Source organism: Glutamicibacter creatinolyticus (assembly GCF_006094275.1).
In the GTDB taxonomy this organism is placed as follows: Bacteria; Actinomycetota; Actinomycetes; order Actinomycetales; family Micrococcaceae; genus Glutamicibacter; species Glutamicibacter creatinolyticus.
Map to the genome: position 1 here is coordinate 2,961,059 of NZ_CP034412.1, position 114,711 is coordinate 3,075,769.

Here is a 114,711-nt window from a genome sequence, read left to right on the forward strand (position 1 = left end):
CACCGGGCCCGGACGACCTGACGCTGCCGCGAAAAAGGCCTCGGCCACGATCTCGGAAGCCCGCTCGGCTTCATCAATAACGAAAACGCGCTTGGCCTGACTGCCGAACCAGGCATAGGGGTCAAATTCCTGGAACGACTCGCGCATCCGGTCGGCTACCGGAATCAAACCCACGAACAGCACCATGGGAGTCCCATCCTGCCAAGCGGAGTGAACGGCCACGTACGCGTTGGCCGCACCGGGTCCGCGGGTCACCATGGCGACCCCGGGCTGTCCGGTGAACTTGCCGTGAGCCTCGGCCATGTAAGCGGCGCCTCCTTCGTGGCGCACTACTATGTTGTCGATATTCGCGTCGTGCAGACCGTCCAGCACAGCCAGGTAAGACTCTCCTGGAACCGTGAAGACGCGTTTGACACCGTGACGCGCAAGGGATTCGACGATTGCCGCTCCGGCGTGTGTTGGGCGGACCACGTGCGAACTGCGCCGCGAGGTGTCTGCCGACGAGGCGAGTTGGGTCGGAATGATGCTAGAGGTTTCCATATACAAGTTCTCCTGCCACTACCGTGGCCTCGACTCGGGTATTAGCTATGTCTTCGGTGGGGATGTCGTAAATGTCCTGGGAAAGCACCACGAAGTCGGCCAGATGGCCGGGAACCAATTTGCCCTTGTAGCTCTCTTCGTGGACCGCGTGGGCGCTGCCCACGGTGTAAGCGTGCACCGCTTGAGCCACTGTGAGCTTCTCGCCATCGGTAAAGGGCGCGCCCGCCAACGTCGTGCGCTCTACCAGAGAGGCAATGTTCAAGAGTGGATCCGCACTGACCACGGGAGCATCGGTCGACCCGGGAATGACGAGGCCTGCGTCCAAGAAGGACTTCACCCGGTAGGCAAGCGGTTGTCGTTCGGCTCCCATAGCTACGGCAACCCCGTCACCTAGTTCGTGGATGAAGCGGCCCTGTGGGACCGGAATGAGTCCTAACTGAACCATGCGCTGAATTTGCGCATCTGAGGCCACGGACGCATGCTCGATCCGGTGGCGCGCATTAGGACGGGGGGCGAGTTCCTGCGCCTGGGCGATGATGTCCATGACTACATCCAAGGCGGCGTCGCCTATAGCGTGTACCGCTAACTGCCAGCCCGCTAAATGTGCTCCGATCAGCTTTTCTCGTAGTGTTTCCTGCGAAAACTGCAACAGGCCTCGGTTTCCCTCATCCGTGGCGTAGTCGCAGCACATGAAGGCGCTGCGGCCGATGAGCGAACCGTCGGAGAGGACTTTAGTCGGGCCGATGCGCAGCACTTCGTCGCCCATGCCGCTGCGCATGCCCAGGTCGAGACCGTAGCGCTGGTGACCCTTAAACGACTCCGTGTCCAGCGGGTGCAGGGTGGTCAGGTAGGGCATCAGTGTGGCGCGCACGCCAAGTTGACCGCGCTCGCGGGCCATTTGATAGCCGGCTAGGTCCACTGAGCTCTGCCCGATGTGATCCGGCGCACCGATTCCCGGTTCGGTGATTGAGGTGACGCCCAACTTGAGCATCTCACGCGAACCCGCCGCAACCAGATCAGCTACGTCCTGGATGGACTTAACCGGGATATGGTCCAGCACAATACTCCGCGCGGTTTCCTGCAATAGGCCCTCTGCGAGGCCACGCGCGTCGCAGGGCACCGCTCCGCCGTCCGGCACTGGTACGTTACGGCGCTCTGGATAGCCGGAGAGCTCAAAGGCGCGCGTGTTCGCTACAGCCATGTGCCGCGACACGTGCCAGAGAAAGACCGGATGTCCGTGGCTAACAGAGTCCAGGGCCCGTGCGGTGGGGTGTTCATCGCCGAGGAAGTTCTGGTCATAGCCTGTGCCGATGACCCACGCACCGGGCTTAGCCGTGCTGGCCGCAGCATCTACTGCAGCGAGCAACTCCTCCATGGTCTTTACACTCTCCGGGCGCAAGTCCACTTGAGTCAGCGCGTCCCCAATGAAGGTGAGGTGAAGGTGGGCATCGTTAAAGCCGGGGACCACCGCTGCCCCACCGAGATCCACGACTTTTGCGAAGTGCCTGGGCTCGAGTTCATGGTCGAGACTAATGACTCGCCCGTGGTGAATTCCTAGCGCTTGAGCAAGCGGACGTTGGGGATCTTGGGTGTGGATGATCCCGTTGGTGTAAAGCACGTCGAACATGCGGCCTCCTGAACTAGGAACTAAGTGATCTAGCTCAAGTATCCGAAAAGCCTAGTATGCTGTCTAATACATATAAGTTCTTTATTCCATAACTCTATGGCATGAGAGGTTACTCTCCTCGCATGTCCAAAGCGGGTGCTGTACCTGCATCCAGTTGACCGCGCTCAACCCAAGGCCGCATCCGTCGCGCAATATCGCGGATTCGTTCTTCGGCATAGTGCCCCCGATGCCAGGCGAGGTGCAGGTTGAGAGTAGGCCGAACTGAGGGCTGCACCTCCCTGCTTTCAATGATGGCCACCCGACGGTTACCAAACGAGGGCAGCTCGGTACCGACCCCCACTCCTCTGCCGGAGGCCACTAATGCACTAATGGCCAATCCGTCCTCGCATTCGATATATTGCGCCAAATGCACACCGTGTCGATTGAGCGCGTCATCGAGCACGTGGCGACTCACGCTATTGCGCGTGGGCAGAATCAGGTGCTCCGAGCACAGCTCCCGAAGATCCACTTCTGCACGCCCGTCGGACACCCATGGGTGACTTGGCGGGCAAGAGGCCTTGAGAGCCACAACCCCCAGCGACTCTGAAGCTAAATCTCCACTGGGAACTTGCGGAGTAACCACGAAATCCAGATCGTGCAGTAGGGCCTGTTCCAAGTCGAAGTGGCTGACTTCGCGCACCACGATCATCGGGTCTCGCGGGGAAAGCGAGGCGATGAAAGGTGCCAAGAAACCGCGAATCGAAGCCGAAGTGGAGCCACAAGCGAACTTGGCAACGTCCCCGGTACGCAGCACTGCTACCGCTTCTTGCAGATCCCTGGTTTGCAAGAGCAATTTTCGGGCCAAGGGGACGAAGGCGCGGCCACTGGAGGTGAGCACCAGCCGGTTGCCCCGCGATTCAAAGAGCTTCAACTGCAGTTCCTGCTCAAGGGTTTTGAGTTGGCGACTGAGTGCCGGCTGGGCGATGTGCAGTTCTTCGGCGGCTGCGGTAACTGTCCCATAGTCGACGGTGCTCAGGAAATACTGCAAGCGGCGATAGTTCACGGCCCTACCATAGCAAGCCCCCGGCAATAGCTCGGATTACAGCGTCAAATTGATACCTTCCCAGGGTCTGGCCTGCGCTGCTTTGGAGCAGACGGTTCGGCCCTCTCCACCAAAAGCACGACGCGTCGCAGTTCCTCTAACGGGTCCTCCTGCAACGAGATGTTCAAGAGTTGCAACATTTCTACTCGGGGCAGCTGCACTCAGTTCTGTCCCCTTCTTTTTGCTGTCCTCGCTTGGGACCGTAACGGCCCTTGGGCGGGAAACATCCAAGGGGCATCACGCACTTCGTGGACGACGCGCCCGACCCGCCCAAAGCCCCGGTGAACGTATCAACACACCTGGAACGTCACGAGCTTGATCGAGCTGACTTCTTCAGACTTTCCAAGGCAGATAAGCAGGACGCGTGCAACAGTGCCGGCATCGGTCTCCTCACGCTCCGTTCCGCCTGTTCCTGCTACCGCTTCCCAACCTTCGGTTTCGCCCTGATCACTTCAAGGGCAAGGATACAACTAGCCCCACAGGCACAGCGGATTTCGCACGCACCGTCGCTCTGTGGAGAACTGCTGAGCATAACAAAAAAGCATGTATTCGCGGCCTAAGAGGTCTTGGACGCGATGTAGTTTGCGACGGGATACTGAAAGTGACGTACGACTATGGTGCGGATCACGGATCTCGGACCGCACGCCTCATAAGGAAGACGCAGATGAAAACTCGCACCCTCACGCCGCAGCAGCGGCAAACCCGTGCCACAGCCGGCGCCTTCGTAGGCACCGCCATTGAATGGTATGACTTCTTCATTTTCGGAACGGCCGCGGCCCTAGTCTTTGGAAAAGTGTTCTACCCGGATATCGCAGCGGGAGCCGGCATCATGGCTTCTTTCGCCACTTTTTGGGTGGGTTTCCTGGCTCGCCCTCTAGGAGGCGTGCTCTTTGGGCATCTGGGAGACCGTTTCGGACGAAAGAACGTTCTAGTTGCCACACTGTTCCTGATGGGTGGTGCCACCACCCTGATTGGCCTGCTGCCAGGTTATGCCAGCATCGGCGTTGTAGCCCCAATTGCCCTGGTAATCCTGCGCGCAATGCAGGGACTTGCTGTGGGTGGCGAGTGGGCCGGAGCCACTTTGATGGCTACCGAATCTGCTTCTGAAAAAAAGCGCGGCATGGCAGGGGCCTGGGTTCAGCAAGGTTCACCCGCTGGCTCCATCATGGCTACGGTGATGTTTCTGCTGGTGGGCATGCTCGATGACGCGGCCTTCCTGTCCTGGGGGTGGCGTGTTCCGTTCCTCTTCTCCGCCCTGCTGGTCATCGTAGGGCTGATCATTCGTTCGAAAGTCGAAGAGTCTGCAGACTTCACGGCCTCGCGCGCCCAGCACGAGGTGGTCAAGGTACCAGTTATCGAGGTATTCAAGAAGGCTCCCGGATACGTGTGGCTGGGCGTGGCAGCTTCGGTGCTTGGTATCGCGATCGCATTTTTCAACAACACGTTCCTGCTGTCTTGGACGACAACAGCTGTCGATGCCGGGGGCATGGGCATGGATCGACAGGTAATTCTGAATATCTTGCTGATCATGTCGGTTCTGCAGTTCCTCTGGCAGCCCATAGCAGCGAAAATCGCCGAACGCATCGGCGGGGTGCCCGTCATGCTCTGGGGGCTCGTGTTGAACCTGCTAATCATCGTTCCGCTCTTCCTGGCCATAATGAGCGCTAACGCGCTGATCATCGGTTTCGTACTGGGGGTCTCGATTCTAGGCGGCACGGCATACTACGCGATGCTCTCGTCTTTCCTGTCTCAAGCCTTCCCTGTCAACGTTCGCTTTACCGGCGTTGCCCTAGCGAACGGCCTATGTGCCTCCCTGATCGGCGGGTCTACCCCGCTACTCGCGCAGGCAATACTTGGCTCCTTCGGTCCATGGGGAGTTGCGGCTTTCTACGGGATTATCGCCTTAGTAACAATGGCAGGAGTTTGGGGACTACATCGCAAAATGCGTGCACGTGATGTCTTTGCCGCCGATGCAGCCGCGGTCCTTCAGAAGTAGCGTTTCTGGCCCTAAGTGAGTAAGTCCTGAATCTCAGAGGAACCAAAAGGTCTCCTGAACAGATTAAAGCATCTGCTCAGGAGACCTTTTCTTGGGTAGCGAAGAGTGTACAAAACTGTGACGTGAAAACAACCGGAACACCCCTCGTGTTCCTTGACGGCCACGTCATTCCGGCCCTGCTGGTTAGAACGAGTGGAACTACCCTGGCTGCCCAGTCGCGCGCAGCAGCCATGTCTATACCTGGTCCAGTCCCGGCCGCATGCAAATTCCTGAGAAACGTGCTGGATCTGGCAACCCCGTACACATTTGAAGCCGATAATTTCGAGTATGTCGTCAATCTCGCCATGACCGGCCTAGCTCCACAGCCCAGGTTTCCTTCCGGTACACCGGAACGAACTCCGCGTTCTGGACTGCGGACCAGGTGTCGTTGAAGAAGTAAGCGGCCCGGCACCAAAGCCCCACTGCCAGTGGCTTAACCACCAAGGGTGGCGCACGAGAACCGTGCGCCACCCTCACCTGCCCCCGGCCTGCTACCGAGGGTGTGGACTAGCGTCCGGAAATCTTCACCAGCTTGTGGTTGACGAACTCATCCATGCCGTACTTGCCCAACTCGCGACCGATGCCCGAGCGCTTCACTCCACCGAAGGGCAGCTCGGCGGCGGTGCCGGAGGGCTCGTTGATGGCCACCATGCCGGTTTCCAGCTGGCGGGCAATGCGGTCGGCCCGCTCGGCGTCCTGGGTGTGGATGGAGGCACCCAGCCCGTAGTCGGTGTTGTTGGCCAGCTTCACGGCCTCCTCCTCACCGTCCACCTTGTACAGCACGGCGACCGGGCCGAACAATTCCTCGCTGAAGGCGCGCATGTCCTCGGTGACCCCGGCCAGCACGGTCGGCTCAAAGTAGGCGCCGTCCCCGTCCACCGGCTTGCCGCCGGCCAGCACGGTTGCGCCCTTGTCCACGGCGTCCTTCACCTGGGCGGCCAGCCCGTCGCGGGCCGCGGCCGAGGACAGTGGGCCGACGAAGTTCTCCGCCTCGGTCGGATCGCCCATCTTGATGCCGGACACCTGGTCCACCAGCGCCTTGGAGAACTCGTCGTACACCGAGGAGTCCACGATGAAGCGCTTGGCGGCGTTGCAGGCCTGGCCGGTGTTGCCGAAGCGGGCGCGCATGCCCAGCTTGGCGCTGCGGGCCACGTCCGCATCCTCCATGACCAGGAACGGATCCGAACCGCCCAGTTCCAGCACGACCTTCTTCAGGTTGCGCCCGGCGATCTCGGCCACCGCGGCACCGGCGCGCTCCGAACCGGTCAGCGAAACCCCCTGGATCCGGCGGTCGGCGATGATGTCGGCCACCTGGTCATTGGTGGCGAAGATGTTCACGTAGGCGCCTTCCGGGGCGCCGGCGTCCTTGAAGATCTGCTCCATGGCCAGCGCCGATTCCGGGCACTGCGGGGCGTGCTTGAGCAGGATGGTGTTGCCGTTCATCAGGTTCGGCGCCGCGAAGCGGGCCACCTGGTAGTAGGGGAAGTTCCACGGCATGATGCCCAACAGCACACCGACCGCTTCCTTGCGCACCAGCGCCTTGCCGCCGCTGGCGACCTCAAGCTCCTCGTCTTGCAGGAACTTCGGGCCGTTCTTGGCGTAGTAGCGGTAGATGGAGGCGACAATGCTGATTTCGCCCTGGGCCTGGCGCACCGGCTTGCCCATCTCGCGGGTGATGATCGCGGCCAGTTCCTCCGCGCGTTCCTCGTAGATGTCGGCTACCCGCTCCAGCAGCGCGACGCGCTCGGAGATCTTGGAGGTGGACCAGGTGGTGAAGCCCTGGTGGGCCGCGCCAATGGCCTCCTGGATCTCGGCGTCGCTGGCGGTGGGGTAGGTTGCCTCTACGACTCCGGTAGCGGGGTTGGTCACTGCATAGGTCGACATGCTGCTCCTTCAACGTTGGGGAATCCGCAAGGCCACCACGGGACGCGGATATATCCCCACCATTTCACGGATCGCGTCGGGAAAACAGCGGCAAAAGCCCAGAATGACGTGCCTTAGCGCAGGGCGAACGCCCTAGCCAAGGTCCGCCTGCGCGGCCAGCACCGCATGACTGATCTGCTGGGCCAGGGCCACATCCCGGGCGGTGATCTTCCCGCCCACGTCATGGGAGGTCAAGGCGATCAGCAGCTTGTCAAAACGCCAGTCCACGTCGGGATGGTGCTCGGCCTGCTGCGCCAGTTCGGCGATTTCGGCAAACAGGTCAATCGCCTGCTGCGCGCTGGCACAGGCAACCCGGGTCCGCAGCGTGCCCGCTTCATAGCTCCAGCCGGGCAGGCGCTGCAGGTTGCGCTCCAGCTCCTCGGTGTTCAGCACTTCGTCAGGGGACATGGCTCTCCTCGGCTTCACAGTGAATCAGGCCAGGACGGTGTTCGGGCGGTCAGATGCTTCCAGTGTGCCACCGGATGTGCCCGGTGCGGGGAATAGACCCGCACCTGGAAGAACGCGGGCAGCCGGGAAAGCGGACGCAACATCGTTAACTTGCCCTAGAAAATGGAGAGACGTATCACTAGAATGAAAATAATTTCCCGCTAGATGAAAGTAGGTTTTCCCATGGCTGCAGTCTCCACTCCCCTGCAGACCGGCGCGCAGGCTCCGGCGTTCACCCTGAAGAACAGCGAGGGTCAGGACGTCTCGCTCTCGGACTACGCCGGCAAGTCCGTCATTGTCTACTTCTACCCCAAGGCCGCGACCCCGGGCTGCACCACTGAGGCTTGCGACTTCCGGGACAACCTGAACTCGCTGCAGGGCGCCGGTTACAGCGTGCTGGGCATCTCCCCGGACAGCCCGCAGGACATTGCCAAGTTCGCCGCCGATGAGTCCCTGACCTTCCCGCTGCTCTCCGACCCGGACAACGAGGTCGCCAAGGCCTACGGCTCGTACGGTGAAAAGACCGTCAACGGCAACACCTTCGATGGCACCCTGCGCTCCACCGTCGTGGTCGATGCCCAGGGGAACATCAGCCACGCCGAATACGGCGTGGATGCCCAGGGCCACGTGGCCCGGCTGCGCGACACCCTCGGGGTGTAGCACGGCCGCGCTTCCAGTAAATTGAAGCGCCTGAGCAACGATGCCGCGGGTGGGCGAAGAATCCCTTCGCCCACCCGCGGCATTTGCGTTCCCTGCCCGGCAATCCCAGGGATGGTGCGCCCGAACCTAGCCCAGCTGGACCTGCTCCAGCTCCCGGTGTCCCTCTAGGAGGTACCCGTCCATTTCCTTCTCCGGCACCATCGCCCCACCGGTGGACCACACCAGGTGTGTGGCGTTGGCCCACTGGGTTTCGCTCAGCCCGCTGGTTCCACGGAAATCGGGATCGCCCGCCACCCGCCAGGGCAGCAGCAGACCGGCCGTGGCCGAGGGTTCCACCCGAATGTCCTCGCAGTCAGCCAGCAGCGCGGTCAGGGCGAGCATCTTCTGGTCGGTGACCGTCGCATAGCCATCCACCACATCGGCGAGCGCCCGGCCCACCAGCTCGGAGGGACGCGCCACCGCCAGGCCGTCGGCCGCGGTCTTGCCGTCCAATCCCAGGTCGAACGCGCTGATCCGTTCATGCAGACCGGTCCGAACCCCCAGCGTCACCGCCGGGGAATGGGTGGGTTCGGCGAAGAAGCAACGCACCGCATCCCCAAATAGGTGCTTCAGCCCGAAGCTCACTCCCCCGGGGCTGCCGCCGACCCCGCACGGCAGGTACACCATCAGGGGATGTTCCTGGTCGACCCGCACCTCCAGCGCCCTGAGCTGACCGGCCAGCCGGTGCGCGGCCGTGGAATACCCGGCGAACAGGGCCATCGAGTTCTCATCATCCACAAAGTGCACGCTCGGATCGGCCTCCGCTTCGGCCCGCCCGGCGTCCACCGCCTCGGTGAAGTCCCCGGGATGTTCCACCACGCTCACGCCCCGGGAACGCAGCAGCTCCTTCTTCCAGGAGCGCGCGTCGGCGGACATGTGCACGGTGGTGCGCAGCCCCAGCGCGGCGGCCGCCACCCCGATGGAAAGACCCAGGTTTCCGGTGGAGCCGACCATGATTCCGTGATCCCCGAGCACCTGGCGCACGTCCGCGTCGGCGAACCGTGCGTAGTTGTCCGTGGGTTTGAGCACCCCGGCGTCCACCACGATCCGTTCGGCCACCTGCAGCACCTCGTGGATCCCGCCGCGGGCCTTGATCGAACCGGCCACCGGCAGCATGTCGTCCCGCTTCATCCACAACTTTCCCGGCAGCTGGCTTCCCTGCCGGTCATCCAGCTCGGCCTGCAGGTGGTGCAGTCCGTGCACCGGGGATTCGATGATGCCGTAGCTGATCGAGGTTTCCGGGAATTGGCGCACGAACCAGGGGGCAAAGCGCTCAAACCGCTGTCGGGCGTCCTCGATGAGATCGGCGTTCAGCCCGCTGGAGTCAAGGGCCTGCGCGGTCGGGGTGTGGCTCTGACGGAACCACAGTGTCTCCTTGCCCTGCGACATGGCTTCGACCACCGGGTCTTCCAGCAGCTTGTCGATGTTGAGTGTCATCGGGTCCGTGGTCCTTTCCAGGGTTGGCACTAAGCGGTCCTGCTGCCAGTGTAACCACGGGCAGCAGGACCGTTCAGTGCCGTTTCCGGGCGTTCGGCGGACGCACATGTTGCTTTTTGGTCCCGCGAATAAATTAGGTCAGTCCCGGCCTTCGGGGCGCTCCGGCTGCTGTTCCCCGCTCAGCTCCTCGGCCTGCTCGGCAAGTTCGGCCGCTTCCTGCTTCTCCTGTTCGGCAGCGTTCGTTTCCTCTTCCTGCAGTTCCTCCACATGTTCAATGTCTTCACGGGCCTGGGGCACCGGATCGCTGGTTTCCCTGCCGGTCCACACCTTGACCACCCGCCATCCCGCCGCGGTCAACGGCACGGCCACCACCGCACCGACGATTCCGCCCAGCACGGTGCCGGCAGTCAAGGCCATCAACACCACCAGGGGATGCAGGCTCAGGGTGTGCGCCATGACCACCGGCTGCAGGAAGTGGCCCTCCAGCTGGTTCACCAGGATCACCGCGGCCAGCACGATCAGCGCGCTGACCGGACCGTTGGTCACCAGCGCCACCAGGGTTGCCAGCACCCCCACCACGGTCGCGCCGACCAGCGGGATGAAGGAGCCGAGGAAGACAACCACCCCCAGCGGCAGCGCCAGCGGTATCTGCAAAATCAGCAGGGTGAGGGTGATGCCTGCGGTGTCCACGGCGGCCACGATCGCGGTGCCGCGAATATAGCCGCCAAAGGTGTGCAGCGCCCGGTCCCCGGAGAGAATCCAGGTGTGCCGGAAGTGGGCGGGCGTCCAGGAGACAAAGAACGCCCAGATCTTGTCACCGTCCTTGAGGAAGAAGAACAGGATGACCAGCAGCAGGATCGTTCCGGTGACCAGGCTGCCGGCGGCGGTGAGGGTGTGCAGCGCCCCGGTCCCGAATTCGGAGCTCGTGATGAACGCGGTCACCCGTTGCACCGCATCATCCAGCTGCTGCCCGTCAATGCTGAACGGCAGTCCGCCCACCACGTTTTGGACGGTGGAGTTCAGCTGGTTGAACCCCTCCACGGCCTGCTCGACCAGGGTGGGCCACTGGTTGATGACCGAGAACACCAGCCCGGTGCCGATGCCTCCCAGGATCAGCAGCGCGCCAAGGAAGACGGTCCACGCGGCCAAGAGCGGGGACATGACCCGGCGCAGCCGAATCACCAACGGCCACAAGGCGCAGGAGAGGATCACGGCGATGAGGGTGGGGATCACGATCAGGGTCAGCCGCAGCATCCCCAGGACCACCAGCCCCGCAATCACGCCGATGATCAGCAGCTGCAGGCACCGGGTGCCGAGCCTGCCCAGCGGGTCGGTCCACAATCCCTGGAAGGTCACCGCGGGGCGCTCAACCGAGGCCCACGCCTGTTCATCCAGCGGGGAGGACTCCACCCGTGTTTTCCTGCTGCCTGATGTACGCCTGCGAAAGAAAGCCATGGTCGCTCCTACCATCGGCCAATAGTGGGTCGGGCAGCAGTCGCGCCCGGTAGGTCCTGCACTGCCGGTTCAGTCGAGCACCGTTCCCGTCGACATCACCATTTCATCTTCGTGCCACGCAGATGCAGCGACGCTGCACCACGCAACCGGCTATTCGCGGCCGGACTCGGCCTCGGTGCAAATGCACAGCCGGTTGCCCTGCTTGTCCGTGACAATCACCCAACTTGGCGCGTACTCGTAGTCGAACTCCGCGTCGGTGGTTTTCAAGGTTTCCAGCAGGTCGCCACTGTGGCTATGGGGCACCGTTACATCAACGTGGAAACGATTCTGGTTCGGCGTCTGGGTCTCCTGGAACCAGATGGCCGGGCCACGGCCATGCGGGTCGGTCAGCGCACCGTCCGCCGCCTGTTCATAGCCCAGGGCCGCCTGCCAGATCTTGGAGATCTGTTGCGGGTTTTCGGTATCGATAGCGATTTCCACCGTCCTGACCAGGCCCAGGTCCACTTGGGCACCAAAGGTTTCGGCCTGGTCGGAGATCTGGGTGGCCAGGGTGAAGTCCCGTGACGTCACGCCGCCGACATCGTGGGACACCAGGTTGACGAACACCGTGTCATAACGCCAGTCGACGTCCGGATGATGTCCGGCTTCCTCGGCCAGCGCGCCAATCGCCGACACGAGCTGAATCGCGGCGGCCGAGCTCGGGCACTTGAAAGCGGTCCGCAAGGACCCCAGCCCGTAGCGCCAGTGCGGCAATTGTGAGAGCCGTGCCTGGATTTCGTCTGTTGACAGCACATCTTTGCCTGACATTGTTCTTGCCTCTCTGCGGATGGAGCCAACGACCGTGACCATGATGGCCACGGTCGTTCTCAGCTTGCCGCGCCCCTGGAAAAGAAAGAAGGCCCTTTAGCCAATTGCCAGCGTTGCGCGTCCAACGCGCCGTCGCTTGTCGAAGCAAGCCTCCGCCCCCTGTCCCGGTCTACATACCCAGCAGGAGGATCTTCTCCATCGCTACCGAGATCGGCAGGCGGACCAGCAGGCCCGGCAGGTCCTGCCAGTGCTCGGGGTTGAGGTTCGCGCCGTTCGCGCCGAGGCTCCCGCTGGAAAGATTCAGTTCGGCCAACCGGCCCTCGAACCAATCCTCACGCCTTGCCCACTTCGCCTTGCCCCGGCAGCGCTCCACGACGCTTTCAAGCTTCGCGTGCAGTAGACAGTACAGTTCCGGGGTAAACCCGGCGCGCATCCACTTGTGGATGTACCGTTCCGTGTCATACCCGCGGTACAGTTCGCCATCCAGCAGCATTGTGGCCCGCTGGCTCTTGACGATGAGCCAATTTCCCTTCGGACGCGGGACGTACGGTGGAGCATACGGATCCTCCAACAGTGCGGCATCCCACCGCAGGTCCAGTTGTTCCCTTACCGTTGGTTCATTTCCCTTGACGCCTGCCGGCAGACCGTACTTGTCGACCGGAATCTCTAGCGGGCCTCCCCGAACCAGCTCGGCCCGGCCGTCGGCACGCAGCCTCATGGCCTGATAGATCTTCGCGGCCGATTCCGTGCCAACAACATCATCACCGTAAAGCTCCCGGCGCCAGGCCTCGAAGTCCTGCGCATGTTCCTTGTTGAAGTTCTCGTGCTGGCTGCGTCCGTTTTCAGACAATTGTTGTTCCCCTCGCATGGGAGGACCCGGCGACGGAGGATTTACCTCCGCCGCGGCATCCACCGACTTGCCCGGCGGCTGGTGCCGCGGACCGGTTCTTCCCCTGGGGCACCCCGCTCGGTTGAGGAGGGTTGCCGTGCAGCAAGCCAGGTACTTATCGCTGCAGCTCGTGAACCTGGGAATCATCCTATGCGTCCGGTCCGACGGTTTGGCGTCCGCGTAGGCCGCGATTGCTCACTGTGGATTGTTCATTATCGAAGGAACGGTCCACTTGTCACCTAATTCGTGTTTCTAGCGCTGCAGCCGAGGGTCTTCTGTCGGATCCGTGTACGGGGCGGGGCAGCCCTGGCTGACCGCTTCCGGGCGCAGCTCAAAGTGCCACGGCTCATTTTCGTACACCGTGCACAGTCCGTAGTAGCGACCGTGCTGGTCTAGCCACGCCCGCGCGTCATAGGATCCAATATCTATCGCGTTGCCGGAGACATGCGGTGAAGTCTGCGCAGTTGCAACCCACCGGGCGGCTTCACGCTTCGACCCGTACCGGTCTACCGCTTCGTCCAGCAGCTGCTGCTGAAATGCTTCCGAGCGCCAGCCGCTGTTGACGATGAACTTGATGTCATCCTTGGCGGCGTCGACTGCTGCCTCATTCATCGCCTCGCGCAGGTCCGGACTCAAGTAGTGCACGGCTGGTACCTGGGACTTCAGGGTGGTTCCTGAAGGCACATCCCCACCAGCCACCCCTAACGCACCTGCCCTTGGCTCTTGTCCTCCCTGGACCACCGAAGTCACGGTTGCCGCCATGGATGAGGGACTCCAGTCACTTCGGGTTCCGAGCGTTAGGGCCAAGGCAAGCACCCACAGGGTGGTAAGCAGCGCCAGAAGCACCAGGATGATTTTGGTCAGGAGGGATTTCTTGCGGTGCTTGGCCGGTCGCATTTTTCTCATGAAACCAGTCAAGGCGGCGTCCTGTTGCCGGGCCGTATCGAAATTTTGATATGCCCGCGATATGTTCCGGCTCGTACGATTGGGGCTATGCGTGTACTGATCGTCGAGGACGAACTCCTGATGGCGGAGGCTATCTGTGACGGATTGCGCTTGGAAGCCATCGCTGCAGATATTGCCGGGGACGGTGATACGGCCTTGGAACTTTTGGAGATCAATGCCTACGACATCGCCATCCTCGACCGTGACATTCCCGGCCCCTCCGGCGATGAAGTAGCCCGTTCCATCGTGGCCTCCGGTACCGGTTTGCCGATCCTGATGCTGACCGCCGCCGACCGGCTCGATGAGAAGGCCTCAGGTTTTGAATTGGGCGCGGATGACTACCTGACGAAGCCATTTGAGCTCCAGGAACTGGTGATGCGCCTACGGGCATTGAGTCGGCGCCGGGCTCATCACCGCCCTCCGATCCGCGAAATAGCTGGAGTAAGGTTGGATCCCTTTCGCCGCGAGGTTTACCGAGAAGGCCGCTATGTGGCTTTAACACGCAAGCAGTTCGCGGTACTGGAAGTCCTCATAGGGGCAGAAGGTGGGGTGGTCAGCGCGGAGGAGCTGCTGGAACGAGCATGGGATGAGAATGCCGATCCATTCACCAATGCGGTGCGCATTACGGTCTCAGCCTTGCGGAAACGTCTCGGCGAACGGTGGGTGATCGCAACAGTTCCAGGGGTCGGATATCGCATCGAAGCCCCGGACAGTGAAGTACCTATGGTGTTGGACAGTGAATAAGCCAAAAGGGCTGAGCGTGCGACTGAAGCTCACTTTAAGCTACGTCGGTTTTCTGATGTTGGCTGGCGCGCTGCTGCTCACCGCCGTCTGGGTTTTCCTGCTGCGTTATGTTCCCGAGGGGAACATCGACAGTGCTAGAGGTTTCGTCCCGAACCGCTCGGATCTACTTGATGCCTTTGGACCCGCGGCCACCGGCGTGCTGCTCTTCCTGCTGGGTTTTGGGCTCATTGGAGGCTGGTTCCTCGCCGGTCGAATGCTTGCCCCCTTGGATCGCATCACGCAAACCACCCGCCCCGTGGCCGAGGGCGACCTCGCACGTCGGATTCACCTCCCTGGTCGCAACGATGAATTCGGGGAGCTTGCTGAAGCCTTCGACACCATGCTGGAGGAAGTGGAAGCACACGTCGCGGAGCAGCAACGATTCGCCGCCAATGCGTCCCATGAATTACGTACCCCATTGGCCATCACCCAAACACTGTTGGATGTCGCCAGCAAAGAGACGGACATAGACACCGGTGAGCTCCTCCAACGGTTGGGAACAGTCAACAAGCGGGCCATCGAACTGACCGAGTCGTTGCTGTGGCTGACCCGAGCCGGACAGAAGTCCTTTACCCCAGAAATAGTCGACCTGTCGTTGCTGGTCGAAGAAGCCACCGAAACCCTGCTGCCCCTGGCAGAAAAACGCGTCGTTGGTTTGGAAGTCGCCAATGAGGTTGCGACCACCCACGGCTCTCCCCCGCTGCTGCAACAGCTGATCATCAACCTGATTCACAACGCAATTGTGCACAATCTGCCTGAGAACGGAACGGTGTGGATCAGCACTGGAAACGCGGCAGGAAACGGCATTTTGACGGTGGAGAATACGGGCGAACACCTGCCGCCCGAGCTGGTGAACACACTGACAGAGCCATTCCAGCGCAGCGCCAAGCGCGCACGGTCAGACGACGGAGCCGGTGCCGGCCTGGGACTGGCGATCGCCGCCAGCATTGTCAAAGCCCACCACGGTTCGCTCTCATTGACGGCGCGTACTTCTGGCGGTCTGCGGATTGTCGTTGAGCTACCGGAATAGCGTTGCAGAGCCTGTCATTTGAAAGACCGTTTAAATGCATAAGAGGCACGGAAGCAAGGATTTCTCTTGCTTCCGTGCCTCTCTAAAGGGCCGGCTTAGTTGCCCGGTAGGGACTAGGCCCGGGGGTTCACAATGATCTTCACGTGATGCTCATTGTTGTTGATGAGCTGGTCAAAGCCTTCGGAGACCAGTTCGTCCAGGCCAATGCGTCCGGTAATGAACGGAGCCAGATCGAGCTTGCCGCTGGAGACCAACTCGATGGTGTCCGGATGATCGTTGGCGTATCCGATGGTTCCGCGTAGATCGATTTCCTTCAGCACCAGGTTCGGCATATCGACCTCGGGCTTGCGACCCCAGATCGAGACGTTCACAATCACGCCCGCTGGCCGCACGGCGTCGATCAGCATGTCGAGCACCACCGGTACCGAGGAGCACTCGAAACCGACGTCAGCACCCTTACCGCCGGTCAGTTCACGGATCTTTTCCGCAACATCCACCTCGCGGGGATCAAAGATCTCATCGGCAACGCCGGTTTCCCGCGCCTTGGCCTTGCGGGCTTCGGAGAGCTCGGAAATGTATACGGTCAGGCCTTCGGCCTTCAGCACTGCGGCGGTCAGCAGACCGATCGGACCTGCACCGCCAACGATGGCGACCTGTCCCGCCTTTGCGCCGGAACGGACGAACGCGTGATGTCCCACAGAGAGCGGCTCGATCAAGGCTGCCTGATCCAGCGGAATGTCACCGACTGGGTGTACCCAGCGGCGTTCCACCACGATCTTCTCTGCCAGACCACCACCGCGGCCACCCAAGCCAATGAAATTCATGTTCTCGGACAGCTGGTAGGGCTGACCCTCACTGGTATCTACATCGTCACCGATGATGTAGGGCTCAACAACCACATTCTGTCCCACTTCGAGGTCCGTGACCCCTTCGCCCAAAGCGGTAATCGTTCCCGAGAACTCGTGGCCCAGGGTGACTGGAGCCGACTCGCCGGAAATCGGATGCGGATGTCCTGCGGGAGGAACGAAAATCGGTCCTTCGAGGTACTCATGCAGGTCGGTACCGCAGATGCCGCACCATGCAACATCAATGGCTACAGTCCCCGGCTGCAGCGTCGGTTCATCGATATCCTCGATGCGGATATCCTTGCGGTCGTAGTAGCGCGCGGCCTTCATTCTTAACTCCTTCGGAGCCGGAGGATGGGCGCAGATTTTGTACTGCGTCGCTGTCGTATTAGACACCGTACTCCGTTTTTCTACATTTAGAGAAGAAAGCGAGCAAGCCCACAGGGAAGACAAGCACAGCAGTTTCATTGGCTCCCTGAGGCTCGTAGATTTTCAGTTTGTCTGGGCCAGCGGTTTTCTTCGATTACGGGCGGCAGTGCCACTAGCCCGGAGGTTTCATCGTTCGGGACGTCATTAACGATCTTTAACGAGGGCAAGATGACCTGAACTGGTTCCAGCCCAACTCACCGGGCTGGCCCTGGTGCCCCAGGGCAGGGCTCGGGGTGCTGTCCAGCTTCCTGAACGCGTTGGATTTCCGCCGGCTCTGTGAGGATCGATTCTCAAAATTGGGCCCAGTCACGGACATTCATCATGCAGGCAAAATGACCTCTGACCTTTCACGTTCGCCGCTGGGGGGTGCCCCTATGTTCAAAGTCAAGCAATTTTCAGCTCTGGAACATCATAAAGTGACCCATCCCGGGGCTGCAGTGGTTTTACAAGCTGTGGTGGTGTGGAGCGCGGTATTAACCAAATAAAGAGACACGCCCTAATACCGTCGCATAGACTTGCATCGGATATCTCTCCGAGAAAACTTCAGCATAGCCATTCTTGGATTTTAGATAATCGCGAGGCCGGGTTCTTGCCGTATCCGGCCTGAGAAGTAGCAGCGCAATAGCGGCCTGGGCGACCTGTACGATGGACCGAATCTTGGACCGGGAAGCTTTCGTGTTCCGGTACTGCCAGCGGCGTCGCTCGTAGAACCAACCCTTGCTGAGGAGGAACTCTTCAAGTTCAATCTGGAACTTGTCGTTCGCGTAAAGTTGAATTGCCCCTACTTGAGCCTGATTGTTCGTGCCCCCGATGATGGATTCACGAATCTGCGGGTCCTGTTCAGCGATGACGCGTACAACGAGGCTCTCTTTCTTACGCTTTTTCGTCATCGAATCCGCTTTATGTGTTTCGTAAATGACATTACTCGTTTGAAGTCCATTTACAATCTGAGGATTCACTAGCGTCCACGTGTTGTCGGTTTGGGGACGGGCCTCGTCGGCCAAAATTGTTACGCCATTATTCATCCACCAGAAAGAGGTGGCGGAGTCCTTTTCTAGTGAGTTCTTGATCGCAGCATTCACCGTGGCCGTCGTCCCAGCAAAATCACGGATATTTGAGACAAAAAATTCATCCCGCAACACGCCTTTATCTCGGGAGAGAAACTTCAGGAAATCCCCGATAGTGACTAACCCCAGCCAAGCCTGACTCCTTCCGTGTGCAAGTCCATTCGGAGACAAGGCGAATTTGAGACTCCCTTTGAATTCCACCTGTTCATTGCGCATGCGTTCAATCTCGTTCACATCGCAGAGGTGAACGTCGACTTTGGTGCCCGACGGGAAGCTTGCCGCGATAGACCTTTCCAGCGCTTTAGCGGAACGTTTCTCCCTTTGACTAATCGCCATCGGGTTCACAGGCTGCATCACGTAGATCTTGACGGAGCGGACCGGATCGAGACTGATTAACTTCCGCTGGAATTTCCGAAACGCCATAACCTGTTTAGCAAGCTTCGGTCTCAGAGGGTGGTCCAGTAGGTCCTTTTCCGTCTTCGACGAGTCGAAAATGACCTCTAGCCCCTCGCGGATCCTTGCGAGGGCGAGACCATCCCAGCCGCCGGTGTCCATCTTGCTCTGGATGATGACAACATCAAAAGGTGTTCTCTCAGGAACTTTGGGCGGGGGGCTTTTGGTTGAAAGTCCTTTCGTTTCAGGTGTGATGGCCTCGGTCCTATTGAGCACCACGTGAAACCCGTCGATTCCGCCATCGTGTGGCCCGTCTGTAAAACCGGCTTCAAGATCGCTCTCAGACAAGGGATATTCGCGAAGCGCTATCGACGTCATGAAGCGGGCAAAAGCGACGCCCTTCTGGCCGGAAGGATAGTGAAGCTTACGAAACTCTTCAAAATGGTGGAACAAAATATCCTGCGAGGGAGTATAAGACATCCCGTGATAATAACAAGAATCTACGTTTTGTTCCATACTGTAACAGCAAGTTTGTTATCGAAAATTCTCGACTTCATTATAAGCAGCTTTGCCGGTGCCGTATATTTTGGGAAGCAATCCTATGTGGGCAGATCTCCAATTCGCCGAATAGCTACTGCTTCCTCATCCCGCCTTACGTCTTGCCCTTAGTATGGAACACTTTCAACAGCTCGTCATGCGAGAGCTCTCTATCACGAAGCCTCTCGGGAGGCGTCCATTTCTTTAAGGTCCCCACCTTCGCATTTTGGGTGTAACGGATTCATGTTGTTCTCCAGCGGTACACAGGCGGCAGATCGTACCCTGCTTCTGTCGGGACCTGGAGGTCGGCATATGGCTTGGGATCGTACCCAGGGAAATAATCTTCATCCGTCCCCACGATATTTTGGCCTTGAAGGGAAGCTGCTATGCGCTCTGATCATTACCCAGTCGTTCAGAGGCTAGCCAATCAATCAAAACAGCTGCCGGAGCAGTTGGTTTTTGAAGATTCAAGCCACATTGTTAAGATCCACAACCTCAAACTCAAGAAGCGCGTTGTCAGAAGCTACCGGCTTCTGCTTGGAGTGGTCGTGGCCGGCGCGGTTGTCTCGCCAGGTCTCGTAGTCCTCGCGAGTCGCCCACTGGGTGTAAACGAAGTAACGGTTTTCTCCGGCAACTGGACGCAGGAGCTTGAATCCTTCGAAACCCGGAGCGCTATCCACCGAATGCTTGCGTGCCGCGAAGCGGGCTTCGAGTTCCTCTCCGGCACCTTCCGGGACGTTCAAGGCGTTGATGACGACGACAGACATGTCTCTCCTTTCGGCCCCCTTTTGGGGCAACCAGTGGTAGTTTCAGCCTACTCTTCCTGGCTCTTCCTTGGCGGTGAGCCGCTTCACATGGTTCGGTAGGTGACCCAAACCGATTAGGATAGGCGCCTTTCCTCAATGAACGGGACAGCCATCGGCTTCCTGCCGCGCGTATGGAAGAATCCCGTTCGATACGGCCGCGATCGTGAGCCGATTATGCAATGGCGCGAAAGGGTCTTTGGTGGCTGAAACGAAAGAATCGCTGGGCTCCCAGCGATCCGATGTTGCCTGGGTGGTCATCGTCTTCAGTGGGGTGATGGCAGCGCTGCACATCTGGAAACTCCCCTCAGCAATCCCGGTGCTGCAAAACGAACTGGGCATCTCTCTACTCATGTCCGGCGTGCTGCTCGGCGTGGTTCAAGTGGCTGGCATGGTCAGCGGGTTGGCCATGTCTCTTGTCGCAGAACTGATCTCCCAAAGGCACACCATGGTTTTGGGGCTGCTCTTACTGTCCGTGGGATCGGCGGCCGGGTCCTTGTCACAGGACGCGACCCTGCTTTTGATTACCCGCATCATCGAGGGGGCGGGTGTCATCATGGCCAGCGTGGTGGGCCCGGGACTGGTGCGTGCCCATGCACCGCTGCACCGCATGAATGTCGCCGTGGGCTGGTGGGCCGCATTCATGGGCATTGCCACCTTTCTGGGCGTACTCGGAACCGCTATCGCACTGCAGTACATCACCTGGCAGACGTGGTGGCTGTTCATTGCCGCCGCGACGCTCATCCCGGTGGTGTTGATTCTCAAGGTCGTAGCACCCGACCATCCCGCTGGCAGCGCCGGAGCGAAGGCAGCCCTGACCCGGATCATCGCGACCGCATCCTCCGGTCGGGTGTGGCTCAGCGGCCTCATTTTCGGCTGCTACACCGTGCAGTGGATGGCCATCGTAGGATTCCTGCCCAGCATTTACCGCGAAGACGGACTTTCTCCGGTGATGGGCGGTCTCTTTGCTGCCGTGGTTGGCGGGTTGAACGGCATCGGAGCCATCTGCACCGGCAACCTGCTGCAGAAGGGATTCTCGGCCAAGAAGCTGCTCCTCGCCGCGTTCCTCATCATGGCGGCGACTTCCGTGCTGACCTTCGCCATCGACTACCCGCCAGAATTGATGCTGCTCCAAGTGCTCAGTGTCGGCTTGTTCTCCCTGTGCGGGGCCATGGTGCCAGCGACCATGACGCGCATCGCGGTGGACCTGGCGCCCGAGGGCGGTTCGGCACCCGCGGCCATGGGATTGATGCAGCAGATCTTCAACATCGGAAACTTCACTGGTCCGATGCTGGTGGCCTGGCTGGTCGTGGTGACCGGCAGCTGGTCCTCCTCCTGGTGGGTCAGCGCGTTCTTTGGGGCGCTGGGCATTGGGGCCACCTTGGTGCTGATGCGCAAGGGTTCCCCGTTGCACCAAATCCAGCACGCCCGCTAGTCCCTACTAAGTGCCACGACCTGAATAGTTGCTGACCCCCTCTTGCGTACCGGGTCCACGAGTGCCATCGTGGCCAGTGGATCCCAACGAAAGGAGCAAGACCATGGCCGATTTGTCAGGCAAGAAGGTTCTCGTGGTGGTATCCAACCGCGGAGTGGAGCAGGATGAGCTGAAGAGCCCGGTGCAGACGCTGAAGGATGCCGGCGCCGAGGTCACCATCGCATCCCAGAAGACCGGTGAGGTGCAGAGCCTCGTCAGCGACTGGGATCTGGGTGAGGCTTTCCAGGCGGACGCCGCACTGTCCGAGGTGAATGAAGCGGACTACGACCTGCTGCTGGTGCCCGGCGGCACGCTGAACGCGGACAACCTGCGACTGGATGAGGACGCCCAGCGCATCGCCAAGTCCTTCGCCTCCGGTGGCCGTCCAATCGCCTCAATCTGCCACGGCCCGTGGCTGCTGGTCGAGACCGGCTTGGTCAAGGGCAAGACCCTGACCTCCTACAAGTCCGTCAAGACCGACGTCATCAACGCCGGCGGCACCTGGAAGGACGTTGAGGTATTCCGTTGCCCAGCTGAGAACTGGGTGCTGATCACCTCCCGCAACCCAGGTGACCTTGACGCATTCAACGAGGCGATTATCAAGGAATTGAGCGCCTAGAACTCTTTTCTTTCCGGCTCTGTCGGAAAGAACTCCAAGTGGAGGAGCCACCGTCACGGTGGCTCCTCCACTTGTCCTTGCCGGTGTCCTTTCCGCTTCCGGAGCCCTTCGCGCCCTAACAAGGCACTTCGTCCCGTGGCCTATCCCCCAATCACGAAGTACCCGCCATTTAGGCCATCCACCATGATCCGGTAGTCCTGGTCGGCAATTCTTGCCTGCAGCATCCAGTTCGGCTTCCACACCGTACGCACACAGGACTGCTCCTTGACTCCCCCGCGCCAGGCAAGCTTCGCCTTGCGCATCGATGCGGTGCGCACCAGCGCCGCCGCCTTGTGTCGGGCGGTTTCAAAGTCGATGGTGTTCCACTTCGGGTCCTTGACCTTCGCCAGGTCCAGGCCCGCCGCGTCCTCCAGGCGCCACGGGTCACTCAAGAACGCCTTGCCGGAGTAGTAGTCCACCAGCACGTGGGCGGCGCGCTGCCGCCTGGCCGGCTGCGGGACCTGGAATTGGAACCCGGCGAAGGGGTGGTGCAGCAGGCGCGCGCTGCCGGCGTGCAGCTGCGGCGCCTTGGACTTCAGCGCCCGCCAGGCGTCCTGCTCATCCACCAGGGTCGTAAGGACCACTTCACTCATGGCGGGCCGCCACTTCCGCCTGGGCCGCCAGGTAGGCATCCTGGTTCATCAGCATGCGGGCCGGGATGGGGCCCACCTTGGCGGTCTCCTCCAGGGCACGGGCAATGTGCTCGGGCACCGGATGGTTGCGCTGGCTGGCCAGCGAGCCGACGATCATGGCAATGGTGGAGGCCAGGATGCCGGTGACCATCGGGTCGATGCCGGTTGAATCCGGCAGTCCGGACAGCTGCCAGCCCACCGATACCACGGTGCCGGCAATCATTGAGGAAATCGCGCCCACGGTGTTCGCCTTCTTCCACCACACGGCGCAGACATACGCCGGAACGAAGGCGCTGCCCAGCACCGTGGTGGAGAAGATGACCACCGCGGCGACCGCCGGCGGGTCGAAGGCGGCGATCACGTAGCCGATCACGGCCAGCAGCAGTACGGTGATGCGCGAAACCCACACCATCTGCCCGTCGGTCATCTTGCGGTTGATGAACCGGGCATAGATGTCCTGCCCGGCAATCGTGCCGGCCTGCAGCAGCAGGGCATCGGCGGTGGACATGATCGCCGCCATGATCGCGGCCATCACGATGCCCACCGCGAAGCTGGGCAGCACCGCGTCGGCGACCTCGAAGATCGCGATCTCCGGGTTGGCCAGGTTCGGCAGCAGCAGCAGCGCGAACATGCCCACCAGGTAGGGGCCGGGGATGAACAGCAGGTTGAAGATCATTGAGTATGCGCCGGCGGTGCGGGCCACCGAGGGTTTCTTCATGGCCATGTGGCTGACCACCACGTGCGGCCAGCCCATGTAGCCGATGGAGAAGACCAAGAGCGCGCCGAGGATGACGCCCCACTGTCCCTGGAAGCCGAGGTCCGCACCCCACATGGTCAGCAGGTTCGGATTGATCTGCCCCACGGCCTCGTTGCCGGCGGTGAAGCCGCCGATGGCGATCAAGGTGGCGATCAGGATCCAGACCATGCCGATGACCATGATGATGGCCTGCACGAAGTCGGTGTAGGCCACCGCCAGGTAGCCGCCGAGGAACGTGTAGAGCACGATCACGCCAATGGCGATGGCCAGGGCGAGCGGGAAGGACACCCCGGTCACCATCTCCAGGCCACGCCCGCCGGCAATGAACTGGGCCAGGACATAGAAGAACATGCAGAACAGCGCCACCGGTGCGGCGATCAGCCGGATCCACTTGGATGGGTAGCGGTGTTCCAGGTATTCAATGGAGGTGATCGAGCCCAGGATCTGCGAGAGCTTGCGCATCCTGCGGCCCAGCACGGACAGGTTCAGGATGCCGCCGCCCAAGTCACCCAGGGCGTACCACATGCCGAAGTAGCCCTGCGTATAGCCCAGCGAGCCGGCGCCCATGAACATGTAGCCGGACATGGAGGAGCTTTGCAGGCGCAGTGCGGTGACCCCGGGGCCCAGGCTGCGCCCGCCCAGCAGGTACCCCTCCGAGTCGGACTGCCCGCGCTTCATCGCCCAGAAGCCGATGCCGGCCATGGCGAGGAAGTAGACAACCAGGAAGGCCAGTTCCAGGCTCATTTCTCCCCTCCCAGGTCCTCGCGCTTCCAGTTGCGGCTGAGCCACATGAACGTGGCGGTGTAGATGACCCAGAACGCCGGAACGCCCAGGATCACCACGACGGTGAATGTCGGCAACCCAAACATCAGCAGTATCCTCCTCGGTACAGCACAACCTGTATGGTGTGAAGGGCATCACAAAATACACTGTGACCGCTAGCTTCGCACAGATGGGAAGGAACTGACAGTGACACACGGTGCGGAATTCGCTTCCAGCCGGACACTTTGTCCGGCCGATGGCATGCCGACCGTTGCCCAGGTGCTCCAGCTTCCACCCGTGCTGACCGGGGATCCCCAGGTGTTCGCGGACCAGCAGAATCTGGCCCGACCCATCCGATGGGCCCACGTTCTGGAGAACATGATGCCGCGCGACCACCTGCGCGGCGGCGAAATGGTGCTGACCACCGGCATTGGCTGGGGCCCGGCCCCGGATTTCACGCGCTATGTCAGGGACCTGGCCCTGCGCGACGTGCCGCTGCTGGTCTTGGAGCTTGGCACCCCGGTCAGCGAGGCACCGCAGGAACTGGTGCAGGCCTGCCGCGAGGCGGGGCTGGCGCTGGTGATCATGCACCGAAAGGTCGCGTTCGTGGAGATCACCGGCGCCCTGCACGAATGGTTGTTCTCCGAGCAGACCCGACGCATTGAAGCCGGCGGCACAGTGACCGTGCTGTTCACCGCCTTGATGCAGCGCGGCGCCCCGACCGATAGCATCCTGTCCACCTGCGCCCAGCTGCTGGGAACACCGGTGATCTTGGAGGATCAGGGGTACCATGTCCTGCGCTACGCCCCGAGTTCCACGGCGCCGCAGCAGATATTCGAGTCCTGGCAGGAGCATTCGGGCCGGGAACACCGTGCCGGAAACCCGGGACGGCATGCGGTGCCGGTGACCCTGCACGGCAAGCATTTCGGTTCCCTGATCTGCTCGCTTCAGGCCCAGCATCCCGCCGGAGTGCACCATGTGCTGACCATGGCGGCCGTGGCCATCGGCGTGGACCTGCTGCAGCGTCCCGGGTCCGCGCGCTGGGAACTGGGCACCGGACAGCAGCTGCTGGATGACCTGCTGGTGCACAAGAAGGTCTCCGCCACCGAACTTGTCCCCCGCTTTGAAGCCTCCGGCCTGCCAATTCGCGGCAGGATCCTGCATGGTTTCGCCGTAGCCCTCACTCCACAGGCGGATCCGGGGCTCGCGGCCGAAAGCCTGCGGGAGGCCTTCGCGCCGCATCAGGCCACGGTGGCCCATCAGGTGGTCAACGGGCGTTCACTGCTCTTCGGCTTGCTGTCGCTGCAGGAGCAGGCCGTGCCTTTCGCGCAGGAAGCCTTCGAACCTGGCGAACAGCTGCGGGGGCCGCTGTATCTGGGCCCCGGCTGCCATGAACTGCAGGCAGCGGCCGATTCTCTGCGCCAGGCGCGGGCCGGTTTCGAACTGCATCTGGGAGCGGACGGCGGCAACGTGGTGCACACGGCCGCCGAACCATTGGCCCTGCTCGCCCACGAGCTGCGCCATGAACCGTCCCTGCAGCGCCTGCCCCGGCAGGTGCTGGCTCCAGTCCTCGACCTGCCGCAGGCGCAGCGCGCGGAATTCCTGCGGATCCTTGAAGCCTGCGTGGCTCATCCGGCGAACCGGTCACTGGCCGCCAGGCACAGCCTGTTCTCCCGCTCGGTGTTCTACCAGCGCCTGTCACGGCTGGAGGAGCTGCTGGGCATCAGCCTTGATGACCCGAGGCTGCTGACGGTGCTCTCCCTGGCGTTGGCGGTGCACGGGCAGAGCCAGCGATCCGGTATGCCACCACACCCTTAAGCCGCACCTGTTTCCTTGGACACCTGGAGTTGCGGGTCCGGCTGGCGGCCGTTGTCCCGGGCCACCGCCAACATCACCCCGATCGCCGCGAGGGAGGTGGCCAGGGAGGACCCACCAAACGAAATGAAGGTGAGCGGCACCCCGGTGACCGGGACCAGCCCGGCCACCATGGCGATATTCAGCACCGCCTGGGCGATCAGCCATATCAAGGTGACCGTACAGAAGCAGCGGGCAAAGACGGAGGTTGAACGCTGCGCAATCCGGTGGATGGACACGGCCAGGAAGGCGAAGATCAGCAAGAAGAACAGCGAACCGATCAGCCCCATCTCCTCGCCGATGACGGCGAAAATGAAGTCGGTGTGGGCTTCTGGGATCCAGTGCCATTTCTGCCGGCTCTGTCCCATGCCCACGCCCCACAGCCCACCGGAGGCCAATGCGTACTGGCCCTGTAGGTTCTGGTGGCACAGATCCATCCCGTCATCGCAGGCCCGGTTCGCCCAACTCATCAGGCGCACCATGCGGTTCGGGCTGATCAGCGCCGCAATGATCACCACAACGCTGACCCCGCCGAGTACCACCAGCAGTTTGCGCAGCTCCACCCCGGCAATGAAGAGCGTGGCCAGGGTGATCAGCATCAGCACGGCGGCGGTGCCCAAGTCCTCCTCCAGCAACACCAGGGCGATAAACAGCCCATTGCCGAGCAGATAAGGGATGGCCAGGTGCTTCCAGTCGTGCAGCAGCCTCCGCTTGGCATCCACAATATGGGCGGACCACAGCACGCTGGTGAACTTGGCCAGCTCCGAGGGCTGGAAGGTCACCGGCCCCAAACCCAGCCAGCGCCGCGCCCCGTTGACCTCCACCCCCAGCGGTGTCAGCACCAGCACCAGAAGCACCAGGGTCAGCAGGAAGGCCGGCCAGCTCAGCTTGCGCAGCACCCGAACCGGGAAGCGCGACAACACGAGCATGGCCGCAACCCCCAAGCCCGCGGCCACCGCCTGTGTGGTCAGCAGGCGGTATGGCGAGGACCGGGTGCTCACCCCGGACGCGGATAGCACCATGACCAGGCCCATGACCGTGAGCAGCAAGGTCATCCCGATGATGATTTGGGCATCGTGGCGGCTGGCCCGTGAGATCCGGGCCGGGGAAGCGGCGGCCTGCCTACTCATTGGCGCACCTCTTCCCGGGCACGGTGCCAGCGGCTCGCTCTGCCGCTCAGAGGGATCTTCGGGACACTGCCAAACACTGCCGCAACCAGCCGCCAAGGTGAAGTACGCATAACCATTCATCCTACTGAGCCACGGGTTAAGCCACTAATAGCCCCGACGGTATGACGCATGCACTTCCCACATAGATCAGAAAATTATCCACGCGGACCAGGCGCTCAGGACCGGGCAGCGTTCGGCGCCTGCATGATACGGTGAGGCCTTGCTCGCCCCCACTGCCTTGTAGAGGTGCCATCCTTGACCCCCGACCATGAGCCGCTGCTGCTCCCGCCCGGACCGTTGACGGGCCCACGCCTGTCCTCCGGCATCACCATCGCCCAGCTGGATGCGATGATCGCGGTCGTGGATTACGGCTCATTCACCGCGGCGGCCGACATACTGGGCATCTCCCAGCCTTCGTTGTCCCGTCGAATCCGTGCGCTGGAGGATGTCCTGGGGATGGCGGTGTTCATTGCATCGGGCCGGAACATGGTGCTCACCGAACTGGGCCGGGACCTGGTGCCGGCCGGGCGGCGGATTCTTGCGGAGATCGCCTCGATTGACTCCACCATCCACGCCCACCGCAACCTTCTGGCCGGAACACTCAAGGTGGCCGGGCTGCCCTCGCTGATCTCCACGGTGTTGCCGCCCTACCTGGGCCGCTTCCACCATCAGTTCCCCGAGGTGCGGGTGGAAACCTTCACGGTTGAGGATTCGGAGGAGCTGGCCGAGGCCGTGCGGCTTGGCCGGGCCGATTTGGGGTTTGGGGTCAATGAAACCGTCCCGGAGCAGCTGGCTGCCCTGCCGCTGAAGGACCAGAATTTCGCCGCCGTGCTGCCCGAGGCGGCGACCAACGGTTCTGCCGACGTCCTTGACGTGGCGGACCTGCACGGACGCACCCTGGTGACCCTGCCAGAAGGCACCTCCATCCGCGCGGTGACCGAAGGCGTCTATGCCGACTACGGCGTACAACCGGAACAGGTCATCACCACCACTCAACGTGACGCGCTGGTTCAGCTGAGCATCGCGGCCGGCGGCATCACGATTGTGCCCGAGGTGTTGGCTCATTCCGCCTCCTTCCTGGGCGGCCGGGTGGCCCGGCTGCGGACCCCGGCCCGGCGGTCCATCAGCGTGGTCTACCGCGATGAGCGCCACCACGGCCCTGCGCTGACGAATTTCCTGCAGCTGCTGCGGGACTGACTGCTTGTTTCCGGCGTTGATCTGCTCCCCGCGACACTCTGGATGGGATGGGTTTTCCACTCATGCGCGCCACGCATGGAAGCTGCCCCTCCGGCTATTGGTGCCGCCCCGTCCACCCGTGATGCCATGGAAATTCTGACTTTGACCAGAGGTGTGTGGACGGAAGGACCCGGCGAGCGTGAACAACCCGCAAGGCATGAAGCGCGGAAGAGCAGCAGAAGGACGGAACCGGGTTCACGCTCCGCGCCGGCGGCGCGCGTTGATCAGCATCATTGTTGCGGTGCTGTTCTGCGGCCTGGTCGGCACCACCGCGATGGCGGTGCTGCACCTGCAGCGCAACATCACCACCGCTCCCCTGGGGTCCCGCTTCCCGGCCGAGGACCCTGTTCCGGACGGTGAGCGCAATATCCTGCTGCTCGGGTCCGATGCCCGCGACGAGTCCTCCACGGCCTACGGCTCTGATCACGGGTCGCGGCGCAGTGACGCCATGGTGCTGGTACATTTCGCGGCCGAGAACGAGCGCATCGATGCGGTGCAGCTGCCGCGCGACACGCTCATGCAGTTGCCGGCCTGTGAGGATCACGGGCACGGGGCCTATCCGGGCGGCTATGGGATGATCAACTCGGCGTTGAACTATGGCCCGGCCTGTTCGGTGACCGCGGTCGAAGAGCTCAGCGGGGTCAGGATCGATAACTTCATCGAGCTGGATTTCGAGGGATTCATTACCGTCGTTGACGCCTTGGATGGCCTGCCGGTGTGCCTGCCCGAGGCGCTGAAGGACCCGAAGGCGAAGCTGGATCTTCCCGCAGGCCAGCAGACCGTCAACGGCAAAGATGCGCTGGCCCTGGCCCGGACCCGCCACGCCGTCGGGGATGGCAGCGATATCGCCCGCATGGATCACCAGCAGATGGTCATGTCCGCCATCGTGCAGCATGTGACCAGCCGGGAGGTGCTCACGCGCCCCGACCGGCTGTACTCCTTCCTGGATGCCGCCACTTCCGCGATGACCGTAGATCCCGGCCTGGAATCACTGAGCAGTCTGGTTTCCCTGGCCCGGCAGCTGGCCGACGTTCCCACCTCGCAGATCTCGTTCTTGACCATGCCGTGGAGCCCGGCACCGCAGAACCCGAACCGGGTTGTCCCTTCCGCTGAAGCCCAGACGGTTTTTGCGTCGCTGCGCGCTGACCGTCCACTGTCCGGCGAGGAGAAGAACGCAAAGAAGCAGAAAACCAAGCCGGCGCGGTCGGCGCCGGTGAGGATCACGAACGGTGCCGGGCTCAGTGGGCTGGCCGCAGAGTATTCCGCCGAGGTCAGCGCCCTGGGCCACACCGTCAGTGGGATCGACACCGCACGGCAGCTGCAGGCGTCCACGGTCCTGCTGGTTGACGGCAGCGACGCGGCCTTGGTGACGGCGAAGACCCTGGCCAGTGACCTGCATCTGGACCTCACGCCCCAGGTGGGCGCGGCAGCAGGAGTGCAGCTGGTCCTGGGCCAGGACATTGACCAACTGGATCAAAAGACCGCCGCACCGCAGAGGACCCCCGAAGCAAAGGAAGGGCCCACCCCACGCTCGGCCGACGCCGGATTGTGTTCCGGTTAGCAGGTCAATGACCACCGGTGGTAGGCACCCCGAGAGGCAGGAATAGCAGGGTTTCGGGGTTTGCGGAAGGCTTCACGCAGTGAGAATAACCCGGTCCAGAATCGACCCGTAGACAAGATGCGGTGGGTACTGTGGGCAGTACAGGGATACCCGGGATCTGACGTTCCGGGAAGGTTGAAAGTCCCTGTTGCCCGAAGTAGGTGCCATGGTGAAGTTCATCCGCATTCGCCGCGATGTGCGGCGGCCATGCCGTCATGGGTCCCCGGCCGCAGTACGGCTGCTTGGCATGCGACAGGGCACCAGCAGCAGGCACGCTCGCGCCTCTGACCCTTGGGCCGTCTGGCAAGGGTTTCCCGACGCTGCCGCTTCCCCTTCCAGCACGCTGTGCCACCTCACCGTCCACCACCGGGCATCCCGCCATCCATCAGCATCAAGGGAGTAGTACATATGCAGTTCAGCAACCAAGTAGCCCTCGTCACCGCAGCCGGTGCAGGCATCGGCCGCGCCATCGCGCTGCGCCTGGCCAAGGACGGGGCCGCCGTCCTGGTTTCAGATGTCAATGACGCGGCCGGCGCAGAAACCGTGGAACTGATCGAGAACGCCGGGGGACGTGCCTCCTACCTGCACGCGGACGTCTCAGTTCCCGAGGAGGTCAATGCGCTGGTTCCCCGCGCCCTGGAGGTCTTTGGCCGTTTGGACATGGCGGTGAACAACGCCGGGGTGGGTGCCATGCCCAAACCCATTCAGGATGTCACCACCGCTGACTGGGAGCGTTCCATCAACATCACCCTGACCGGCACGTTCCTGGCCATGCAAAGCCAGATCCGGCACTTTACCGAACAGGGGCAGGGTTCCATTGTGAACATCGCTTCCCTGGCGGGAATTAGCGCTACCCCGCAGCTGACCCCATATGGTGCGGCGAAGCACGGGGTCGTTTCCCTGACCCGCAGTGCCGCGAAGGAAAACGCTGAAGCGGGCATCCGCGTCAATGCGGTGGCCCCCGGCGCCATTGAAACCGCGGCTCTGGCATCCCTGCCGGAGGAGGCGAAGGCCGGATATGCGGCAGAGATTCCCATGAAGCGGCTGGGTCAGCCAGAGGACATCGCCAGCGCCACCGCGTTCCTGCTTTCCCCGGAAGCCAACTTCATCACCGGTGTGGTGCTGCGCGTGGACGGCGGCACCGAAGCCTAAACCCGGCAGCAGCTGCCAAGCATGGCGCCTGGTGAAAGCAACGGCGGACGGCAGGAAGGATCTTCCCGTCGCCCGTCGTTGTCTTGGTTATGCCTGCTGGGCGGTCAAGCGTCCGCGTTGACCACGAGCCGCCCGGACTTCGCCATCCACCGCTCAAAAGGCAGGGTCAGGAACGGTAGGGTGGAGGCCGCCGTGCCAACAACCAGCACCCAGATCTTCCAGCGGAACGTCACCGCAGTCACCACCGCAGCAGCCAGATAGCACAGCCAGGTCACGCCGTGCGCCCATCCGAAGATCGTCACGCCAATGCCGTTGCCGTTGATCAGGTACTTAAAGGCCATGCCGGTCAGCATCCCCACCCATGTGAAGCACTCGACAATCGAAACCACCTGGAAGAACCGGCGGATCGCCGTTTGCCAGGCAGCCGTTCCCAACGGCCGCTTTTGTTCGGCGGCAACAGGGTGGGTCGACGACTCAATGACGGACACGGCGGCTCCTGCATTCAATGATTCAAAAATGGCAATCCCACCCACCCTATCCGTCACCCCAAACCAATACTTGACTTCGTAAGCAACACCACTGGAGCGTCTTAAAAAGCGGATCTGCGTGCAAGTGCGAAATGTTTACTGGTTCATCAACCCTTGCCCGGCATCACCGGAAACCTTTTTCTTCGTCCAGTTCCACTGCGCATTTGCTCAAAATCCCCGCCAACCACTCGATTCCGGGGAGCCCGAGTGATGGACTAGCGCCATGGCTACTTACAACATCGGGTACATCGTTGGTTCGCTCTCCAGCAAGTCCATCAACCGGATTCTTGCCAAGGCCCTGATCAAGCTGGCACCGGATTGCCTGGAATTCACCGAGATCCCCATCGGGGATCTGCCGTTGTACAACCGCGACCTGGACGAGAACTATCCGGAGGCCGCCACCAAGTTCAAGAAGCAGATCGAAGCTTCCGATGGCCTGCTGATCGTTTCCCCGGAATACAACCGCTCCATCCCAGGCGCGCTGAAGAACGCCTTGGATTGGGGGTCCCGCCCCTGGGGCACCAACTCCTTCGCACGCAAGCCCGCAGCCGTCATTGGAGCTTCCACCGGCGCCATTGGCACCGCCCTGATGCAGTCCTCAATGCGCACGGTCCTGGGGTTCCTGGACGCGCCACAGCTCAATGCCCCAGAGGCCTACATCAGCTTTAAGCCCGAGGCCTACGAGGAGGACGGAACCGTCACCGACGAGTCCACCCGCAAGTTCCTCCAGCACTACGTGGATGAGTACACCGCTTTCATCCAGCGCGTGCTGGATGCAAGCGCCGAAGGCCACATCGGAGATCCGGGGTCGCCGCAAAAGTAGCGTCCACCCGCTACCCGATTATCCACCTCACTTCACCAACCCAGGAGATGTCGTTGACCGAGCCGGAGCTGACCCAGTCTTCACTCAATGCCACACAAAATCCACTGCCGCGTCCCACCTGGCCGGAAACAGCCCAGATCGTGGCGGACATCTTTGCGCCGGTGTTGGCCAAGGGACCAATTCGCCGGCGGCCGAAGGTCATGGCGGTCGCCGGGCGCCTGGACATTGAGCGGCGTGGGGTGAAGCGGATGCAGGTCCTGGCCGACAAGTACGGCCCAGGTCCCCTGCAGCTGAAGCTGTTCGGCCGGGAGTTCTCGCTGATCCTGGATCCACAGGACGTGCACCGTGTCCTGGACCAGACACCTGAACCCTTCACTCCCGCCGAACTGCTCAAGCGCAAGGCCCTGGAACACTTCGAACCGCGTTCTTCACTGATCACCCGTGGACCGCAACGGGCCGGACGCAGGGAATTCAACGAAAAGGCGCTCGGCTCGGATCATCCGATACACAAGATGGCCAGTATGCTGCTGCCAGCGGTGCGAGAGGAAGCCAAGATCCTCTTGGACGAGGTTGGAGCCGAGAGTGGCACCCTGCGCTGGGATGACTTCAATCGCGCCTGGTTCCGCATGGTTCGCAGGGTCGTGCTCGGGGATTCGGCTAGAAATGACGATCGGCTGATCGAGCTGATCGAGTCGCTGCGGTCCAGGGGCAACCTCGCTTTTCTTCGGCCGCTGGACCGGGTCACCCGTGACGACTTCCACGCCACACTCAAGGAGATCCTCGACCGCGCGGAGCCCGGGAGCCTGGCGGCGTTCATGCAGAATATGGGGCCTTCCGAGACGGAACCCGCGGATCAGGTTCCACAATGGCTCTTTGCCTTTGATCCCGCCGGAACCGCCGCATGGGCCGCCATGGCACTGCTCTCCAGCGATGAGCCGAAGATGGACGAGGCCCGTGAGGAGGCGTTGGTTCAGGCTTCAGACCCGGCCCCGCTGTTGCCAAAGTTGCGCCACGCCGTGCTCGATACCCTGCGCCTGTGGCCCACCACGCCCTTCATCCTGCGCCAGGCCACCCGCGCGGTGGAATTCACGCCGGGCATCATGCCCAAGGGCACCTCGGCGCTGATTTTTGCGCCCTACTTCCACCGGGACGACAGGCACCTGGACTACGCCAACACGTTCAGCCCACACATCTGGGATGCTGAACGCACCAACACCGACTGGCCGCTGGTGCCCTTCAGTGACGGCTCAGGCATTTGTCCCGGACGACACCTGGTCCTGATGCTGACCAGTAATTTCATCGCCGAGCTCGTCCGCGCGCACGATGTGCGGCTGCTCCAGCCGAGCCTGGACCCCCGGAATGTACCCAGCACGTTCAATACCTATGGCGCCGAATTCCGGGTTACCTCTCGTTGAGCCAGCAGCGTGAGGGCCTGTCTCGCCTGATCCCGGCTAACGCGACAGCGTGAAGCTGTGCGTTGGTCGGGAGGATCCGGGCCCGGTGAAGTAAACGTTCAGCGACCCGAAACCGGGCAGCACCGTCACCATAATCCGGGGGCTCGACGTTGCGGATGCGGTACAAATGAAACGGTCCGGGCCCAGCCAGCTGTTGCTCTTGCGGCATCCGTCCCCGGCATCGGCCCAACCCCACAGCAGGCTGTGGGTGGCGAGCGTGACCTCGAAGGCCTGGCCAACTGGGATGTTTGAGGTCGTGAGCGCGAATTCGTAGGTCGAAGTCAGTCCGTGAGTCACACTATGCAGACTGACCTCTACCTGCGGTTCGGTAGTACCAGGTTCCGGATCGCTGGGCTCCGGGGCGGGGTCGCTGGCCAACTGCGGGGGCATCATCTTCGCTGTCACCGGTTAAGAGTGGGCGGGCGGTGAATCGTGACGCGGTTGTCGAAAGATTTCCTAAAAGTTTTTCGCGTCCGTTCCTACCGCAGGTTCAGGCGTTCCTTCCACCGGCGGTAGATGGTCCGCCGTCCACCATGGGCGGCGAAGGTCCGCCACGCCATGCGCACCACCCGCAGGTGGCTGCGCGGGCTGGACAGGCTGCGGCCCGCCACTCCCACGACCAGCCCAAAATCCAGCCGGACTTTTGCTTTTGACGGCAGCACACAGGAAAGATCCATGTCATCATGCAGTTCGGGGGCTTGGCGGTGCACCCGGGGTGAGGCGTACTGCCAAACACGCTGGCGCATCGCCATGTTCGAGCCCCACAGCGGCACCCTGGCCAGCGCGGCGCCGATGGCAGCATAGTAGGCCCCGAAATAGTACGCGGCTGCCACGGTCCGAGCCCACTGCGGCAGGTCATAGAAGACGCCCAGCCCGGTGACTGCGTCCAGGCCCGGGTTGCGGGAGAAGTTTTCAAGGATGCGCGACACCCACCGGGCGTCGGGCCGGCTGTCCGCGTCGCAGCGGGCAATGATGTCCCCTTCGGCGGCGTCGTAGCCGGCGGCCGCGGCGGCGGGAATCCCGCGGCGCGGCTCGCGGATGACCCGCACCCCGGCGGCCTGGGCGAGCTGCCGGCTGTTGTCCGTGGATCCGTTGTCCACGATGATGATTTCAAAGGGCTCATCCCGCTGCCTCTTGAGCAGGTCAAGCAGCACCGCCAGGTGCTGCTCATCGTTCAGGACCGGCACGACAACGCTAACCCGGTTCATTCTCACCCCGCCCTGCGCCGCGCAAAGCGCGATCGGTCCGGAAGACGCCTGAAGCTGCCAGCGCGGAGCCGGCGAGCCCGGCCAGCAGGTCCCCCATGGTGTCGTCGTAGCCCACCCCGATGCGTGGGTCCAGCAGCCGATAACCGGCCCACTCGCCGATTTCCCACAGCACCGCCAGCAGGGCACCGAGCGCCACGAGGATTACAAAGCGCCACCACGCTCCCCCGGGACTTGTCCCATTCATCAGGCCCGTTGTGCGCAGTGTGCCGTGGAGCAGGCCGACCACAACGCCCATCAGCAGCCCATGAACCGCAAGGTCGAGCCACTCGATGAGCGCGTAGGCGCCCAGGGCACTGAAAACGGTGGCGCCCAGCAGGACGAGCTGGCCCAGCGCATCGCGCCAGCGAGTCGACGCGAAGTAGCGAAGCGCCCATTGCCCGCCCCAGGACAACGCGGCCGCCAGGAAGGCGGCCGGCCCGGCCACGGCATAGGCCCAGGGCAACAGCAGCAGGCCGATCCCGCGCAGCAGGTCGGTGGCGTGGGGAACAAAGGAGTCCTCATAGGCGGCCCTGGGTTGACGTTCGATCGTGACCTCCTTTTCGCTAGAGGATACAGCGCCAAACCCGCATTCCACGGCCGCGGTCATTCTCCGCACAGGATCAAGCACGCCGACGCTCCCCCATGCCCGTCTCCGGTGGGCCGCCTAGGTCCGTCCGTCCTCAATTCCCGGCACCTGAGCGCTGGCTGAAGGGCCCGGATTTCGCCCCGGCGGCGTGCCATCATGGGCACAGACCTGAAGGACAAGCACGCCAGGTGGTTCGGCAGCGACGCTCCGGGCCGTGGCGCCGTCGAGAGGAGTCCCGCATGAAAACCGTCAGCAAGCTGATCGTCGAATCCCTGGCCGAGTACGGGGTCACCCACGCCTGGGGCGTGGTGGGAGACGCCCTGAACCCCATTACGGATGCGATCCGGCAGGAGCCGGGCATGGAATGGGTCGGGGTGCGCCACGAGGAGGTCGCCGCGTTCGCCGCCGGCGCCCAGGCGCAGCTGACGGGGAAGCTGGGATTGTGCATGGGAACGGTGGGCCCGGGCTCGATTCACCTGCTCAACGGGCTGTACGACGCGAAGAAGTCCCACGCCCCGGTGCTGGCCATCTGCGGCCAGGTGCCCTCCTCGGAGATCGGCAGCAGCTTCTTCCAGGAAGTCAACAACGATGTGCTGTTCAGCGACGTGGCCGTGTTCGCGCACACCGTCACCTCCGCCGACCAGATGCCGCAGCTGCTGGAGCAGGCGGTGAACGCGGCCGTCTCCCGCAAGGGGGTTGCGGTGCTGACCGTGCCCGGGGACGTGGGCGGCATGGAGCTGGAGAAGAACGTGCGCCGCGCCCAGTTCGTTCCCGAGGCCGCGCAGTCCGCCGCCCCGCGGGCGCAGATCGAGGCGGCGGCCAAGGTGCTGCAGGACGCCGCGAAGGTCACCCTGCTGGTGGGCGTGGGCGCCCGGGAAGCCCGTCCCGAGGTACTCGAGCTGGCCGAGCGGCTGCAGGCCCCGATGGTGCTGACCCTCAAGGCCAAGGAAGGCCTGGAAGAGCAGAACCCCTACCAGGTGGGGCAGACCGGGCTGATCGGCAACCCGGCGGCGGCCAAGGCGCTGGATGAGGCCGAGGTGCTGTTCCTGGTGGGCACCGACTTCCCCTACCGGGACTGGTACCCCACCGGCAAGACGGTGATCCAGCTGGACATGCGCGCCGAGCACATTGGCCGGCGCACCCAGGTGGCCCATTCCCTGGTTGGGCACGTGCAGCCCACCCTGGCCGAGCTGCTGCCGCTGCTGAACACCTCGCGCGAGGGCAAGCACCTGAGCGCCATGCGCAAGGACTACGAGCACTGGATGCAGCGTCAAATGAAGATCACCGACCCGCAGCGGGACCGAGGTCTGATCGGCAAGGTGCGCAGCCTGGTGGAAAACCCGGATGAGCTGATCCGCCCGGAGGCGGTGGCCGCCGCCCTGGACGCCCAGGCGGACCAGGACGCGATCTTCACCAGCGACACCGGCATGTCCACCGTCTGGCTTTCCCGGTTCATCACGATGAGCGGGACCCGGCGGCTGCTGGGCTCCTACAACCTGGGCTCCATGGCCAACGCCATGCCCCAGGCGCTGGGCGCCCAGGCCCTGGACCGCACCCGCCAGGTGATCGCCAACTGCGGGGACGGCGGGCTGATGATGCTGCTCGGGGATTTGCGCACCGCGGTGACCTACAACCTGCCGGTGAAGTTCGTGGTGTACAACAACGGGCGGCTGGGCATGGTGAAGCTGGAGCAGGAGCAGGGCGGACTGCAGGAATTCGGCACCGAGCTGGACAACCCCAACATTTCCGCGGTGGCCCAGGCCATGGGCCTGAAAGTGCAGCGGGTCACCGACCCCCAGCAGCTGGATGCCGCCGTCGCCGCCGCCCTGGCCAGCGAGGGCCCCTACCTGTTGGACATCCAGACCAACCCGCAGGAGATTTCGCTGCCGCCCAAGGCCACCGTCTCGGACGCGTGGGGCTTTGCGATCGCCAAGTCCAAGGAGGCCCTGGAAAGCGCCTAGCCGCAGAAGGCGCCCGGGCCGGGCGCCGCTACTGGTTGGGCAGATTGTAGTGGTCGGCCAGCAGCTCAACGGTGCGGGCCTGCGCCTGGCGTGAGTACCCCATGACGACCAGCATGATCTCATCCACGCCGGTTTGTTCCTGCAGGCGCTCCAGCTGGGATGCGACGTGCGCGGGGGTGCCGTTGATGAAGCGGCGGTCGTAGGAGTCCAGGATGGCCTGTTCGTTGGGGCTGGCCTGATAGGCCTGGACCTCATGCGGGGGCAGCAGGGCGTAGGTCTGGCGTTTGAGCATGCGCAGCATGGCCATGGCCGAGGACGCGGTCTCGCGGCGCGCCTGGTCCGGGTCCTGGTCGGCCACCACCCCGACGCTGATCAGGGTCTGCGGTGCGACCAGGAACCGGGAGGGGCGGAAGCTTCTTCGGTACAGGTCCAGGGCGGTGCCGGCGTCCGCGTCCCCGAACTGCAGGGCGAAGGCGTAGGGCAGTCCCAGCTCGCCGGCCATCCTGGCCGAGAAGGGCGAGGATCCCAGCATCCACAGCGCGGGAACGCCCGCGGAGCCGGGCACCCGGTTTTCGGCGGCCTGCCAGGGCCCGGGTACGGCGTGCACGTTCCGGTAGGGGTGCCCCTGCCCAAAGTCGTCGTGCAGGAATCCCAGCAGCTCCCCGAACTGCTGCCCAAAACCGTCGTTCGCATCGTGGTGGCGGCGCAGCGCCGCGGCGGTGGGCAGGTCGGTGCCCGGAGCCCGGCCCACGCCGAGGTCGATTCTTCCCGGCGCCAGCGCCTCCAGCATCCCGAACTGTTCGGCGATCACCAGGGGTGCGTGGTTGGGCAGCATGATCCCTCCGGCGCCCAGGCGGATGCGGCTGGTCTCTGCGGTCAGCCGGGCCGCCATCAGCTGGGGCGAGGAGGTGGCGGCGGCCGGCATCGCGTGATGCTCGGACATCCAGAAGCGGTGGTAGCCGCGGCGCTCGGCCAGTTGGGCGAGGTTGATGACCTCCTGCAGGGCGTCACTGGCGCTTTGGCCGACGGAGGTGTGGGCGTTGTCGAGCACGGACAGGGTGATGGGCGCCGTTCCCGACGGCAGCAGCTGGGACATGGGTCTCCTGAGTTATCACGGTAAAAGAATGGTTTTGTCGTGATAATGATCCTAACAGCAATCTCATGGATAGAATCAACCTGTACCATGAGAGATATGTCGAAGATTCCGCTTCCCCCCGCCCCCGGGGCCGCCGAGCACCTGGGCCTGGCCCTGGCAAACAGCCTGGTCACCCTGCCTGGCCAGGAGCTGGCCGACGAGCTGGGAACCCCGGAAGAGGCGACGGGCTGGCTGATCGAGAATGAGCTGGCCCCGCGGGACACGGCCCTGCTGCCCTACTGCCAGAACCAGCTGACCGCTCTGCGCGCCAATGTCCGCTCCCTGCTGGCGGCGCAGGTTGCCGGACGGCCCCCGGAACGAAGCGCACTGGAGGCGGTCAACCGGGCGCTGACCGGCATCGCCAGCGCCCCGTTGCTGCACTACTCCGAAGACCGCGGCCTCTTCCGGGCCGCGGAGCACCCGGTCACTCAGCTGGTGGAACACGCCATGGCGCAGATTGCCGAAGACACCGCCGCGCTGCTGACCAGCGACCACAGTGCCACCATGGCCCAATGCGAGGCCGCCCCCTGCGACCGCTTCCTGATCCGCTCCCACGCGCGCCGGCGCTGGTGCTCGACCCGCTGCGGGGACCGCATCCGGGCGGCCCGGGCCTACGCGCGGCGGCAGAAATAGGGAAGCGGGCAGAACGGTGACGCACCATGGCAAGAAACGGCACCAACGAAACGGGCCATCATGGGGTCCGGCGCTGACCGAGCTGCTGGTCGGGCTGGTCTGCCTGGGGATCGCGGGCCTGGCGCTGCTGTGGGTCAGCGGCGTGCTCCCGCCGCCCAAGGAGCTTCCCAGCGTGCGGCGGCCGTGGCATTTCACGTCCTTCTCCACCCTGGAGCAGTGGCTCTGGCTCGCATTTTGGACGGTGATGTCCTTCATGGTGCTCTTCGACGGGATCCGGCGCGCCCTCGCCACCGCCGGCAAGCGACGGGACCGCAGCCTCGAAGGCCAGGGGTCGGATGACCGGTCCGTCGGCGGACACCAGCCGGTGGCGGCTGACCGGCCGCTGCTGGGTTCGAAGCGGAAGCGCCGACGCTAGCTGGTTCGCACCGTCCTGCGCGTTTCTCCCCTTCACCGCCTGGGTCTACTGTTGTCTAGGCGAATTCAGCCGCCATCATTCACCTGCCACGAAGGGCAAACCATGACCCAACCTGCCGCCCAGGGCTTTCCATCACCCCAGGCACCCGCGCGAGCGCCCAAGCCCCCGCGACGCTTCAATGTGAACATCTTCCGGGCCACGCTGTGGCTGCTGGTCGCACTGATCGCGCTGTTCACGCTCTCCGGACTCTCCTCCGTGGGCGATCCGACCCAAGCCGCGTCGGCGATCTCGCTCGCGGAAAACACGAAGGTCGCCAATGACGCCGCCACGCAGGGCTCACCGCAGCAGCAGGTGGTCAATGGCTGGTTCGTCGCCGACACCATCCCGGTGCTCTCCGAACAGCTGGCCGGGGTGCACGCCGCCGGAATCTACACCTCGCGCCTGTACACCCTGGCCCTCATCGCCCTGCTGGGCGCCTGCCTGGATATTGCCGGGCGCAGCTGGGGCGCGCACCACAACCAGAAGCTGGACAAGGCCTCGCAGGCCCAGGCGGAATCACCGTCCATGTGACGGTTTTTCCCGCTGGAACGCTACCGGGAGGGCAAGGCGCTATCCCATCCGGGAGATTTCCTCCTTGCGCTTTTCCACCTGCACCTCGGCAAAGTCCCGGGCCTCCAGGTCGGTGTCAAAGGCCAGCCCGAAGCCCACCACATAGCGGCCGGTGGACGGGGTGAGCCGGAACAGCGAGAAGTCCAAGGTGCGCAGCAGATCCAGCAGGCTCTTCTTGAACCTCCCGTTCAGCTTGTCGAACACCTGCCCGTAACCGGATTCATCCTCGATGACCTCAACGTCGCACAGGAAGCGGGCCCGCTCGCGGGCAAAGAGGTTGCGGGAGGCCGATTCGTCGGCCAGCATCATGGCGTTGACACTCTTGCTCGCGCTCAGGTGCCAGTAGTGCTCGGCGATCTTGGAAATGTACACGTACATCTGCCCTTCGTGGATCACGAAGGGCGCGTAGGAGATGAACGGCTGGCCCGCGTCATCGATGGTGCTCAGCACCAGGGTCTGGCAGTTGTCGCGGAATTCCCGGTAGTCCTGGGCGCGGTCTTCCAGGGTCTTGGTTTCGGCCATGGCTTCTCCTTGGGGTCGTTCTTGAATAGGGTGTCGTTGATGTTGGGATGGGGCCGGGCTAGAGGCGCGCGACCGGATGGATGCGCCGGCCGGCGGGCCCGTCGCTGATCTCGGCGTGCACCTGGTAGACCGAGGCCAGCGTCTGGTGGGTCAGGATCTCGCGCGGGGTGCCGCTGCACGCCACCCGGCCGCGGTGCAGGACGACCAGGTCATCGCTGTAGCTGCTGGCGTGGTTCAGATCGTGCAGCACCATCACCACGCTCAGCCCCTGCTCCCGGTTGATCCGGGCCACCAGCTCGAGCACATCGAGCTGGTGGGCGATGTCCAGGTAGGTGGTCGGCTCGTCCAGCAACAGGATTTGCGGCCGCTGGGCCAGCGCCATGGCAATCCAGGCCTTCTGGGCCTCCCCGCCGGACAGGGTGGCCAGGTTGCGCTCCCGCAAGTCCTGCAGCCCGGTCTGCTCAATGGCCTCATCGATGATCCGGTGGTCCGCGGCGTTCAGCGCGCTGAACCAGCGGTGGTGGGGGTGGCGTCCGAAGCCCACCAGCTCCCTGACGCTCACATCCGCCGGCGCCTCGTGGCGCTGGCTGACCAGGCACAGGTTGCGGGCCACCTCCTTGCGCGAGAACGTGGACAGGGCCCGGCCGTTGAGCCGGATGCTGCCCGCGGCCGGCTGCAGCATCCCGGTCACGGCCTTGAGGATCGTGGACTTGCCCGACCCGTTCGGGCCCAGGATGGTGGTGACTTTCCCGTCCCCGGCCTCCAGGCTGACCGAGTCCAGCACGCGGCGGCCCGGGTAGTCCACGCACAGCGAGTCGATGCTGATCATCAGGAGCGCTCCCGCCGCAGCAGGTACAGGAAGTACGGCCCGCCGATCACGGCCATCACGATGCCGGCCGGGATTTCCAGCGGGGTGAACAGCGAGCGGCCCACGGTGTCGGCCAGCAGCAGCACCAGGGCGCCGAAAATCAGTGAGAGCGGGAACATGTATCGGGCGTTGGTGCCCACGAAGAGCCGGGCCATGTGCGGGACCACGAGTCCCACGAACCCGATCAGCCCGACCGTGGAGATGGAGATGGAGGCCAGGTACACGGCGGTGCCGCACAGCAGCAGCCGGGTCCGGGTCAGGTCCTGGCCCAGGTTGTGGGCGGTCTCCGCCCCCAGGCGCAGCACGTTCGCCGAACGGATGCAGTACACCAGCAGGACCCAACCGAGCACGGAGTACGGCATCAGGGTGGCCACGTCCCCCAGCCCCTTGCCGGCCAGCGAGCCGTTCAGCCAGGCCATCGCGCCGGGCAGCTTGTCGCTGTTCAGCAGCGACAGCAGGCCGGTGATGCCGCCGAACACGGAGTTCACCGCCACCCCGGCCAGGATGACCCGCATCGGGCTCATGCCCTTGGCTGGCTGCCAGGCGAAGAGGAACACCATGACGGTGGCGATTGACCCGCCGACCAGGGCGGCCAGCGGCACCACGGCGGTGAACTGCGGGGCCACCAGCAGGATGAACAGCACCGCGACCGACGCCCCGGAGGAGACCCCGGTCAGCCCGGGGTCGGCCAGCGGGTTGTGCATGGCGCTTTGCAGCAGCGCCCCGGAGGCGGCCAGGTTCGCCCCGATCAGCAGCGCCAGCCCGATGCGGGGCAGGCGCAGGTCCCAGATGATGGTGGAGCTGGTGTCCGCCGCCTGCCCGAACAACGCACCGAGCGTTTCGGACAGTCCGAAGCGCACCGACCCGACGCCGACGGCCAGCAGGGCCGCGAGCACCAGGACGCCGGCCGCGGCCACGATGATGCCCATCTTCCGGGCGTGGGCGGCATCGCGCTGCGGTGCGGGGGCGGCGGCCCGGGCAGCCATCGGCTCCCGGCGTACCGTGACGCTCATGATCCCAGGGCCGCGGCCATGGTCTTAAAGGCTTCCGGCGCGCTGGTGATCGAGGAGAGCCCGTAGAGTTCGAACGGCAGTGCGTGGATGGCGTCGTTCTTCGAGGCCGTGACCTTCTGCCAGGCCGCCTGGCCCGCCAGTTCCTCCTTCACGCCCTCAAGGACGGTGTCCGCTTCCCCGTGGGCCAGGATCAGCACCACGTCCGGGTCCTGCGCCACGACCTGCTCCATGCTCAGCGGCGTGTAGGCCTCCCCCTGGCCCAGCTCGGTGGCCACGTTCACGGCTCCCAGGCTCTTGGTGATTTCTCCGGCGAAGGTGTTCTCCCCCATGACCATCAGTTCGCCCGGGGAGCCGAAGAGCATCAGCACCTTCTTGGACTCACCGGCGGCGGTGTCCCGGGCCGCCGCCTCGGCCTGCTCCACCTGCCGGACCAGGTCCTGGGCCTGCTCGGTGGCGTCGAACAGCTCACCCAGTGCCAGCGTGGTCGCCTTCAGCTCGGCCACCGAATCGGTGGGCAAGTGGCTGGATTCCAGGTTCAGCGGCTTGAGCTTCTTGTCGATGGATTCCCCGATGGAGGCCGGGCTGAGCACCAGGTCCGGTTTGAGCTGGGCGATCTTTTCCAGGTTCGGTTCCACCGAGTTGCCGACCTTTTCCACGTCCTTCACGCCCTCGGGCAGCGGGTTCTGCGAGCTGGGAACCCCCACCAGCGGCACACCCAGGGCATCGGCGATCTCGGTCAGACCCACGGACATGCTCACCACCCGCTGCGGCGCCTGTTCGGGCAGCAGCTTTCGCACCTTGGCAATATCGGCCTCGGAGGTGGCCGGCTGCGCGGAGGCGCTGTGCGAGGCCGCGGCACTCGGGGAGGGCTCGGCAGGACTGGTGGCGCCGGCCTGGCAGCCGGTCAACAGCAGGGAGGCAGCCAGCAAAACGGCGCCGGGCATGGCAATACGCATGAAAACTCCAAAGCGGGAAACGTGTGAACTAAGGGTAGGCTATCCAAGTTCCGCACAATTAACCTAATCGAATCTTTGGTAAGTTTCTTGGGTAAGGCGAAGCTAATTTTTGTGGTAGGGGAGTTGGTGCGGGGCGGGAAAGATCTTCCGTCGCCCCCGACGGCGAAGATCAAATGGATGCGTCGGGAAGAGGCACCCACCGGTCGATCTGCTGCGGGAAAAGCAAAAGCGCCTCCCCTCACTCCGAAGTTATCTCGTGAGGGGAGGCGCTGGCTGCTGCGGCAGGCTTCCTACGCCTCGCCGCGGCGGATCAGCTTGCCCTTCGGCGTCTGGAAGTCCACGTCGACCCCGCCCACCATGGCCGAGCGGATGACCCCGGCCAGGGTCTTGCCCTCGTAGGGGCAGATCGGGTTCTTGTGGTGCAGCTTCTTCACGTCCACCACGAACGCCTCATCCGGGGCGAAGAGCGCGAAGTCGGCGTCGTTGCCCAGGGCGATGGCGCCCTTGTTCTTCAGCCCGGCCAGTTCGGCCGGCTTGGTGGACATCCACGAAATGACCTGTTCCAGGCCGATGCCGCGCTGCTTGGCCTCGGACCAGATCAGCGGCAGGCCCAGCTGCAGGGAGGCGACCCCGCCCCAGGCAACGCCGAAGTCCCCGTTTTCCACTTCCTTCAGGTCGATGGTGGAGGGCGAGTGGTCCGAGACGATGCAGTCGATGACCCCTTCCTCCAGGCCCTTCCACAGCAGTTCGCGGTTGGAGGCCTCACGGATCGGCGGGCAGCACTTGTAGGCGGTGGCGCCGTTGGGGATTTCCTCGGCCAGCAGGGTCAGGTAGTGCGGGCAGGTTTCCACGGTCAGCTTCACGCCGTCCGCCTTGGCGCTCTTGATCATGGCCAGCGCGTCAGAGCTGGACAGGTGCAGCACGTGGGCGCGGGCCCCGGTCCAGCGGGCGCGCTCGATCACCTGGGCGATGGCCACGTTCTCCGCGCCGCGTGGGCGGGACTTAAGGAACCGCTCGTACTGGTCGCCCTCGGCGTCCGGGGCGCGGTCGATGGCGTGGGAGTCCTCGGCGTGCACGATCATCAGCGAGTCGAAGGACTTCAGCTCCTCCATGTCCTCCTCCATCTCCTCAACGGTGAGGGAGGGGAACTCGTCCACGCCGGAGTGCAGCAGGAAGCACTTGAAGCCGAACACCCCGGCGTCGTGCAGTTCGCGCAGGTCCTTCTTGTTCCCCGGGATGGCCCCGCCCCAGAACCCGACGTTGACGTACGCCTTGGTGCTGGCGGCCTCGCGCTTGATTTCCAGCGCCTGAAGGTTCACGGTGGGCGGGATGGAGTTCAGCGGCATGTCCACGATGGTGGTCACCCCGCCGGCGGCGGCGGCCTTGGTGGCCGATTCGAAGCCTTCCCATTCGGTGCGGCCCGGCTCGTTGACGTGGACGTGGGTGTCCACCAGGCCCGGCAGCAGCACCTCATCGGCGCCGACCTCGATGACCCGTTCGCCGCGCAGGTTGTTGCCCAGCGGTTCGATGGCCACGATCTTCCCGTCCTTCACGCCCACTTCGCGGGCGGTGATTCCGGCCGTGGTCAGGATGCGTTCGCCGCGCAACACCAAGTCGAACTCGGTGGTCGTCTCGGTGCCGGTGGCGGCCTGGGTGGTTTCGGTGCTCACAGTTCGTGCTCCTGATTCCTGATGTGTGATTCCTTGGGTGCGAGTGCCGGTTGCCTACCGGCGGCCCGCGGTGGTGCTCGCGGCATGCTCTTGCGCGATGGTCTTGGCCAGCCTGGTGCCGGCCTCGGTGACCAGTTCGGCCGAGCGGGTCATGGCCTCGCCCGGATCCTTCACCAGGTCCACCAGCGCCACGGTGTGGCGGATGCCGGCGTTGGCCAGCTGTTCGGGGTCCAGCGTGGTGCGCCCGCACACGGCGTAGACCGGGATGCGGTGCGCGGCGGCGGCCTGGGCCACCCCGATGGGGGTCTTGCCCTCCAGGGACTGGCTGTCCAGGCTGCCTTCGCCGGTGATGACCGCGTCCGCGCCGGCCAGGGCCTGGTCCAGCCCGGTCAGCTCAAGCACCACGTCGATGCCGCGGCGGCGTTCGGCCCCCAGCAGCGCGATAGCCGCGTAGCCCATGCCCCCGGCCGCCCCGGCCCCGGGCTGCTGGCGGTATGCGGTGCCCAGCTCGGCCTCGAGCAGGTCGGCGAAGTGGGTCAGCGCCGCATCCAGTTCGGCCACCTGTTCGGCGCTGGCCCCCTTTTGCGGCCCGAAGACCGCCGCGGCCCCGTTGGCCCCGGTCAGCGGGTTCTCCACGTCGGCGGCGAGCACCACAGTGGTGTGCCGCAGGCGCTCATCCAGTCCGGTCAAATCCGCGGTGGCCAGCTGCGCCAGGGCGGCGCCGCCGCCGGGCAGTTCCCGGCCCTGCGCATCGCGCAGGGAGGCGCCCAGCGCCTGGAGCATCCCGGCCCCGGCGTCGGTGGTGGCCGAGCCGCCCACGCCCAGCACGATCCGGGTGGCCCCGGCCGCCAGCGCGTCGCTGATCAGTTCGCCGGTGCCGTAGCTGGTGGCGGTCAGCGGCTGCCGGGTGCCGCCGGGCAGCCGGTCCAGTCCGGAGGCGGCGGCCATTTCGATCACGGCGGTCCCCTCGTGCAGCGCGTAGCTGGCCTCCAGCCGCTGGCCGGTGGGCCCGGTGACCCGCGCGCGGCGTTCGGTGAACCCGGCGGCCAGGGCCGCGTCCACGGTCCCCTCACCGCCGTCGGCCACCGGCACGGTGACGCTTTCCAGCGGGTCGATCACCCGGGACAGGCCGGTGTGCAGGGCGGCGGCCACCTCGGCCCCGGTCAGGGTGCCCTTGAACTTGTCGGAGGCGATGACGATCTTCATCCCGCGGCCCGCCTTTCCCTCATGGTCCTGCTGACGTTGTTGTTCTTGGCCCATCCCCGGCGCCGGTGGGGTCCGGGGATGGGTGTGGCCCGCCGGGTGGCGGGCCGTGCCGCCAAGGCGCGCAAGGCGTGCGGCGGATCACAGTTTCCTGTATCCATTGTGCACGCTTTGCGCACCTCGGGGTGTTCCGGTTGGGTGAGTGTGACGACTGACCCTAGCCGAGTACTGCGGTCCGCTCGCTCAGCGGCACCAGGGCGGTCGGCGCGTCCCCGGCCTCAAGGGCCAGGTCCTCGAACTCGTTGACCGCGTCGAGCCCGGCGCCCATGGAGATGTTGGTGACCCGCTCCAGGATGACCTCCACGACCACCGGCACCTGGTGCTCGTCGGCCAGGCGGTTCGCCTCGGCGAAGCCAGCGGCCAGCTGGGAGGGGTCCTCCACGCGCACGGCCTTGCAGCCCAGGCCCTCGGCGACCTTCACGTGGTCCACGCCGTAGCCGTTCATCTCCGGGGAGTTGATGTTCTCAAAGGCCAGGGAGACGTGGTAGTCCATCTCGAAGCCGCGCTGGGACTGGCGGATCAGGCCCAGGTAGGAGTTGTTGACCACCACGTGCACGTAGGGCAGCTTGAACTGCGCGCCCACGGCCAGTTCCTCGATCATGAACTGGAAGTCGTAGTCCCCGGAGAGGGCCACGACCTTCTCGCCCGGCTTGCCGCGCACCACGCCCAGCGCCGCTGGCCCGGTCCAGCCCAGCGGGCCGGCCTGTCCGGCGTTGATCCACTTGCGCGGGCCGAACACGTGCAGCATCTGCGCGCCGGCGATCTGGCTCAGGCCGATGGTGGACACGTAGGTGGTGTCCTGGCCGAAGGCGGCGTTCATCTCCTGGTAGACGCGCTGCGGCTTGATCGGGATGTTCTCGAAGTTGGTCTTGCGGTGCCCGGTGCCCTTGCGCTCGGTGCACTCGGCCGACCACTGGGAGTAGTCCGGCACCCGGCCGGCGGCCTTGCGCTCGCGCACCACCTCAAGGATGGCCTCAAGCGCGGCCCCGGCGTCGGAGGTGATCCCCAGGTCCGGGCAGAACACGCGCCCGATCTGGGTCGGCTCGATGTCCACGTGCACGAACTTGCGCCCGGCGCGGTAGGTGGCCAGGTCCCCGGTGTGGCGGTTGGCCCAGCGGTTGCCGATGCCCAGCACGAAGTCGGAGGCCAGGAACGTGTCGTTGCCGTACTTGGTGTGGGTCTGGATCCCGACCATGCCCGACTGCAGGCGGTGGTCGTCCGGGATCGCGCCCCAGCCCATCAGGGTCGGGGAGACCGGGATGTCCAGTTCCTCGGCCAGCTGAACCAGCGCGGCGCTGGCGTTCGCGTTGATCACCCCGCCGCCGGCGATGATGATCGGGCGCTCATGGCCGGTGAGCAGGTCCACGACCTTCTCGGCCTGGGCGCGGGACATCTGCGGGTTCTGCACCGGCAGCGGCTCGTAGGAGTCGATGTCGAAGTCGATCTCGGCCATCTGCACGTTGATCGGCAGGTCGATCAGCGCCGGGCCGGGACGGTTCGAGCGCATGATCTGGAAGGCCTTGGCGAAGGTGCCCGGCACCAGGCCCGGCTCCAGCACGGTCACCGCGTACTTGGTGACCGGCTTGGCGATGGACTCGATGTCCACGGCCTGGAAGTCCTCCTTATGCAGCACGTTGGTCGGCGCCTGGCCGGTGATGCACAGCATCGGGATGGAGTCGGCGATCGCGGCGTACAGCCCGGTGATCATGTCGGTGCCGGCCGGGCCGGAGGTGCCCAGGCACAGCCCGATCTTGCCGGTGGCCCGCGAGTAGCCGTCCGCGGCGTGGCTGGCGCCCTCCACGTGGCGGTGCAGGGTGTGGCGGATCCCGCCATGGTCCTTCATGGCCGAGTACAGCGGGTTGATCGCGGCCCCGGGCAGGCCGAACGCCTCGGTGGCGCCTTCCTTCTCCAGGATCTGCACGATGGCATCTACGGTGCGCATCTTAGGCATGGGAATCACACTTCCTTGCTGGTCCGGCCGCTGGCCGGGGTCTTTCGAGAAAAGTTTGCATCCAGCCGGCGTTGGGTCCGGCTGGGGTGGATAGACCTGCGACGGGACCCGCGGCTGGCACCACACGGAGCAATCACGTGGTCCTTTGCGTGGGGTCCTCGGCTCATCACACCGGCCGTCCTGGCTTCCATGAGCACGTGGGGGCCCGGGCAGTCGAAGACTTCGAGCTTCGGGACGATCTGTCAGGGAATCACTGATGTCGCTTCGACCCGGGCGCCCCTGGAGCAGGACGGCTGCGGATCCCAGGACCGCTGCGTGCGGTCTGCGGATCCCGTCACAGGAATCTTTGGGCCGGGCCGGTGTTTCCGGCCCGGATGGCTACTCGGACTTGCCCGACAGGCGCTGTACGCCGCGGAAGAGTCCGGAGTGGTCCAGCGAGCCGTCGCCGCTGGCCACGGTGGAGCTGACCAGCTGGGCCACCAGGGCGCCCAGCGGCAGGATGACCCCGGCCTCGCGGGCGGCGGAGGTGACGATGCCCATGTCCTTGTTGTGCAGCGCCAGGCGGAAGCCCGGGCCGAATTCGCGGTCCAGGATCTTCTGGCCCTTCTGGTCCAGCACCTTCGAGCCGGCCAGCCCGCCGCCGAGCACCTGCAGCGCCGAGTCGGTGTCCACGCCGTAGGCCTCCAGGAAGACCACGGCCTCGGACAGCGCCTGGATGTTGGAGGCGACGATCAGCTGGTTCGCGGCCTTCACGGTCTGCCCGGAGCCCGAGGGGCCGACCAGCACGATGGTCTTGCCCACGGCCTCCAGCACGTCCTTGGCCTCGGAGAAGTCCGCCGGCTCGCCGCCGACCATGATGGACAGCACCCCGTCGATCGCGCCCTGCTCGCCGCCGGAGACCGGGGCGTCCAGCGGGCGCAGCCCGGCTTCGCGGGCGGCGTCGGACAGGCGCACGGCCACGTCCGGGCGGATCGAGGAGTTGTCGATCCACAGGGCGCCGGACTTCGCGTTGGCGAAGACGCCGTCCTCGCCGGTGACCACGGCTTCCACGTCCGGGGAGTCCGGAACCATGGTGATCACCACGTCGGCGTCCTTGACCGCCTCGGCGATGGTCTTGGCCGCGGTGCCGCCGGCGGCGGCCAGTTCCTCGGCCTTGGCGGCGCTGCGGTTGTAGCCGGTGACCTTGAAGCCGGCGTTGACCAGGTTCTTGGCCATGGGCAGGCCCATGATGCCCAGTCCGATGAAGGCGATGTTCTTGCTCATTTGTCCTGTTCTTTCAAAGCTGTCGAAGGCGGTGCCGGCGGGGCCGGCCTCATGCGGGAGGTGCGCTAGGCGGAGGTGCTGGCGGTTTCCAGCCAGTTGAACGCGGTCTCGCGCTCCTGCTTGTACTCCAGGGCGACCTTGCCGGTGTAGCCCAGTTCGCGGGAGCGGTCGATCCAGTCGAACAGCGGCAGGTTGCCGGTGCCCGGTGCGCCACGGCCCGGGTTGTCCGCGATCTGGATGTGGCCGAAGTCCTTGGCGTGCTGCTCGATCACCGCGGCGACGTCATCCCCGTTCACGGCCAGGTGGTAGAAGTCGGCCAGCAGGGCGATGTTCTGGTTGCCGGCGGCCTTGACCTTGTTGATGACCTCCAGCGCGTCGGCGGCGGTCTTCAGCGGGTAGGCCGCGGCGCCGGAGACCGGCTCGATCAGCACGGTGCCGCCGATGCGGGCCACGCCCTCGGTGGCGGCGAGAAGGTTCTTCAGACCCAGCTCGTCCTGCTCGGCCGGGGTGTATTCCTCCTGGCGGTTGCCGTAGAGCGCATTGAAGGCCTTGCAGCCGGTGGCCTCGCCGATCGCGGCGACCACTTCCACGTTCGCCTTGAACTCGGAGCAGCGGCCCTTCCAGGACACCAGCCCGCGGTCGCCGCCGGGCATGTCACCGGCGTAGAAGTTCAGTCCGTCCAGCTGCACGCCGGCGTCCTTGAGGGAAGCGACGAAGTTATCCACGTCCTTGTCGCCGGGCACGGCCTCGGCGAACGGCCACCAGAATTCCACGCTGTCGAAGCCCGCGGCCTTGGCGGCGGCTGCGCGTTCCAGGATCGGCAGTTCGGTCAGCAAGATCGAGCAGTTCAGTGTGTAGGACACGTCGTTCCCTCCTTGAAGTCTTTCCATAATTTCAACATGTGGAAACTATGTTTTGGTTTATGGAAACTTTATGGCGAGATCTGGGTCACTGTCAAGGGGGTTGCGTAACGCGGCGCACATCTGGGGGCGAGGCCGGGAAATTCCACGGTGAACCCGCCGGCGACCGGTCAAGGACAGGGCGAACGGCGGATTGCGTTGAGGCATCCGGCCCGTGACGCCCGCCGGATCATGCGGCAAGCGGGCGACCATCGCGCGCACCGCGGGCACCACGACGCCCCTTCACCCACCCTTTGGCGCCGCGGAGCACTTTTCCGCATCGCAGAAGGCAGGCACTCCGCCTGACGGAAAACCAGTGGTCAATAGTTATCGGCATCCGGAGAAATTCGCCCCGTGGGACGTTGCGGTACCCCGCTGCTGTCCAGGGTGGGGACCGCGGCGATATTCAGGCGATCCTGTCCGAACGCATGAAGCCATACCGGAACCGTGAACTACCACCGCAGCAAGGTTGAAGCCGGTCGCATGCGGCCCTAACCGCCCAGCCGCGCTCAGGCCAACCAGCGCTGGGCTTGGTCCGCCGCCGAAGGGCCGCCACCCTCGGGGCGCAGCACCGGCAGCACCCCGGGCGGCACCGGCTGGTGGCCGTGGGTGCGCTGCAGGGCTGCGGCCACCACGTCGTACACCGAATGCCGCTGTGCGTACGCCTGGCGCTGGAAATGGGCGCCGCTGCCGTGGCGCAGGATCCCCTGCACCACCTGGCGCACCTGATCCAGCTCACCGAGCTCCTCGAGCACCGGGCGCACCGCGCGCAGCAGCCCGGCCACCACCTCGGCGGCCGGGGCCGGGGTGCCGCTGGCCGGGTCGACCAGCGCACCGCCCACCCCTGCCCGGCTGGCCTGAAAGCTCCACAGCCGCAGTTCGGCGGCCGGCACCTGCACCGGCGGCCGCTGGGTGTCGCGGGCCGCGGTTTCCACCAGGGCGCGCACCAGGGTGGCGATCACCGCCGCGTGGGCCGGGTCAAGGCAGACGTCGGTGATGCGCACCTCCACGGTGGGCTGGTGCTCGCACACCCGCACGTCGAAGTACAGCATCCCGGCATCCAGCGGCACCCCGGTCCTCAGCAGCGCCCGCTGGTGGCGTTCATAGTCCTGCACGGAGCCGAACACCTCGCTGGGCCCGGAGGTGGGCCAGCGCGACCACACCTGGTAGCGGTAGGAGCCGTACCCCGAGTCCTGGCCCGCCCAGAACGGGGAGTTCGCGCTCAGCGCCAGCAGGGTGGGCAGCCAGATGCGGATCCGGTCCACCACCGCCACGGCCTCCTCGGGCGAATCGATCTCCACGTGCACATGGAAACCGTTGGTCAGCTGCTCATCGGCGGTGATGCCGAACAATTCCTCCATCTTGCGGAAGCGGGGCTCGGGCACCAGGTGGGAGACCAGGCGTTGCGGCGGCACCGGCAGCGCCACCACCTGCCCGCCCACATTCGCGGCGGCGCTGGCCGCCAGGGCGCGTCCGGTGCGGATCGCCTCCAGCTGCCCGGCCAGGCTCGTCTGCGGCGGACACACGATCTCCAGCTGTTCCTGCTTCAGCTCCACGGTCAACTGGTGTCCCGTTGCGGCCGTGCCGGGCGCCGAAGCCACGGCCTGATCGGCCGCCGCCAGCGGCTCCAGCGTGAGCCCGTCGACCAGCAGCAGTTCTTCCTCCACACCAAATGTGCGCATCAGCCGGCCCTCCCCTTCTTGCTTGACGATGCCGCCCGGCTTCCCGCGCCGCGCGGGCCCGAACCGTCCGGAAGGCCATGGCTTTGGCCTGCCGCGTCCCTGGCCGGCAACCGCCACGACCAGCAGGAGACCTGATGGCATCTTGGTGCAGTGAACACTATTAGCGGCCCCGCCATCCGTGGGGTTTTCCCCAAAAATCTCAGGTCATATCCAGCCGACTGGCCTTGCGCATCGCTCACCGGCTACCGCTGAAGGCGGCCTTCCCCGCTGCCGGAAGCACACGTGCAGAACGTCCTCCCACGGCTTTCCCCATCTGGTTGTGGTCGGGGTCATAGTGTCGGTGGGGGTTGGGATGATGGGGTATGGGCAGAAAAGAGATCGTCGATTCCGGGCATGGCGTCCACCGGTTACCGCTCCTGCCCAGCGCTTGGGACCACTGGGCGTCAGCATCAGCGTTGGCGTCAGCATCAGCGTTGGCGTCAGCAGTTGCATCAGCCTGAGCGTCCGCACCGGACTCAGCATCAGCGTTGGCGTCAGCAGTTGCATCAGCCTGAGCGTCCGCACCGGACTCAGCATCAGCCTGAGCATCAGCGTTGGCGTCAGCATCAGCATCAGCCTGAGCGTCCGCACCGGACTCAGCATCAGCCTGAGCATCAGCGTTGGCGTCAGCATCAGCATCAGCCTGAGCGTCCGCACCGGACTCAGCATCAGCCTGAGCATCAGCGTTGGCGTCAGCATCAGCATCAGCCTGAGCGTCCGCACCGGACTCAGCATCAGCCTGAGCATCAGCGTTGGCGTCAGCATCAGCATCAGCCTGAGCGTCCGCACCGGACTCAGCATCAGCCTGAGCATCAGCGTTGGCGTCAGCATCAGCATCAGCCTGAGCGTCCGCACCGGACTCAGCATCAGCCTGAGCATCAGAGTTGGCATCAGCAGTTACATCAGCATCGGCATTGGCGTCAATATCAGCCGCGGAATCGTCATCAACAGTGAAGGACACAGAGTCCTCACTGCTGCCATCCGTTGCGGTAACGGTGTGCGAACCAGCTGGTACATCTGGGAAAGAGGCAGCCCAAGTTCCGTTATCTTCAACCGTCACCTTTTGAGGAGCATTACCGTTGAGCGCAACGTCGAGTTCAATACCTGGTTGGCCGGTTCCGGTGACTTCAAGATCCCCCACAGGTACTGTTGAATCGGCGGTCGGCGTCAAGATTTCGACTGGAGCAATTTCGTCCGCCGCACGAACTTCCGAACGGCCCAGCGAAATCTTGTTCGCTTGAGTGCCCAGCGAGGGGAGCAAGGTCACGGACAGAGCCGTGACAAAGTCTGCATCTTCTGTGGAATCAGAACCCGAGTTCGGATCGTCGATTGTGGTCTTGCCCTGCTCGTTCAGCGTAACCTCGACGATTTCATTCAATACGCCCGCAAGCACGGGCTCAAGTGGCTTCGTTACCCCATCGACGACACCTGTAATAGTTCCAGCGAGTCCGTCAACCACCGGGTTGAGGACGGGACCGATGGCACCTCTAACAACACCAACTACGCCCTTTACGAGTGGTGTTACTAGCTCTCCGAGGTTCAGTCCAAGGAGTTTCAAATCCACGGTCGTGATCGGTTCGGTGTCAACAAGACCCAGGAAGCTAGCAACACTTCCTCGAATATTTGCAGTCCCCTTGACCAATGGCAAAGCAAGTCGCGCCTCCAAGCCAAGGTCTACAACGATATCAATTTCATCAAGTGCTGCTACGAGTGTGTCACGCAGGTCAGTCACAAGACTGGACAGAGCCACTGTAACTTCGTCTGTGATTTCCTGAACTGCACCAGCACTGAGAAGTTCGTAGTTGGCCGATTTTCCGTTGAGCCCGATCCCGCCGGTCGTTATCTTGGACAGATCAACCGAAATATCTCCCGTGCCCAGGTTAATTGATACCAAACCATTGCCTGAAGTTATGACACCTTGAAGTACATCGCTCTTCACCTGATCGAGCGCACCATCCACGCCGTCCAGAGCTACCTTCGAGTCAGTGATGCCAACCCGAGCCAACGGAAGCAGATCAATGTCAATAGCTTTAAGACCCGAAGTAATCGTTCCCAAGACTCCGTCTGATGACAGCGTCGTATTCAGCGTCGAACCTAGTCCATCAACCACTTCACCAAGCGAAGTGGTCAGCCCTTCCACTGCAGGGCTGCTGATCGTGGCTTCGGCGCCTGCGACCAAATACTCTGTTTTCAAGGACCCGCTAGTCTTTTCAGCAGTTGAGCCCAGAGCGCCGATCTCCAGTGAAGCTTCGTCGATCAGTTCGTCAGTCAGATTACTGACTTGAAGCTGATCAAGTAGCCGTGTCAAATCCATGTTTGCCATCATCGCGTCTGAGCCCTCGACGTCGAGCGCAATGCTGCCATTCGAGCTGACGGCGCCTGACCCGGCTTTGGCACTGTTAGCAGAAGAGGCTTCTGCGTAGGAGTTGACCAATCCTGCTTGGCCCAGTTGCAATAGCCCAGATCCCGCCTCGCCGATTAGCGGAAGCTGAAGACCTCCTCCCAGATCCAATTTCAAAGCATCCAATGCGCTCACGTTCAATGGTGCATGTTTTGCATCGGGTGAGCTGGGGTTTCCGGAATATGCGAAGCCTGCATCTGCGACCGGAATCGACAGCAAGTTCACGTCGATAGTACGCCCCAGCGCCTCCGATGAATCGTTCGGTGCTGCATAGGCAGCAGTCACGCATGGTGCGATGAACAGGCTTGCCACTACAGCGCCGGCCAGAACCCGACGCGCAGCGCGAGGCGCCACACCCTTCTTCGCAGGCGGCAATTGAGTCTCTTGCACCGCGGTCCTCTCAGTTTGTCAATGATCGTCAGGGCAATAGGCATGCCCCTTATTGACCCTAGGCGTGACGTCTAGAGTCATTCAGGTTTCTTTCAGCTATTTCTTGACCCTCTAAGGTCATACTTTCTATCTGGGTAGCTAATCATTCTCGCCATCGAGATAAACTGACGAGTAACTTAATTTTCCAATAGGGCATATTCGCGGCATTTGGACCAGTAGGCCGCGAATCAAAAGCAGCTTGCTGATCTAAGTTGGTGGCCGACTGAGTATTTAACAATTGCGGAAAAGTTATTTTCTCTAGCCGTTCAGTCATACAATGATTCTGGTTGCAGCACAGAAACACGCAGGGACGTGAGGGGCGAGTTGTTGCAGGCATGAGTTGACGCAAGCAAAGCCAAGGATTCCCAATGCGTGAAATTAGAGTCCATCTCGCCGACAGCGATCATTTTTCCCGTGCCGGGATTATAGGAGCAATAAACGCAGAACAAGATATCGTCATTGAGCAGACAGCGGGTTCAATGGCGGAGGCCCTGGAGAATGCGTCACAGAAAAAGCCCCACATTGTACTTCTGGAAACTTCGCTGTCCGGGGAAAGCCTTTTCAGGTCAATCCGAAAGCTAGTATCCGCAGCGCCGGAAAGCAAAGTAGTGGTTTTGGCTCCAAGGTACAGCCGTAACGAAGTGTCGCAAGCCTATGATGCAGGTAGCTCCGGAATCATTTCCAAAAGTTCTATTAGCACGGAGCTACCAAGCGCGCTCCGCATGGTAGCGGCCGGGTATCAGCTGTTCGCTCCCCCAAGTGATGGCTGGGATTTCCGACTCCGCTCAGAAAAAAACTTCGAAGACCAAGCAATAATTCAGAAATTAGGAGACAGAGACCGTCGTTTGGTCACCCTTGTTGCTGGAGGTCTAACGAACTCTCATATCGCACGCTCCATGCATCTAAGTGAAGGCTCCGTAAAACTCCACTTAGCCCGGATCATGGACGTGCTTTCTGTGTCGAACAGGGTACAACTGGCGGTCATCGCCGCCGAGACAGGACTAGTGACATCTGCTGATTTGAAAACCGCTTGACTGTCAGTAAACGGTTCTGAGCTGGCTGGCGGGAACCCACATCTGCTCCCCGTCCCGCTCAATCTTTCGCCATGCACCCTGGCGAGCGGTGACGACCACTGCGGTGTCCGCCTGCAGGATGCGCACCAGCGGGTAATGGTCTCCCGGTCCTCGGCGGCCGTTGAGGCTGATCGTTGTCAAGGCCCTCTGCTGGGGCACCGAAATCAGTCCATCACGCGGCGGCCGTTGCGGCAGGGTTTGCAGGTACATGCTCGGCACCCAGCCTTGGGAATCTCCCCATTGAATCTGCGCCCACAGTCCCTGCTGCAGCATCACCTTGACCTTGGCGCCCTGATCCACGACCTTGATGACGGGATAGCCGGTGCCGCTTCCCTTACGCAGGTTCAGGGTGGCAGTGGTTTGGTGCGTGGCCTCAATCAGGGCGTAGCGCGAGGGGACGGCCGCAGCCCTGGGCTCGGCTGGGGATTGCGACGGTGTACTGACCTGCACGTCGGGGATCTGCTCCAGGTAGGCCGCCGGCAGCCAGCCGTAGAGCCCACGCACATAGACATGCGCCCATGAGCCGCGGATCTCCACGAGGGCCAGCTCCTGGTGTTCCATCAACTGCGTCTGCACCAGGTAGTGCCGCCCGGCTCCCTTGCGCAGCTTCAGCGACGCGGTCGTGCGGTGCGTGAGCGCCACGGCCTGCGGACTGGCCTGCGCACGTGACGGTCTCACCCGATCCACAAACACCTCTGAAACTTAAAAACCTAGGGAAGCAACAATCATTGCTTCCCTAAGTTTATTTCATTAATCAATCGCCCGCGGCGAGTGAGGACTTTTTACTCCGCGGAATCGCGGGAGGCCAGTTCCGCCTCGATTCGCAGCAGGCCGCTGCCGTCATCGCCCACCAAGCGCACGCGGTCCAGGATTTCCCCGACGGTCGCCTCTTCCTCGACCTGCTCGTCGATGAACCAGTGCAGCAGCGGCAGGCAGTCCAGGTCCGCTTCATTCTGGGCCACGCGGTACAGTTCGCGGATGGCGGCCGAGACCTTCTGCTCGTGGGCCAGGGAAGCCGCGAAGGCGTCCTCGACGCTGCGCACGTTCAGGCTCGGGGCGGGCTGCTCACCGATCTTCGGGTGGGCGCCGCGGTCGGCCATGTGCATGATGAACTTCTCGGCGTGCACGATCTCTTCCTGCGACTGGGCGCGGAACCAGTTGGCGATGCCGGGGAAGCTGAGCACTTCCATTTCGGCGGCCAGCTGACGATAGACCGTGGCAGCGGTCAGTTCAAGGGTGATCTGCTGGTTGAAGGCTTCTGCCAGTTTTCCTGTAAGTTCCATGTTTTTACAATAGGCGCATTCGGCGCGCTTGTCACCGAAGTTTAGGCACACTAAGCCGCTGCCGAATTAGCTCACACCAGCGGTCTGACTTGCATTTAGTTGAGGCGTAGCAAAGTTTGGTTTGGCACCCCTACCCCACGGGTCCAGGTGGCCGGAGGGTAGGGGCGCCAGGGCCGTGAGGGGGTTATCCCAATCCGGCCTTGCGCAGCGCCTCGGCCATCGCGGTATTGGCCGGAGCCGATTCCTTGCGCGGCCCCGGCGCCCGGCGGGCGCCGCGTTGGCCCTGGTTGCGCTGGCCGTTTCGCTGCGGATTGCGCTGCCGGGAACCGGCCGGCTGGTCCGGGATGCTCTGCCCGGGCAGCGGGTCATCCAACCGCAGGGTCAAGGAGATGCGCTTGCGGGCGGCGTCGACGTCCAGGACCTTGACCTTCACGATCTGCCCTGAGGTGACGACTTCGCGGGGGTCGGAGATGAACTTGTTGCTCAGCGCCGAGACGTGGATCAGCCCGTCCTGGTGGACCCCGATGTCCACGAACGCGCCGAACGCGGCAACGTTGGAGATCGTGCCCTCCAGGATCATGCCCGGCTTCACGTCGTTGAGGGTTTCCACGCCCTCCTTCAGCGCCGCGGTGACGAACTCCCCGCGCGGGTCGCGTCCGGGACGCTGCAGTTCGGTGATGACGTCGCGGATGGTGGGTTCACCGAACTGTTCGGTGACGAACTCGGCGGGATCCAGTTCGGCCAGCCGGCGGCCGCGCTCCTGGGCACTGTGCTGCAGGGTGCGGGCCAGCGCGTAGGCCTCGGGGTGCACCGCGGAGGCGTCCAGCGGGTCGGTGCCGGACGTGATGCGCAGGAACCCGGCGCACTGTTCGAAGGCCTTGGCGCCCAGGCGCGGCACCTTGAGCAGGTCCTTGCGGGTGGCGAAGGGGCCGTTGGCGTTGCGGTGCTCGACAATGTTGCGGCTGAGCAGCGGCCCGACCCCGGCGACGCGGGAGAGCAGTGCCGGGGAGGCGGTGTTCACATCCACGCCCACCGCGTTCACGCAGTCCTCGACCACCGCGTCCAGGGCACGGTCCAGCTTCGCGGCGCTGACGTCGTGCTGGTACTGGCCCACGCCGATGGACTTGGGGTCGATCTTGACCAGTTCGGCCAGCGGGTCCTGCAGGCGCCGGGCGATCGAGACCGCCCCGCGCAGCGACACGTCCATGCCCGGCAGCTCCTGGCTGGCCAGTTCGGAGGCCGAGTACACCGACGCGCCGGCCTCGGAGACGATCACCTTGGCCGGCTTGGCGCCGGTCAGCTCCTTGATGACGGCGGCGGCCAGCCGGTCGGTTTCCCGCCCGGCGGTGCCGTTGCCCACCGCGATCAGCTCGGTGCCGTGCTTGCGGGCCAGGGCGGTCAGCACCTGCACCGACTGGTCCCACTTGTTGGCCGGGGCGTGCGGGTAGATGGTGGCGGTGTCCACGACCTGCCCGGTGCGGTCCACCACCGCCACCTTCACGCCGGTACGCAGCCCCGGGTCCAGGCCCAGCACGGCCTTGGAACCGGCCGGGGCGGCCAGCAGCACGTCACGCAGGTTCGCGGCAAAAATCTTCACCGATTCGTCCTCGGCGGCCTCGAACAACCGGGTGCGCAGGTCGGATTCGAAGCGGGTCAGCAGCCGGGCCTTCCAGGCCAGGCGGACGGTCTGGGCCAGCCACTTGCCCGCCGGGGCATCGGCGGGGGCGGTGATGCCCAGGCTGCGGGCCACCGCGGCCTCGTAGCCGGAACGGGCCTCGGCCACGGCGGTTACATCGCGCGGATCGGCCTCGGCCAGCTGCAGGTTCAGCACCCCGTCGCGTTCCCCGCGCAGCAGCGCCAGCACCCGGTGGGCCGGCAGCGAGTCCATGGGGGCGGCGTAGTCCAGGTAGTCCGCGTACTTGCCCTGCCCCTCGCTTGAGGCGGTGGGGCTGACGCTCGCGCCGATCTTGCCGGTGCTCCACAGCCGTTCGCGCAGCTGCCCGGTCAGCGCCACGTCCTGGGAGACCCGTTCGGTGACGATCGAGCGGGCCCCGGAAAGCACGTCGGTGGGGGTGGCGAAGCCGGCCTCGGCGTTCAGGTAGCGTTCGGCCAGGGCGTCGGGGTCCAGTTGGGGGTCGGCCAACAGCTGCTCGGCGACCGGCTCCAGCCCGGCTTCTCGGGCGATCTGCGCCTTGGTGCGCCGCTTGGACTTGAACGGCAGGTAGATGTCCTCCAGCTCGGCCTTCGTGGTGGCCGCGGCGATGGCGGCGGCCAGCTCGTCGGTGAGCTTGCCCATCTCCTCGATCGCCTGGTGCACCGCGACCCTGCGGTCCTCCATTTCGCGCAGGTAGCGCAACCGCTCCTCGAGCAGGCGCAGCTGGGCGTCGTCCAGCGTACCGGTCACTTCCTTGCGGTAGCGCGCGATGAAGGGCACCGTGGATCCGGAGTCCAGCAGTTCGATGGCCGCCTTGACCTGCCAGGTCTTCACCTGCGTGGTGGCGGAAAGCTCCTCGGCCAGGCGCTGGATAATTCGTTGTTCTGCACTGTTCACCGATCCATTGTGCACCACCGGGTTCACGGCTTGGATGATCGACTCGGCTCTCATTCAGCTGATCCCCAACGTTGCCTATTAAAGTGGTTTTCCATGGGGAAAGAGCACACACGCAAAGTACTGGGTACGGCCGCACTCGCACTGCTGGCCACCGTGGTCACCGGGTGCTCCATGGTCGAGCAGCAGGCCTCTGAGGCCGTGGGGCAACTCACCGATGCCGCGTCCAAGGAGTTCGTGCGCCAGGCCTGCGCGCCGGTACAGGATGGCCAGCTGGAAAACAGTGAGATCAGGGTCCTGACCTCGATGATTGGCGCGATCGACGGAGGCGGCCTGCCGGCCTCAATCATCGATCCGCTCAAGGAGCTGGCCGATCGGGGCGACAGGACGGCGCCCGAAAAAATTGCCAACAGCCTGAAGCAGGCCTGCACCGATGCCGGGGCCTACAGCGGCTAACCGCAAAGACGGCCCACGGGCGCTGGGGCCACCAAAACGGCGGGCCCGGCACCTGCGCGGGACACGGCCGGTGCACCGGCAGTGCCCTGGCTTTTTCCTGCCCTGGCACCGGTGCGGGGCAGGCATGGGGTGTGATCTTTGCCTCGGCACGGCGGCGGGACGAGGATGGAAGCTGCCGGGTGCCGCGCCGCAGACGCTATCCGGTTCCCGGATGCATCCTGGCCTAAACTCGTAGACATGGTCCAGATCCCCACTACTTCCAAAGCGCGGCTGGATGCCTGGCTGTGGGCCGTGCGCATCTACAAGACCCGTTCGGCGGCCACCACCGCGTGCCGGGCCGGGCACGTGAAGCTGAACGGCAGCCCGGTGAAGGCCTCCCAGCAGGTGGTGCCCGGGGACCGGCTGCGGGTGCGCAAGGACGGGTTCGACCGCGAGCTGGAGGTCACCGCCCTGATCACCAAGCGGGTCGGTGCCCCAGTGGCCACCAAGTGCTACATCGACCACACTGCCCCGCGCGAGAAGCTCGTCATCCCGATGGTTCCGGTCCGCGACCGCGGCACCGGCCGGCCCACCAAGAAGGATCGGCGCGAGATGGAGAAGCTGCGCAGCTCCTGGCAGCAGCCCGGCCAGTAGCCGCGCTGCGGCGCGGCCAGCGCAGTTGGGTCAGGACAATTCCAGCGGCGGCACGTCCGCCTCGAAGCCGAACACCTGGGCGTAGAACGCCAGGGAGGCTTCCAATGCGGCGATGATGTTCGCCTCCTGGCGGAACCCGTGCTGTTCCCCGGCAAAGAGCAGGTAGGCGTGCGGGATGCCGCGCCGGGCCAGCTCATCGACGACCACCTGTGACTGGGCCGGGGGCACCACCTTGTCCTCATCGCCCTGCAGCACCAGCACCGGACAGCTGATGTCCTGCAGGTGGTTGATCGGTGCCCGCTGGGCGTAGAGCTCGGCCTCCTGCGGGTAGGGACCGACCAGGGAGAACATGTACTGGGATTCGAAGTCATGGGTGTCGGCGACCAGTGCCACCAGGTCGGAGACGCCGTAGCGGCTGATCCCGGCGGTGAACCGGTCCGAGTTGGTCAGCGCCGAGAGCACGGTCCAGCCGCCGGCCGAGCCGCCCTCGATCCCGATCCGGTGCGGGTCGGCGATGCCGCGCTCGATCAGCGCGTCGATCACCGCCACGGTGTCCGCCACGTCCACCACGCCCCACTGCCCGCGCAGCCGGTTGCGGTAGGCGCGTCCGTAGCCGCTGGAGCCGCCGTAGTTCACATCCACCACTCCGATTCCCCGGGAGGTGTAGTAGGCGATGGTGGCCGAAAGGGTGGCGGCGGCCTGCGAGGTCGGCCCGCCGTGCACCATGGTGATGTACGGCGGCTTGTGCCCCTCCGGCCCCCGGTAGCCCTGGTTGCGCGGACGGTAGAGCAGCGCGTGCACCGCTTCCCCTTCGGCGTTGCGGGCCTCCAGCTCCTCCACCTGCGGCAGCTGGTCGGCCGGAGGCAGCTGATCGATGGCCCGGGCCAGCGGGCGCAGGCAGGTCGCACCCCGGGTGGCTGCCTCGTCCCCGGTGGGTGCCTCGTCCCGGGTGCCGCCCGGTGCGTCCCGGCCGTCCACCGCCGCCAGGTCGATCAGGCTGATCTGCTCGCCCTGGGTCATCGAGGAGGTCGCGGCCAGCAGTTGGCGGCCGCGCAGCTGCAGCGGACGGATCCGGGTCACCGGCAGCCGCAGCGGCTGCAGCTGCCCGTCAGCGATGCGCAGCCGGGACAGCCCGGTCAGCCCGGTGCCGTGGCTGACCAGCAGGGTGTTCTCCGATTCCACGGTGTACCAGGTGGTGCCGACCTGCCACAGCGGGCCGGCGAATTCCTCCTCGCGCTGCAGCAGCGGGCGGCTGGTGCCGGCGGCCACGTCGTACAGGTACGGGTTCCACCAGCCCGAGGCGTCGCTGATGAACGCCAGGCGCTGCCCGTCAACCCATTCGGGCTGCAGCACCGAGGTCTGCCCGGAGCCGGCGATCACCCGCTCATCGGCCAGCCCGGCGGTGCGCAGCGAGGTGCCGGTGAGGGCGGCCAGGTGCAGCTCGGTGCCGTCCCAGGGCATGTTCGGGTGCTCCCAGCTGATCCAGGCCAGCTGCCGCGCATCGGGGCTCAGCCGCGGGAAGGCGACGAAGCGGGCCGGTGGGGTCAGCACGTTCAGCGCTGCGCGGTCGGTGGCGGCGCTGGCATCCAGCGGGACCGCCACGATGTGGCGCACCGGTTCGCCACTGAGGTCCTCCATGATCGCCAGCACCGCGTCCCCCGCGGCGGTGGGCACCAGTTCGGCAAAGCGCAGGGTCGGGTTTCCCTGCTCAAGGTTCGGCGGGGTCAGCGCCACCGGTGCCGCGCCGGGTGCGGAAATGAGGTAGAGCCGCTGGTCGGTGAAGTTCGCGAAGACGATGCCCCACCCGTCCGGCTCCGCCCCGGGCAGCAGGACCCAGGAGGCGCCGCCGTATTCGTGCACCCGGGAGCGCACGTTGTACTCGCGCGGGATCAGCTCCTGCCGGCGCTCACCGCTGGCCGCATCGTGGCGCCACAGCGTGATCCGCCCGCCCTGCTCGGGCCGGGCCTGCTGGATGATGACCTCTTCTCCGGCGAAGGCCGCACCGCCCAGCGGCTTGGTGCCGGCCGCCACCTGTGCGGCGCTGATCGAGGACGGCCAGGAACCATGGGGAAGCTGCTTGCTCATGGTTCGATCCTAGGCCATCGTCGTCCCCCGGCTCCTGCCCCGCCCAAGCCCCGCACCGCCCGCTCGACACGCTGGCGATGGTGCGCTTGGATGAAGCCATGACACGCACACGCCAGGAGCAAGCGCGGCCGGATCCGGGCCCGGGAGAACGCGGCGAGCAGGTCCTGCTGCTGCGCGGGATTAACGTCGGCGGGATCAAGCTGCCCATGGCCGAGCTGGCCCGCATCCTGCAGGAGGCCGGGTTCGCCGCGGTGCGTACGGTGCTGGCCACCGGCAACGCGATCCTCACCAGCGAACTGGATCCGCCGGCCACCGGCAGGCGGGCGGAGCAGGCGATCGATGCGCAGTTCGGCCACCGGATCCGCTGTCTGGCCTACCCCGGCCCCGGGTTCGCCGCCTTGGCCACCGGCTTTCCGGTTCAGCCGCCACATGGGAACTACCATCGCTACCTGAGCTTCACCCCCTCCCCCGCCGCGGCCGGCGCGCTGGCCGCGGCGCTGGAGGAACAGCTGGCCTGCCGCGGGCTGCGGGCCGCCGAACCGTTCGCCGTGCACGGCCCGGCCCTTGGCTGGGTGGCCGAACGCGGCACCAGCACCAGTGACCCGCTGGCCCAGGCGCTGCAGCGCCTGGCCCCCACCCACCTGCACACCACCCGGAACCTGAACACGGTCCAGCGCATGGCCCGGATTCTGCGGGCGCCGGAACACGACGCATAATGGGTAGCGTTCGGGGCGCGCGAAGCCGCGCCCACCGTGTCGAAGGGGAGCCCACCAACCCATGATGCCCACCATGGTCCTGGCCGTTGAGCTGATCGGCACGTTCTTCTTCGCGATCGCCGGGTCACTGGTGGCGGTGCGCCGCGGCTTTGACATCATCGGCTCGGTGTTCCTGGCCGGGGTCGGAGGCCTGGGCGGGGGCATCGTGCGCGATCTGATCCTCAGCGACACCCCGGCCACGTTCAGCAACCCGGTCTACTTCATCCCGGTCGTGCTCAGTGCCGTGCTGGTGTACCTGTTCACCCCGGCGGTCAAGAAGCTGCACCGCCTGGTGCTGGTGTTCGACGCCGGCGGGCTGGGACTGTTCTGCATCACCGGCACGCTAAAGGCCCTGGACTACGGGATGAACCCGGTCTCCTCGGTGCTGTTGGGGGTGAGCACCGCGGTGGGCGGCGGGCTGATGCGCGATGTCATTGCCAACGTCACCCCGGAACTGTTCAACCCGCGCGACCTCTACGCGGTTCCGGCGATCGCCGGGGCGGGGCTGACCTCGCTGAGCTGGACGCTGGGCTGGTTCTCCACCACGCTGGGGATCATCACCGCGGTGCTGGTGATCGCCACCCGGCTGGCGGCGATCAAGTACGGCTGGCGGGTGCCGCTGGCGGCCGGGCACTGGCACCGCCAGCCGGCCGCGCCCCCTGGGGACGGGCCGCAGCGCAACTACTAGGCCGCCTGCCGCCGCTTGCGCCGGCCCGGGTCAGTCGATGCGCTCGAGCTTGCCCAGGTCCTCGGCCCCGGGGATGGTGTCCTCGATGGCTCGCGGCGGGTTGATCATGACCGCCCCGGCCAGCATCACCACGATGCACCCGCCGAGCATCGCAAAGGCCGCGCCCCAGGAATCGGTCGCCTTCTGCACCACACCGAAGAGCATCGGCACCACGGCCGCCCCGGCATACCCCAGCCCCTGGGCGAAGCCGGACAGCACGCCCGAACCGTAGGTGGTGCGCGAGCGCAGGTTCATCATCAGCAGTGCGATCGCAAACGTGCCCTGGCCCAGGCCGGCCAGCGCCACCCACACGGCGGTGTTGTTCGTCGGGGACAGGTAGATACCCAGGTGCCCGCCGATCCAGCAGGCGGTGAACACGCCCACCGCCACGATCGGGTGCTTCAGCCGCGGCACCCACAGCGGCACCAGCAGGCTGACCGGCAGGCCCAGGATCGCAAACAGCGCCAGCATCGAACCGGAGGTGCCCTCGCTCAGGCCCATCGCGGTCAGGTAGGGCGGCAGCCAGGTGAAGTAGACGTAGGTCTGGGCGGAGTTGCCGGCCAGGTAGATCGCCAGCCCCCAGGCCACCTTGGACTTCCAGGGGTTCAGCTTCAGCCCCGGCGCACTGCCGCCGGCCAGCGGCGCGGGCATGTCCGGGCGCGCAACCTTGCGGTCGGCGATCAGCTGCAGCAGCCAGGGCAGCAGCACCACGGCGGAGAGCAGCGCCCACGAGCCGATGGACAGCTGCCAGGTGGAGGCGTTGGCCAGCGGGACCGAGAACTGCGGGGCCACCCAGGTGCCCACGGCCAGCAGGGTCACATACCCGCTGGTGACCACGCCGATGTGGTCCGGGAAGTACTTCTTCACCAGCGGCGGCAGCACCACGTTGCCCATGCCGTAGCCGGCCAGCGCGACGATCGACAGCCCCAGGAAGAGGTACACGTCCGAAACCCAGGGGCGGATCACCTGTCCGACGATGGCCAGCAGCACCGAGACCACCAAGGTGCGCTCCAGGCCCCAGGCACGGATCAGCCGCGGGGTGAGCAGCCCGAAGACCGCGAAGGCGATGGGGGCCAGCATGGCCAGCAGCCCGGTGGTGAATTCGGTGAACGCGACGTTCTCGGAGATCCGCTGCAGCAGCGGCGGCACGGAGACCACCGCCGCACGCAGTGACAGGGCCATGAGCAGGATGCCCAGCAACGCCCCGATGCGGCCCTTGAGGGGCGTGGTGCCCTGTCGTTGATTCATGTGCTCCCTCAGCAGACCGTCATTGGTTGAAATCACCCAACTTTTTCAGTTTCGGCACCAACTCTAGTAACTGAGCCAGCCGTGCATCAAAATCCGAGTCGTGCCACCATGCCGGGCGTCCGGCGTGGGCGTAGATCCCCTCGCCGATGAGCATGATCGCCTGGGCCACGGTCGGGTCCCCGACCTCGCCCAGGATCAGTTCGTACCAGTCCTGGCTGATGCGCTGCAGGCTCTGGGCCGCGGCGTCCACCCCCGCCTGCGCCAGGCGTTCCACGGCCAGCAGGTAGCGGTCGAATTCGGTGCCCAGTTCCGCCGAGGTGCGCACGAAGTACACCGAGATGCCCTCCGGGGCCCGACTCATTAGTTCACAATCCTGCGCCGCCAGCTCCTCACAGGCGCCGATGACCGCCTGGGCCAGCGCCTCCTTGGAGGCGAAGTGGTAGAGCAGCCCGCCCTTGGAGACCTCGGCCCGGGCGGCGGTGGCGTCCATGGTCGCGGCCCGCTCCCCCTCGTCGCACAGCAGCGCGACGTAGGCGTCGAGGATCTTGGCTTTGGCCAGTGGTGGACGGGCCATGGATTTACCTCCCAATGGCGGTGATGAAGCAGACAACACCTCCGATTGTAACAATACCGTCCAGACGGTACAGTAATGGGGGTGGGCTACTCCCTACCCACTTTCCCTTCGTTCACAGATGGATTGACCATGACTTCACCAACTACCGGAACCCTGCCGCGCGTCTTGACCCCGCGCCGCCGCTGGGCGGCACTGGTGGTGCTGCTGTTCCCGGTACTGCTGGTCTCGGTGGATAACACCGTGCTGTCCTTCGCGGTACCGGCGATCTCCGCTGCACTGCAACCCACGGGCAACCAGCTGCTGTGGATCATCGACATCTATCCGCTGATCCTGGCCGGCCTGCTGGTCCCCATGGGCTCGCTGGGCGATCGCATCGGGCGGCGCAAGGTGCTGCTCACCGGCGCGGTCGGCTTCGCCCTGGTCTCCGGGCTGGCCGCCTTCGCCACCGACGCCGGGCAGTTGATTGCCGCGCGCACCCTGCTGGGCGTCTTCGGCGCCATGCTCATGCCCGCCACGCTCTCCCTGCTGCGCAACATCTTCAGCGACCCGATGGAACGGCGCACCGCGATCGCCATCTGGGCCGCCGCGTTCTCCGGCGGCGCCGTGCTCGGGCCGGTGATCGGTGGGATCCTGCTGGAGCACTTCTGGTGGGGTTCGGTGTTCTTCCTGGCCGTGCCGATGCTGCTGCCGCTGCTGGTTGGCGGGCTGATCCTGCTACCCGAATCCCGGGACCCGAACCCGGGCAAGGTCGACCCGATCTCCATCGTGCTGATCATCATGGCGCTGCTGCCCTTCGTCTACGGGATCAAGTCGATCAGCTCCGGGCCCTGGTACGTCCCGGTCGCCGCGATCACCATCGGGGTGGTCAGCGCCGTCGCGTTCGTGCGGCGTCAGCTGACGCGCAGCATCCCGATGCTGGACGTGCGCCTGTTCGGCAACCGGGTGTTCTCCGGGGCGCTGGCGGTGAACCTGATCGGCGTGTTCTCGCTGGTCGGCTTCATCTACTTCGTCTCCCAGCACCTGCAGCTGATCTCCGGGCTCACTCCCTTTGAGGCCGGGGTGTGGATGACCCCAGGCCTGGTGCTGACCATGGTGTTCGGGCTGCTGGCGGTGCGCTTCTCGGCCCGCTACGGGACCTCGAACGTCATGATCGCCGGACTGGTGCTCAGCGCACTGGCCTACGCCGTGGTGGTCCTCGCCGGGGCCTCGGGCAGTGACACCTGGCTGATGGTGGCCTTCTGCCTGCTCGGACTCGGGGTGGGGATGAGTGAAACCCTGTCCAACGACCTGGTGCTCTCCGAAGTGCCGGCCGCCAAGGCCGGGGCGGCCTCGGCGATCTCCGAAACCGCCTACGAGGTCGGCTCGGTGCTGGGCACCGCGGTACTGGGTACGATCCTGAACGGGATCTACGCCTCCAGCCTCATGGTCCCCTCCTCGCTCAGCGAGCAGCAGGCCGAGGCCGCCACCCAGACGCTCTCCGGGGCGCACACCGTGGCCGAGCAGCTGGACCCGGCCGCCTCGCAAACCCTGCTGCAGGCCGCGGCCGCCGCGTTCGACCACGGCGTGCTGGTCACCGCGTCCCTGGCGGCATTGCTGGCACTGGTGGCCGCGATCGTGGTTGGAAGGGTCGTCAAGCCCCTCGCAAGGTAACCATTGGTCGATTCTTTACCAAAATCTAGATTAATTCGGGCGAAGTTATTCAGTTAGGCCCGTAGACCACGTAGGCTAGGACATGTAGTTTCAAAGTAATTCGCGAAGTACCCTTTAGAAGCTTGCAGACGTCAACACGTTGAATGTCAGGCAACCTTTCTAGACGTGAAGTGAATGACCTGGCTGCTTCGCACAATCGGCCGGCGGAACTCCCAGCGGGAGAGCCTTCGACGGTTTGCGTGGAAACAACCATTTCCGCCACGAGGTGTGGCGGGATTACGTCTGAAAGGACCAAGGAATAAATGGCAACTGGAATCGTGAAATGGTTCAACGCTGAAAAGGGCTTCGGCTTCATCGCTCCGGACAGCGGCGATCCGGACGTCTTCGCACACTTCTCCGCCATCCAGACCCAGGGCTTCCGCACCCTGGACGAGGGCCAGAAGGTTGAGTTCGAGGTTGTCGAGGGCCCGAAGGGCCTGCAGGCAGCTGACATTCGCGCTCTCTAAAGGCGAAACGGCTACACGCCAAGCTTGAACGGTGCCGAACCGGGACTTTCCCGGTTCGGCACCGTTTTTTGTGAGCCTTTCCTCGCCCTCGGACTGTCTCACGACGGAATACCGTGGGTCCCATCGTGGTTGGCACCACTGTGAAGCTTTCCATTCTTGATCTTGCCCCGGTGGCACCGGACTCCACGGTTGCCGACTCCTTCAAATCCTCGGTACGCCTGGCCCAGATGGCCGAACGCGCGAACTACGAACGCATCTGGTACGCCGAACACCACAACATGGCGACCATCGCATCCTCGGCCACGGCGGTCCTCATCAGCCACATCGCCCACCACACCAACCGGATCCGGCTGGGGTCCGGCGGCATCATGCTTCCCAACCACTCCCCGCTGGTGATCGCCGAGCAGTTCGGGACGCTGGCCGAAATCTTCGGGGACCGCATCGACCTGGGTTTGGGCCGGGCCCCAGGCACCGACCCGGTCACTCTCCGTGCGCTGCGCCGTGAACCAAACGCGGCCGACACCTTCCCGCACGACGTGCTGGAGCTGCAGGCCTACCTGGCCGATGAATCGCGCATCCCCACCGTCCGGGCGATTCCCGGGGCCGGCACCCGGGTGCCGCTGTACATCCTGGGCTCCTCGCTGTTCGGCGCGAAGCTGGCCGCGCAGCTGGGCCTGCCCTATTCCTTCGCTTCCCACTTCGCCCCGGATGCCCTGCACCAGGCGGTGCAGCTGTACCGGGACGAGTTCACCCCTTCCGAGCAGCTGGACAAGCCCTACGTCATTGCCGGGGTCGGGGTCCTGGCCGCCGACAGCACCCAGCGCGCCCACGAGTTGATGGAACAGGCCAAGCGCCAGCGGGTGGCCTCCTTCCTGGGCCGCAATCGGGAGGAACCGTTCACCGAGGCTGAAATCAACATGCTCATGGGCACTGCCCCCGCCGCCCAGGTCCTGGACATGATGCGCTACACCGCGGTCGGCGCGCCCTCCGACGTCGCCGAATACCTGGAGCATTTCGCCAAGGCCAGCCAGGCCGACGAGCTGATCACCGTGCACTACCCGCTGCAGGAATCCGAACGCCTGGATTCGGTGTGGCTCACCGCGCAGGCCGTCGGCCTGGCCGCCAACGCCTAGCAACACCACGACCCCGCCCCCATGCCGGCGCCGGCACCTCCGCTCGGGCGTCGGCATGGCCGGCGGGTGGAATCAAAAAATGCCCCGCAACGGGGCATTTTGCGTTGTCTGGAGGTCCGCCGCGGCGGAATACCGCGCAAGGTGGCTCAGGCGCTTAGCCGCACCCAGCGCCGTACTGCCATGAACAGTGCCACGATCAAGGTCACGGTCAGCAGACCCTCCACGCCGATGTAGGCGTAGTGCCACAGCGACCCGCCCTCGAAGTTTCCGGCCAGCACCGCGTCGGTGCGGCGGGACAGGCCCGGTCGGATGGCCACGGTCTTGATCAGCAGCCACAGCCCGCTCAACCCCAGCACGGTCCACCAGGAGCGGTCCACGCCGCGCCGAACGCTGGCGGCCAGCCAGGCCAGGAACAGGACGATCTCCACCACGTTCATCGCCGCGAAAACCAGTCGGCCAATACCCAGCCCGAGCGGAATGGTGATGCCCGGGGCGGTGAACTTCAGCGGCGCCTCGATGAAGGAGATCCCGATGATCAGCCCCAGCCAGATGGCCGGGACCAGGAGCCGGGTGGCCACGGCCCATCGGGCGGCGGTGCTGGGTCGGGTGGCGCAATCGGTGTGGGACAAGGCGTTCATGCCTTCCACTCTACGCCGCGCCGGCAGCCCGGTGCCGCCGGGCGCCTGTGGGGCTAGCGGGTGGCACCGGTCCGCGCGGCGCGGGTGGAACGCACCGAGGCGATCCCCAGCCCCAGGGCCATCAGCACGCAGCCAATCAGGAACACCTGGATGCTGGCCTGCAGGCCAAAGTGCCCGGCCGCCCATCCCAGGCCGATGACCGGAATGGTGCTGCCCAGGTAGGTGACCACGTAGATCGCCGAGACCGTGCTGGCGTGCTCGGAGGGTGCCACCGCGTCCACGGCGGCGGAAAAGGCGGCACGGAACGCCAGCCCCTGCCCCAGCCCGATCACGATCATCGCCAGCACCACGACGGGCAGCAGCGCCGCCTCCAACCCGAGCAGCAGGGCCCCCATCCCGGCGGCCATCAGCAGCAGCGCCACCGTTTGCAGGTGCCGGCCGCGGATCTGGGTCAGCTGCACCAGGGCGGAGACGCCCAACGCCAGCCCGGCCAGCGCCCCGATCACCGGAAGCCAGGAAATGGCGAAGATCTCGGCCAGATAACCCGGGGCCAGGGAAAGAATGAAGCCGAAGATCGCAAAACTGAGGAAACCGGTCAGCGCGGCCAGCCAGAATTCACCGCGCGCCCCGGAGGGCACGCTGGCCACGCGTGGCGCCAGCGCCCGGCCCCGGGTGCCCGGTGCGGCCACGGCGATGGCCGGGCGGGCCCGCACCAGCAGCAGGGGCACGAGCAGCAGCACCAGCGCCACGGCCTGGACGGTGAAGGCGGTGCCCAGCCCGCCGGGCAACAGGGCCAACAGCCCACCGATGACCGGTCCGACCGCCACCCCGCCGGAAGAGGCCAGCAGGGTGAAGCGCGAGGCCCATTCGGGCTTGCTGGGCAGCAGTTCGCGCAGTGCCGCGGCGCTGGCCCCGGTGGCCAGGGCGACCGAGGCCCCCTGCAGCCCGCGTCCGGCGCACAACCCCAGCAGGTCATCGGCGGTCCCGAAGACCAGCGTGCCGGCCAGGCCAATCAGCACGGCCAACAGCAGCGCGGCGCGGCGGCCGATGTGGTCGGACCAGTGCCCGACCGTGACCAAAAAGACGATGAGTGCCATCACGTAGCTGGCGAAGGCGACCGAGGTGCCCATCGGCCCCAGGCCCAGCGACTGCTGCAGCCCCGGGTAGAGTGGGGTGGCCAGGTTGGCGCCGCACAGCAGCACAAAGATCACCAGCCCGGAGAGCACCAGGCGGGTGCGCGGCGTGGCGTCCCACCGGTCGTAGCTGGCTGCCGTGCCGGGACGCATCCTCAGCTCACTGATCACCGACATCGCCGACCCGCCTTTCTGGTGTCCGCCAGCCACCGGACGTGGCGGCGTGCTGGTCCCCTGCCGATCAACAGGGGTGGAAGAGATTGAGCATTCTGCTTCGAGATGGCTACGCGAATAGCCTGTTCCTTCACTAATATGGAATACTTCAAAGCATTGCATCGCCAATTGACGGTTCCATTGAGCAAAACATCCAAAAATTGGCGGATCGGGAGAGTACGGAGAGTAGTTTTGGTGCGTTTGGACGACGTGGACGTGAAGATCTTGCTGGCCATGATCGCGGATCCACGGATCCAGATTTCCGAGCTGGCCGATCAGGTGGGCATCGCCCGCAACACCGCCCAGTCCCGGATGCGCCGGCTGCTGCGGGCCGGGGTGCTGCGCGACGGCGGACGCGACATCGACCTGGCGGGCCTGGGCTACGACGTGCTGGCCTTCGTGACCCTGGAGGTGATGCACCGCGACATTGATGCGGTCATCTCCGCGCTGCGCGGGATCCCGAACATCCTGGAGGTCCATGAGATCTCCGGCAACGGCGATCTGTGGCTGCGCCTGGCCGCCATGGACACCCATCAGCTGCAGTCGGCGCTGCGCCAGATCCTGCGCATCCGCGGTGTGAACCGCTCGGAGACCACGTTCGCGCTGCACACCCACCTGTCCTACCGCTGCGCCCCGCTGCTGGAGCAGTACCGCCAGGACCACGGCTAGGCTTCCGCCGCCTGGGCCCAAATCACTGCCGCAGAAACACACCGATTTCAAGACTTCCTCTGGCTACCTCCACGCCCTAGGCTGGAGATACCAAGTAGCCACGAGGGGTGTTCCCCGGCTGAGGCAGGATACTCCTCGACAACCGAAGGAGTACGTCATGAGCCGCGACATGGAACCCGGGGACTTCGCCCCGCAGTACGGCAACGATCTGTACGAGCCCGACGACGGACGCGATTCGCAGGCCTATGAGGGCTCCAGCGACATGCCCGAAACCATGCGCAACATCGACCCGCTGGCCCAGCGCGGTTACCTGCTCGACGACGACCTCGAAGAGGACTCGGACCTGGATAACGAGTTCACGGACGAAGACGATGCGGAAGAGGACGACGACGAGGACGAGGAGGACGACGTCCCGGTCGAGGACCTGGAAGAGGCCTAACACCTCGCAGAAGCGTCCTTTCGCCCCTTCCGGGTTCCGCCCCGAGCGGGGGCGGCAAACCCGTGGTGCAACGCGCCCGGCTCCGCCCGGGATAGACGGCAGGGTAGGTTCCGGCCGCTTCCCGGCGCCCGCGTGTCCCGCACCAGCTGCGCCAGGAAGCGGATGGGCCTCCCGCTCCCCACGCCGTGGGGCACGGCCGTTGCCCGCTTCCCGCGCGGACCCCACGCGTCTCTTGTCTTGCACCGGCCCGGGGAACAACACCGCCTAGACTGGGATGCGTGATAAATCCGGTTCACCTGCGCACCCTGCTTGAAGTCATCGCCCATCGCTCCTTTGCCACGGCCGCTGCCCGGTTGGGCTACACCGCCAGCGCCGTGTCACAGCAGATGACCGCCCTGGAGCGCGCCGCAGGAACCACGCTGTTCCTGCGCGGGGCGCGTTCGATCACCCCCACCCCGGCCGCACTGCGCATGGTGCGCCACGCCAAGCGGGTGCTGACGGACATCGACGCGCTGATGGCCGACGTGGCCACCGCGGAGGCGGACACCAGCGAACGCGAGGAAATCCGGGTGGGAATCTTCCCCTCCCTGGCCGCCTACGCGCTGCCGCAGCTGCTGGCGGCCGAGGACTGGCCCGCGCTAGGCATCAACCTGCGGCTGTGGATCGGCGAACCCCAGCAGACCGTGGCGGGCCTGGGGGCCGGCGGGGACCTGGATTTGGCGCTGATCTTCCAGGTCGGGCCCGGCGGGCTGAGCTGGCCGGCGAACCTCTCGCGCACCTGGCTGGGCGATGACCAGTTCCGCGTGGTGATCCCCGCCTCCTGGCCGATGTCCGATGACTCCACCCTCAGCCTGGACCAGCTGGCCCAGTGGCCATGGATCATGCACCATCCCGGCGCATCCGATGCAACGCTGATTGCCCGGCTCTTCGCCTCCTACAACATCCACCCGCAGGTGGCCGCGTACTGCGACGACTTCGAGGCCTCGCTGAACCTGGTGGCCGCCGGCTTCGGCGCCGCCCTGGTCCCGGATTTGGCGATGGCCCGCGCCCCGGAGGGACTGCGCCTGGTCGATGCGCCCGAGATCCGCCTGGCCCGTTCCATCTTTGCGCTGATGCCCGACCAGGCCGCCAAGCCCAAGGCCAGCCTGGTGCTTGACCGGCTGGCGCAGGTGCTGGACCGCCACCCGACCGTGCGCTGATCCGCCCCGGCACGCCGGACGGCTGCCGGGGACCGGCCGCGGATCCGGCGCAAACCGGCAATCCTTGGCATACTCGGTGGTGGGCCCGCCCCGGCGGCACTGGCCCCGGACCAAACACAGCAACGATGACAAGGAGCACCGTGAGCGAACTGGTGGTTTCACGAACCCTCGGACCGATAGGACACCTGGAGCTGAACCGGCCGGAAAAGCTCAACGCACTGAACCTTGAGATGCTCAGCGAGCTGGATGTGGTGCTGCGCCGCTGGGCCGATGACCCGCAGATCCAGCTGGTGGTGCTCACCGGCCGCGGCGAGCGCGGGTTCTGCGCCGGCGGGGACATTGCCGCCTTCCACCAGGCCGTGACCAGCGGGGACCACAGCGCCTTCCTGCAGCTGCTGGAGCTGGAGTTCAGGATCGACCATTTCCTCTCGGTCTATCCCAAGCCGGTGCTGAGCATCGCCCACGGCATCACCATGGGCGGCGGGATTGGGCTGGCCAGCCACGCCCCGGTGCGGGTGGTGACCAGTGATGCGCGCATGGGCATGCCCGAGGCCCGCATCGGCTACACCCCGGACGTGGGCGGCAGCCACCTGCTGGCCATGGCTCCGGGACACTTCGGCGAGTACTTCGCGATGACCGCCTCCAGCTTCACCGGGGCCGACGCCCCGTTCCTGGGGTTCGCCGACGTGGTCATCGACCCGCAGACCGCTGCCGGGCTGCTCGATGAGCTCGATGACCTGGTGGGTCTGGAACCGGCGCAGCTGATCTCCGCGCTGGAGCTGCTGCACGGTTCGGTGCCGGCCAGCGCGCTGCAGGCCGAACAGGGCTGGATCGACCACGCCTTCTCCGCCGGCACCGCCGAGCAGGTGCTGCAGCGGCTGGATGAGATGGTGCACCCGAAGGCCGCCGAGGCGGCCACCGCGATCCGGGTGAACTCCCCCACCAGTGTCACCAGCGCATTCCTGGCGGTGCGCCGTGCCCGTGAGGAGGCGCTGCTGCGCGGGGCCCTGGACCGGGAGCTGCGCCTGGCCGACTACCTGATGTACCTGCCGGACCTGGCCGAGGGCATCCGCGCCCAGGTGATCGACAAGGACCGCAACCCGGCCTGGGAGCCGGACACGCTGGCTGCGGTGGACACCGCCAGGCTGGCCGAAGTGGTCCAGGGACCCTAGCTGCCCTGGTGCTGCATCTTGCCCGGCTTGCCTTCCGGCCGGGTGACATCCTGGTGCACCGGCTTGACCACCTGCCGGTCCTTCGGCTCGATGCGCGGGGCGGGCACGGTGTTCGGGTGCCCCGGCTGGCCGGCCGGCGGCATCAGGACCACCGCGTGCGGGGTGCCGAACCGAAGCGGCGCGTGCTCGCCAAAGTGATCCGAATCCGCCTCCTCCCAGTCCTCACGCCAGGTGGTGGGCGTGTCCTCCAGCAGCTCGCCGGGGCGCAGCCAGTGGAACAGCGAGGCGTAGGAGCGGGTGCTCTGCAGGTTCACCCGGCGCCGCAGCATCCGGGTGTTCAGCTGGTCCGGGCTGGTCAGCCCCATGGAGGCCATGATCTGGTTGGCCTCGGTCACCGTCAGCCGGTGGTAGTTGTACACCCGGTTGCCCTTGTCGTCCACCACCAGGGCGCGCATCCGGCGCTTGTCCTGCGTCGCCACCCCCACCGGGCAGGTGTTGGTGTGGCACTTCTGGGCCTGGATGCAGCCGGTGGCCATCATCATTGACCGGGCCGCGAAGCAGAAATCCGCGCCCTGGATCAGCCGCTTGACGATGTCATTGCCGTTGGCGATCTTCCCCGCGGCCGCCACCCGCACCTCCGAGCGCAGCCCGGTGCCCATCAACGCGTTGTGCACCAGCATCAGCCCCTCCGTCAGCGGGGTGCCCACGGTGTCCTCGTACTCCAGCGGCGCCGCCCCGGTGCCGCCCTCGGCCCCGTCCACGGTGATGAAATCGACCAGGGTGCCGGTCTCCAGCATCGCCTTGCAGATGGCCAGCACGTCGGTGCGCGAACCGACGCACAGCTTGATGCCCACCGGCTTGCCGCCGGAGAGTTCACGCAGCCGGGTGACGAAGGCCAGCATCTCGCGCGGGGTGGAGAATTCGGGGTGGCTGGCCGGGGAGATGCAGTCCTCCCCCTCGGGCACGCCGCGGGCCTCGGCGATTTCCGCGGACACCTTCGCGCCGGGAAGCACGCCGCCCAGCCCGGGCTTGGCGCCCTGGGAAAGCTTAATGGTGATGCCCTTGACCTTTTCATGGGCGGCCTTGCGGGCGAAGACCTCCGGGTTGAAGCGGCCCTCACTGGTGCGGCAGCCGAAGTAGCCCGAACCCAGTTCCCAGAACAGGTCCGCCCCGTATTCCAGGTGGTACTTGGTCAGCCCGCCCTCACCGGTTTCATGTACGAAGTCACCCATCGCGGCGCCCTTGTTCATGGCCAGCACCGCGTTCTTGGACAGGGCACCAAAGCTCATCGAGGAGATGTTCAGCAGCGAGATGTCGTACGGGGCGCTGCACTGGGAGGAACCCACACGCACCTTGTGCTGGTCCGAGACCGCGGCGGCCGGCGCGGTGGAGTGCAGCAGGTATTCGTAGCCGACCGCGTTCACCTCCCGTTCGGTGCCGAAGGCCTTGTGGCTGTCCGCGCCCTTGGCCCGGGCGTAAATCAGCGAACGGGTGTCCCGGTCAAAGGGCTTGCCGTCGGTATTCCGCTCAATGAAGTACTGCTGCAGTTCCGGGCGAATGAACTCGAAGAAGAACCGAAAGTGGCCCAGGATTGGGTAGTTGCGCAGGATCGCGTGGCGGGTCTGCAGCAGGTCGTGGATCCCCACCCCCAGCAGCACCGCACAGAAGGCGGCCAGCACCAGCCAGGCGGCGCTGCCCAGCGCGGAGGCGAAGATTGCGGCCACTGCGGCGGCCGTGGTGATCACTATCAGGAAGATCAGAATGAAAAACCGTGCCATGGCCCGAGCCTAGCCCCACTGGGTTGGTGCCCGAAAGTGGCTCTTCCCAGTGATCTGGCAGTTCCCAGCTTCGGGGTCTGCAGCGGCAGATCAGCGACGAAAGTGAGCGTAGCGAAGCTTTCCGCGCAGGTAAGGCATCATCCTGGGATGTCTGCCTCGACGACGGAAGCAGCTTCAAGCGCTTGCTGGAATTTCGCGGTGACGTCTCTACCGTTCTCAAATGCCTGCAACGTTCCTAGACGGAACCCGGTGGCATGCCTGGTCACCAGGCTTTCCACCTCGGCAACATCGAATTCTCGAGCCCACTGCAAGGCATTCGTTTTTCGATCAAAGCGCAGGCATACCGCGAGGTCGAAGTCCAGATCAGCAAAGGCAAAGATGCGTTGCGTATCGCGTGGAAGGGTACGTGTCTTGATCTGAATCCGTCGCTTCTGCCCATCGACAAGGTCGAAGGACTTGTTGCCCGGCGCCGTGAGGTGGCCTCCATAGACACGAAGTGCAAGGTACTCACCAAGTTCTCCGCCCAGATCGCTGTCCGTCTGGGTGATCCCGCGCCGTTTGAACTCGGCTCGCAGTGCTGCTTCCATCTTCAGCAGATCGTCAACGGTCCACCCGCTGAAGTCGATATTCCTCATAGGAGCAATTCTACGAACTCTCAGCGGGCCCGGGGTACGCCAGAGCAAGGGTAGGGACGGGGTTCAATTGGCCACCGGTTCGGGTCTGCTACACCCCGTCCTCGATGCTGGCCAGTTCGCGCCGACGCATCCTGGCGAAGAGCGAGTCGGGGCGGTCCAGCAGGGCGGCGGCGCTGCCCCGCTCGATGACTTCCCCGTCGGCGAGCACGATCACTTCGGCGAAATCCTGCAGCACACCGAGCTTGTGGCTGATCATCAGCAGCCCCATGCCCGCATCCACGCGGCGTGCCAGGGCCTGCATCACCAGGGTTTCGGTGTGCGTGTCCAGTGCGCTGGTGGCCTCGTCGAGGATCAGGAACTGCGGTTCGCGCAGCAGCGCCCGGGCCAGCACCAGACGCTGGCGCTGCCCGCCGGAGATCCGCGATCCGCGCTCCCCCAGCCGGGTGTCAAGCCCCTCACGCTGGGCGGCGAACCACTGGCCGAGCCCCAGCTCCTGCAGCACGCCGGCCAGCGTCGCATCGGTCATCCCGGTGCGTCCCAGGGTGAGGTTTTCGCGCAGGGTCCCGCGCACCAGCGAGTCGTCCTGCGCCACCAGCACCAGCGCGGTGCGCAGGTCACTCAGCGTCAGCTCGTCGATCGGCACCCCGTCCAGGAGCACGGTGCCGTGCGAATCGACGGCGCGCAGCAGCGCGGCGGCCAGCGTGGATTTGCCCGACCCGGATTCGCCCACCAACGCCACCCGTTCCCCGCGGCCCAGTTCCAGGTCCAGTGCGCGCAGCACGGTGCGGCCCTGACGCTGGACGCTCAGGTCCTGCACCTGCAGTCCGTCACCCGCGGCGCCCAGGGCGCGGGCGGCGCCCGGTTCGGCCACCGGCGGTTCGGCCAGGTGGTTTGCGTACAGGGTGCGGATGCTGTGCAGCGATTCCTGCAGCGAGCCGACGAACCCCTCCACACCGCGCACCGCCTCAAAGGAGGGGACGGTGAGCACCAGCAGCAGGATCAGTTCCCCACCCGGCACCCGGCCGAGCCCGGCGACCGCCACACCCAGCACGGCCAGCCACGGCACCACCGCGACCGCGCTGGCCCGCAGCCCGCGCACCCAGGAGGCCCGGCGCACCCCGCCGGGCAGCCGGCCGGCACGGCCCAGCCGGTCGGTCATCGCCGCCTGCGCGTGCAGGCTGAACACCGCTTCGGCCCCGGAAAGCGTGTCACCGATGGCGCGGGAGGTGCGGGCCCGGGCCGCGGCTTCGGCTCCCGCCGCGCGGCGCAGGCTGCCCAGCCCGAGCCACGGAACCAGCAGCCCCAGCACCAGGTAGCCGCCGAGCAGGATCAGACCGCTGGGCCCGTCCACCCCGAAGCCGACCAGCACGGCGACCAGCACGCTGGTCACCAGCGCGGCCACGGCCGGGGGCAGGGTGTGGGCGAAGAAGACCTCCACCCGGTCGATGTCGCGCACCGCCCGCTGCAGCATGCTGCCGCTGTGCGCGCCGGAGGCGAACGGGGCCTGGCGTTCATAGTCCGCGTAGACCTGGGTGCGCAGCCGGGCCAGCGCCAGGAACGCGACCTTGTGCCCCACGTACTGCTCCGCGTAGCGCAGCACCCCCTTGGCCAGGGCCAGGGCGATCAGCCAGCCGGCCAGCACCCCGTAGCCGGCCGCGGACCCGGGCAGCGCCAGCGCCAGCCCGCTGGCCCGGATGAGGCCGAGCCCGGCCACATAGTAGATGGCCAGGGCCACCAGCCGGGTCAGGCAGGCCAGCACGCTGGCCAGCAGCAGCGGGGCGACGATGTCCCGCGTGCTGGCCAGGATCCAGCGCACCGCGCCGGCCGTGGCGTGCGGGCGCTGCCCACGTGCGGGGGCCTGGTGGTGTTCGGTGCTCATCGTGCCCCTTTCGCTTCCCCGGCCCGCTGCCGGTACTGGCCCATCACCCGGTACAGGTAGCCGTCGGTGTCCTGCATCAAATCCTCACGCCGCCCGGCCTGCACCACCTGCCCGTCGTGCATCACCACCACCCGGTCATAGTCCGCCAGCAGGGAAAGCCGGTGGGTCACCGTGATCACGGTGCGCCCCTGCCCGGCGGTGCGCAGCAGCTGCAGCACCTGCTGTTCGGTGTGCACGTCCAGGGCGCTGGTCGGCTCATCGAGCAGCAGCACCGGACGCTCGGCCAGCAGGGCGCGGGCGATCGCCAGGCGCTGGCCCTGCCCGCCGGAGAGCCGCGCCCCGGCCTCCCCCAGCTGCAGGTCCAGCCCCTCGTCCAGCTCGTCAAACCAGGGCCCGAGCCCCACCTGGCGCAGCAGCCGCACCAGCTGTTCGTCCTCGGCGCGCGGGTCGGCCAGGAGCAGGTTCTCGCGCAGGCTCATCGCAAACAGCGCCGCCTGCTGCTCAACCACCGCGGTGTTCAGCCGCAGCGTGGCCGGGCCCAGCGCCTGGCGGGCATCATGCACGATGCCGGCGGTGGTCTCCAGCTGCCCGCTCAACACCCGCAGCAATGTGGACTTGCCGCTGCCCGACGCGCCGATCACCGCGGTGCGTGAACCGGGCGGGAAGCTGAGGTTCACGGCGCGGATCGCCTGCGGGTTCCGCTCATAGCCGGCGGCCAGGTCCTGCAGCTGCAGCCCGCTGGCGGACAGGTCCACCGGCACCGGGTGCAGCATCGCCGGGTGCGCCGGTTCGGCCAGCGCCTCGGCGATCTTCTCCTGCGCCGCCCGCCCGGTCATGCCGATGTAGAAGAAGCTGCCCACGTAGTTCACCGGGGCCAGCATCAGGAAGCTGAGCAGCACCAGCGCGGTGCCCTGTCCGGGGCTGAGCACCCCGGCGCCCACCCGCCACCAGGCCAGACCCGCCGCCGCGGCCAGCAGCAGCAGTGCGAAACTCGCGTCGATCACCAGCAGCAGCAGCTGGTTGCGCGCCAGCAGGCGCATCACCTGCACCCGCACCGCCTCCGCCGCGGCGGCGACCTTCGCCCCCATCCACAAGCTGGCGTTGTTCAGCTTCAGCATCCCCAGGTTGCGCAGCGCATCCATGAACACGGCCGCCAAAATCCCCTGCGAGCGCCGGTACTGGCCGGAGGAGGCCCGGAACAGCCGACCGAACCCGAACACCAGCAGCGGCACCAACAGCAACAGCACCCCCAGGACCGCGGCGCACAGCGGGTCCAGGGCGAGCGCCACAAAACCAAGCACCACGAACGGGGTGATCACCGCCGCCAGCGCCGGCCCGGTGAACCCGGCCCGGAAGCGCACCTTGCGGTCCACCGCGTCCATCGCCGTGTTCACCCGCTCCCCCTGCCCGCGCCGGCGCAGCCCCAGCGGCCCGATCGCCAGATAGTGCTCCAGCAGCTGGCGCCGGGTGCCCTCCAGCATCCGCTCGCTGGCCCGGTCGATGACCACCGGCACCAGCAGGGTTCCGGCCACCGCCAGCACCAGTGCGGTTCCGGCCATCATGAACCAGGACCCGGGCAGCGCCGGCGCCGCGGCCCCGCCGGCCGGGGCGTCCAACGCCGCGTCCACCGCCGCGCCCAGCAGCACGGCCAGCCAGGCCGTGGCCGCGCCGGAAAGCACCGAAAGCCCCACCACGATCCCGGTGGGTGAAGAAGTTCCCGCCAAATCCTTACGCACCCTCCCATCGTAGGCCGTCACGCCAGCGTCCCCGGGCCGGGCGCCGCGGCGGTCCAGCAGCCGGGCGCCGGGCGTCATCCAATTGCGCCCGCGCGCGGCGGTACACCACACTTGGAGCATGGAAACCACCGGCGAAGCACCCCGCCCCCACCAGATCACCCTGCGCTTCCTGGCCGCGCCCATGGATGTGGGCCTGTCCGGCACCGTCGAGGCCGGCACCGTGCTGGAGTGGGTGGACAAGGCCGCGTACGCCGCGGCCGTGGGCTGGGCCGCCAGCTACTGCGTCACCGCGTACGTGGGCAACATCCACTTCTCCGACCCGGTGGGCAGCGGGGATTTGGTGGAGGTCACCGCCAGCATCGTCTACACCGGCACCTCCTCCATGCACGTGCACACCGAGGTCTCCTTCCGCGACCCGCGCGGCGAGCGCACCGGCACCTCCACCACCTGCCTGGTGATCTTCGTGGCCGTGGACGAGCACGGCAAGCCGCGCCCGGTGCCCAGCTTCACCCCGCGCACCGAGCTGCAGACCCGGCGCCGGGACGACGCGCTGGCCCGGATCGGGATCCGCGACGCCATCGTGGAGGAAATGAAGGGCCAAAGCTACACGCAGGCCGGCACCGCCGAACGCATTACGCTGCGCTTCCTGGCCGAGCCGACGGACGTGAACTGGGGCGGGAAGGTGCACGGCGGGATCGTGATGAAGTGGATCGACACCGCCGCGGCGCTGTGCGCCTCGCGGTACTGCGGGCAGGACACCGTCGCGGTGTTCTCCGGCGGGATCCGCTTCTACCGGCCGCTGCGCATCGGGGACCTGGTGGAGGTCGAGGCCCGCCTGGTCTACACCGGGGTGAAGGGCATGCACATTGCGGTGCATGTGCGCTCCGGGGACCCCAAGGGCGGGCAGCTGAACCTGACCACCTACTGCCTGACGGTGATGGTGGCGCGCGACGCGACCGGAACCGCGGTGCCGGTGACCCCCTGGGTGCCGCGCTCCGCGGAGGACCGGGCGCTGTGGGAGCACGCCCGCACCCTGGTGCGCATCCGCGCCAACTCCCCCGGCGGCTACCGCCCGGGGCACCTGGAGCAGTCCGTGCCGGTGGGACGGCAGGCCTCCCGGTGAGCGCGCCCGACGAAACCCCGGCGGTGCCCGGCCCGTGGGTGAAGATCTGCGGGTTGTCCACCGCCGCCGATGTGGCGGTGGCAATCGAGCACGGGGCCGCGGCGCTGGGCTTTGTGCTCACCGATTCGCCGCGGCGCATCAGCCCGCAGCGGGCGGCCGAACTGGTGGCCGCGGTGCCCGAATCGGTGGCCAGCGTGGCGGTGGTGCGCCACGAGGACGTGGACACCGCGATCGACCGGGCGCGGGCGGCCGGGGTGGGGTGGATCCAGCTGCATGGGCAGCGCACCGCCGCCGAGGTGCGCCAGGTCCGCTCCGCCGGCTTCCAGGTGATCCGCGCGGTGCGGATGGATGACCCGCCGCAGATGTTCGAGGACTGGGGCGAGCAGCTGCTGCTGATCGACGCCGCCGTGCCCGGCAGCGGTGCGGCGTGGGACTACTCGCTGGTGCGCGAGGCCGCGGCCGGGCGGCGCTGGCTGGTGGCCGGGGGCCTGGATCCGCGCAACGTGGCCGCGGCGCTGGCCGCCTCGGGGGCGGCGGGGGCCGATGTCTCCTCCGGGGTGGAGTCCTCCCGCGGGGTCAAGGACCCGCAGCTGATCGCCCGCTTCCTGCACGCCGCCCACGGCCGGCACGAGGCCGGCGCCCCCGCCGCGGACTCACCGAACGGGGCCTGATCCGGCTCCGGCCCGCCGGGCGGCCAGATGATCCGCGCCGGCTTAGCCCACCCAGCTGTGCGGGGCCGGGCGGCGGGCCGAGGGCAGGGAGCTGTCCTCACGCCACTGGGTGATCCAGGCCGGGACCTGCCGGTCATCGGGCATGCTCACCCCGGCAGCGGCGAAGATCTGCTCATTGGGCACCGGACCGGACTTGGAGACCAGTCGGGTGGCGATGTAGCCGCGGGCATAGATCTCCCCGTCGACCACGATGCGCTGTTCAAAGTAGATGCACTTCTCATCGGCGCCCAGCACCTGGGTCTCCTGGGTGAACTTCACCCCGAGCTTCACCGACTTGCGGAAGGTGATCATCTCCGCCTGCACCACCGGGGTCCACTTGTTCCGGCGCAGCGCCGCCCACATCCCGGAGCGGAACATCAAATCAAAGCGGCCCAGGTCGAAGATCGAGAAGTACATGCCGTTGTTGATGTGCCCGGCGAAGTCGATGTCGGTCAGGGTGGCGCGCATCGGCACGCTGCCGGCATCCAGCATGCTCAGCTTCGGTCGGCGACGGCTGCTGAACAGCAGGATGAGGATACGGAAGATCATGTGCATACCGTCACATTACCGCCGGGTAACAATATCTTCCACCCCCGCCACCGCCGGGCACGACCTTTGGCGTAATCCTCCCGGCCCATCCGCCCCGCCCGGGCACCGGGTAAAGTGCGAAGCACCCCCGCCGGATGCTGCCCCAGGAGAAGGCCATGGCCCGACTCGCCGACCACGTGCACCGCCTGCTGCCCTCCCTGCCCCCGGCCGAATGGGAACGTCCGGCCCCCGCGCCGGCCTCCCTGCGCCGCGATGTGTGGGCCGGCTTGGGGTTCCTGGTGCTGGCGCTGTTCATGCAGGAACTGGTCCAGTCCCTCAGCGAACGCGAGGACGCGGTCAGCCGCGCCATCGCCTACCTGGTCATCGCCGGACTGGTGGCGCCCCTGCTGGTGCGCCGGCGCTGGCCGATCCTTGTCATGCTGAGTTCCTCGGCCGTGTTCATGCTCGCCGGGGTCGGGGACAGCGCGATTGTGGCCATGCAGCTGTGCGCCCAGCTGGCCTACTTCCTGGCGATCTACACGGCGGTCGCCTGGGCCCGCAACCGCCGCGCGCTGTGGACCGCGCTGGCCGTGGTGCTGCTGGCCATGGCGCTGTGGCTCGTGCTCTCCTTCTTCACCTCCGACCTGGCCACCGCCACCGGCCGGACCCTGGTCGAGGACCCCGCCGGGGCGTTCGACCCGCTGGGGGCACTGCCGCTGTACACCTTCCTGATCAACCTGCTCTACTTCGGCGGGGCCATCTTCCTGGGGCTGATCAGCTGGTCCAACGCCTACGCGAACCAGGTGGTCGGCGAACAGGCGGCCCGCATCGCCGCGCAGGCCGAGGAACTGGCCGCCCGGGCGGTCAGCGAGGAACGGCTGCGCATCGCCCGGGAACTGCACGACGTCATCGCCCACCACATCTCCTCGGTGGGAGTGCAGGCCTCCGCGGCCCGGCTGGTGCAGGACCGCGACCCGCAGCGCGCCACCGAGCTGCTGCGCGGCATCGAATCCTCCGCCCGCAGCGCCGTCAGCGAAACCCGCGCCCTGCTGGGGGTGCTGCGCGACCCCGCCCACCACACCCAGGCCCAGGCCCAGAGCCCGGAACTGGGCGATACCCGCCACCCCGAACCCTCCCTAGGGCAGCTGGGGAAGCTGATCACCCACAACGCCGGGCTGGGGCTGCAGGTGCAGCTGAGCGTCGCCGAACACCGCCCGGGCTTCCTTGCCACGCTGCCCCAGGGCCTGTCCCTGGCCCTGTACCGAATCAGCAGCGAGGCCCTGTCCAACGTGCGCCAGCACTCCACCGCCCGCACCGCCCGGCTCAGCCTGCGTTCGGGCCGCGACGCGCACGGGGACTGGGTGGAAACCGAAACCACCGATGCGGGCACCGCGCGCCCGGGCACCGCCGGATCCGGGTTTGGGCTGCGCGGCATCCGGGAACGGGCCGGCCTGCACCACGGGCAGGTGGAGATCGGGCCGCGCGCCGAACGCGGCTGGCGCACCCGCGCCCGGCTTCGGGTCCAGGCCCCCGCCGATTCGGCGACCGGCGCGGCCGCTGCCCCCGGTGCGGTCCCGGGCGGCGGGTCCGTCATGGATCCGGGCGCCGGCCCGGCGCGGCAGTAGGCTGAAGGCATGCCTGCTATCCGCGTGGTGATCGCCGATGACCAGCCCCTGATCGTCTCCAGCCTGCAGCTGATCCTGGAAACCGACCCGGGGATCAGCGTGGTGGGCACCGCCGGCACCGGGCGCCAGGCGATCGACACCGCCACCGCCCTGGAGCCGGACGTGGTGCTCATGGACATCCAGATGCCAGAACTCGACGGGATCGCCGCCACCGCCCAGCTGGCCGGCCAGACCGGCGCCAAGATCATCGTGCTGACCACCTTCAACCGCGACGACTACCTGTTCGACGCACTGCAGGCCGGCGCCAGCGGGTTCCTGCTGAAGAACGCCGAACCGGAAATGCTCATCCACGCGGTGCACCAGGTCGCGGCCGGGCACGGGCTGCTGGCCCCGGAGGTCACGCTGAAGCTGATCCGCCACCGGCTGCACCCCGCCGCCCACCCCGACCCGCTCCCGCCCACCGGCCCCGGCGCGCACCCCGCCGACGGCGGCGGCACCGCCGCGCCCCGCCCGGTTGCGGAGCAGGCGGTGCTGCAGCGGCTGACCGAACGCGAAACCCAGGTGCTGCGCGCCCTGGCCGGCGGGCAGAACAACCAGGAAATCGCCGCCCAGCTCGGGCTGAGCGAGGCCACGGTGAAAACCCACCTGTCCAACCTGCTGGCCAAGGCCGGGCTGCGCGACCGGGTCCAGGCGGTGCTCTTCGCCCACCGCGCCGGCCTCATCCAATAGTTTCATCCCTGCGCGTGAGCCGTGCCGGCCAAAGCCCACCTAGGCTGGAGGGCAGAACCCCCACCCCGCCCGCACGGCGCGGAACCCAGCCAAGGAGCCCACGTGCTTGAACTGCGAAACATCAGCCGGTCCTTCGCCGAGCACCAGGTGCTGCACGATGTCAGCTTCCAGGTGCCCGCCGGGTCCCTGACCGGCTTCGTCGGCGCGAACGGGGCCGGGAAGACCACCACGATGCGCATCATCATGGGGCTGCTGGCCGCCCACCACGGCACGGTCCGGCTCAACGGCGGCGATCTGGGCGCAGGCACCCGCCGCGGCTTTGGCTACATGCCCGAGGAGCGCGGCCTCTACCCGAAGCAGCCGGTCATCGACCAGCTGGTCTACCTCGGCTCCCTGCACGGCCTGGCCCGCTCCACCGCCCGGCAGCGGGCCATGGAACTGCTGGAACGCTTCGGCCTGGCCGAACGGGCCCGGGCCAAGCTCGAATCCCTGTCCCTGGGCAACCAGCAGCGCGTGCAGGTCACCGCCGCGCTGCTGCACGAACCGCAGGTGCTGGTGCTCGACGAACCGTTCAGCGGCCTGGACCCGCTGGCGGTGGACGCGATGAGCTCCATTCTGCGCGACTACGCCAACCGCGGGGTGCCGATCCTGTTCTCCAGCCACCAGCTGGACCTGCTGGAAAACCTCGTCGACCACCTGGTCATCATCCAGGACGGGCGCATCCTGGCCAACGACGCGGCCGGGGCCCTGCGCCGGCGCCACACCGACAAGCACCGGCTGGTGCTGGAGCACGACGCCGGCTGGCTGCGCGAGCACCCCGGGGTCACCGCCCTGGATGTTTCCGGGCCCGAGGCGCTGGTCAGCTTCGCCGACCCCCAGCTGGCCCAGCAGGTGCTCGCCGAGGCGATGCGCCGCGGCGCCGTCCACGAATTCGCCACCCACCGCCCCACCCTGGCCGACATCTACCGGGAGATCATCCGATGAGCACCACCCCCGCCTGGCTGACCGTGACCCTGCGCGAAGTCGAGACCAAGGTCCGCGACAAGGCGTTCATCATCTCCACCCTGATCACGGTCGGGCTGATCGTCGGCTCCATCGCGCTCTCCGGGTTCCTGGCCAACCGCACCAGCACCTACACGGTGGCCGGCGCCGACCAGCCCAGCCTGCAGGTGCTGGAGCACGCCCAGCAGACCCAGCCGCAGGACGTGGACCTCTCGGTGCAGAACCTGCCCGACGACCAGGCCCGCCAACAGGTGGAGGCCGGCACCCTGGACGCGGTGCTGCACTCCACCGGCCCCGGGAAGTTCACGCTCACCGGTGGCGAAGAGGTGCCCGCCAAGCTGCGCAGCCTGCTGGACACCTCCGTCGAGCAGGTGCTGACCGCCGAGCTGCTCAGCAGTGCCGGCATCGATCCGGGGCAGCTGCCGGCGGACACGGCGCTGAGCGTCACCCTGCTGCAGGGGGACGCCGAACGCAACTCGATGATCCAGGCCATGGCGTTCATCTTCTCCTTCCTGTTCTACATGGCCGCACTGATCTTCGGGATGCCGATCGCCAACTCCGTGATCGAGGAGAAGCAGAACCGGGTGGTGGAGATCCTGGCCAGCACGATCCGGCTGCGCGAACTGCTGGCCGGGAAGATCATCGGCAACGTCATCCTGGCCCTGGGCCAGCTGCTGTTGTTCCTCGGGGTGGGGCTGCTGGCCGCCTGGCTGGCCCCCATCGAGATCCCGTTCCTGGGCGTCGTCTTCCAGGTGGCGACCTGGTTCGTCGTGTTCTTCCTGGCCGGGTTCCTGGTGCTGGCCGGATGCTGGGCCGCGCTGGGTGCCCTGGCCACCCGCACCGAGGACCTGCAACAGTCCTCCGGGCCGGTGGTCACGGTGCTGATCGGCATCCTGTTCATCGGCCTCTACGCCAAGGGCACGGTGCTGGTGATCGCCTCCTACGTGCCGATCGTCTCCTCCGTGGCCATGCCCATCAGGCTGCTGACCGGGCAGGTGCCCTGGTTCGAGCCGGTGCTCTCACTGCTGGTGGCGCTCGCGTTCTGCTGGGTGGTGCTGGTGTTCGCGGAGAGGATCTACCGCCGCGCGGTGATGCACACCGGCGGGGCGCTGACCCTGCGCAAGGCGCTGAAGCTCGAGGAGTAGCCCGTCCCGGGCAGGGCCAAACCCAACGCCTGCACCCAACGCCTGCACCCAGCACCGGCACAGCCACGGGCGCTAGGCTGTTCGGTGGAGAATTTCCCGATCCCGCCCAGAACCCAAGGAGCCGACGGCCCGTGAGCCCTACCACCCGACGCGTGGACCTGCCCGCCAAGCACATCCTGATCTGGCTGGTGCTGCTGGCCGGGCTGATCGCCAACAGCATGCTCAGCCTGGTTCACCTCTCCTTCGGCGGCAGCGGCCTGCTGGTGGTGAGCCTGTGGGCGGTGCGCCTGGTCGTGCTCGGCACCTGCTGGCTGCTGCCGGCCCCACGCACCGCCAAGGCCTGGGGGCTCGGGTTGATCCTGGGGTTCCTGGTGCTCGACGCGCTGCTCAAGGCTCCGGTGCTTGGCCACATCGAATACGGGGACTGGTTCCTGGCCCGCGCCTTCGACCTGACCGGGCAGTACGCCGGCTACCTGGGCTTCTGCGGGTTCCTCTTCCCGCTGCTGCTGCTCACCGGCTGGTTCATCTTCCGCACCCGCCAACTGGCCGGCTGGCTGACCGGGTTCGCCGCCAGCCTGCTGCTGAGCTGGGCGATGCTGGCGGCCAGCAACTCCGAACAGGCCACCACCACGCTCTTCGTGCTGCTCGGGGTTGCCCGCTACGTGCTGCCGGCCTGGTTGGCGGCCGCCGCCGACGCGGTGGCCGCGCGCCGCGGGTTATCCACAAAACCCTAGCCCCCACCGGCGCCCGCTGGCCGGCGGGGCACACTGGGGACATGACCACCACGGAACTGGCCGCGAGCCTGAACGGGATGCAGCGGGTGCTGGCACAAGCCACCGGCAACGCCTCCCCGGTGGTGCCCGAAAACGACGGGACGCTGCTGCGTTCCCTGCTCACCCACGGCCGCCAGCTGCTCAGCTCCCTGCGGGAGGCGCTGGCCGCCACCACGGATCCCCGGCTGGCCCTGGAGCTGGCCACCGCGGCCCGGGAACTGCAAAATGAGGCCACGCGCATGTCCCTTACCGCCGCCGACCGGCTCGCGGCCACCAACGCCCACCTGCTGGATCCGGCCGAATACGAACAGCTGCGCACCACCCCCGCGGACACGACCCGCCCGGCCCGCCAGTGCAAGGGCCGGGCATCGTTCAAGAACACCGCCGAACTGCTGGCCGCCTGGCTGCGCATCCCCTACTCCCAGGCCAACAAGATGGTGCTGGACGCCGCCGACCTCATCGCCCGCCGCGACCCGTCGGGCAACCAGCTGCCCCCGCGCTTCAGCCACCTGGGCCAGCTGTTCAACGACCCCGGCCAGGACCCGCAGCAAGTGCGGGAAACCAGCGGCAAGCTCTCCCGCCACGAACCGAAGGACACCAGTTTCGAGGGTGCCAGCAGCGCCCCGACGCTGACCCACGAGGACGGGCGCAGCATCGAGGAACACGCCGCCGAGGTCCTGCGCCGGGGGCACACCCCACGGGAAACCGACCAGCTGGTGCGCACGCTGATCGGCCGCGCCGCCGCGAACCCGCAGAACAGCTCCCCCGCTGCCCTGCGCCGCGGCCTGTTCCGGCTGCCCACGAACAACCCGTTGGTGCGCGAATACCTGCTGCGCGTCTCCATCCTGGAGGCCGAACGGCTTGAATCGGCGATCGCCCAGGCCAACAACCCGCGCACCAATGCCGGGCAGGCGGCCCGCAGCACCGAGCGTCAGCTCGACGAACAGCAGGCGAACGCCGGGGCAGCTGACCGTCCGGACTTCCTGCCCGACGACGTGGATGACTCGGCCCGTTGGGAACCGGCGGCCCCGGGGCTGGAACCCACCCCACCGGAACGGGCGCTGAACGCGATCATGGACCTGCTCACCAGTTCCCCCACCGGCACCGGGCAACGCAAGACGATCCGCCCCGAAGCGGTCGTCTACCTGCAGCTGCAGGACCTGCGCGATCTGGCCTCGGCCCACGCGCAAACGGCCCACGGGCTGGACCTTCCGCCAGGAGAACTCAGGCGGCTGCTGTGCCAGGCCAACATCATTTCGGCCGTGCTGGGCGCCAAGAGCGAACTGCTGGACTACGGGCGAACCCAACGCCTGGTTCCGCTCTCGCTGCAGCGCGCGGTGTTGGCCCGGGACCGATGTTGCCTGGTGCCCGGGTGCACCGCGCCACCCTCCCAACTGCAGTTCCACCACATCAAACCGTGGTACCTCGGTGGGAAAACGGAGCTGGCCAATATCGGGCCGTTCTGCGACTCCGACCACCACGCGGTGGACAGCGGGCAGATCGAGGTGGTGGTGATCGACGGGCTGCCCTACGTGATCATGCCCAAGCACATCGATCCGGAACAAAAGCCGCAGCGCAACACCTACTGGAACCCGAACCCGTAGCCTCCCAGTGCCCGACGCGGCGGCGCTACGCCCTGGGTAGGCCAACGGCGCCGGGCCCAGTTTCCCTCAGGAAGCTGGGCCCGGCGCCGTGGCGGCTGACGCGGCCGGAGCCGGTCACACCGGATATTCAGTTAGCGCGCAAACCGCGGACTAGATGACACCGTCGCTTAGGGTGTTCGGGGTACCGAAACGGTGCGCGGTGATCGACACGGCCTGCTCGTGCAGGAACGGCAGCAGCTCAACGCGTCCGGCGGAGGTCACCGGCGAGGCGTAGATGGCCACATCCGGCTTGCCGTCGGTGGCCTCGGCGACCTCGGCCAGCGACCCGCCGATCAGGCGGATACGGGCGGCCGAGTCCGGGCCGGTCTTCCCGGCAAGGGCGGCGGCTCGCTGGGCGAAGGCCGCAGCGTCTTCGATGACCACGACCACGGAGTGCTCGGCCAGCAGTTCACGCACCCGGCGCGGCAGCTCCACCGCGCTGGAGAACGTCACGCGCGAGCCGGCGGTGACACCGGCGGCGACCACGCGCAGGGCCTCGGCGATGCCGTGGCCGCTGGTTTCGTTCTCATAGCGCACGGTCACATCCAGCGCACGGTAGCGCAGCAGGTTGCGTTCGGCCTGCAGGCCGGAGCGGTCCTTGGCCACGTTGAATTCGGTGGCCCACCAGTGCTGGTCGCTGCCCAGGGCGCCTTCCAGCCAGCTCGCGTCGGCGACTTCCAGGTCGGCGGCCTGCAGCAGGCGCTGCCCGAAGCTGGACAGCGGCGCCTTCTGGCTGACCGGGGCGTCGCTCCAGGTGCCCATCCCGATCAGGTAGTTCGGGCCGCCGGCCTTGGTGCCGGCACCAATCGCGGACTTCTTCCAGCCGCCGAAGGGCTGGCGCTGCACGATCGCACCGGTGATGCCGCGGTTGACGTACAGGTTGCCGGCCTGGATGTTTTCCAGCCAGTAGGCCAGTTCATCGGCGTCCAGCGAGTGCAGCCCGCTGGTCAGCCCGTAGTCGATCTCGTTGACCATGGCCACGGCTTCTTCCAGGGTTTCGGCGGTCATCACGCCGAGGATCGGGCCGAAGTACTCGGTCAGGTGGTATTCGCTGCCGCGCTTGACCCCGTAGCGCACGCCCGGGGAGTACAGCTTGCCCGAATCATCGAGCTCCTTGGGCTCCAAGGCCCAGCGCTCGCCCTCGCCCAGGGTGCTCAGCCCGCGCATCAGCTTCTCGCCGGGCTTGTCGATCACCGGGCCCATCTGGGATTCCGGGTTCCACGGGTAGCCGACGGTCAGCGACTTCACCGCGTCGACCAGCTGGCTGTTGAAGCGGCGGGATTCGGCGACCGAACCGACCAGGATCACCAGCGAGGAGGCCGAGCACTTCTGCCCGGCGTGCCCGAAGGCCGACTGCACGACGTCGCGCGCGGCCAGATCCAGGTCGGCGTGCGGGGTGACGATGATGGCGTTCTTCCCGGAGGTTTCGGCCAGCAGCGGCAGGTCCTTGCGGAAGGAGCGGAACAGTTCGGCGGTCTCGTAGCCGCCGGTGAGGATCAGGCGGTCCACGCGCGGGTCGCTGACCAGTTCACGGCCCAGGTCGCGCTCGGCCAGGAACACCAGCTGCAGCACGTCCTTGGGCACCCCGGCATCCCACAGCGCCTGCACCATGGTGGCGCCGATGCGGGCGGCCTGGCCGGCCGGCTTGATGATGACCGCCGAGCCGGAGGCCAGCGCGGAGAGGGTCGAGCCGGCGGGGATCGCCATCGGGAAGTTCCACGGCGGGGTCACCACGGTCAGCTTCGAGGGGGTGTAGCTCGCCCCGTCGACGTTCTCCAGCTCCAGGCCGCGCTGGGCGTAGTAGTGGGCGAAGTCGATCGCCTCGGAGACTTCCGGGTCGCCCTGGTCCAGGGTCTTGCCGCATTCGGAGCCCATGACCTCCAGCATCAGCCCGCGGCGCTCCTCGAAGAGCGCGCCGGCGCGGTGCAGGATCTCGGCGCGCTTGGCGGCGCCCATGGCCTGCCAGTCGGCGGCGGCGTCCACGCCCATGGCGATGGCCTCATCCAGTTCGGCGGAGGACTTCAGCGTGTTGGCCTTCACCGCGTCGGCGCCGACGGTGGAGTCCTTCATGCGTTCCAGGATGCCGCGCGCCCATTCGCGGTTCGCGGGCAAATCCGGGTCGGAGTCGGGGGTGTTGAAGAAGTCGCGGTCCCCGCTGATCAACCCGTCGACGGCGCTGGCCAGGGCCGGGTCGGCCTCCTGGCGGTTCTGCACCCGGTGCGGGCCCGGGACGGTGTCGCCCATGGCGTGCAGCGAGGCCAGGAAGCGCTGCTTCTCGCGCTCAAACAGTTCGCGGCTGGAATCCAGTTCGAAGACCGCGGACATGAAGTTTTCCTGGCTGGCGCCTTCCTCAAGGCGGCGGATCAGGTAGGCGATGGCCACGTCGAATTCCGCGGGGTGCACCACCGGCGTGTAGAGCAGCAGCTTGCCCACGTCGCGGCGCACCGCTTCGGCTTGGCCGGTGGCCATGCCCAGCAGCATCTCGAATTCGATGCCCTCGGTGACCCCGCGGGCCTTGGCCAGCAGCCAGGCCAGGGCGATGTCGAACAGGTTGTGTCCGGCGATGCCGATCTGCACATTGCCGATGTGGTCCGGGCGCAGCGCGTACTCCAGCACCTGCTTGTAGCTGGTGTCCGAGTCCTGCTTGCTGTGCCAGGTGGCCAGCGGCCAGCCGTGCAGGTCCGCCTCCATGGTTTCCATCGGCAGGTTCGCGCCCTTGACCACGCGCACCTTGATCGGGGCCCCGCCCTCGGCGACGCGGGCGGCGGCAAATTCCTGCAGCCCGATCATCGCGCCCAGCGCGTCGGGCAGGTAGGCCTGCAGCACGATGCCGGTGCGCAGGTCCTTGAAATCCTCGCGGGAGAGCAGCTTGGTGTAGACCGCAATGGTCAGCTCCAGGTCCTTGTACTCTTCCATGTCCAGGTTGATGAACTTCTTCGGCGAGGCGTTGTTGGCCTGGCGGTAGAGCGGCACCAGCTTCTCGACGATGTTCTCCACCGCTTCGTCGAAGGCCCAGTGGTTGTGCGGGGCGACGGTCGAGGAGACCTTGATCGAGACGTAGTCCACGTCATCGCGGGCCAGCAGCTTCTCGGTGCCGGAAATGCGGCGGGCGGCTTCGCCCTCACCCAGGATGTATTCGCCGAGCAGGTTGACGTTCAGGTCCACCCCTTCGCGGCGGATCTTGGAGATCGACTTGCCCAGCTTCGCATCGGAGGCGTCGATGATCAGGTGCCCGACCATTTCGCGCAGCACGCGCCGGGCGATCGGCACCACGATGCCGGGCATGACCGGGGCCATGGTCCCACCCAGGGCGACGGCCTTGCGCATGTACCAGGGCAGGAAGGAGGGCACCTTGGGGGCCAGCATCTTCAGGTTCGCGGCGGCCACCTTCAAGTCCTCGGGGCGGATGACCCCGTCAACGAATCCGACGGTGAAGTCCAGGCCGTTGGGGTCCTTCAGCACCCCGGCCAGGCGCGCGGCGGCGGCGTCGGCCGGGATTTCGGAGGCCTGCTGCAGCCAGCTCTTGACCAGTTCGATGGCCTCGTCGGCCAGTTCGGTTGGCTGGACGAGGGCACTGCCGTCGGCGGCCTGCGCCGGGGGAATGTTCTTGGGGATGTGGCTAGTGACTGACACGTTGCGCCTTTCCTAATGCTTCATCTGATTGGACCGGAGCACCAACGCATCTTTCGTTCTGGGACCGGCCGGGGACGGGTGGGTTCCGATGCGGCGTCTTGCTGCGAAAAAGCTGTGTGCACTAAGAGTATGGCCCTTAAATCAGTTCAGGAAAAGTGAACAAAACTTAACTATTCCATTCGGTTTTCCCAAGGTATCGTTGGGGGTGCCGAAACCCCGGTTTTTCCCGGGTTCTCTAGGGCGAAAGGTACGAGGAACATGCTGGAAATGCGCCGTCTGCGCCTGCTGCGCGAACTGAGCCTGCGCGGCACGATCGCGGAGGTCGCCTACGAGCTGAGCTACTCCCCCTCATCGGTCTCCCAGCAGCTGAGTCTGCTGGAGGCGGAGGCCGGGGTGAAGCTGCTGCAGCGCAACGGGCGCACCCTGAGCCTCACGCCCCAGGCACAGGTGCTGGTCGCGCACACCGAGCAGCTGCTGGACTCGATGGAGCGGGCCGAGGCGGACCTGTCCGCGACCCTGTCCACCGTCTCGGGCACGGTGCGCCTGGCCGTGTTCCAGACCGCGATGCTGGCGATCCTGCCCGGGGCGCTGGGCCAGCTGCGCCAGCAGCACCCGCACCTGCGCGTGGAGATGAGCCAGCAGGAGCCCGAACGCGCCCTGCATGAGACCGCGGCGCGCAACTTTGACCTGGTGGTCGCCGAACAGTATCCGGGGCACGCGGCCCGCCACTTTGAGAACCTGGACCGGCGCACGCTCACCCACGACGCGCTGCGCCTGGCGCTGCCGGCCACCGACCCCACCGAGGTCTCGGAGTTCGATCGGGTCATCCGCATCGAGGACGCCGCCCACCTGCCCTGGGTCATGGAGCCGGTGGGCGCCGCCAGCCGGCACTGGGCCGAACAGGCCTGCCGGACAGCCGGGTTCGAACCCGACGTGCGCTACGAGACCGCTGACCTGCAGGCGCATGTGCAGCTGGTGGAGTCGGGCAACGCGGTGGCGCTGCTGCCGGATCTGGTGTGGGCCCAGCGTCGGCGGGGGCTGCGCATCGCCGATTTGCCCGGGGCGCCGGTGCGTACCGTGTTCACCGCGATGCGTCATTCCTCCGAGCGCAACCCGGCGATCCTGGCGGTGCGCGAATGCCTGCACGACCAGGCGCAGTCGCTGCCCTCCCCGCACGCCGCGGAGCGGAACGCCGAGGTGGTGACCCCAGCCACAGACTAGGTCACGAAATGGTAACGACGCGGGCTTTCGTGAGCGACAAATCACTCAAAGGATGCCATAGTGGTTTTCCGCACCCGGTGACCGTGCGCCCCATTCGTTCATGGGGGAACCACCCCGCACGGGAGCACTAGCAATGAGGAAATCATGTCCGACCATACATTCCAGATGATCGCGATCGTCTTCTATATGTGCGTGATGCTCGGTATCGGCTACTTCGCCTACCGTCGCACCAGCAACATCGACGATTACATGCTCGCCGACCGCGGGCTCAAACCCTGGGTGGCCGCGCTGTCCGCGGGGGCCTCCGACATGTCCGGCTGGCTGCTGATGGGCCTGCCCGGCGCCATCTACGTCACCGGCCTGCACGAAGCATGGATCGCCATCGGCCTGACCATCGGCGCGTGGCTGAACTGGAAGTTCGTCGCCCCGCGACTGCGCTCCTACACGCAGATCGCGCAGAACGCCATCACCATCCCCAGCTTCTTCGAAAAGCGCCTGAAGGACCGCAAGCACCTGCTGCGCATCGCCTCGGCGCTGATCATCCTGGTGTTCTTCACCTTCTACGTCTCCTCGGGCATGGTCGCCGCCGGCAAGTTCTTCCAGGCCTCCTTCGGGTGGCCATACCTGAACGGCATGCTGTTCGTCGCGGCCATCACCCTGCTCTACACCCTGTTCGGCGGGTTCCTCGGCGCCTCACTGACCGACGTCGCCCAGGGCGTGCTGATGTTCGCCGCGCTCATCGCGGTGCCGATCGTGGCGGTCTTCCGCAGCGGGGACATCTCCACGCTGGGCAGCCGGATCACCGAGGCCAACCCGCAGGCGTTCAACCTGTTCTCCTCCTTCGATGAAACCAGCTGGATCCTGGCGCTGGTGGCCATCATCTCCACCGCCGCCTGGGGCCTGGGCTACTTCGGCCAGCCGCACATCATCGTGCGCTTCATGGCGCTGCGTACCCCGGGCGAGGCCAAGGTGGCCCGCCGCATCGGCATCGGCTGGATGTTCCTGACCGCGCTGGGCGCCATCTGCACCGCGCTGATCGGCGTGGCGTACTTCGCCGACGAGCCGCTAAGCACCGCCGACAGCGAAACCGTGTTCCTGCTGCTCTCGCAGATCTTCTTCCACCCGCTGATCGCCGGGCTGGTGCTGGCCGCGGTGCTGGCGGCCATCATGTCCACCATGTCCTCGCAGATGATCGTGTGCTCCTCGGCGCTGGTGGAGGACCTGTACAACCTGATGGGCCGCAAGGGCAGCCCCAAGTCGCTGGTGCTGCTGGGCCGGCTGGGCGTGCTCGCCGTGGCGGTCATCGCCGCACTGCTGGCGCTGAACCCGGATTCCTCGATCCTGGAACTGGTGGCGTTCGCCTGGGCCGGGTTCGGCGGCGCGTTCGGCCCGATCATCCTGCTCAGCCTCTACTGGCGCAAGCTGAACGCCGTCGGCGCCTTTGCCGGCATGGTCAGCGGCGCGGTCGTGGTCTTCGTGTGGGGCAACATCGCGGCCCTGAGCGGTGTGATGTACGAAATCGTGCCCGGCTTCCTGGTCAACCTGCTGGTGGCCTGGCTGGTGTCGCGTTCCACCTACCGTCCGAACGAGACCATCGAGTCCGAGTTCACCGCCATGGAGGACGAGGTCGGGGCCAAGGCCCGCGCCTAAGCCTCCCGCCCGCGGCCTGCCGTCTGCGCCCCGCTACGCCCCACCGGCGTGGCGGGGCGCAACCCGTTAAGCACCCAGCGCCCACGGCCCGGCCAGCGGCCACGCACCTGGACGCGAATGCTGTGCAGCGGCGCACGCCGTGCCTACGATGGAGACACGATCCCTGCCCGGTGCCCCGACCGGACGGGGCAGGACCGAACCCGAAGGACTGATGACCCTGGCCTCGCTGAAGCACACGCTGACCTCCTGGCAGCGCACCGAATCCCGTTTCCTCTCCGCCAACCCGGACGCGATCTTCGCCGTGGTGGGCAATCTGAAGCAGACCGGGCAGTGGATGAAGAGTTTCGACGGGTTCCTGGTGCACGACGACCAGCGCGGGGTGGGCAGCACCGTGGACCTGTTGCCCCCGGGCCGCCTGCTGGGCGCCCTGCACCGCGAGACCGCCCCTTCCGGGTCCATCACCCGGCGCAACCAGGCCCAGCGCCTGGTCGAATTCACCCAGCCGCAGCCCGGCGGCTCCCTGGCGCTGCGCTGGGCGGTGGAGGCGGTCCAGGGCGGGGCCCGGCTGCACTTCACCGTGGAGCTGACCGGCCCGGGCACCACCGCGTTCAAGCACACGGTCGCCAATCCCCTGTTCGACGATTTCGACATCAGCTGCGCGCGCCTCTACCGGCTGATCCCGCACCAGGGCCGGTATCGGGTGCGCCGCCACGTGGTGATCGCCGGCGGCCGCGGCTATCTGGGCCGGAGGCTGACCGCGGATCTGGTGTGCCGCGGCAACTCGGTGGTGGTGCTCACCCGCACCCAGGAACCGGATTTTCCGGCCGCCCAGTTCCTCTGGGACGGCAAGCACCAGGGTCCGTGGCGGGCGGCGTTCCTGCGCGAGAACTACCCGGTGAGCCTGGTCAACCTGGCCGGTGAGCTGGTGGACCAGCGCAACACCCCGGCTTCCCTTGACCGGTTGCGCAGTTCCCGCGTGGATTCCACCCGCGCCCTGGCCGATGCGGTGGCCCGCCTTGGTGTTCCGGTGCAGACCTGGGTGCAGTCCAGCACCACTGCGATCTTTGGCGACGCCGGCGAGGCCCGGCTCACCGAATCCAGTGCGCTGCCCACCGGCAGCGCCGCGCTGCCGGAGATGACCGGGGTCGCCCGCCCCTGGGAGGAGGCGTTCGCCCAGGCCCCGGTGCTGGCCGAGCACAATTACGTGCTGCGCACCTCACTGGTTTTCGGCGAGCAGGCGCCGCTGCTGCGCCGGCTGCTGTTGCTGGTGCGTTCCGGGCTCGGCGGCCTGGTGGGCACCGGGGCCCAGTGGGTCAGCTGGATCGCACTGGCGGACTGGCTGAAGCTGGTCCGCCAGCTGCTGGGCATCGAAGGCGAGCGCCCGGCGGAGGGCATCGTGCATGCCGCGGCCCCGCACCCGGTGCGCAACGAGGAGATGATGCGGGCGCTGCGCGCCAAGTACTCCATGCCCGGCATCGGGGCGCCGGCCCGCCTGGTGCAGGCCGGGGCGAACCTGCTGGGCAGCAATCCGCGCATGGCGCTGACCGGACGCCACGTCACCAGCAGCGTGCTGGAGGAGCTGGGTTTCCAGTTCGACGAGCCCACTTTCGACCAGATGCTGCAGCGGCTGCCGTAGCGCGCGTCCGCCCCACATTGGTGCTGGGGTACTGGCGGGCAAGGCGCCCACATGGCAAGGTAGTCTTCACGAGGCACAGATCACATTGGATGCCCGTGCTGGATCGGTCTTCGGACTGGTTCAGCACGGGCATTTTTCGTTCCGGCAGGGCCCGGGGCGGTGCCTGGAAAATTGCATAGCGCTGGAAGTTCATCATGATTTCACATCCAGGCACGCGTCCGATTACGTCGGCGGTGTCACATGGATGTGACATAAATTGATTTTCAACGCCTGTTGACACAAGCTCTTGTCTACACGAGATTTCGATCACACTAAGACTACGAGAACCTGAACAGTGGGGGACCTGATGATGGGCAAGGATGTAGCCGCACCTGAAATTCGCCGCAAGCAGCGGATGCCGAAACCGAGCGATATCGCCCGCTGGCGGGCCACCCCTCCCAGCGAGGACGTGCCCACGGCCAACGTGGGCACCGACGCCGCCTACACCACCGAGATTTCCGAGGACAGCGAAGCGCGGATCGTGAAGTTCACCCGGCCGCTGAAGAACATGAGCGAGGTGCGCCATTTCTTCCGGACCAACGAAACCCCGATCTACTTCGTGGGTGCCACCCCCTTCAATCTGCTCGGGCTGGACCGCTGGGTGCGCCGCTTCAGCTACATCTCCTACTACGACGGCTGGGACGGGGCCCATCCCCGGGTCTTCTCCCCCACCGAGAAGCCGTACATCGAATTCGAAAGCGGCGAGGCGATCAACAACTGGCTGCTGCAGAACCCGGAGGTGCGCGAGCACATCGATTCCCGGCGCCCGGCCAGCGGCGAGCGCCCGAAGATCGCCATGGTGTTCTTCGATGAGGAAACCGAGCAGATCTGCGAGGAGCTGGGCTACGACCTGATCCTGCCGCCGGCGGAACTGCGCACCCACCTGGACTCCAAGATCGTCACCACCGAGCTGGGCAACAAGGCCGGGGCCGCCTCGGTGCCCAACGTGCTGGGCTATGCGACGAACTATGCGGATCTGCTGGAACTGGCGCGCAGCAACCGGCTGGGCACCGACCTGGTGGTGCAGACCCCCTACGGGGACTCGGGCAAGACCACGTTCTTCATCGCCGAGGAAGCGGACTGGGACAAGAACGCGGCGAACATGATCGGCGAGCAGCTGAAGGTCATGAAGCGGATCAACAACGTGCCGGTGGCCGTGGAGGCGGTGCTCACCCGCTGCGGCACCGTCGTCGGCCCGTTCCTGACCGAACTGGCCGGCTACGACGAGCTGACCCCCTACAAGGGCGGCTGGTGCGGCAACGAGATGCACCCCGACGTGCTCACCGCCTCCCAGCGGGCGCGGGCCATCGAGCTGGTGCGCAAGGTGGGCAGCGGGCTGCAGGACAAGGGCTACCGCGGCTTCTTCGAGGTCGACGTGCTGGTGGACACGGACAGCGACGAGGTGTACCTGGGTGAGCTGAACCCCCGCATCTCCGGGGCCAGCGCCATCACGAACGTGACCGCCGGGGCCTACGCGGACGTACCGCTGTTCCTCTTCCACCTGCTGGAGTTCCTGGACGTCGACTTCGAGCTGGACGTCGACGAGATCAACGAGCGCTGGGAGGCGCTGAGCGGGGCCGATATCTGGAGCCACATGATCATCAAGGAAACCGATGACATTGTGGAGTACCTCACCCACGCCCCACGCACCGGGCAGTACGTGCTGGACTCCTCCGGCAAGCTGCAGTACGTGCGCGCCGCGCTGGACTGGCACCAGCTGCAGCACCACAAGGAGGCTTTCTTCCTGCGCATCTACGGGGCGGAGGACTACCGCTGGAAGGGCGCTGATCTGGGGGTACTGGTCACCAAGGCGAAACTGCAGTACGAGGGGCGCAAGGGCACCAGGCTGAGCATCGACGCCAAGCACTTCATCTCCTCGGTGCGTTCGCTCTACAAGGGCATCCCGGTGCCCCCGGCGGCCGCCGAGTAGCCGCGCTTGCCCGGCGTCCGGCGGCTGGCGGTGGTATCCTCCGATGGATTGCAACTGACCACCGGGGAAAGGACAATGGGCGCCCGATGACACCTGCCAAGCCGAACCGGACCGTGACGGTCGAGAATTGGCAGCACCCGGAAAACCTGGCGTGGAGCTTCCAGAACCTCTCCGAAGTCCTGCCCACCGCCAGGGTCAGCCGCGGCGGTGAGCCGATCGCCAAGCTGCACCTGGTGCCGATGGACCTGGGCCGCATCGAGCTGCTGAAAAACAACGAGAACGAGCCGTCGCTGACCGTGCGCAGCGTCATCCAGGCCACCAACACCGACGGCTGGCTGGTGATGCACCAGGGCAAGATGCTGGTTGAGGAATACTTCGGGTCGATGACCTCGGTGACCGACCACCTGCTGATGAGCGTGAGCAAGACCCTGGTGGGCACCGTGGCCGGGATCCTGTGCGGGCAGGGCAAGCTGCAGGTCGACCGGCCGGTCACCGACTATGTCCCGCAGCTGGAGGCCAGCGGCTATGCCGGGGCCACCGTGCGCCACCTGCTGGACATGCGCTCGGGCATCAAATTCTCCGAGGAGTACCTGGACCAGCAGGCCGAGGTGCGCCTGCTGGAGCAGGCGATCGGCTGGGCAGTGCGCGATGAGCAGAACCAGAACCCGGCCCACGGCATGTACGAATACCTGGCCACCCTGCAGGCCAAGGCGCCGCACGGCGGCCCGTTCGAGTACCGTTCCTGCGAAACCGATGTGCTGGGCTGGGTGTGTGAGGCCGCCGGCGGGCAGCCGATGCAGCAGCTGTTGTCCGACCTGGTGTGGTCGCGCATCGGCGCGCAGCAGGACCTGGTGATGGGCACCGACCAGCTGGGCACCGGGATGTTCGACGGCGGGTTCAACGCGACCCTGCGCGACCTGGCCCGCTTCGGGCAGATCTACGTCAACGGCGGGACCGCGCTGAACGGCAACAAGGTGCTGGACGAGGCCTGGATCCAGGACACGTTCACCGGGGCGGCGGACTCCCGGCAGGCCTTTGAGGACTCCCCGGGCGACAACCGGATGCCCGGTGGGATGTACCGCAACCAGATCTGGTTCCCGTACCCCGGCTCCGACGTCGCCCTGGCCCTGGGGATCCACGGGCAGATGATCTACATGAACCCGAACACCGCCACCGTGGGGGTCAAGCTCTCCAGCTGGCCCTACCCGCAGGATCCGGGCAAGCTCTTCCCCACGATCCGGGCGTTCGACGCGATCGCGAACCACCTGGCGGCCAACCCTCCGCTGTAGCAGGCCCTGGTCCCCGCCCGCCTTGGTCTTTCCCGCCCCGGGTCCCTTTCCGGGGTTAGCGCGCCGGCCCCGGCCTTTCACGGTCTTGCGTGCCCGCCCCGCTCCTTCGGGAGGTCTGCATCTGGCCGAAGCACGGGAAGCGGCGCACCGGTGCCCGTTCCCGGGCCGTCGGCGGCGCCTGGCATAGGGTGGGTGGTGCCGCTACCCGCCACCCGAAGGAAGGCCGATGACCCGATCCGCCCAGGCAGCCCTGTCCACCCTGGCCGCCACCGCGCTGCGCCTGGTGGTCGGCGCGGTGTTCATGATCCACGGCTGGCAGAAGTACCGTGAGGGCGTGCCGGCCACCGTGAAATGGCTGGAGACCATGGCCGTGCCCTATCCGACCCTGGCCGCCCCGGTGCTGATCGGCGTGGAACTCCTGGGCGGGGCGCTGCTGGTGCTCGGGCTGGCGACCCGGTTCGTGTCGCTGCTGCTGCTGGCGGAAATGGTGGCCGCGTTTTTCCTGGTGCACCGGGAAGCCGGGTTCTTTGCCGCCGACGGCGGGTATGAGCTGGTGCTGCTCCTGGCCGTGGTGCTGGCCGGTTTCGCTCTGACCGGGGCCGGGCGGGCCGGCGTGGACCGCTTCATCGGCCGACGCCGCGGGTTCTAAAACCGCCGGCCCGGTAACCAGGGGTGCCAAAACCACCGGCTCCGGCCACAGGTTCTGCACCCCACGCACGTCCGGTTCGATGCCGGCGCAGGTTCAGCGCACCTGGTGACCCAGCAGCTGCGGCGCACCTGCCAGGTAGGCCTGCAGCACCTGCAGCACCCCGTACTCGCTGTTCGGCGGGGCGGTGAACCGCGCCTCCTGCCGGATGGTGGGGTGTGCGTTGTGCATCGCGAAGGAATACGTCGCGGCCTGCAACATCTGCAGGTCGTTGAGGTAGTCCCCGAACACCGCCGTCTGCTGTGGCCCGATGCCCAGGGATTCCTGCAGCCGGCGCACCGCGATGCCCTTGTGCACGCCCAGGTTCATCACATCCACCCAGTCCGGCCCGGAAATCACCACCTGCAGCTCCTGGCTGAGCGGTTCCAACACCTTGGCCACGGCCGCGGAATTCGCGGGGCTGTGGATCGCCAGCTTGATGGTGTCGTCGCGGACCTGCAGGAGATCGGGCACCGACTCGGTGCGCGCGTAATAGGGGGCGACCGCCCGGGCCACCTGTTCGGTGGGCTGCTGCAGGTAGCCCACCCGTCGCCCGCAGCGCACCACCGCCGCGTCCAGTTCCGGCCCGGCGTCCCGCAGCCGCCGAATCACGTGTTCCACCCGCTGCGGGTCGATCACGTTTGAGTAGACCTCGGTCTCCCCACGCATCACCACGGTGCCGTTCTCGGCGATGATCGTCAGTTCCGGGCCCAGTGCGGCGAACTGCTCGGCCAGCCGGGCGTGCTGCCGGCCGCTGGCCGGGGCGAAGGTGATGCCGCGCCGGTGCAGCTGGTCGATCACCGCCCAGGCCGCCTGGGGGATGTTCCCCTCCGGATCCAGGAAGGTGCCGTCCATGTCCACCGCGACCAGTTTGATCTGCGCGGTGGGGTCAATCGCGTCGAAACGCAAGGTTCTCCTTTCCGCCCCGGCCGCCTAGCTCAGCAGCCGTTCGCCCAACGCCTCCAGACGCTGTGGTGCCAGCCCTCCGGCCAGCAGGTAGTCGGCGGCGCTGCCGTGGCGTTCCTCCACCCGGCGCAGCGCCCTGTCCAGGCCGGGGACACTGGTCCCCACCATCATCTCCACCATTTTCTCATCCACCCGCACCCCGGCCTGGGTGATCTGCTCGCGCATCGACTCCAGCCAGGCCCCGGACAGGGCGGCGGTGGAGGCGGCGTAGTCCTCGAATACGGCGTCGCGTTCGGCGCCAACCGCCAACAGCAGCAGCGCCACCGCCACCCCGGTGCGGTCCTTGCCGGCCGTGCAGTGCACCAGGGTGGAGTGCCGGTTGCCGGCGACCTCGTCGGCGATCCGCGCCCACACCGGGGCGTGTTCCAGCACCAGGGGCAGGTAGAGCTCCTCCAGCGAGGGCAGCTGACCGCCCGGGGCGAACGCCCCCTCCAGCAGCGGCAGCCTGGTGCGCACCGCGGCGCCGGAGGTTTCCGGGAAGCCGTTGACCCGCCGGGCCTCAAAGTCGCTGCGCAGATCGAAGATGCGGGTGATGCCGGCCTGGGCGACCCACCCTGAGATCGCCTCATCCACATGGTGTGGTGCGGCGCTGCGGAAGAGCACCCCGGGGCGCACGGTGGCCGAGCCGGCCGCGATGCCCCCGACCTGGCGCACATTGGCCAGGCTGGCCGGGAACCGGGTTTGCGACGTGTCCGGCCCGGTGGCGGTGGGCGTGGGCCGCGCTGTCTGGCCGGCCTGCTCAAAAGTGTCCATCTGCTACCTCCTGCTCGTGCCGCAGTTCCCACGCTACCAAGTCCGGCGTCGCTTCCGGGGCCGCTGCTGCTCCCCCACGACCCGTTCCCGGCGTCGCCGCCACGACGCCGCCACCTTGGGATGCTGCGCCACCTTGGCAGGCTGCGGCACCATGCCTTCCCGGCTGCTGGGTGCTGGCTCCTGGCTCCTTGTCCCCTGGCGCTTCTGTTTTGGCGGGAGGAGCCGTGCCGGTTAGCCCGGTGAGCCTCCCGGGGCGACGGCATACAGCTCGGGGCGGATCCGGGAAAGGTACGGATCCAGCTTGCGGATCGCCTGCTGGCGGATCGGGTCCACGTCGGCCATGATCAGCTGCGGGTCGTTGCCCGCCACCCGCAGGTTCTGCCCGTCCGCGCCGATGATGGTGCTGGTTCCGGCCATCGGGATCCCGCCCTGCACCGAGCAGTGGTTCGCCCAGGCCAGGTAGATGCCGTTCTCCATTGCCCGGGTGGGCAGCAGCTTCACCGCCAGGGACTCGGAGCCCTGCTCGGCGGCGGCCGGCACCAGCAGGATCCCGGCCCCGGCCAGGGCCGCGGCGCGGGCATGTTCGGGGAACTGCACGTCATAGCCGCTGGAGAGCGCGAACCCGGTGCCCTGGTAGTCGAAAACCTGCGGGGGCAGCTGGCCGGGGTCGAAGGTGTCGTGTTCCGCGGCGCTGCGCAGGTGGGCGCGGGCATAGCTGGCCAGCAGGTCCCCGGCGTCGTCCACGAAGTAGCTGGTGATCTGCGGCCGGCCGGCCGCCCCGTCCGGCGGGTAGGCGGGCAGCGAATAGGCCAGGGCGATGTTGTAGGAGCTGGCGATCCCCGCCACCGCCTGGTGCACATCGCGCAGCCCGGCCGGGGAGAGCACCCGGGTGACCAGGTGCGGGTCCGCGCCGGTGAGGAACAGCTCCGGGCTGAGCAGCACGTTGCCGTGGTGTTCGGCGGCCATCTGCGCCGCCTGCTCCAGGTGGTGCAGGTTGCTGGTCACATCCGAGGGATGCGCGTCGTGCTGCAGTACTGCCAGGCGCATGGCCTTCCGCCTTCCCACCCCGTGCCGGTTCATCCGGTGCGGGCCTTTTCCCGCTGCCACCAGCCTAGACCCGTGGGCCGGGCCCCGGCCAGCGCCTGCGAGCCAGCTCCCAGCAGCCGCGGCCGCCAGGTGGAGGCGACGGGCAGGGCCGGGCAAAGTGGTCGGGCCGGCAAGGCGCCCGGTCCGGGCAAGGTGACCTGGTCGGGCCGGCTACTCCTGCTGGCTGGCGTACTGTTCCTCGCTCAGCAATCCCAGCCGGGAGTGGCGTCGGCCGTATCCCAGGTAGATCCCGGCGCCGATCACCATCCAGATCCCGAAGACCGCCCAGGTGCGCCAGTCCAGGTTCAGCATCAGGAACAGGCAGGCGGCGATGCCCAGGATCGGGGTCAGCGGGTACAGCGGCACCCGGAAGGTGCGTTCGGCCTTGGGCTGGGTGCGGCGCAGGTAGATCACCGCGGCGCCCACCAGCGCGAACGCGAACAGGGTGCCGATGCTGGTCGCCTCGGCCAGTTGCCCCAGCGGGATCAGCGCGGCGGTGAGCGCCACGACGGATCCGACCACCAGGGTGCCGGCCAGCGGGGTGCCGGTGCGCGGGGACACCCGGGCGAACAGCTGCGGGACCAGCCCGTCGCGGCCCATGCTCATCAGGATGCGGGTCTGCCCGTAGAGCACGGTGAGCACCACGGAGAGGATCGCCACGACCGCGGCCAGCGCGAACAGCAGCACCACCCAGCGCTGTCCGGTCAGTTCGGCTACGATCTGCACCAGCGCCGCCTCGGTCCCGTCGAACCACTGCCAGGGGCGCACCCCGATCGCGGCGACCGCGACCAGCACGTATACGGCGGTGACGATGAACATGGCGATCAGGATCGCCCGGGGCAGGTCGCGCTGCGGGTTGACCGCTTCCTCCCCGGCGGTGGAGGCGGCGTCGAACCCGATGTAGGAGAAGAAGACCATGGAGGCGGCCGCGCTCATTCCGGCGGCGCCCATCGGCAGCAGCGGCTGGAAGTTCCCGGCGTTGAACGCGGTGAACGCCACGACGGCGAAGAACACCAGGATGCCGATCTTGATGAGCACCATCACCGTGTTGGCCAGCGCCGATTCGCGGGCCCCGCGGGCCAGCAGCACCATGGCCAGCACGACGGTGGCCAGCGCCGGCAGGTTGACGGCCCCGCCCTCGGCCGGGCCGGCGGCCAGGGCATCGGGCAGCGCCAGGCCGAACACCGCCAGGGTCTGGTTCACGTACTGCCCGGAGCCAACCGCGACGGCCGCGACCGAGACCGCGTACTCCAGCACCAGACACCAGCCGCACACCCAGGCGATGCCCTCGCCCAGGGTGGCGTAGGAGTAGGAGTAGCTGGACCCGGAGACCGGGACCATGCCGGCCATTTCCGCGTAGCTGACCGCCGAGAGCAGGGCGGTGACACCGGCCAGCACGAAGGAGAGCCAGATGGCCGGGCCGGCGATCGGCACGGCGTCGCCCAGGATCACCAGGATGCCGGTGCCCAGGGTGGCGCCCACGGAGATCATCGTCAGCTGCAGGACCCCGAAGCTGCGCCGCAGCTTGCCGTGCCCGGCGTTGTCGGCGGCCTCGCTGACCATGTGGTTGATGGATTTGCGGCGGCGCAGCTGTGCCGCCAGGGCGGTGCGGGCCGTTGGGGAGGGGTGGTGGGGCAGCTGGGGTGCGCTGCCGGTGCCGGTTGGCTGTTTGCCAGAGGGCGTGCTCACTTCTCTGTCGTTCCTTCGCCGTTGTCCTTCGTCAAGCCCGCACGACGGCAGCGCTGCGCTGTGCCGTGTGCTTCCGGTTGCGAAAGCTCGGGCGGGGCCGGCAGGTCCCGCCCAAGGGCGTCAGCCATGCTACCAACGTCCACTGTGAGCCACCGCCCGTCCGGCCCGCCGCCGCGGGTCCTCCGGCGGCGGGCCACGGCACGCGGTGGAACGCTGCGCAACGCCCCTGGGCCGGTGCGCACGGTTCCCGTGCGGCCTCGTCCGGGGCAACGGGCCCGCGGTTTCCAGCCTTCGCGCCGTTTTGGCGAAAATTAGTTTGACTTGGATGGATTCCGTTCGATCGGGCGGCGTGCCCGGCCCGCGAAGCGCGGGGTCCAGGGGGTTGTTCCGCCCCGGTCCGGCGCCCGCGGTTCGGCGCCGGCAGCGGATCGGGCCCGGGCAAAGGCGCCTGCGCCGGCTGCACATGGCATGCCCGGCTTCACCGACGGCTGTGGCGCAGAGCACGGGCAACGCGCCCCTGTTCGGGCGCTAGAGGGTGTGGCCGCGCCCGGCCGGCTGCGTCTAGAGTCAAGACATGAGCGATGCGATCTTCCCCCTGGCCACCGGACGGCTGGAACTGCGATTCCACTCGGCCGAGGACGCCGCGGACCTGCTGCGCGTCTACGCGCAGGAACCGGTGGCCCGCTACCTGCTGGAGGAGCGCTGGGATGAGGAGTACACCCAGGAGCAGCTGGCCAAGCGCGTGGTGCGCACCAGCCTGGACGAACCGCCGCACGCCCTGGCCCTGGTGATCGCCGACGGCTCGGGGCGCTACGTCGGGGACCTGGCCCTGTGGCTGACCGACATCCCGCACCGGCAGGCGGAGATCGGCTGGGTGCTCGATCCCCAATGCGCCGGGCTGGGCTACGCGACCGAGGCGGCCGCCGCCCTGCTGCAGGTGGCCTTCACCCGGCTGGGCGTGCACCGGATCGCCGCCGAAATGGATGCCCGCAACACCGCCAGCGCGGCGCTGGCCCGGCGCCTGGGCTTCCGGCTGGAGGGGCACCTGCAGGAGCACCTGTACAGCAAGGGCGAATACACCGACACCCTGATCTTCGGCATGCTCGTCGGGGACCTGCCGGGGCAGGGCCCCGCAGCGGCGGACGCTGAGACACCGACGGACGCTGAGACACCGGCCGCGGATCCCGCCTGCAGCCCGGCCGCCGCGACGGCGCAAGGCACGGGCCGCCCATGACCGGCGAGGGGAACGCCCCGGAGGACGGCGGAATGGGCGTGAACGCCCTGCCGGATGGGGCCGGGCACGGTGCGGCGGCCGTCGCCGCCATCGGCACCGGTGCGGTGCGCGGGCGGCTGCTCACCGCGAAGGTCATGCGCCTGGGCCAGCATGCGATCACCGGGGTCCTGCTGGTGATCGCGGTGGTGCGCGGCATGGCCGAAAGCACGGGACCGGGCTGGCTGGTGCCGATCGTCGGGATCGGCTTCGCGCTGTGGTACTTGGGCGGGCTGCCGCGGCTGGCCCGGCGGGAATCGGCGGCCGGGCTGGACGCCTCGGGCAGGACCATGCTCTGGCTGGGAGTGCTGCTGGCGATCTGGGCGGCCGGGCTGGCGGCCAGCAGCGAATTCATGTGGCTGGCGTTCAGCCTGTGGCTGCTGATCGGGCACCTGCTGCCGCTGGCCAGCTCCGTGCTGGTCTCGCTGCTGGTGTACGCGCTGGCGATCGTCGCGCCCTTCCTGCACCACGGGCAGACCAGTTACGCCAGCATCATCGGCCCGCTGGTGGGCGGGTGCTTCGCATGGGGCATCTCCCGCGGCTACCTGCAGCTGCTGCGCGACGCACAGGAACGCAACGCGCTGGTCAGCTCGCTGCTGCAGGCGCACCGCGAGATGGCCGGGCTGCACGAGGAGCTGGCCCGGTCCCAGCACCAGGCCGGGGTGCTGGCCGAGCGGGCCCGGCTGGCCCGCGACATCCACGACACCGTCGCCCAGCAGCTGGCCTCCATCTCGCTGCACGCCCGGGCCGCCACCGGCGCGGGTGACGCCGCCGGGGCGGTCAACGCCCTGGAGCGGGTGCAGCAGCTGGCCGGCCAGGCGCTGGCGGACCTGCGCCGGATCATCGCCGCGCTGGCGCCGGCCGAACTGGAGGACCAGGCGCTGGCGGGGGCGCTGGGGCGGATGCTGGAAAGGCTGGGCGAGGAAACCGGGATCCGCACCGAACTGCGGGCCGACCCAGACGTGCCGGCGCTGGACACCACGGTGCAGGTGGCGCTGCTGCGCGTCGCCCAATCGGCGCTGGCCAACATCCGCCGCCACGCGCACGCCAACCAGGTGGTGCTCTCGCTGCAGCTGGCCGGTGGTATGGTGCGTCTGGACATTTTCGACGACGGAATCGGGTTCGACGCCGACAGCTGGCAGCAGGCGCCCACCCACCTGGGCGACGGCGGGTTCGGGCTGCGCTCGATGCGCGAACGGCTGCGGGAGCTGGGCGGCGGGCTGGATGTGGAAAGCACCCCGGGCACCGGCACCGGGCTGTCCGCCTACCTGCCGTTGCGGCCCTGACCGAGGAACTCTGACCAAGGAACTCTGACCAAGGAAAGGAAAGGGGAGGAGCGCGCCGATGATCCGCATCATGCTGGTCGATGACCACCCGATCGTGCGCACCGGACTGAAGGCCGTGTTCGACAACTACCCGGACATCACCGTCGCCTGCCAGGCCGGCAGCGGCGAGCAGGCCGTCGAACTGGCCCGGCAGTGCCCCATCGACGTGGTGCTGTGCGACCTGCGCCTGGGCGAGGGGATGAACGGGGTGCAAACCACCGCGGCGCTGCGCGCCCTGCCCGATCCCCCACAGGTGCTGATCCTGACCACGTTCGACAAGGACGCCGAAATCCTGGCCTGCGTGGAGGCCGGCGCGGCCGGGTACCTGCTCAAGGACGTCGCCTCGGACACCATCGTCGATTCGGTGCGCCAGGCCGCGGCCGGCCGGATGGTGCTGGCCCCGGAGATGGCCCAGCGCGTGCTGGCCGGGCTGCGCACCGCCCGCCCGGTGCTCACCGCCCGGGAACGCGAGGTGCTGCAGCTGCTGGCGACCGGGGCCAGCAACCGGCAGATCGCCGGCTTCCTGTTCGTCACCGAGGCGACGGTGAAGACCCACCTGGTGCACATCTTCGACAAGCTGCAGGCCACCAGCCGCACCCAGGCCGTAGCCACGGCGCGTGAACAGGGCTTGATCTAACCCTCCCCTCCGCCCCCGCACCCCGGCCCGCGCGGCGCAATAACGCACCCGACGCCGGTGCGCATCAACCAAACGGTTGAGCCGGCTTTCGACCGCTTCCCCGATTTGGATCCCGCCAAAAATCGGTTGACTGGAAGCATGTTGACTTCCCTCTCTTCCTCGCTGACCTCCCGGCGCGGCGCGACCGGCTGGCTGCTGGGCTTCCTGGCCGTCATCGCCGTGCTGTTCTCCGTGCTCTCCTCCGCCGACGCGGCCACCCGCGCCCCGGACAGCGGCGTGCCGGGCTCCGAATCCGCCCGGGTGCAGCAGCTGCTGGACGGCTTCGAATCCTCCGGCCGCAGCACCGCCGTGCTGGTGGCCACCCGGCCCGACGCCGCAACGCTGACCGACGCGGACCGGACCGCGCTGGATCAGCTTCAGGGGCGCCTGGACCTGGCCGGGGTGCAGCTGGGCAAGCCGCTGCTCAGTGATGACGCCCAGGCCGGGATGCTCACCGCCAGCTGGGACGAGCGCGGCAGCCTGGCCGACCGGCAGGTGGTCGCCGAACTGCGTGAGCAGCTGGCCGCCGCCCCCGCCGCCGCCCTGCAGGTGCAGGTGACCGGCGGGCCGGCGTTCGCGCTGGACGTGGCCCACTCCTTCGACGGGGCCAATTTCACGCTGCTGGCGGTGACCGTCGCCATCGTGGCGGTCCTGCTGATCCTCACCTACCGCTCCCCCATCCTGTGGCTGCTGCCGCTGGCCGTGGTCGGCCTGGCCGACCGGGCCGCCAGCCTGGTCACCGCCGCGCTGGCCGGGGTGTGGGACCTGCACTTTGACACCGGGGTGCTCTCGGTGCTGGTGTTCGGCGCCGGCACCAACTATGCGCTGCTGCTGATCTCCCGCTACCGCGATGAGCTGCGGGTGCACGCCGGGCACCGCACGGCGCTGGCCGCCGCCTGGCGCTCGAGCTTCGAGGCCATCGCCACCTCCAACCTCACCGTCGTACTGGCGCTGGCCAGCCTGGTGCTGGCGGTCATGGAGGACACCCGCGGCCTGGGGATCGCCTGCGCGGTGGGGCTGCTGATCGCCGCGCTGTTCGTGCTCGGGCTGCTGCCCCCGGTGCTGGCCCTGGCCGGACGTAAGGTGTTCTGGCCGCTGGTGCCGGCCCCGCACCAGCCGGCCCCACGCCGCAGCCGGTGGGCGCAGATCGCCACCGCGGTCACCGCCCGCCCGGTGCTCTCCCTGGTCTCGGTCGGTGCCGTGCTGGCGGTGTTGGCCGCCGTGCTCACCGGCACCGGCCTGGGCCTGAAGCCCGCCGAGCAGTTCCGCAGCCCGACGGAATCGGCGAGCGCCTCAACGGTGCTCACCGAGCACTTCCCGGCCGGGGAAACCCAGCCGGCCACCCTCCTCACCCATCCTGACCAGGCCCCACAGGTGGCCCGGGCCGCCGAACAGGTGCCCGGCGTGCAGCGGGTGAGCGAAATGGGCCGCAGCGCCGACGGCTCCTGGCAGCGGCTGCTGCTGGTGGGCCAGGCGGACCCCGGATCGAGCGAAGACCAGCAGATGCTGCGTGAGGTGCGCACCGCCATCCATGCGGTGGACGGGGCCGATGCCCTGCTGGGCGGGGCGGGGGCCGAACAGCTCGATGCCCACAACGGGCACCTGCGGGACTTTGCCGTGGTCGCCCCACTGGTCTTGGGCATCTGCTTCGTGATGCTGCTGGTGCTCACCCGTTCCTGGCTGACCGCCGCCCTGCTGGCGCTGGTGAACCTGCTCAGCGCCGCGGCCGCACTGGGGCTGGGCGGGCTGATCGGCTCACTGGTGCTGGGCACCAGCGCATTCGATGTGCAGGTCCCGCTGCTGGCCTTCCTGTTCCTGGTCGCGCTCGGGGTGGACTACACGATCTTCCTCACCCAGCGGATCAAGCAGGAGGCGGCCCGCCAGCCGATCCGGGAGGCGGTGATCGACGCCGTCGGGCACACCGGTGCGGTGATCACTTCCGCCGGCGTGGTGCTGGCCGGGGTGTTCGCGGCGCTGGCCACCCTGCCGCTGATGGTGCTGGGCCAGCTGGGCCTGGTCGTCGGGCTCGGGGTGCTGCTCGATACCTTCCTGGTGCGCACCGTGCTGGTTCCGGCGCTGTTCACGCTGCTGGGGCGGCGCAACATCCCGGCCTGGGCGCCGACCCGGCAGCCGGAAACCGCTGCGGCGCCCCGCACCGAGATGGCGCAGACGCCGCGCAGCTAGCGCGCCACCATACCGGCTCGGGGTCGTGAGCGGCGATCCGCGGGCGGCAGACATTTTCCAATCAACCGGGCAGCCGTGGAGCACCACGGAGCACTGCCCAGCAACCACCGGTGCCCTCACTCCCGGGGCATCACCAAACCACAAGGAGAAAACAGATGCGCAGGATCCTGAACTGGGCCTTTGGCTACATGCTGGTCGGGGTGGCCTCCGGCCTGTTCTACCGCGAGTTCACCAAGGCCAACGACTTCCCGGCCGGCGAATTCACACAGCTGGGCCTGGCCCACACCCACCTGCTCACCCTGGGCTTCATCGTCCTGCTGATCGTGCTGCTGCTGGAGAAGGCGTTCGCGCTCTCCACGCACCGCAAGCTGTTCGGCTGGTTCTTCGCCACCTACAACGCCGGGGTCATCCTCACCTCGGCGATGCTCATCGTGCACGGCATGCTCACCGTGCGCGGGGTGGAGTCCTCCGCGATGATTGCCGGGTTCGCCGGGTTGGGGCACATGTTCCTGACCGCCGGGATGATCCTGCTGTTCGTGCTGCTGCGCCGCCAGGTGCGTCCTGCCATGGCGGGCGGCACCACGGCCGCTGCGGGTCAAGCCGGGCTGCAGCGCTAGCGCTCGGCGGTGAGGGCTGCGGGGTACTCGGACCAGACCGGGACCCAGCCCAGCAGCACCAACCCGGGTGTGGCCTTCTGGCCGCACCCGGGTGCGTCCCTGCCCGCCTGAAGTCTGTTGCCGGCACCTGGGCGGGCTGGGACCCTGCGCGCGGGGTTAGTAGGTGACCAGGGTGCGCACCGCCCGACCGGCGGCGAGCTCCTCCAGCCCGTCGTTGATCTCATCCAGGGTGCAGGTGCCCGAAACCAGTTCCTCCACCGGCAGCCGCCCTTCGCGCCACAGCCGCTCATAGAACGGGATGTCCGTCGCCGGCACTGCCGACCCCAAGTAGGAACCAATAATGGTTCGGGCCCCGGCGGTCAACGCCAGCGGTTCGATCTGGCTCATCGCCCCGGGCGCCGGCAAGCCGACGGTTACCAGGGTGCCGCCCACCGCGGTGGCACTGAACGCGGTCTCAAAGGCACGCGGGTGGCCGGCCGCCTCGATCACCACCGCGGCGCTCAGCCCCTGCTGGGCCAGCTGCTGCGGGGTGAGTGCCACATCGGCTCCCAACCGTTGGGCGGTGCGCAGCTTCTGCGGGTTCATGTCCACCGCAATCACCTTGCCGTGCGGCGTGTGCGCGCCGGCACCGGTCCTGGTGCTGCCGGGGTCCTTTCCAACCGATGGGCCGGGATCGCGCACGGTTGCCAGGGCCACCAGCAGGGCCGCCATCCCCACCCCGCCCAGGCCCACTACCAGGATGCTGTCCCCCGCGGTGGCGCGTGCCGCGTTGCGGATCGCTCCGCCGCCGGTGAGTACCGCGCACCCCAGCACCGCCGCCACCTGCGCAGGCACGTCGTCGCCGACCGGCACCAGGCTGCGGGCGTCCATCACCGCATGCGTGGCAAAGCCGGAAACCCCCAAATGGTGGTTGAGGGCCCTCCCGCCGCGCATCAACCGCCGCTGCCCGCCCAGCAGCGTACCGGCGGTGTTGGCGGCACTGCCGGGGGTGCAGGGCAGCTTGCCGTTGGTGGCGCATGCCGGGCAGGTCCCGCAACGCGGCAGGAAGCTGGAGACCACCCGCTGCCCCACCCGCAAACCCTGAACCCGATCGCCGAGCTGTTCGACGATGCCGGCGCTTTCATGACCGAGCACCATGGGCAGCGGTCGGGGCCGGTTTCCGTCGACCACCGACAGGTCCGAATGGCACAGTCCGGCCGCCTCGATGCGC

99 protein-coding genes and 1 riboswitch (2 of these 100 only partly in view) are annotated in these 114,711 nt (G+C 66.5%); of the genes, 47 read left to right on the forward strand and 52 right to left on the reverse strand.

All coding sequences use genetic code 11. The features are described from left to right. From GcLGCM259_RS13590 to GcLGCM259_RS13600, 3 genes are all read right to left on the reverse strand, one after another. On the reverse strand, positions 1-540 hold the beginning of the coding sequence (locus tag GcLGCM259_RS13590) for a thiamine pyrophosphate-dependent enzyme (protein WP_138178466.1). Its footprint begins 1,179 nt before the window's first position; the window shows 540 of its 1,719 coding nt (coding positions 1-540); it begins with the start codon at positions 538-540; its stop codon lies beyond the left edge, outside the window. After that, positions 527-2,167 (reverse strand): amidohydrolase, encoded by a 1,641-nt coding sequence (locus GcLGCM259_RS13595; protein ID WP_138178465.1) that lies wholly within the window; start codon positions 2,165-2,167, stop codon positions 527-529. The genes GcLGCM259_RS13590 and GcLGCM259_RS13595 overlap by 14 nt, the downstream gene beginning before the upstream one ends. A gap of 109 nt (positions 2,168-2,276) precedes the next feature. Next, positions 2,277-3,209, reverse strand: coding sequence for a LysR family transcriptional regulator (locus GcLGCM259_RS13600; RefSeq protein WP_171021283.1), 933 nt, complete (start codon positions 3,207-3,209; stop codon positions 2,277-2,279). 703 nt (positions 3,210-3,912) lie between these two features. Here GcLGCM259_RS13600 and GcLGCM259_RS13605 point away from each other — a divergent pair. Further along, a complete protein-coding gene (locus GcLGCM259_RS13605; protein WP_138178463.1) occupies positions 3,913-5,244 on the forward strand; it encodes an MFS transporter in 1,332 nt (443 codons plus the stop codon). Between the two features lie 546 nt (positions 5,245-5,790). On the opposite strand, the gene GcLGCM259_RS13610 is transcribed toward GcLGCM259_RS13605, so the two are convergent. Next, positions 5,791-7,167 carry an NAD-dependent succinate-semialdehyde dehydrogenase gene (locus tag GcLGCM259_RS13610; RefSeq protein WP_138926943.1) on the reverse strand — a complete coding sequence of 459 codons (1,377 nt, stop codon included), beginning with the start codon at positions 7,165-7,167 and terminating at the stop codon, positions 5,791-5,793. Between the two features lie 132 nt (positions 7,168-7,299). Further along, positions 7,300-7,614 carry a 4a-hydroxytetrahydrobiopterin dehydratase gene (locus GcLGCM259_RS13615; protein WP_138926944.1) on the reverse strand — a complete coding sequence of 105 codons (315 nt, stop codon included), beginning with the start codon at positions 7,612-7,614 and terminating at the stop codon, positions 7,300-7,302. A gap of 222 nt (positions 7,615-7,836) precedes the next feature. Here GcLGCM259_RS13615 and bcp point away from each other — a divergent pair, with 222 nt between their 5' ends. Further along, positions 7,837-8,313 (forward strand): thioredoxin-dependent thiol peroxidase, encoded by a 477-nt coding sequence (gene bcp, locus GcLGCM259_RS13620; protein ID WP_138926945.1) that lies wholly within the window; start codon positions 7,837-7,839, stop codon positions 8,311-8,313. Between the two features lie 126 nt (positions 8,314-8,439). On the opposite strand, the gene GcLGCM259_RS13625 is transcribed toward bcp, so the two are convergent. The 5 genes from GcLGCM259_RS13625 to GcLGCM259_RS13645 form a co-directional block, all read right to left on the reverse strand. Continuing rightward, complete coding sequence (locus GcLGCM259_RS13625) at positions 8,440-9,789, reverse strand: D-serine ammonia-lyase (RefSeq protein ID WP_138926946.1); 1,350 nt, start codon at positions 9,787-9,789, stop codon at positions 8,440-8,442. 138 nt (positions 9,790-9,927) lie between these two features. Further along, positions 9,928-11,199: an AI-2E family transporter gene (locus tag GcLGCM259_RS13630; RefSeq protein WP_246049615.1), complete on the reverse strand. Its 1,272-nt coding sequence runs from the start codon at positions 11,197-11,199 to the stop codon at positions 9,928-9,930. A 195-nt stretch (positions 11,200-11,394) separates the two neighbouring features. Continuing rightward, positions 11,395-12,051, reverse strand: coding sequence for a 4a-hydroxytetrahydrobiopterin dehydratase (locus GcLGCM259_RS13635; protein ID WP_054820603.1), 657 nt, complete (start codon positions 12,049-12,051; stop codon positions 11,395-11,397). A 169-nt stretch (positions 12,052-12,220) separates the two neighbouring features. Continuing rightward, a complete protein-coding gene (locus tag GcLGCM259_RS13640; RefSeq protein WP_138926948.1) occupies positions 12,221-12,901 on the reverse strand; it encodes a hypothetical protein in 681 nt (226 codons plus the stop codon). 58 nt (positions 12,902-12,959) lie between these two features. Then, positions 12,960-13,076, reverse strand: a riboswitch (SAM riboswitch). Between the two features lie 116 nt (positions 13,077-13,192). Next, positions 13,193-13,858 (reverse strand): M15 family metallopeptidase, encoded by a 666-nt coding sequence (locus tag GcLGCM259_RS13645; RefSeq protein WP_246049617.1) that lies wholly within the window; start codon positions 13,856-13,858, stop codon positions 13,193-13,195. 75 nt (positions 13,859-13,933) lie between these two features. Between GcLGCM259_RS13645 and GcLGCM259_RS13650 the strand changes: the two genes are divergently transcribed. Both GcLGCM259_RS13650 and GcLGCM259_RS13655 read left to right on the forward strand, forming a co-directional pair. Next, the gene (locus GcLGCM259_RS13650) at positions 13,934-14,629 is read left to right on the forward strand and encodes a response regulator transcription factor (protein ID WP_138926949.1); all 696 of its coding nucleotides are present in this window, start codon (positions 13,934-13,936) and stop codon (positions 14,627-14,629) included. Further along, complete coding sequence (locus GcLGCM259_RS13655; protein ID WP_138926950.1) at positions 14,622-15,698, forward strand: sensor histidine kinase; 1,077 nt, start codon at positions 14,622-14,624, stop codon at positions 15,696-15,698. The genes GcLGCM259_RS13650 and GcLGCM259_RS13655 overlap by 8 nt, the downstream gene beginning before the upstream one ends. 113 nt (positions 15,699-15,811) lie before the next feature. Here GcLGCM259_RS13655 and GcLGCM259_RS13660 read toward each other — a convergent pair whose 3' ends face one another. The 3 genes from GcLGCM259_RS13660 to GcLGCM259_RS13670 form a co-directional block, all read right to left on the reverse strand. Beyond that, complete coding sequence (locus tag GcLGCM259_RS13660) at positions 15,812-16,873, reverse strand: 2,3-butanediol dehydrogenase (protein ID WP_138176375.1); 1,062 nt, start codon at positions 16,871-16,873, stop codon at positions 15,812-15,814. Positions 16,874-17,445: 572 nt separating this feature from the next. Beyond that, positions 17,446-18,912: an AIPR family protein gene (locus tag GcLGCM259_RS13665; protein WP_175419443.1), complete on the reverse strand. Its 1,467-nt coding sequence runs from the start codon at positions 18,910-18,912 to the stop codon at positions 17,446-17,448. Positions 18,913-19,436: 524 nt separating this feature from the next. Continuing rightward, positions 19,437-19,736, reverse strand: coding sequence for an antibiotic biosynthesis monooxygenase family protein (locus tag GcLGCM259_RS13670; RefSeq protein WP_138926952.1), 300 nt, complete (start codon positions 19,734-19,736; stop codon positions 19,437-19,439). A 238-nt stretch (positions 19,737-19,974) separates the two neighbouring features. Between GcLGCM259_RS13670 and GcLGCM259_RS13675 the strand changes: the two genes are divergently transcribed. Both GcLGCM259_RS13675 and GcLGCM259_RS13680 read left to right on the forward strand, forming a co-directional pair. After that, on the forward strand, positions 19,975-21,207 hold the full coding sequence (locus tag GcLGCM259_RS13675; RefSeq protein ID WP_246049619.1) for an MFS transporter: 1,233 nt from the start codon (positions 19,975-19,977) through the stop codon (positions 21,205-21,207). A 103-nt stretch (positions 21,208-21,310) separates the two neighbouring features. Then, positions 21,311-21,865, forward strand: coding sequence for a type 1 glutamine amidotransferase domain-containing protein (locus GcLGCM259_RS13680; RefSeq protein WP_138176369.1), 555 nt, complete (start codon positions 21,311-21,313; stop codon positions 21,863-21,865). A 140-nt stretch (positions 21,866-22,005) separates the two neighbouring features. Here the strand turns inward: GcLGCM259_RS13680 and GcLGCM259_RS13685 are convergent, their stop codons facing one another. The 3 genes from GcLGCM259_RS13685 to GcLGCM259_RS15735 are packed head-to-tail and all read right to left on the reverse strand — an operon-like array spanning position 22,006 to position 24,162. Next, positions 22,006-22,497, reverse strand: coding sequence for a hypothetical protein (locus GcLGCM259_RS13685; protein ID WP_138926953.1), 492 nt, complete (start codon positions 22,495-22,497; stop codon positions 22,006-22,008). Next, a complete protein-coding gene (locus GcLGCM259_RS13690; RefSeq protein ID WP_138926954.1) occupies positions 22,490-24,037 on the reverse strand; it encodes a sodium/proline symporter in 1,548 nt (515 codons plus the stop codon). Before GcLGCM259_RS13690 ends, GcLGCM259_RS13685 begins: the two co-directional genes overlap by 8 nt. Beyond that, a complete protein-coding gene (locus GcLGCM259_RS15735; protein WP_279402284.1) occupies positions 24,034-24,162 on the reverse strand; it encodes a hypothetical protein in 129 nt (42 codons plus the stop codon). Before GcLGCM259_RS15735 ends, GcLGCM259_RS13690 begins: the two co-directional genes overlap by 4 nt. 154 nt (positions 24,163-24,316) lie before the next feature. Between GcLGCM259_RS15735 and GcLGCM259_RS13695 the strand changes: the two genes are divergently transcribed. Further along, the gene (locus GcLGCM259_RS13695; protein ID WP_175419444.1) at positions 24,317-25,873 is read left to right on the forward strand and encodes a PucR family transcriptional regulator; all 1,557 of its coding nucleotides are present in this window, start codon (positions 24,317-24,319) and stop codon (positions 25,871-25,873) included. On the opposite strand, the gene ftsW is transcribed toward GcLGCM259_RS13695, so the two are convergent. Further along, the gene (ftsW, locus tag GcLGCM259_RS13700; protein WP_175419445.1) at positions 25,870-27,039 is read right to left on the reverse strand and encodes a putative lipid II flippase FtsW; all 1,170 of its coding nucleotides are present in this window, start codon (positions 27,037-27,039) and stop codon (positions 25,870-25,872) included. The genes GcLGCM259_RS13695 and ftsW overlap by 4 nt on opposite strands. A gap of 294 nt (positions 27,040-27,333) precedes the next feature. Here ftsW and GcLGCM259_RS13705 point away from each other — a divergent pair, with 294 nt between their 5' ends. From GcLGCM259_RS13705 to GcLGCM259_RS13715, 3 genes are all read left to right on the forward strand, one after another. Beyond that, positions 27,334-28,275 carry a LysR family transcriptional regulator gene (locus tag GcLGCM259_RS13705; RefSeq protein ID WP_175419446.1) on the forward strand — a complete coding sequence of 314 codons (942 nt, stop codon included), beginning with the start codon at positions 27,334-27,336 and terminating at the stop codon, positions 28,273-28,275. A gap of 178 nt (positions 28,276-28,453) precedes the next feature. Beyond that, positions 28,454-29,875: an LCP family protein gene (locus tag GcLGCM259_RS15300; protein ID WP_175419447.1), complete on the forward strand. Its 1,422-nt coding sequence runs from the start codon at positions 28,454-28,456 to the stop codon at positions 29,873-29,875. Positions 29,876-30,322: 447 nt separating this feature from the next. After that, on the forward strand, positions 30,323-31,066 hold the full coding sequence (locus GcLGCM259_RS13715; RefSeq protein WP_138926957.1) for an SDR family NAD(P)-dependent oxidoreductase: 744 nt from the start codon (positions 30,323-30,325) through the stop codon (positions 31,064-31,066). A 104-nt stretch (positions 31,067-31,170) separates the two neighbouring features. On the opposite strand, the gene GcLGCM259_RS13720 is transcribed toward GcLGCM259_RS13715, so the two are convergent. Then, entirely contained in the window at positions 31,171-31,554 is a 384-nt protein-coding gene (locus tag GcLGCM259_RS13720; RefSeq protein WP_175419448.1) for a DUF3817 domain-containing protein, read from the reverse strand. A gap of 262 nt (positions 31,555-31,816) precedes the next feature. On the opposite strand from GcLGCM259_RS13720, the gene GcLGCM259_RS13725 reads away from it, so the two are divergent. Both GcLGCM259_RS13725 and GcLGCM259_RS13730 read left to right on the forward strand, forming a co-directional pair. Then, positions 31,817-32,416: an NADPH-dependent FMN reductase gene (locus tag GcLGCM259_RS13725; protein WP_138176352.1), complete on the forward strand. Its 600-nt coding sequence runs from the start codon at positions 31,817-31,819 to the stop codon at positions 32,414-32,416. Positions 32,417-32,469: 53 nt separating this feature from the next. Beyond that, a complete protein-coding gene (locus GcLGCM259_RS13730) occupies positions 32,470-33,831 on the forward strand; it encodes a cytochrome P450 (RefSeq protein WP_175419449.1) in 1,362 nt (453 codons plus the stop codon). A 36-nt stretch (positions 33,832-33,867) separates the two neighbouring features. On the opposite strand, the gene GcLGCM259_RS13735 is transcribed toward GcLGCM259_RS13730, so the two are convergent. The 3 genes from GcLGCM259_RS13735 to GcLGCM259_RS13745 form a co-directional block, all read right to left on the reverse strand. Continuing rightward, on the reverse strand, positions 33,868-34,167 hold the full coding sequence (locus GcLGCM259_RS13735) for a hypothetical protein (protein ID WP_138926960.1): 300 nt from the start codon (positions 34,165-34,167) through the stop codon (positions 33,868-33,870). A gap of 182 nt (positions 34,168-34,349) precedes the next feature. Then, entirely contained in the window at positions 34,350-35,078 is a 729-nt protein-coding gene (locus GcLGCM259_RS13740; protein ID WP_138926961.1) for a glycosyltransferase family A protein, read from the reverse strand. Next, complete coding sequence (locus GcLGCM259_RS13745; RefSeq protein ID WP_175419451.1) at positions 35,065-35,724, reverse strand: DUF2238 domain-containing protein; 660 nt, start codon at positions 35,722-35,724, stop codon at positions 35,065-35,067. Before GcLGCM259_RS13745 ends, GcLGCM259_RS13740 begins: the two co-directional genes overlap by 14 nt. A gap of 218 nt (positions 35,725-35,942) precedes the next feature. Between GcLGCM259_RS13745 and GcLGCM259_RS13750 the strand changes: the two genes are divergently transcribed. Next, on the forward strand, positions 35,943-37,664 hold the full coding sequence (locus GcLGCM259_RS13750) for a thiamine pyrophosphate-dependent enzyme (protein ID WP_138926963.1): 1,722 nt from the start codon (positions 35,943-35,945) through the stop codon (positions 37,662-37,664). Positions 37,665-37,692: 28 nt separating this feature from the next. Here the strand turns inward: GcLGCM259_RS13750 and GcLGCM259_RS13755 are convergent, their stop codons facing one another. After that, the gene (locus GcLGCM259_RS13755) at positions 37,693-38,760 is read right to left on the reverse strand and encodes an LLM class flavin-dependent oxidoreductase (RefSeq protein WP_138926964.1); all 1,068 of its coding nucleotides are present in this window, start codon (positions 38,758-38,760) and stop codon (positions 37,693-37,695) included. 96 nt (positions 38,761-38,856) lie between these two features. On the opposite strand from GcLGCM259_RS13755, the gene GcLGCM259_RS13760 reads away from it, so the two are divergent. The 3 genes from GcLGCM259_RS13760 (at position 38,857) to GcLGCM259_RS13770 (ending at position 40,417) form a co-directional block, all read left to right on the forward strand. After that, the gene (locus tag GcLGCM259_RS13760; RefSeq protein ID WP_138926965.1) at positions 38,857-39,432 is read left to right on the forward strand and encodes a CGNR zinc finger domain-containing protein; all 576 of its coding nucleotides are present in this window, start codon (positions 38,857-38,859) and stop codon (positions 39,430-39,432) included. A 16-nt stretch (positions 39,433-39,448) separates the two neighbouring features. Next, positions 39,449-39,847, forward strand: a complete 399-nt coding sequence (locus GcLGCM259_RS13765; protein ID WP_138926966.1) for a hypothetical protein — start codon at positions 39,449-39,451, stop codon at positions 39,845-39,847. 102 nt (positions 39,848-39,949) lie between these two features. Further along, on the forward strand, positions 39,950-40,417 hold the full coding sequence (locus tag GcLGCM259_RS13770; RefSeq protein WP_138926967.1) for a hypothetical protein: 468 nt from the start codon (positions 39,950-39,952) through the stop codon (positions 40,415-40,417). 39 nt (positions 40,418-40,456) lie between these two features. Here the strand turns inward: GcLGCM259_RS13770 and GcLGCM259_RS13775 are convergent, their stop codons facing one another. From GcLGCM259_RS13775 to GcLGCM259_RS13825, 11 genes are all read right to left on the reverse strand, one after another. After that, positions 40,457-40,978, reverse strand: a complete 522-nt coding sequence (locus GcLGCM259_RS13775; RefSeq protein WP_138926968.1) for a HugZ family pyridoxamine 5'-phosphate oxidase — start codon at positions 40,976-40,978, stop codon at positions 40,457-40,459. Positions 40,979-41,036: 58 nt separating this feature from the next. Further along, the gene (locus GcLGCM259_RS13780; RefSeq protein ID WP_138926969.1) at positions 41,037-41,807 is read right to left on the reverse strand and encodes an ABC transporter ATP-binding protein; all 771 of its coding nucleotides are present in this window, start codon (positions 41,805-41,807) and stop codon (positions 41,037-41,039) included. Next, on the reverse strand, positions 41,807-42,859 hold the full coding sequence (locus GcLGCM259_RS13785) for a FecCD family ABC transporter permease (RefSeq protein ID WP_217496538.1): 1,053 nt from the start codon (positions 42,857-42,859) through the stop codon (positions 41,807-41,809). The genes GcLGCM259_RS13780 and GcLGCM259_RS13785 overlap by 1 nt, the downstream gene beginning before the upstream one ends. After that, positions 42,856-43,815: a helical backbone metal receptor gene (locus tag GcLGCM259_RS13790; protein ID WP_138926970.1), complete on the reverse strand. Its 960-nt coding sequence runs from the start codon at positions 43,813-43,815 to the stop codon at positions 42,856-42,858. The genes GcLGCM259_RS13785 and GcLGCM259_RS13790 overlap by 4 nt, the downstream gene beginning before the upstream one ends. A 290-nt stretch (positions 43,816-44,105) precedes the next feature. Next, the gene (allB, locus tag GcLGCM259_RS13795; RefSeq protein ID WP_138926971.1) at positions 44,106-45,485 is read right to left on the reverse strand and encodes an allantoinase AllB; all 1,380 of its coding nucleotides are present in this window, start codon (positions 45,483-45,485) and stop codon (positions 44,106-44,108) included. Positions 45,486-45,539: 54 nt separating this feature from the next. Then, positions 45,540-46,691: a glycerate kinase gene (locus GcLGCM259_RS13800; protein WP_175419452.1), complete on the reverse strand. Its 1,152-nt coding sequence runs from the start codon at positions 46,689-46,691 to the stop codon at positions 45,540-45,542. Between the two features lie 214 nt (positions 46,692-46,905). Next, on the reverse strand, positions 46,906-48,699 hold the full coding sequence (gene gcl / locus GcLGCM259_RS13805; RefSeq protein WP_138926972.1) for a glyoxylate carboligase: 1,794 nt from the start codon (positions 48,697-48,699) through the stop codon (positions 46,906-46,908). Positions 48,700-49,077: 378 nt separating this feature from the next. Beyond that, entirely contained in the window at positions 49,078-49,962 is an 885-nt protein-coding gene (locus tag GcLGCM259_RS13810; protein WP_138176332.1) for a 2-hydroxy-3-oxopropionate reductase, read from the reverse strand. Between the two features lie 65 nt (positions 49,963-50,027). Then, a complete protein-coding gene (locus GcLGCM259_RS13815) occupies positions 50,028-50,825 on the reverse strand; it encodes a hydroxypyruvate isomerase family protein (protein WP_138926973.1) in 798 nt (265 codons plus the stop codon). Positions 50,826-51,370: 545 nt separating this feature from the next. Continuing rightward, positions 51,371-52,543: a carboxylate-amine ligase gene (locus tag GcLGCM259_RS13820; protein ID WP_138926974.1), complete on the reverse strand. Its 1,173-nt coding sequence runs from the start codon at positions 52,541-52,543 to the stop codon at positions 51,371-51,373. Between the two features lie 235 nt (positions 52,544-52,778). Next, a complete protein-coding gene (locus GcLGCM259_RS13825) occupies positions 52,779-55,268 on the reverse strand; it encodes a choice-of-anchor G family protein (RefSeq protein WP_175419453.1) in 2,490 nt (829 codons plus the stop codon). Positions 55,269-55,780: 512 nt separating this feature from the next. On the opposite strand from GcLGCM259_RS13825, the gene GcLGCM259_RS13830 reads away from it, so the two are divergent. Continuing rightward, the gene (locus tag GcLGCM259_RS13830) at positions 55,781-56,446 is read left to right on the forward strand and encodes a response regulator transcription factor (RefSeq protein ID WP_138926976.1); all 666 of its coding nucleotides are present in this window, start codon (positions 55,781-55,783) and stop codon (positions 56,444-56,446) included. A gap of 3 nt (positions 56,447-56,449) precedes the next feature. Here GcLGCM259_RS13830 and GcLGCM259_RS13835 read toward each other — a convergent pair whose 3' ends face one another. The 3 genes from GcLGCM259_RS13835 to GcLGCM259_RS13845 all read right to left on the reverse strand — a co-directional run bounded on the left by GcLGCM259_RS13835 (position 56,450) and on the right by GcLGCM259_RS13845 (position 60,373). Then, entirely contained in the window at positions 56,450-57,127 is a 678-nt protein-coding gene (locus GcLGCM259_RS13835; protein WP_138926977.1) for an SH3 domain-containing protein, read from the reverse strand. A gap of 140 nt (positions 57,128-57,267) precedes the next feature. Next, positions 57,268-57,768: a ferritin gene (locus GcLGCM259_RS13840; RefSeq protein ID WP_138176110.1), complete on the reverse strand. Its 501-nt coding sequence runs from the start codon at positions 57,766-57,768 to the stop codon at positions 57,268-57,270. A gap of 184 nt (positions 57,769-57,952) precedes the next feature. Beyond that, positions 57,953-60,373 (reverse strand): Tex family protein, encoded by a 2,421-nt coding sequence (locus GcLGCM259_RS13845; protein WP_138926978.1) that lies wholly within the window; start codon positions 60,371-60,373, stop codon positions 57,953-57,955. A 39-nt stretch (positions 60,374-60,412) separates the two neighbouring features. On the opposite strand from GcLGCM259_RS13845, the gene GcLGCM259_RS13850 reads away from it, so the two are divergent. Both GcLGCM259_RS13850 and GcLGCM259_RS13855 read left to right on the forward strand, forming a co-directional pair. Continuing rightward, positions 60,413-60,772, forward strand: coding sequence for a hypothetical protein (locus tag GcLGCM259_RS13850; protein ID WP_054821897.1), 360 nt, complete (start codon positions 60,413-60,415; stop codon positions 60,770-60,772). Between the two features lie 237 nt (positions 60,773-61,009). Next, the gene (locus tag GcLGCM259_RS13855) at positions 61,010-61,405 is read left to right on the forward strand and encodes an Hsp15 family ribosome-associated heat shock protein (RefSeq protein WP_138926979.1); all 396 of its coding nucleotides are present in this window, start codon (positions 61,010-61,012) and stop codon (positions 61,403-61,405) included. A gap of 30 nt (positions 61,406-61,435) precedes the next feature. Here the strand turns inward: GcLGCM259_RS13855 and GcLGCM259_RS13860 are convergent, their stop codons facing one another. Beyond that, a complete protein-coding gene (locus GcLGCM259_RS13860; RefSeq protein ID WP_138926980.1) occupies positions 61,436-63,490 on the reverse strand; it encodes a S9 family peptidase in 2,055 nt (684 codons plus the stop codon). Between the two features lie 98 nt (positions 63,491-63,588). Between GcLGCM259_RS13860 and GcLGCM259_RS13865 the strand changes: the two genes are divergently transcribed. Further along, entirely contained in the window at positions 63,589-64,206 is a 618-nt protein-coding gene (locus GcLGCM259_RS13865; RefSeq protein WP_175419454.1) for a DUF1697 domain-containing protein, read from the forward strand. Between the two features lie 61 nt (positions 64,207-64,267). After that, the gene (locus GcLGCM259_RS13870; protein ID WP_246049621.1) at positions 64,268-64,933 is read left to right on the forward strand and encodes a trimeric intracellular cation channel family protein; all 666 of its coding nucleotides are present in this window, start codon (positions 64,268-64,270) and stop codon (positions 64,931-64,933) included. Between the two features lie 30 nt (positions 64,934-64,963). On the opposite strand, the gene GcLGCM259_RS13875 is transcribed toward GcLGCM259_RS13870, so the two are convergent. Beyond that, positions 64,964-66,220: an MFS transporter gene (locus tag GcLGCM259_RS13875; RefSeq protein ID WP_138926982.1), complete on the reverse strand. Its 1,257-nt coding sequence runs from the start codon at positions 66,218-66,220 to the stop codon at positions 64,964-64,966. 19 nt (positions 66,221-66,239) lie between these two features. Further along, positions 66,240-66,794, reverse strand: a complete 555-nt coding sequence (locus GcLGCM259_RS13880) for a TetR/AcrR family transcriptional regulator (protein WP_138176098.1) — start codon at positions 66,792-66,794, stop codon at positions 66,240-66,242. Positions 66,795-66,923: 129 nt separating this feature from the next. On the opposite strand from GcLGCM259_RS13880, the gene GcLGCM259_RS13885 reads away from it, so the two are divergent. From GcLGCM259_RS13885 to GcLGCM259_RS13895, 3 genes are all read left to right on the forward strand, one after another. After that, positions 66,924-68,444: an MFS transporter gene (locus GcLGCM259_RS13885; RefSeq protein WP_138176095.1), complete on the forward strand. Its 1,521-nt coding sequence runs from the start codon at positions 66,924-66,926 to the stop codon at positions 68,442-68,444. Between the two features lie 302 nt (positions 68,445-68,746). Next, the gene (locus tag GcLGCM259_RS13890; protein WP_013349999.1) at positions 68,747-68,950 is read left to right on the forward strand and encodes a cold-shock protein; all 204 of its coding nucleotides are present in this window, start codon (positions 68,747-68,749) and stop codon (positions 68,948-68,950) included. Positions 68,951-69,075: 125 nt separating this feature from the next. Next, positions 69,076-70,083, forward strand: a complete 1,008-nt coding sequence (locus GcLGCM259_RS13895; protein WP_246049622.1) for an LLM class flavin-dependent oxidoreductase — start codon at positions 69,076-69,078, stop codon at positions 70,081-70,083. A gap of 146 nt (positions 70,084-70,229) precedes the next feature. On the opposite strand, the gene GcLGCM259_RS13900 is transcribed toward GcLGCM259_RS13895, so the two are convergent. Continuing rightward, positions 70,230-70,721, reverse strand: a complete 492-nt coding sequence (locus GcLGCM259_RS13900) for a hypothetical protein (protein ID WP_138926983.1) — start codon at positions 70,719-70,721, stop codon at positions 70,230-70,232. A gap of 53 nt (positions 70,722-70,774) precedes the next feature. Then, complete coding sequence (locus tag GcLGCM259_RS13905) at positions 70,775-72,031, reverse strand: MFS transporter (protein WP_138926984.1); 1,257 nt, start codon at positions 72,029-72,031, stop codon at positions 70,775-70,777. Positions 72,032-72,301: 270 nt separating this feature from the next. On the opposite strand from GcLGCM259_RS13905, the gene GcLGCM259_RS13910 reads away from it, so the two are divergent. From GcLGCM259_RS13910 to GcLGCM259_RS13925, 4 genes are all read left to right on the forward strand, one after another. Beyond that, positions 72,302-72,736 (forward strand): Lrp/AsnC family transcriptional regulator, encoded by a 435-nt coding sequence (locus tag GcLGCM259_RS13910; protein ID WP_396278635.1) that lies wholly within the window; start codon positions 72,302-72,304, stop codon positions 72,734-72,736. A 157-nt stretch (positions 72,737-72,893) separates the two neighbouring features. Next, a complete protein-coding gene (locus tag GcLGCM259_RS13915) occupies positions 72,894-73,175 on the forward strand; it encodes a hypothetical protein (protein ID WP_138926985.1) in 282 nt (93 codons plus the stop codon). A gap of 278 nt (positions 73,176-73,453) precedes the next feature. Continuing rightward, entirely contained in the window at positions 73,454-74,374 is a 921-nt protein-coding gene (locus GcLGCM259_RS13920) for a LysR family transcriptional regulator (protein WP_138176085.1), read from the forward strand. 140 nt (positions 74,375-74,514) lie between these two features. Further along, complete coding sequence (locus GcLGCM259_RS13925) at positions 74,515-75,546, forward strand: enoyl-CoA hydratase/isomerase family protein (RefSeq protein ID WP_246049624.1); 1,032 nt, start codon at positions 74,515-74,517, stop codon at positions 75,544-75,546. Here GcLGCM259_RS13925 and GcLGCM259_RS13930 read toward each other — a convergent pair. The 4 genes from GcLGCM259_RS13930 to GcLGCM259_RS13945 all read right to left on the reverse strand — a co-directional run bounded on the left by GcLGCM259_RS13930 (position 75,543) and on the right by GcLGCM259_RS13945 (position 81,574). Further along, on the reverse strand, positions 75,543-77,324 hold the full coding sequence (locus GcLGCM259_RS13930) for an FMN-binding glutamate synthase family protein (RefSeq protein WP_138926987.1): 1,782 nt from the start codon (positions 77,322-77,324) through the stop codon (positions 75,543-75,545). The two genes, GcLGCM259_RS13925 and GcLGCM259_RS13930, sit on opposite strands and share 4 nt — an antisense overlap. A 137-nt stretch (positions 77,325-77,461) precedes the next feature. After that, positions 77,462-77,959 carry a DUF6998 domain-containing protein gene (locus GcLGCM259_RS13935; RefSeq protein ID WP_054821573.1) on the reverse strand — a complete coding sequence of 166 codons (498 nt, stop codon included), beginning with the start codon at positions 77,957-77,959 and terminating at the stop codon, positions 77,462-77,464. Between the two features lie 88 nt (positions 77,960-78,047). Beyond that, positions 78,048-79,838, reverse strand: a complete 1,791-nt coding sequence (locus tag GcLGCM259_RS13940) for an amino acid ABC transporter ATP-binding/permease protein (protein ID WP_138926988.1) — start codon at positions 79,836-79,838, stop codon at positions 78,048-78,050. Further along, positions 79,835-81,574 (reverse strand): ATP-binding cassette domain-containing protein, encoded by a 1,740-nt coding sequence (locus tag GcLGCM259_RS13945; protein ID WP_175419455.1) that lies wholly within the window; start codon positions 81,572-81,574, stop codon positions 79,835-79,837. The genes GcLGCM259_RS13940 and GcLGCM259_RS13945 overlap by 4 nt, the downstream gene beginning before the upstream one ends. A gap of 118 nt (positions 81,575-81,692) precedes the next feature. Here GcLGCM259_RS13945 and GcLGCM259_RS13950 point away from each other — a divergent pair, with 118 nt between their 5' ends. Further along, on the forward strand, positions 81,693-82,697 hold the full coding sequence (locus tag GcLGCM259_RS13950; RefSeq protein WP_138926990.1) for an acyl-CoA thioesterase: 1,005 nt from the start codon (positions 81,693-81,695) through the stop codon (positions 82,695-82,697). Beyond that, positions 82,694-83,368 (forward strand): phosphoribosylanthranilate isomerase, encoded by a 675-nt coding sequence (locus GcLGCM259_RS13955; RefSeq protein WP_246049625.1) that lies wholly within the window; start codon positions 82,694-82,696, stop codon positions 83,366-83,368. The genes GcLGCM259_RS13950 and GcLGCM259_RS13955 overlap by 4 nt, the downstream gene beginning before the upstream one ends. 42 nt (positions 83,369-83,410) lie before the next feature. Here GcLGCM259_RS13955 and GcLGCM259_RS13960 read toward each other — a convergent pair whose 3' ends face one another. Then, positions 83,411-83,962, reverse strand: coding sequence for a thioesterase family protein (locus GcLGCM259_RS13960; protein ID WP_054822066.1), 552 nt, complete (start codon positions 83,960-83,962; stop codon positions 83,411-83,413). A 149-nt stretch (positions 83,963-84,111) separates the two neighbouring features. Here GcLGCM259_RS13960 and GcLGCM259_RS13965 point away from each other — a divergent pair, with 149 nt between their 5' ends. From GcLGCM259_RS13965 to GcLGCM259_RS13990, 6 genes are all read left to right on the forward strand, one after another. Next, a complete protein-coding gene (locus tag GcLGCM259_RS13965; protein ID WP_175419456.1) occupies positions 84,112-85,560 on the forward strand; it encodes a sensor histidine kinase in 1,449 nt (482 codons plus the stop codon). Positions 85,561-85,569: 9 nt separating this feature from the next. Then, entirely contained in the window at positions 85,570-86,289 is a 720-nt protein-coding gene (locus GcLGCM259_RS13970) for a response regulator (protein ID WP_138926992.1), read from the forward strand. 102 nt (positions 86,290-86,391) lie between these two features. Continuing rightward, positions 86,392-87,273 (forward strand): ABC transporter ATP-binding protein, encoded by an 882-nt coding sequence (locus GcLGCM259_RS13975; RefSeq protein ID WP_138926993.1) that lies wholly within the window; start codon positions 86,392-86,394, stop codon positions 87,271-87,273. After that, positions 87,270-88,436: an ABC transporter permease gene (locus GcLGCM259_RS13980; protein WP_138176067.1), complete on the forward strand. Its 1,167-nt coding sequence runs from the start codon at positions 87,270-87,272 to the stop codon at positions 88,434-88,436. The genes GcLGCM259_RS13975 and GcLGCM259_RS13980 overlap by 4 nt, the downstream gene beginning before the upstream one ends. A 131-nt stretch (positions 88,437-88,567) precedes the next feature. After that, positions 88,568-89,170, forward strand: coding sequence for a hypothetical protein (locus GcLGCM259_RS13985; RefSeq protein ID WP_138176065.1), 603 nt, complete (start codon positions 88,568-88,570; stop codon positions 89,168-89,170). Positions 89,171-89,211: 41 nt separating this feature from the next. Next, entirely contained in the window at positions 89,212-90,813 is a 1,602-nt protein-coding gene (locus tag GcLGCM259_RS13990) for an HNH endonuclease signature motif containing protein (RefSeq protein WP_138176063.1), read from the forward strand. 150 nt (positions 90,814-90,963) lie between these two features. On the opposite strand, the gene GcLGCM259_RS13995 is transcribed toward GcLGCM259_RS13990, so the two are convergent. Further along, positions 90,964-94,467 (reverse strand): proline dehydrogenase family protein, encoded by a 3,504-nt coding sequence (locus GcLGCM259_RS13995; RefSeq protein ID WP_425459805.1) that lies wholly within the window; start codon positions 94,465-94,467, stop codon positions 90,964-90,966. A 276-nt stretch (positions 94,468-94,743) separates the two neighbouring features. On the opposite strand from GcLGCM259_RS13995, the gene GcLGCM259_RS14000 reads away from it, so the two are divergent. The 6 genes from GcLGCM259_RS14000 (at position 94,744) to GcLGCM259_RS14025 (ending at position 102,899) form a co-directional block, all read left to right on the forward strand. Next, complete coding sequence (locus GcLGCM259_RS14000; protein WP_138176059.1) at positions 94,744-95,706, forward strand: LysR substrate-binding domain-containing protein; 963 nt, start codon at positions 94,744-94,746, stop codon at positions 95,704-95,706. A 144-nt stretch (positions 95,707-95,850) separates the two neighbouring features. After that, a complete protein-coding gene (gene putP, locus GcLGCM259_RS14005; RefSeq protein WP_138926995.1) occupies positions 95,851-97,356 on the forward strand; it encodes a sodium/proline symporter PutP in 1,506 nt (501 codons plus the stop codon). Between the two features lie 211 nt (positions 97,357-97,567). Beyond that, the gene (locus GcLGCM259_RS14010) at positions 97,568-98,992 is read left to right on the forward strand and encodes an NAD-dependent epimerase/dehydratase family protein (RefSeq protein ID WP_246049626.1); all 1,425 of its coding nucleotides are present in this window, start codon (positions 97,568-97,570) and stop codon (positions 98,990-98,992) included. A gap of 334 nt (positions 98,993-99,326) precedes the next feature. After that, positions 99,327-100,961, forward strand: coding sequence for a biotin carboxylase (locus tag GcLGCM259_RS14015; RefSeq protein WP_246049627.1), 1,635 nt, complete (start codon positions 99,327-99,329; stop codon positions 100,959-100,961). A gap of 113 nt (positions 100,962-101,074) precedes the next feature. After that, complete coding sequence (locus tag GcLGCM259_RS14020; protein WP_246049629.1) at positions 101,075-102,250, forward strand: serine hydrolase domain-containing protein; 1,176 nt, start codon at positions 101,075-101,077, stop codon at positions 102,248-102,250. 226 nt (positions 102,251-102,476) lie between these two features. Beyond that, positions 102,477-102,899, forward strand: coding sequence for a DoxX family protein (locus GcLGCM259_RS14025; RefSeq protein WP_138926997.1), 423 nt, complete (start codon positions 102,477-102,479; stop codon positions 102,897-102,899). Between the two features lie 93 nt (positions 102,900-102,992). Here GcLGCM259_RS14025 and GcLGCM259_RS14030 read toward each other — a convergent pair whose 3' ends face one another. From GcLGCM259_RS14030 to GcLGCM259_RS14045, 4 genes are all read right to left on the reverse strand, one after another. Then, a complete protein-coding gene (locus GcLGCM259_RS14030) occupies positions 102,993-103,844 on the reverse strand; it encodes a Cof-type HAD-IIB family hydrolase (RefSeq protein ID WP_246049632.1) in 852 nt (283 codons plus the stop codon). A 24-nt stretch (positions 103,845-103,868) separates the two neighbouring features. After that, positions 103,869-104,654, reverse strand: coding sequence for a tyrosine-protein phosphatase (locus tag GcLGCM259_RS14035; protein ID WP_138926998.1), 786 nt, complete (start codon positions 104,652-104,654; stop codon positions 103,869-103,871). Between the two features lie 231 nt (positions 104,655-104,885). Then, positions 104,886-105,701: a nitrilase-related carbon-nitrogen hydrolase gene (locus GcLGCM259_RS14040; protein ID WP_171021184.1), complete on the reverse strand. Its 816-nt coding sequence runs from the start codon at positions 105,699-105,701 to the stop codon at positions 104,886-104,888. Between the two features lie 210 nt (positions 105,702-105,911). Next, positions 105,912-107,303, reverse strand: coding sequence for an APC family permease (locus GcLGCM259_RS14045; RefSeq protein WP_138927285.1), 1,392 nt, complete (start codon positions 107,301-107,303; stop codon positions 105,912-105,914). A 700-nt stretch (positions 107,304-108,003) separates the two neighbouring features. On the opposite strand from GcLGCM259_RS14045, the gene GcLGCM259_RS14050 reads away from it, so the two are divergent. From GcLGCM259_RS14050 to GcLGCM259_RS14070, 5 genes are all read left to right on the forward strand, one after another. Next, a complete protein-coding gene (locus tag GcLGCM259_RS14050) occupies positions 108,004-108,663 on the forward strand; it encodes a GNAT family N-acetyltransferase (RefSeq protein ID WP_138926999.1) in 660 nt (219 codons plus the stop codon). Continuing rightward, positions 108,660-109,985: a sensor histidine kinase gene (locus GcLGCM259_RS14055; protein ID WP_217496539.1), complete on the forward strand. Its 1,326-nt coding sequence runs from the start codon at positions 108,660-108,662 to the stop codon at positions 109,983-109,985. The genes GcLGCM259_RS14050 and GcLGCM259_RS14055 overlap by 4 nt, the downstream gene beginning before the upstream one ends. A gap of 58 nt (positions 109,986-110,043) precedes the next feature. Then, positions 110,044-110,661 (forward strand): response regulator, encoded by a 618-nt coding sequence (locus GcLGCM259_RS14060; protein ID WP_138927000.1) that lies wholly within the window; start codon positions 110,044-110,046, stop codon positions 110,659-110,661. Positions 110,662-110,799: 138 nt separating this feature from the next. Then, positions 110,800-112,884, forward strand: a complete 2,085-nt coding sequence (locus GcLGCM259_RS14065; RefSeq protein ID WP_138927001.1) for an MMPL family transporter — start codon at positions 110,800-110,802, stop codon at positions 112,882-112,884. Between the two features lie 155 nt (positions 112,885-113,039). After that, a complete protein-coding gene (locus GcLGCM259_RS14070) occupies positions 113,040-113,501 on the forward strand; it encodes a DUF2871 domain-containing protein (RefSeq protein ID WP_138927002.1) in 462 nt (153 codons plus the stop codon). A 156-nt stretch (positions 113,502-113,657) separates the two neighbouring features. Here the strand turns inward: GcLGCM259_RS14070 and GcLGCM259_RS14075 are convergent, their stop codons facing one another. Next, positions 113,658-114,711, reverse strand: partial view of an alcohol dehydrogenase catalytic domain-containing protein gene (locus tag GcLGCM259_RS14075; RefSeq protein WP_138927003.1) — the 3' portion only. 122 nt of this gene lie beyond the right edge of the window; the window shows 1,054 of its 1,176 coding nt (coding positions 123-1,176); the start codon falls outside the window, past its right edge; its stop codon occupies positions 113,658-113,660.

Excerpts from the sequence above, each read along its gene's own strand:
- gcl (WP_138926972.1), bottom strand. The coding sequence starts at position 48,699 with ATGCCTAAGATGCGCACCGTAGATGCCATCGTGCAGATCCTGGAGAAG.
- GcLGCM259_RS13715 (WP_138926957.1), top strand. The coding sequence starts at position 30,323 with ATGCAGTTCAGCAACCAAGTAGCCCTCGTCACCGCAGCCGGTGCAGGC.
- GcLGCM259_RS13680 (WP_138176369.1), top strand. The coding sequence starts at position 21,311 with ATGGCCGATTTGTCAGGCAAGAAGGTTCTCGTGGTGGTATCCAACCGC.
- GcLGCM259_RS13880 (WP_138176098.1), bottom strand. The coding sequence starts at position 66,794 with ATGGCCCGTCCACCACTGGCCAAAGCCAAGATCCTCGACGCCTACGTC.
- GcLGCM259_RS13845 (WP_138926978.1), bottom strand. The coding sequence starts at position 60,373 with ATGAGAGCCGAGTCGATCATCCAAGCCGTGAACCCGGTGGTGCACAAT.
- GcLGCM259_RS13660 (WP_138176375.1), bottom strand. The coding sequence starts at position 16,873 with ATGAAGGCCGCGCGCTACTACGACCGCAAGGATATCCGCATCGAGGAT.
- ftsW (WP_175419445.1), bottom strand. The coding sequence starts at position 27,039 with ATGAGTAGGCAGGCCGCCGCTTCCCCGGCCCGGATCTCACGGGCCAGC.
- GcLGCM259_RS13970 (WP_138926992.1), top strand. The coding sequence starts at position 85,570 with ATGCCTGCTATCCGCGTGGTGATCGCCGATGACCAGCCCCTGATCGTC.
- GcLGCM259_RS13905 (WP_138926984.1), bottom strand. The coding sequence starts at position 72,031 with ATGTCGGTGATCAGTGAGCTGAGGATGCGTCCCGGCACGGCAGCCAGC.
- GcLGCM259_RS13885 (WP_138176095.1), top strand. The coding sequence starts at position 66,924 with ATGACTTCACCAACTACCGGAACCCTGCCGCGCGTCTTGACCCCGCGC.
- GcLGCM259_RS13910 (WP_396278635.1), top strand. The coding sequence starts at position 72,302 with ATGATCGCGGATCCACGGATCCAGATTTCCGAGCTGGCCGATCAGGTG.
- GcLGCM259_RS15735 (WP_279402284.1), bottom strand. The coding sequence starts at position 24,162 with ATGTTTGGGTTGCCGACATTCACCGTCGTGGTGATCCTGGGCGTTCCG.
- GcLGCM259_RS14025 (WP_138926997.1), top strand. The coding sequence starts at position 102,477 with ATGACCCGATCCGCCCAGGCAGCCCTGTCCACCCTGGCCGCCACCGCG.
- GcLGCM259_RS13875 (WP_138926982.1), bottom strand. The coding sequence starts at position 66,220 with ATGAATCAACGACAGGGCACCACGCCCCTCAAGGGCCGCATCGGGGCG.
- GcLGCM259_RS14060 (WP_138927000.1), top strand. The coding sequence starts at position 110,044 with ATGATCCGCATCATGCTGGTCGATGACCACCCGATCGTGCGCACCGGA.
- GcLGCM259_RS13685 (WP_138926953.1), bottom strand. The coding sequence starts at position 22,497 with ATGAGTGAAGTGGTCCTTACGACCCTGGTGGATGAGCAGGACGCCTGG.
- GcLGCM259_RS13595 (WP_138178465.1), bottom strand. The coding sequence starts at position 2,167 with ATGTTCGACGTGCTTTACACCAACGGGATCATCCACACCCAAGATCCC.
- GcLGCM259_RS13950 (WP_138926990.1), top strand. The coding sequence starts at position 81,693 with ATGGAAACCACCGGCGAAGCACCCCGCCCCCACCAGATCACCCTGCGC.
- GcLGCM259_RS14000 (WP_138176059.1), top strand. The coding sequence starts at position 94,744 with ATGCTGGAAATGCGCCGTCTGCGCCTGCTGCGCGAACTGAGCCTGCGC.
- GcLGCM259_RS13775 (WP_138926968.1), bottom strand. The coding sequence starts at position 40,978 with ATGGCCGAAACCAAGACCCTGGAAGACCGCGCCCAGGACTACCGGGAA.
- GcLGCM259_RS13650 (WP_138926949.1), top strand. The coding sequence starts at position 13,934 with ATGCGTGTACTGATCGTCGAGGACGAACTCCTGATGGCGGAGGCTATC.
- GcLGCM259_RS14070 (WP_138927002.1), top strand. The coding sequence starts at position 113,040 with ATGCGCAGGATCCTGAACTGGGCCTTTGGCTACATGCTGGTCGGGGTG.
- GcLGCM259_RS13870 (WP_246049621.1), top strand. The coding sequence starts at position 64,268 with ATGATGCCCACCATGGTCCTGGCCGTTGAGCTGATCGGCACGTTCTTC.
- GcLGCM259_RS13940 (WP_138926988.1), bottom strand. The coding sequence starts at position 79,838 with ATGAGCACCGAACACCACCAGGCCCCCGCACGTGGGCAGCGCCCGCAC.
- GcLGCM259_RS13965 (WP_175419456.1), top strand. The coding sequence starts at position 84,112 with ATGGCCCGACTCGCCGACCACGTGCACCGCCTGCTGCCCTCCCTGCCC.
- GcLGCM259_RS14050 (WP_138926999.1), top strand. The coding sequence starts at position 108,004 with ATGAGCGATGCGATCTTCCCCCTGGCCACCGGACGGCTGGAACTGCGA.
- GcLGCM259_RS13900 (WP_138926983.1), bottom strand. The coding sequence starts at position 70,721 with ATGAACGCCTTGTCCCACACCGATTGCGCCACCCGACCCAGCACCGCC.
- GcLGCM259_RS14065 (WP_138927001.1), top strand. The coding sequence starts at position 110,800 with ATGTTGACTTCCCTCTCTTCCTCGCTGACCTCCCGGCGCGGCGCGACC.
- GcLGCM259_RS13855 (WP_138926979.1), top strand. The coding sequence starts at position 61,010 with ATGGTCCAGATCCCCACTACTTCCAAAGCGCGGCTGGATGCCTGGCTG.
- putP (WP_138926995.1), top strand. The coding sequence starts at position 95,851 with ATGTCCGACCATACATTCCAGATGATCGCGATCGTCTTCTATATGTGC.
- GcLGCM259_RS13625 (WP_138926946.1), bottom strand. The coding sequence starts at position 9,789 with ATGACACTCAACATCGACAAGCTGCTGGAAGACCCGGTGGTCGAAGCC.
- GcLGCM259_RS14040 (WP_171021184.1), bottom strand. The coding sequence starts at position 105,701 with ATGCGCCTGGCAGTACTGCAGCACGACGCGCATCCCTCGGATGTGACC.
- GcLGCM259_RS13850 (WP_054821897.1), top strand. The coding sequence starts at position 60,413 with ATGGGGAAAGAGCACACACGCAAAGTACTGGGTACGGCCGCACTCGCA.
- GcLGCM259_RS13725 (WP_138176352.1), top strand. The coding sequence starts at position 31,817 with ATGGCTACTTACAACATCGGGTACATCGTTGGTTCGCTCTCCAGCAAG.
- GcLGCM259_RS13990 (WP_138176063.1), top strand. The coding sequence starts at position 89,212 with ATGACCACCACGGAACTGGCCGCGAGCCTGAACGGGATGCAGCGGGTG.
- GcLGCM259_RS13980 (WP_138176067.1), top strand. The coding sequence starts at position 87,270 with ATGAGCACCACCCCCGCCTGGCTGACCGTGACCCTGCGCGAAGTCGAG.
- bcp (WP_138926945.1), top strand. The coding sequence starts at position 7,837 with ATGGCTGCAGTCTCCACTCCCCTGCAGACCGGCGCGCAGGCTCCGGCG.
- GcLGCM259_RS13780 (WP_138926969.1), bottom strand. The coding sequence starts at position 41,807 with ATGATCAGCATCGACTCGCTGTGCGTGGACTACCCGGGCCGCCGCGTG.
- GcLGCM259_RS13860 (WP_138926980.1), bottom strand. The coding sequence starts at position 63,490 with ATGAGCAAGCAGCTTCCCCATGGTTCCTGGCCGTCCTCGATCAGCGCC.
- GcLGCM259_RS13665 (WP_175419443.1), bottom strand. The coding sequence starts at position 18,912 with ATGTCTTATACTCCCTCGCAGGATATTTTGTTCCACCATTTTGAAGAG.
- GcLGCM259_RS13890 (WP_013349999.1), top strand. The coding sequence starts at position 68,747 with ATGGCAACTGGAATCGTGAAATGGTTCAACGCTGAAAAGGGCTTCGGC.
- GcLGCM259_RS13690 (WP_138926954.1), bottom strand. The coding sequence starts at position 24,037 with ATGAGCCTGGAACTGGCCTTCCTGGTTGTCTACTTCCTCGCCATGGCC.
- GcLGCM259_RS13760 (WP_138926965.1), top strand. The coding sequence starts at position 38,857 with ATGTCGAAGATTCCGCTTCCCCCCGCCCCCGGGGCCGCCGAGCACCTG.
- GcLGCM259_RS13915 (WP_138926985.1), top strand. The coding sequence starts at position 72,894 with ATGAGCCGCGACATGGAACCCGGGGACTTCGCCCCGCAGTACGGCAAC.
- GcLGCM259_RS13615 (WP_138926944.1), bottom strand. The coding sequence starts at position 7,614 with ATGTCCCCTGACGAAGTGCTGAACACCGAGGAGCTGGAGCGCAACCTG.
- GcLGCM259_RS13935 (WP_054821573.1), bottom strand. The coding sequence starts at position 77,959 with ATGAGGAATATCGACTTCAGCGGGTGGACCGTTGACGATCTGCTGAAG.
- GcLGCM259_RS13960 (WP_054822066.1), bottom strand. The coding sequence starts at position 83,962 with ATGCACATGATCTTCCGTATCCTCATCCTGCTGTTCAGCAGCCGTCGC.
- GcLGCM259_RS13770 (WP_138926967.1), top strand. The coding sequence starts at position 39,950 with ATGACCCAACCTGCCGCCCAGGGCTTTCCATCACCCCAGGCACCCGCG.
- GcLGCM259_RS13930 (WP_138926987.1), bottom strand. The coding sequence starts at position 77,324 with ATGGCACGGTTTTTCATTCTGATCTTCCTGATAGTGATCACCACGGCC.
- GcLGCM259_RS13695 (WP_175419444.1), top strand. The coding sequence starts at position 24,317 with ATGCCGACCGTTGCCCAGGTGCTCCAGCTTCCACCCGTGCTGACCGGG.
- GcLGCM259_RS13820 (WP_138926974.1), bottom strand. The coding sequence starts at position 52,543 with ATGCGCACATTTGGTGTGGAGGAAGAACTGCTGCTGGTCGACGGGCTC.
- GcLGCM259_RS13865 (WP_175419454.1), top strand. The coding sequence starts at position 63,589 with ATGACACGCACACGCCAGGAGCAAGCGCGGCCGGATCCGGGCCCGGGA.
- GcLGCM259_RS13605 (WP_138178463.1), top strand. The coding sequence starts at position 3,913 with ATGAAAACTCGCACCCTCACGCCGCAGCAGCGGCAAACCCGTGCCACA.
- GcLGCM259_RS14035 (WP_138926998.1), bottom strand. The coding sequence starts at position 104,654 with ATGGACACTTTTGAGCAGGCCGGCCAGACAGCGCGGCCCACGCCCACC.
- GcLGCM259_RS14010 (WP_246049626.1), top strand. The coding sequence starts at position 97,568 with ATGACCCTGGCCTCGCTGAAGCACACGCTGACCTCCTGGCAGCGCACC.
- GcLGCM259_RS13785 (WP_217496538.1), bottom strand. The coding sequence starts at position 42,859 with ATGAGCGTCACGGTACGCCGGGAGCCGATGGCTGCCCGGGCCGCCGCC.
- GcLGCM259_RS13610 (WP_138926943.1), bottom strand. The coding sequence starts at position 7,167 with ATGTCGACCTATGCAGTGACCAACCCCGCTACCGGAGTCGTAGAGGCA.
- GcLGCM259_RS13740 (WP_138926961.1), bottom strand. The coding sequence starts at position 35,078 with ATGAACCGGGTTAGCGTTGTCGTGCCGGTCCTGAACGATGAGCAGCAC.
- GcLGCM259_RS14055 (WP_217496539.1), top strand. The coding sequence starts at position 108,660 with ATGACCGGCGAGGGGAACGCCCCGGAGGACGGCGGAATGGGCGTGAAC.
- GcLGCM259_RS13755 (WP_138926964.1), bottom strand. The coding sequence starts at position 38,760 with ATGTCCCAGCTGCTGCCGTCGGGAACGGCGCCCATCACCCTGTCCGTG.
- GcLGCM259_RS13670 (WP_138926952.1), bottom strand. The coding sequence starts at position 19,736 with ATGTCTGTCGTCGTCATCAACGCCTTGAACGTCCCGGAAGGTGCCGGA.
- GcLGCM259_RS13635 (WP_054820603.1), bottom strand. The coding sequence starts at position 12,051 with ATGTCAGGCAAAGATGTGCTGTCAACAGACGAAATCCAGGCACGGCTC.
- GcLGCM259_RS13790 (WP_138926970.1), bottom strand. The coding sequence starts at position 43,815 with ATGCGTATTGCCATGCCCGGCGCCGTTTTGCTGGCTGCCTCCCTGCTG.
- GcLGCM259_RS13745 (WP_175419451.1), bottom strand. The coding sequence starts at position 35,724 with ATGACCGCGGCCGTGGAATGCGGGTTTGGCGCTGTATCCTCTAGCGAA.
- GcLGCM259_RS13810 (WP_138176332.1), bottom strand. The coding sequence starts at position 49,962 with ATGAGCAAGAACATCGCCTTCATCGGACTGGGCATCATGGGCCTGCCC.
- GcLGCM259_RS13840 (WP_138176110.1), bottom strand. The coding sequence starts at position 57,768 with ATGGAACTTACAGGAAAACTGGCAGAAGCCTTCAACCAGCAGATCACC.
- GcLGCM259_RS13830 (WP_138926976.1), top strand. The coding sequence starts at position 55,781 with ATGCGTGAAATTAGAGTCCATCTCGCCGACAGCGATCATTTTTCCCGT.
- GcLGCM259_RS13800 (WP_175419452.1), bottom strand. The coding sequence starts at position 46,691 with ATGAAGATCGTCATCGCCTCCGACAAGTTCAAGGGCACCCTGACCGGG.
- GcLGCM259_RS14045 (WP_138927285.1), bottom strand. The coding sequence starts at position 107,303 with ATGGTCAGCGAGGCCGCCGACAACGCCGGGCACGGCAAGCTGCGGCGC.
- GcLGCM259_RS13750 (WP_138926963.1), top strand. The coding sequence starts at position 35,943 with ATGAAAACCGTCAGCAAGCTGATCGTCGAATCCCTGGCCGAGTACGGG.